115 protein-coding genes, 1 tRNA gene, 7 pseudogenes, 1 riboswitch and 2 other annotated features (1 of these 126 only partly in view) are annotated in these 114,429 nt (G+C 39.8%); of the genes and pseudogenes, 109 read left to right on the top strand and 14 right to left on the bottom strand.

Annotation, left to right across the window (positions count from 1 at the left end; translation table 11 throughout):
• Positions 1 to 221: 221 nt before the first annotated feature.
• A pseudogene (locus OC529_RS05180) lies at positions 222 to 296 on the bottom strand (AraC family transcriptional regulator); the annotation flags it as partial.
• Between OC529_RS05180 and OC529_RS05175 the strand changes: the two are divergent.
• The 30 genes from OC529_RS05175 (at position 289) to OC529_RS05030 (ending at position 27,361) form a co-directional block, all read left to right on the top strand.
• On the top strand, positions 289 to 1,197 hold the full coding sequence (locus tag OC529_RS05175; RefSeq protein ID WP_262081646.1) for a LysR family transcriptional regulator: 909 nt from the start codon (positions 289 to 291) through the stop codon (positions 1,195 to 1,197). The pseudogene OC529_RS05180 and the gene OC529_RS05175 sit on opposite strands and share 8 nt — an antisense overlap.
• On the top strand, positions 1,194 to 1,655 hold the full coding sequence (gene lspA, locus OC529_RS05170; RefSeq protein WP_262081645.1) for a signal peptidase II: 462 nt from the start codon (positions 1,194 to 1,196) through the stop codon (positions 1,653 to 1,655). Before OC529_RS05175 ends, lspA begins: the two co-directional genes overlap by 4 nt.
• Positions 1,645 to 2,532, top strand: a complete 888-nt coding sequence (locus tag OC529_RS05165) for an RluA family pseudouridine synthase (RefSeq protein ID WP_262081644.1) — start codon at positions 1,645 to 1,647, stop codon at positions 2,530 to 2,532. Before lspA ends, OC529_RS05165 begins: the two co-directional genes overlap by 11 nt.
• 2 nt (positions 2,533 to 2,534) lie before the next feature.
• Positions 2,535 to 4,418, top strand: a complete 1,884-nt coding sequence (gene cbpE, locus OC529_RS05160) for a phosphorylcholine esterase CbpE (protein WP_262081643.1) — start codon at positions 2,535 to 2,537, stop codon at positions 4,416 to 4,418.
• A 100-nt stretch (positions 4,419 to 4,518) separates the two neighbouring features.
• Positions 4,519 to 5,628: a glutamate 5-kinase gene (gene proB / locus OC529_RS05155; protein WP_261092558.1), complete on the top strand. Its 1,110-nt coding sequence runs from the start codon at positions 4,519 to 4,521 to the stop codon at positions 5,626 to 5,628.
• A 9-nt stretch (positions 5,629 to 5,637) separates the two neighbouring features.
• The gene (locus OC529_RS05150; RefSeq protein WP_262081642.1) at positions 5,638 to 6,900 is read left to right on the top strand and encodes a glutamate-5-semialdehyde dehydrogenase; all 1,263 of its coding nucleotides are present in this window, start codon (positions 5,638 to 5,640) and stop codon (positions 6,898 to 6,900) included.
• A 3-nt stretch (positions 6,901 to 6,903) separates the two neighbouring features.
• Positions 6,904 to 7,701 carry a pyrroline-5-carboxylate reductase gene (proC, locus tag OC529_RS05145; RefSeq protein ID WP_262081641.1) on the top strand — a complete coding sequence of 266 codons (798 nt, stop codon included), beginning with the start codon at positions 6,904 to 6,906 and terminating at the stop codon, positions 7,699 to 7,701.
• Between the two features lie 228 nt (positions 7,702 to 7,929).
• Complete coding sequence (tmk, locus tag OC529_RS05140) at positions 7,930 to 8,568, top strand: dTMP kinase (RefSeq protein ID WP_262081640.1); 639 nt, start codon at positions 7,930 to 7,932, stop codon at positions 8,566 to 8,568.
• Positions 8,565 to 9,455, top strand: a complete 891-nt coding sequence (locus OC529_RS05135; protein ID WP_262081639.1) for a DNA polymerase III subunit delta' — start codon at positions 8,565 to 8,567, stop codon at positions 9,453 to 9,455. Before tmk ends, OC529_RS05135 begins: the two co-directional genes overlap by 4 nt.
• A 39-nt stretch (positions 9,456 to 9,494) precedes the next feature.
• The gene (yabA, locus tag OC529_RS05130) at positions 9,495 to 9,812 is read left to right on the top strand and encodes a DNA replication initiation control protein YabA (RefSeq protein ID WP_000358227.1); all 318 of its coding nucleotides are present in this window, start codon (positions 9,495 to 9,497) and stop codon (positions 9,810 to 9,812) included.
• 2 nt (positions 9,813 to 9,814) lie between these two features.
• Positions 9,815 to 10,693 carry a 16S rRNA (cytidine(1402)-2'-O)-methyltransferase gene (gene rsmI, locus OC529_RS05125; RefSeq protein ID WP_262081638.1) on the top strand — a complete coding sequence of 293 codons (879 nt, stop codon included), beginning with the start codon at positions 9,815 to 9,817 and terminating at the stop codon, positions 10,691 to 10,693.
• Between the two features lie 187 nt (positions 10,694 to 10,880).
• Positions 10,881 to 12,215 (top strand): methylenetetrahydrofolate--tRNA-(uracil(54)-C(5))-methyltransferase (FADH(2)-oxidizing) TrmFO, encoded by a 1,335-nt coding sequence (gene trmFO / locus OC529_RS05120; protein ID WP_262081637.1) that lies wholly within the window; start codon positions 10,881 to 10,883, stop codon positions 12,213 to 12,215.
• Positions 12,216 to 12,298: 83 nt separating this feature from the next.
• The gene (gene pyrH / locus OC529_RS05115) at positions 12,299 to 13,024 is read left to right on the top strand and encodes a UMP kinase (protein ID WP_000002995.1); all 726 of its coding nucleotides are present in this window, start codon (positions 12,299 to 12,301) and stop codon (positions 13,022 to 13,024) included.
• 20 nt (positions 13,025 to 13,044) lie between these two features.
• Positions 13,045 to 13,602 (top strand): ribosome recycling factor, encoded by a 558-nt coding sequence (gene frr, locus OC529_RS05110; protein ID WP_262081636.1) that lies wholly within the window; start codon positions 13,045 to 13,047, stop codon positions 13,600 to 13,602.
• A 60-nt stretch (positions 13,603 to 13,662) separates the two neighbouring features.
• Positions 13,663 to 14,517 carry an RNA-binding virulence regulatory protein CvfB gene (gene cvfB, locus OC529_RS05105; protein ID WP_173212320.1) on the top strand — a complete coding sequence of 285 codons (855 nt, stop codon included), beginning with the start codon at positions 13,663 to 13,665 and terminating at the stop codon, positions 14,515 to 14,517.
• Positions 14,518 to 14,525: 8 nt separating this feature from the next.
• Entirely contained in the window at positions 14,526 to 14,741 is a 216-nt protein-coding gene (locus OC529_RS05100) for a YozE family protein (RefSeq protein ID WP_173212322.1), read from the top strand.
• 85 nt (positions 14,742 to 14,826) lie between these two features.
• Entirely contained in the window at positions 14,827 to 15,831 is a 1,005-nt protein-coding gene (locus OC529_RS05095) for a PhoH family protein (RefSeq protein ID WP_262081635.1), read from the top strand.
• A 106-nt stretch (positions 15,832 to 15,937) separates the two neighbouring features.
• Positions 15,938 to 16,507 (top strand): GNAT family N-acetyltransferase, encoded by a 570-nt coding sequence (locus OC529_RS05090; protein WP_262081634.1) that lies wholly within the window; start codon positions 15,938 to 15,940, stop codon positions 16,505 to 16,507.
• 66 nt (positions 16,508 to 16,573) lie between these two features.
• Positions 16,574 to 17,212 carry a helix-hairpin-helix domain-containing protein gene (locus OC529_RS05085; RefSeq protein ID WP_164226010.1) on the top strand — a complete coding sequence of 213 codons (639 nt, stop codon included), beginning with the start codon at positions 16,574 to 16,576 and terminating at the stop codon, positions 17,210 to 17,212.
• A complete protein-coding gene (locus tag OC529_RS05080; RefSeq protein WP_262081633.1) occupies positions 17,196 to 19,436 on the top strand; it encodes a DNA internalization-related competence protein ComEC/Rec2 in 2,241 nt (746 codons plus the stop codon). Before OC529_RS05085 ends, OC529_RS05080 begins: the two co-directional genes overlap by 17 nt.
• Before the next feature lie 123 nt (positions 19,437 to 19,559).
• A complete protein-coding gene (locus OC529_RS05075; RefSeq protein WP_164226029.1) occupies positions 19,560 to 19,823 on the top strand; it encodes a hypothetical protein in 264 nt (87 codons plus the stop codon).
• Between the two features lie 32 nt (positions 19,824 to 19,855).
• Positions 19,856 to 20,443: an ATP-binding cassette domain-containing protein gene (locus tag OC529_RS05070; RefSeq protein ID WP_164226012.1), complete on the top strand. Its 588-nt coding sequence runs from the start codon at positions 19,856 to 19,858 to the stop codon at positions 20,441 to 20,443.
• 3 nt (positions 20,444 to 20,446) lie between these two features.
• Complete coding sequence (locus OC529_RS05065) at positions 20,447 to 21,631, top strand: hypothetical protein (RefSeq protein ID WP_164226013.1); 1,185 nt, start codon at positions 20,447 to 20,449, stop codon at positions 21,629 to 21,631.
• 160 nt (positions 21,632 to 21,791) lie between these two features.
• Positions 21,792 to 21,923: a sequence feature (ribosomal protein L20 leader region), on the top strand.
• A 15-nt stretch (positions 21,924 to 21,938) separates the two neighbouring features.
• Positions 21,939 to 22,469: a translation initiation factor IF-3 gene (gene infC, locus OC529_RS05060; RefSeq protein ID WP_000848180.1), complete on the top strand. Its 531-nt coding sequence runs from the start codon at positions 21,939 to 21,941 to the stop codon at positions 22,467 to 22,469.
• Positions 22,470 to 22,501: 32 nt separating this feature from the next.
• Positions 22,502 to 22,702 (top strand): 50S ribosomal protein L35, encoded by a 201-nt coding sequence (gene rpmI, locus OC529_RS05055; RefSeq protein WP_001125943.1) that lies wholly within the window; start codon positions 22,502 to 22,504, stop codon positions 22,700 to 22,702.
• Positions 22,703 to 22,753: 51 nt separating this feature from the next.
• Positions 22,754 to 23,113 carry a 50S ribosomal protein L20 gene (gene rplT / locus OC529_RS05050; RefSeq protein WP_000124834.1) on the top strand — a complete coding sequence of 120 codons (360 nt, stop codon included), beginning with the start codon at positions 22,754 to 22,756 and terminating at the stop codon, positions 23,111 to 23,113.
• A 58-nt stretch (positions 23,114 to 23,171) separates the two neighbouring features.
• Positions 23,172 to 23,552, top strand: coding sequence for a VOC family protein (locus OC529_RS05045; protein ID WP_262081632.1), 381 nt, complete (start codon positions 23,172 to 23,174; stop codon positions 23,550 to 23,552).
• 248 nt (positions 23,553 to 23,800) lie between these two features.
• Positions 23,801 to 24,601: a dihydroorotate dehydrogenase electron transfer subunit gene (locus OC529_RS05040; protein ID WP_261024517.1), complete on the top strand. Its 801-nt coding sequence runs from the start codon at positions 23,801 to 23,803 to the stop codon at positions 24,599 to 24,601.
• A complete protein-coding gene (locus OC529_RS05035; protein WP_261024518.1) occupies positions 24,564 to 25,550 on the top strand; it encodes a dihydroorotate dehydrogenase in 987 nt (328 codons plus the stop codon). Before OC529_RS05040 ends, OC529_RS05035 begins: the two co-directional genes overlap by 38 nt.
• 98 nt (positions 25,551 to 25,648) lie before the next feature.
• A complete protein-coding gene (locus tag OC529_RS05030; protein ID WP_316043901.1) occupies positions 25,649 to 27,361 on the top strand; it encodes a glucosaminidase domain-containing protein in 1,713 nt (570 codons plus the stop codon).
• A gap of 60 nt (positions 27,362 to 27,421) precedes the next feature.
• On the opposite strand, the gene pavA is transcribed toward OC529_RS05030, so the two are convergent.
• Positions 27,422 to 29,077, bottom strand: a complete 1,656-nt coding sequence (gene pavA / locus OC529_RS05025) for an Rqc2 family fibronectin-binding protein PavA (RefSeq protein WP_262081630.1) — start codon at positions 29,075 to 29,077, stop codon at positions 27,422 to 27,424.
• Positions 29,078 to 29,181: 104 nt separating this feature from the next.
• Between pavA and ybeY the strand changes: the two genes are divergently transcribed.
• The 19 genes and pseudogenes from ybeY to OC529_RS04930 all read left to right on the top strand — a co-directional run bounded on the left by ybeY (position 29,182) and on the right by OC529_RS04930 (position 43,676).
• Positions 29,182 to 29,679: an rRNA maturation RNase YbeY gene (ybeY, locus tag OC529_RS05020; protein ID WP_173218283.1), complete on the top strand. Its 498-nt coding sequence runs from the start codon at positions 29,182 to 29,184 to the stop codon at positions 29,677 to 29,679.
• Entirely contained in the window at positions 29,660 to 30,055 is a 396-nt protein-coding gene (locus tag OC529_RS05015; RefSeq protein ID WP_173218285.1) for a diacylglycerol kinase family protein, read from the top strand. Before ybeY ends, OC529_RS05015 begins: the two co-directional genes overlap by 20 nt.
• A gap of 16 nt (positions 30,056 to 30,071) precedes the next feature.
• Complete coding sequence (gene era / locus OC529_RS05010) at positions 30,072 to 30,971, top strand: GTPase Era (RefSeq protein WP_173218287.1); 900 nt, start codon at positions 30,072 to 30,074, stop codon at positions 30,969 to 30,971.
• Positions 30,972 to 31,019: 48 nt separating this feature from the next.
• Positions 31,020 to 31,844, top strand: a complete 825-nt coding sequence (gene mutM, locus OC529_RS05005) for a DNA-formamidopyrimidine glycosylase (protein ID WP_173282788.1) — start codon at positions 31,020 to 31,022, stop codon at positions 31,842 to 31,844.
• A complete protein-coding gene (gene coaE / locus OC529_RS05000; protein ID WP_262081629.1) occupies positions 31,844 to 32,449 on the top strand; it encodes a dephospho-CoA kinase in 606 nt (201 codons plus the stop codon). The genes mutM and coaE overlap by 1 nt, the downstream gene beginning before the upstream one ends.
• Positions 32,436 to 33,635 carry a multidrug efflux MFS transporter gene (locus OC529_RS04995; protein ID WP_262081628.1) on the top strand — a complete coding sequence of 400 codons (1,200 nt, stop codon included), beginning with the start codon at positions 32,436 to 32,438 and terminating at the stop codon, positions 33,633 to 33,635. The genes coaE and OC529_RS04995 overlap by 14 nt, the downstream gene beginning before the upstream one ends.
• The gene (gene rpmG, locus OC529_RS04990) at positions 33,635 to 33,784 is read left to right on the top strand and encodes a 50S ribosomal protein L33 (RefSeq protein WP_001809104.1); all 150 of its coding nucleotides are present in this window, start codon (positions 33,635 to 33,637) and stop codon (positions 33,782 to 33,784) included. The genes OC529_RS04995 and rpmG overlap by 1 nt, the downstream gene beginning before the upstream one ends.
• A gap of 39 nt (positions 33,785 to 33,823) precedes the next feature.
• Positions 33,824 to 34,057 (top strand): preprotein translocase subunit SecG, encoded by a 234-nt coding sequence (gene secG / locus OC529_RS04985; protein WP_000282517.1) that lies wholly within the window; start codon positions 33,824 to 33,826, stop codon positions 34,055 to 34,057.
• A gap of 100 nt (positions 34,058 to 34,157) precedes the next feature.
• Positions 34,158 to 36,512 (top strand): ribonuclease R, encoded by a 2,355-nt coding sequence (gene rnr, locus OC529_RS04980; protein WP_262081627.1) that lies wholly within the window; start codon positions 34,158 to 34,160, stop codon positions 36,510 to 36,512.
• A complete protein-coding gene (smpB, locus tag OC529_RS04975) occupies positions 36,475 to 36,942 on the top strand; it encodes an SsrA-binding protein SmpB (protein WP_001051750.1) in 468 nt (155 codons plus the stop codon). Before rnr ends, smpB begins: the two co-directional genes overlap by 38 nt.
• 15 nt (positions 36,943 to 36,957) lie before the next feature.
• Positions 36,958 to 37,818 carry an SAM-dependent methyltransferase TehB gene (gene tehB / locus OC529_RS04970; protein WP_262081626.1) on the top strand — a complete coding sequence of 287 codons (861 nt, stop codon included), beginning with the start codon at positions 36,958 to 36,960 and terminating at the stop codon, positions 37,816 to 37,818.
• Between the two features lie 118 nt (positions 37,819 to 37,936).
• Positions 37,937 to 38,125 carry a type II toxin-antitoxin system HicA family toxin gene (locus tag OC529_RS04965; protein WP_262081625.1) on the top strand — a complete coding sequence of 63 codons (189 nt, stop codon included), beginning with the start codon at positions 37,937 to 37,939 and terminating at the stop codon, positions 38,123 to 38,125.
• A gap of 27 nt (positions 38,126 to 38,152) precedes the next feature.
• Positions 38,153 to 38,530, top strand: coding sequence for a type II toxin-antitoxin system HicB family antitoxin (locus tag OC529_RS04960; RefSeq protein WP_050252888.1), 378 nt, complete (start codon positions 38,153 to 38,155; stop codon positions 38,528 to 38,530).
• A gap of 79 nt (positions 38,531 to 38,609) precedes the next feature.
• The gene (locus OC529_RS04955) at positions 38,610 to 39,563 is read left to right on the top strand and encodes a competence protein CoiA (protein ID WP_262081624.1); all 954 of its coding nucleotides are present in this window, start codon (positions 38,610 to 38,612) and stop codon (positions 39,561 to 39,563) included.
• An 18-nt stretch (positions 39,564 to 39,581) separates the two neighbouring features.
• Positions 39,582 to 41,384, top strand: coding sequence for an oligoendopeptidase F (gene pepF, locus OC529_RS04950; RefSeq protein ID WP_262081623.1), 1,803 nt, complete (start codon positions 39,582 to 39,584; stop codon positions 41,382 to 41,384).
• Position 41,385: 1 nt separating this feature from the next.
• Positions 41,386 to 42,099: an O-methyltransferase gene (locus OC529_RS04945; protein WP_262081622.1), complete on the top strand. Its 714-nt coding sequence runs from the start codon at positions 41,386 to 41,388 to the stop codon at positions 42,097 to 42,099.
• Between the two features lie 66 nt (positions 42,100 to 42,165).
• Positions 42,166 to 43,104, top strand: a complete 939-nt coding sequence (gene prsA, locus OC529_RS04940) for a peptidylprolyl isomerase PrsA (protein WP_262081621.1) — start codon at positions 42,166 to 42,168, stop codon at positions 43,102 to 43,104.
• Positions 43,105 to 43,410: 306 nt separating this feature from the next.
• Positions 43,411 to 43,506: pseudogene (locus tag OC529_RS04935) on the top strand (IS630 family transposase); the annotation flags it as partial.
• An 11-nt stretch (positions 43,507 to 43,517) separates the two neighbouring features.
• The gene (locus OC529_RS04930) at positions 43,518 to 43,676 is read left to right on the top strand and encodes a hypothetical protein (RefSeq protein ID WP_237701464.1); all 159 of its coding nucleotides are present in this window, start codon (positions 43,518 to 43,520) and stop codon (positions 43,674 to 43,676) included.
• Between the two features lie 279 nt (positions 43,677 to 43,955).
• On the opposite strand, the gene OC529_RS04925 is transcribed toward OC529_RS04930, so the two are convergent.
• From OC529_RS04925 to OC529_RS04910, 4 genes are all read right to left on the bottom strand, one after another.
• Positions 43,956 to 44,576: a histidine phosphatase family protein gene (locus OC529_RS04925; protein ID WP_262081620.1), complete on the bottom strand. Its 621-nt coding sequence runs from the start codon at positions 44,574 to 44,576 to the stop codon at positions 43,956 to 43,958.
• Positions 44,576 to 45,058 carry an aminoacyl-tRNA deacylase gene (locus OC529_RS04920; RefSeq protein WP_262081619.1) on the bottom strand — a complete coding sequence of 161 codons (483 nt, stop codon included), beginning with the start codon at positions 45,056 to 45,058 and terminating at the stop codon, positions 44,576 to 44,578. Before OC529_RS04920 ends, OC529_RS04925 begins: the two co-directional genes overlap by 1 nt.
• On the bottom strand, positions 45,058 to 45,900 hold the full coding sequence (locus tag OC529_RS04915) for a DUF368 domain-containing protein (RefSeq protein WP_262081618.1): 843 nt from the start codon (positions 45,898 to 45,900) through the stop codon (positions 45,058 to 45,060). The genes OC529_RS04920 and OC529_RS04915 overlap by 1 nt, the downstream gene beginning before the upstream one ends.
• A 95-nt stretch (positions 45,901 to 45,995) precedes the next feature.
• Positions 45,996 to 46,796, bottom strand: coding sequence for a glycoside hydrolase family 25 protein (locus tag OC529_RS04910; protein WP_262081617.1), 801 nt, complete (start codon positions 46,794 to 46,796; stop codon positions 45,996 to 45,998).
• Between the two features lie 143 nt (positions 46,797 to 46,939).
• Here OC529_RS04910 and glmU point away from each other — a divergent pair, with 143 nt between their 5' ends.
• The 18 genes and pseudogenes from glmU to OC529_RS04820 form a co-directional block, all read left to right on the top strand.
• The gene (glmU, locus tag OC529_RS04905; RefSeq protein WP_262081616.1) at positions 46,940 to 48,319 is read left to right on the top strand and encodes a bifunctional UDP-N-acetylglucosamine diphosphorylase/glucosamine-1-phosphate N-acetyltransferase GlmU; all 1,380 of its coding nucleotides are present in this window, start codon (positions 46,940 to 46,942) and stop codon (positions 48,317 to 48,319) included.
• A gap of 9 nt (positions 48,320 to 48,328) precedes the next feature.
• Positions 48,329 to 48,874, top strand: coding sequence for an NUDIX hydrolase (locus tag OC529_RS04900; protein WP_112443629.1), 546 nt, complete (start codon positions 48,329 to 48,331; stop codon positions 48,872 to 48,874).
• Positions 48,875 to 48,885: 11 nt separating this feature from the next.
• Positions 48,886 to 49,200, top strand: coding sequence for a cell wall synthase accessory phosphoprotein MacP (gene macP, locus OC529_RS04895; RefSeq protein WP_000517865.1), 315 nt, complete (start codon positions 48,886 to 48,888; stop codon positions 49,198 to 49,200).
• 16 nt (positions 49,201 to 49,216) lie between these two features.
• A complete protein-coding gene (locus OC529_RS04890; protein WP_262081615.1) occupies positions 49,217 to 49,909 on the top strand; it encodes a 5'-methylthioadenosine/adenosylhomocysteine nucleosidase in 693 nt (230 codons plus the stop codon).
• A 76-nt stretch (positions 49,910 to 49,985) separates the two neighbouring features.
• Positions 49,986 to 50,477 (top strand): chromosome segregation protein RocS, encoded by a 492-nt coding sequence (rocS, locus tag OC529_RS04885; RefSeq protein ID WP_023932717.1) that lies wholly within the window; start codon positions 49,986 to 49,988, stop codon positions 50,475 to 50,477.
• A 79-nt stretch (positions 50,478 to 50,556) separates the two neighbouring features.
• Positions 50,557 to 50,760, top strand: coding sequence for a hypothetical protein (locus OC529_RS04880; protein WP_138704509.1), 204 nt, complete (start codon positions 50,557 to 50,559; stop codon positions 50,758 to 50,760).
• Between the two features lie 12 nt (positions 50,761 to 50,772).
• Positions 50,773 to 51,363 carry a 3'-5' exonuclease gene (locus OC529_RS04875; protein WP_173262581.1) on the top strand — a complete coding sequence of 197 codons (591 nt, stop codon included), beginning with the start codon at positions 50,773 to 50,775 and terminating at the stop codon, positions 51,361 to 51,363.
• A gap of 8 nt (positions 51,364 to 51,371) precedes the next feature.
• The gene (locus OC529_RS04870; RefSeq protein WP_316043900.1) at positions 51,372 to 53,135 is read left to right on the top strand and encodes a glycerophosphodiester phosphodiesterase; all 1,764 of its coding nucleotides are present in this window, start codon (positions 51,372 to 51,374) and stop codon (positions 53,133 to 53,135) included.
• Positions 53,136 to 53,461: 326 nt separating this feature from the next.
• Complete coding sequence (locus tag OC529_RS04865) at positions 53,462 to 54,421, top strand: Rpn family recombination-promoting nuclease/putative transposase (RefSeq protein ID WP_262081614.1); 960 nt, start codon at positions 53,462 to 53,464, stop codon at positions 54,419 to 54,421.
• 190 nt (positions 54,422 to 54,611) lie between these two features.
• On the top strand, positions 54,612 to 55,547 hold the full coding sequence (locus tag OC529_RS04860; protein ID WP_262081613.1) for an Rpn family recombination-promoting nuclease/putative transposase: 936 nt from the start codon (positions 54,612 to 54,614) through the stop codon (positions 55,545 to 55,547).
• Positions 55,548 to 56,266: 719 nt separating this feature from the next.
• Positions 56,267 to 59,245: pseudogene (locus tag OC529_RS04855) on the top strand (DUF1542 domain-containing protein); the annotation flags it as partial.
• Between the two features lie 420 nt (positions 59,246 to 59,665).
• Positions 59,666 to 60,082, top strand: coding sequence for an EGFR-like transmembrane domain-containing protein (locus OC529_RS04850; protein WP_262081648.1), 417 nt, complete (start codon positions 59,666 to 59,668; stop codon positions 60,080 to 60,082).
• 228 nt (positions 60,083 to 60,310) lie between these two features.
• On the top strand, positions 60,311 to 61,018 hold the full coding sequence (ccdA2, locus tag OC529_RS04845) for a thiol-disulfide oxidoreductase-associated membrane protein CcdA2 (protein ID WP_262081612.1): 708 nt from the start codon (positions 60,311 to 60,313) through the stop codon (positions 61,016 to 61,018).
• Between the two features lie 11 nt (positions 61,019 to 61,029).
• Complete coding sequence (sdbB, locus tag OC529_RS04840) at positions 61,030 to 61,587, top strand: thiol-disulfide oxidoreductase-associated lipoprotein SdbB (protein WP_262081611.1); 558 nt, start codon at positions 61,030 to 61,032, stop codon at positions 61,585 to 61,587.
• Between the two features lie 123 nt (positions 61,588 to 61,710).
• Entirely contained in the window at positions 61,711 to 63,102 is a 1,392-nt protein-coding gene (locus tag OC529_RS04835) for an APC family permease (protein ID WP_001020307.1), read from the top strand.
• Positions 63,103 to 63,244: 142 nt separating this feature from the next.
• A complete protein-coding gene (gene adcAII, locus OC529_RS04830; RefSeq protein WP_000744536.1) occupies positions 63,245 to 64,162 on the top strand; it encodes a zinc-binding lipoprotein AdcAII in 918 nt (305 codons plus the stop codon).
• A gap of 7 nt (positions 64,163 to 64,169) precedes the next feature.
• A complete protein-coding gene (locus OC529_RS04825; protein WP_000700358.1) occupies positions 64,170 to 67,259 on the top strand; it encodes a pneumococcal-type histidine triad protein in 3,090 nt (1,029 codons plus the stop codon).
• A gap of 319 nt (positions 67,260 to 67,578) precedes the next feature.
• A pseudogene (locus OC529_RS04820) lies at positions 67,579 to 68,994 on the top strand (pneumococcal-type histidine triad protein); the annotation flags it as partial.
• 289 nt (positions 68,995 to 69,283) lie between these two features.
• Here OC529_RS04820 and OC529_RS11745 read toward each other — a convergent pair.
• Positions 69,284 to 69,448: pseudogene (locus OC529_RS11745) on the bottom strand (IS110 family transposase); the annotation flags it as partial.
• On the opposite strand from OC529_RS11745, the pseudogene OC529_RS04815 reads away from it, so the two are divergent.
• Positions 69,446 to 70,057 (top strand): annotated as a pseudogene (locus OC529_RS04815) (HIT family hydrolase); the annotation flags it as partial. The pseudogenes OC529_RS11745 and OC529_RS04815 overlap by 3 nt on opposite strands.
• Positions 70,058 to 70,134: 77 nt before the next feature.
• Here the strand turns inward: OC529_RS04815 and pepT are convergent.
• Positions 70,135 to 71,358 carry a peptidase T gene (pepT, locus tag OC529_RS04810; protein ID WP_023935952.1) on the bottom strand — a complete coding sequence of 408 codons (1,224 nt, stop codon included), beginning with the start codon at positions 71,356 to 71,358 and terminating at the stop codon, positions 70,135 to 70,137.
• A gap of 153 nt (positions 71,359 to 71,511) precedes the next feature.
• Between pepT and hemH the strand changes: the two genes are divergently transcribed.
• The gene (gene hemH / locus OC529_RS04805) at positions 71,512 to 72,606 is read left to right on the top strand and encodes a ferrochelatase (RefSeq protein WP_054388323.1); all 1,095 of its coding nucleotides are present in this window, start codon (positions 71,512 to 71,514) and stop codon (positions 72,604 to 72,606) included.
• 45 nt (positions 72,607 to 72,651) lie between these two features.
• On the opposite strand, the gene mscL is transcribed toward hemH, so the two are convergent.
• Both mscL and OC529_RS04795 read right to left on the bottom strand, forming a co-directional pair.
• Positions 72,652 to 73,029, bottom strand: coding sequence for a large conductance mechanosensitive channel protein MscL (gene mscL, locus OC529_RS04800; protein WP_023932701.1), 378 nt, complete (start codon positions 73,027 to 73,029; stop codon positions 72,652 to 72,654).
• An 81-nt stretch (positions 73,030 to 73,110) separates the two neighbouring features.
• Positions 73,111 to 73,542 (bottom strand): GtrA family protein, encoded by a 432-nt coding sequence (locus tag OC529_RS04795; RefSeq protein WP_023935947.1) that lies wholly within the window; start codon positions 73,540 to 73,542, stop codon positions 73,111 to 73,113.
• A gap of 28 nt (positions 73,543 to 73,570) precedes the next feature.
• Positions 73,571 to 73,667: riboswitch (PreQ1 riboswitch) on the top strand.
• On the opposite strand from OC529_RS04795, the gene OC529_RS04790 reads away from it, so the two are divergent.
• From OC529_RS04790 to dapA, 4 genes are all read left to right on the top strand, one after another.
• Positions 73,665 to 74,174, top strand: a complete 510-nt coding sequence (locus tag OC529_RS04790) for a QueT transporter family protein (protein ID WP_000737071.1) — start codon at positions 73,665 to 73,667, stop codon at positions 74,172 to 74,174. Its footprint overlaps the riboswitch before it by 3 nt.
• Before the next feature lie 100 nt (positions 74,175 to 74,274).
• Positions 74,275 to 74,347: transfer RNA gene (locus OC529_RS04785), tRNA-Thr, on the top strand.
• Positions 74,348 to 74,689: 342 nt separating this feature from the next.
• Positions 74,690 to 75,766 carry an aspartate-semialdehyde dehydrogenase gene (locus tag OC529_RS04780; protein WP_000542464.1) on the top strand — a complete coding sequence of 359 codons (1,077 nt, stop codon included), beginning with the start codon at positions 74,690 to 74,692 and terminating at the stop codon, positions 75,764 to 75,766.
• Positions 75,767 to 75,821: 55 nt separating this feature from the next.
• Positions 75,822 to 76,757, top strand: coding sequence for a 4-hydroxy-tetrahydrodipicolinate synthase (dapA, locus tag OC529_RS04775; protein ID WP_023935945.1), 936 nt, complete (start codon positions 75,822 to 75,824; stop codon positions 76,755 to 76,757).
• 45 nt (positions 76,758 to 76,802) lie between these two features.
• Here the strand turns inward: dapA and mnmE are convergent, their stop codons facing one another.
• Together mnmE and OC529_RS04765 are read right to left on the bottom strand one after the other, a co-directional pair.
• Complete coding sequence (gene mnmE, locus OC529_RS04770; RefSeq protein ID WP_262081610.1) at positions 76,803 to 78,176, bottom strand: tRNA uridine-5-carboxymethylaminomethyl(34) synthesis GTPase MnmE; 1,374 nt, start codon at positions 78,174 to 78,176, stop codon at positions 76,803 to 76,805.
• A gap of 135 nt (positions 78,177 to 78,311) precedes the next feature.
• The gene (locus OC529_RS04765) at positions 78,312 to 78,494 is read right to left on the bottom strand and encodes a 4-oxalocrotonate tautomerase (protein ID WP_001117401.1); all 183 of its coding nucleotides are present in this window, start codon (positions 78,492 to 78,494) and stop codon (positions 78,312 to 78,314) included.
• A gap of 123 nt (positions 78,495 to 78,617) precedes the next feature.
• Here OC529_RS04765 and OC529_RS04760 point away from each other — a divergent pair, with 123 nt between their 5' ends.
• The 13 genes from OC529_RS04760 to OC529_RS04700 all read left to right on the top strand — a co-directional run bounded on the left by OC529_RS04760 (position 78,618) and on the right by OC529_RS04700 (position 89,658).
• Positions 78,618 to 79,208, top strand: coding sequence for a thymidine kinase (locus OC529_RS04760; RefSeq protein WP_000068157.1), 591 nt, complete (start codon positions 78,618 to 78,620; stop codon positions 79,206 to 79,208).
• Positions 79,205 to 80,284 carry a peptide chain release factor 1 gene (prfA, locus tag OC529_RS04755; protein ID WP_001028819.1) on the top strand — a complete coding sequence of 360 codons (1,080 nt, stop codon included), beginning with the start codon at positions 79,205 to 79,207 and terminating at the stop codon, positions 80,282 to 80,284. Before OC529_RS04760 ends, prfA begins: the two co-directional genes overlap by 4 nt.
• Complete coding sequence (prmC, locus tag OC529_RS04750; protein WP_262081609.1) at positions 80,284 to 81,120, top strand: peptide chain release factor N(5)-glutamine methyltransferase; 837 nt, start codon at positions 80,284 to 80,286, stop codon at positions 81,118 to 81,120. Before prfA ends, prmC begins: the two co-directional genes overlap by 1 nt.
• A complete protein-coding gene (locus tag OC529_RS04745) occupies positions 81,104 to 81,706 on the top strand; it encodes an L-threonylcarbamoyladenylate synthase (RefSeq protein WP_262081608.1) in 603 nt (200 codons plus the stop codon). Before prmC ends, OC529_RS04745 begins: the two co-directional genes overlap by 17 nt.
• 1 nt (position 81,707) lies before the next feature.
• Entirely contained in the window at positions 81,708 to 82,139 is a 432-nt protein-coding gene (locus tag OC529_RS04740; RefSeq protein WP_262081607.1) for a GNAT family N-acetyltransferase, read from the top strand.
• A gap of 60 nt (positions 82,140 to 82,199) precedes the next feature.
• Positions 82,200 to 83,456, top strand: coding sequence for a serine hydroxymethyltransferase (gene glyA, locus OC529_RS04735; protein WP_262081606.1), 1,257 nt, complete (start codon positions 82,200 to 82,202; stop codon positions 83,454 to 83,456).
• Between the two features lie 7 nt (positions 83,457 to 83,463).
• Complete coding sequence (locus tag OC529_RS04730; RefSeq protein WP_220052373.1) at positions 83,464 to 84,438, top strand: nucleoid-associated protein; 975 nt, start codon at positions 83,464 to 83,466, stop codon at positions 84,436 to 84,438.
• Positions 84,438 to 85,052: a cell wall hydrolase Pmp23 gene (pmp23, locus tag OC529_RS04725; protein WP_220052375.1), complete on the top strand. Its 615-nt coding sequence runs from the start codon at positions 84,438 to 84,440 to the stop codon at positions 85,050 to 85,052. The genes OC529_RS04730 and pmp23 overlap by 1 nt, the downstream gene beginning before the upstream one ends.
• 73 nt (positions 85,053 to 85,125) lie before the next feature.
• Complete coding sequence (locus tag OC529_RS04720) at positions 85,126 to 86,100, top strand: DUF1002 domain-containing protein (protein ID WP_262081605.1); 975 nt, start codon at positions 85,126 to 85,128, stop codon at positions 86,098 to 86,100.
• Between the two features lie 73 nt (positions 86,101 to 86,173).
• The gene (rlmD, locus tag OC529_RS04715) at positions 86,174 to 87,532 is read left to right on the top strand and encodes a 23S rRNA (uracil(1939)-C(5))-methyltransferase RlmD (RefSeq protein WP_262081604.1); all 1,359 of its coding nucleotides are present in this window, start codon (positions 86,174 to 86,176) and stop codon (positions 87,530 to 87,532) included.
• A 223-nt stretch (positions 87,533 to 87,755) separates the two neighbouring features.
• Positions 87,756 to 88,322: a hypothetical protein gene (locus tag OC529_RS04710; RefSeq protein ID WP_262081603.1), complete on the top strand. Its 567-nt coding sequence runs from the start codon at positions 87,756 to 87,758 to the stop codon at positions 88,320 to 88,322.
• Positions 88,323 to 88,643: 321 nt separating this feature from the next.
• Positions 88,644 to 88,832: a hypothetical protein gene (locus tag OC529_RS04705; RefSeq protein ID WP_000179769.1), complete on the top strand. Its 189-nt coding sequence runs from the start codon at positions 88,644 to 88,646 to the stop codon at positions 88,830 to 88,832.
• Positions 88,833 to 88,893: 61 nt separating this feature from the next.
• Positions 88,894 to 89,658, top strand: coding sequence for an ATP-grasp domain-containing protein (locus OC529_RS04700; RefSeq protein ID WP_262081602.1), 765 nt, complete (start codon positions 88,894 to 88,896; stop codon positions 89,656 to 89,658).
• A 173-nt stretch (positions 89,659 to 89,831) separates the two neighbouring features.
• Here the strand turns inward: OC529_RS04700 and OC529_RS04695 are convergent, their stop codons facing one another.
• Positions 89,832 to 90,434 carry an AbiH family protein gene (locus OC529_RS04695; protein WP_262081647.1) on the bottom strand — a complete coding sequence of 201 codons (603 nt, stop codon included), beginning with the start codon at positions 90,432 to 90,434 and terminating at the stop codon, positions 89,832 to 89,834.
• 11 nt (positions 90,435 to 90,445) lie between these two features.
• Positions 90,446 to 90,817 (bottom strand): bacteriophage abortive infection AbiH family protein, encoded by a 372-nt coding sequence (locus tag OC529_RS04690; RefSeq protein ID WP_262081601.1) that lies wholly within the window; start codon positions 90,815 to 90,817, stop codon positions 90,446 to 90,448.
• A 185-nt stretch (positions 90,818 to 91,002) separates the two neighbouring features.
• Between OC529_RS04690 and OC529_RS04685 the strand changes: the two genes are divergently transcribed.
• From OC529_RS04685 to spxR, 23 genes and pseudogenes are all read left to right on the top strand, one after another.
• Positions 91,003 to 91,347 carry a hypothetical protein gene (locus OC529_RS04685; protein ID WP_001127479.1) on the top strand — a complete coding sequence of 115 codons (345 nt, stop codon included), beginning with the start codon at positions 91,003 to 91,005 and terminating at the stop codon, positions 91,345 to 91,347.
• A 75-nt stretch (positions 91,348 to 91,422) separates the two neighbouring features.
• Positions 91,423 to 92,706, top strand: coding sequence for a cellulose synthase (locus tag OC529_RS04680; RefSeq protein ID WP_262081600.1), 1,284 nt, complete (start codon positions 91,423 to 91,425; stop codon positions 92,704 to 92,706).
• A 449-nt stretch (positions 92,707 to 93,155) separates the two neighbouring features.
• A complete protein-coding gene (locus tag OC529_RS04675; protein ID WP_262081599.1) occupies positions 93,156 to 93,326 on the top strand; it encodes a hypothetical protein in 171 nt (56 codons plus the stop codon).
• A gap of 81 nt (positions 93,327 to 93,407) precedes the next feature.
• Complete coding sequence (locus OC529_RS04670; protein ID WP_262081598.1) at positions 93,408 to 94,136, top strand: hypothetical protein; 729 nt, start codon at positions 93,408 to 93,410, stop codon at positions 94,134 to 94,136.
• A gap of 23 nt (positions 94,137 to 94,159) precedes the next feature.
• Positions 94,160 to 95,329 carry a hypothetical protein gene (locus tag OC529_RS04665; RefSeq protein ID WP_173218370.1) on the top strand — a complete coding sequence of 390 codons (1,170 nt, stop codon included), beginning with the start codon at positions 94,160 to 94,162 and terminating at the stop codon, positions 95,327 to 95,329.
• Positions 95,330 to 95,511: 182 nt separating this feature from the next.
• Positions 95,512 to 95,826, top strand: a pseudogene (locus tag OC529_RS04660) (helix-turn-helix domain-containing protein); the annotation flags it as partial.
• A 143-nt stretch (positions 95,827 to 95,969) separates the two neighbouring features.
• Positions 95,970 to 97,193: a cell division peptidoglycan polymerase FtsW gene (ftsW, locus tag OC529_RS04655; protein ID WP_050242906.1), complete on the top strand. Its 1,224-nt coding sequence runs from the start codon at positions 95,970 to 95,972 to the stop codon at positions 97,191 to 97,193.
• A gap of 24 nt (positions 97,194 to 97,217) precedes the next feature.
• Positions 97,218 to 99,914 carry a phosphoenolpyruvate carboxylase gene (gene ppc / locus OC529_RS04650; RefSeq protein ID WP_262081597.1) on the top strand — a complete coding sequence of 899 codons (2,697 nt, stop codon included), beginning with the start codon at positions 97,218 to 97,220 and terminating at the stop codon, positions 99,912 to 99,914.
• Between the two features lie 96 nt (positions 99,915 to 100,010).
• Positions 100,011 to 100,229, top strand: a binding site (T-box leader).
• Between the two features lie 263 nt (positions 100,230 to 100,492).
• The gene (trpX, locus tag OC529_RS04645; RefSeq protein ID WP_173212839.1) at positions 100,493 to 101,497 is read left to right on the top strand and encodes a tryptophan ABC transporter substrate-binding protein; all 1,005 of its coding nucleotides are present in this window, start codon (positions 100,493 to 100,495) and stop codon (positions 101,495 to 101,497) included.
• Between the two features lie 68 nt (positions 101,498 to 101,565).
• Positions 101,566 to 102,432, top strand: coding sequence for an ABC transporter permease (locus OC529_RS04640; protein WP_173212837.1), 867 nt, complete (start codon positions 101,566 to 101,568; stop codon positions 102,430 to 102,432).
• Entirely contained in the window at positions 102,429 to 103,187 is a 759-nt protein-coding gene (locus OC529_RS04635) for an ABC transporter ATP-binding protein (protein WP_070527393.1), read from the top strand. The genes OC529_RS04640 and OC529_RS04635 overlap by 4 nt, the downstream gene beginning before the upstream one ends.
• Before the next feature lie 89 nt (positions 103,188 to 103,276).
• Entirely contained in the window at positions 103,277 to 105,037 is a 1,761-nt protein-coding gene (dnaG, locus tag OC529_RS04630) for a DNA primase (protein WP_173212833.1), read from the top strand.
• Between the two features lie 2 nt (positions 105,038 to 105,039).
• Positions 105,040 to 106,149, top strand: coding sequence for an RNA polymerase sigma factor RpoD (rpoD, locus tag OC529_RS04625; RefSeq protein ID WP_000201906.1), 1,110 nt, complete (start codon positions 105,040 to 105,042; stop codon positions 106,147 to 106,149).
• Between the two features lie 13 nt (positions 106,150 to 106,162).
• Positions 106,163 to 106,492: a metal-sulfur cluster assembly factor gene (locus OC529_RS04620; protein ID WP_000331929.1), complete on the top strand. Its 330-nt coding sequence runs from the start codon at positions 106,163 to 106,165 to the stop codon at positions 106,490 to 106,492.
• 33 nt (positions 106,493 to 106,525) lie between these two features.
• Entirely contained in the window at positions 106,526 to 107,650 is a 1,125-nt protein-coding gene (gene cpoA / locus OC529_RS04615) for an alpha-galactosylglucosyldiacylglycerol synthase (protein ID WP_262081596.1), read from the top strand.
• Positions 107,651 to 107,665: 15 nt separating this feature from the next.
• Positions 107,666 to 108,991 (top strand): glycosyltransferase family 4 protein, encoded by a 1,326-nt coding sequence (locus tag OC529_RS04610; RefSeq protein WP_262081595.1) that lies wholly within the window; start codon positions 107,666 to 107,668, stop codon positions 108,989 to 108,991.
• A 29-nt stretch (positions 108,992 to 109,020) separates the two neighbouring features.
• Positions 109,021 to 109,197 (top strand): PspC domain-containing protein, encoded by a 177-nt coding sequence (locus tag OC529_RS04605; RefSeq protein WP_173234132.1) that lies wholly within the window; start codon positions 109,021 to 109,023, stop codon positions 109,195 to 109,197.
• A 58-nt stretch (positions 109,198 to 109,255) separates the two neighbouring features.
• Positions 109,256 to 109,390 carry a DUF4044 domain-containing protein gene (locus OC529_RS04600; RefSeq protein WP_000863859.1) on the top strand — a complete coding sequence of 45 codons (135 nt, stop codon included), beginning with the start codon at positions 109,256 to 109,258 and terminating at the stop codon, positions 109,388 to 109,390.
• A gap of 63 nt (positions 109,391 to 109,453) precedes the next feature.
• Positions 109,454 to 110,764: a GTPase ObgE gene (gene obgE, locus OC529_RS04595; protein ID WP_004248745.1), complete on the top strand. Its 1,311-nt coding sequence runs from the start codon at positions 109,454 to 109,456 to the stop codon at positions 110,762 to 110,764.
• 9 nt (positions 110,765 to 110,773) lie between these two features.
• Positions 110,774 to 110,932, top strand: coding sequence for a hypothetical protein (locus OC529_RS04590; protein ID WP_050292351.1), 159 nt, complete (start codon positions 110,774 to 110,776; stop codon positions 110,930 to 110,932).
• A gap of 1,083 nt (positions 110,933 to 112,015) precedes the next feature.
• On the top strand, positions 112,016 to 113,275 hold the full coding sequence (locus tag OC529_RS04585) for a UDP-N-acetylglucosamine 1-carboxyvinyltransferase (protein ID WP_262081594.1): 1,260 nt from the start codon (positions 112,016 to 112,018) through the stop codon (positions 113,273 to 113,275).
• Positions 113,276 to 113,290: 15 nt separating this feature from the next.
• Positions 113,291 to 113,842 carry a GNAT family N-acetyltransferase gene (locus OC529_RS04580; protein WP_262081593.1) on the top strand — a complete coding sequence of 184 codons (552 nt, stop codon included), beginning with the start codon at positions 113,291 to 113,293 and terminating at the stop codon, positions 113,840 to 113,842.
• Positions 113,835 to 114,429: the beginning of a CBS-HotDog domain-containing transcription factor SpxR gene (gene spxR, locus OC529_RS04575; RefSeq protein ID WP_262081592.1), read on the top strand. It continues 683 nt past the right edge of the window; the window shows 595 of its 1,278 coding nt (coding positions 1–595); its start codon is at positions 113,835 to 113,837; its stop codon lies beyond the right edge, outside the window. The genes OC529_RS04580 and spxR overlap by 8 nt, the downstream gene beginning before the upstream one ends.

Genomic DNA, 114,429 nt, shown 5'->3' with positions numbered 1-114,429 from the left:
AAACCTCCTGTTAACTATTTGAACAATAGAACAAGAGGCTACTAGTAATTTTATTTTCATGCTCAAGGCATATTCGAGTTATCTCATGACTCTTGTTCATCCAGTTTTTTTAACAGGCTAGGAAAAGCCCTATTAGACACCACGGATTGGTATTGTTCATCTTCATTATAAGCTAAACTTCTTTTTCTGTCATGAGTTAGCAGGCTCTGCATGCTTAGAGTTTTTTTCCTTTTTGGAAAATTTCTAAAATATGGTATAATGAAAAGATAAAGAAGTTGGGGGTAGAAGATGAACATTCAACAATTACGCTATGTTGTTGCCATTGCCAATAGTGGTACTTTCCGTGAAGCTGCTGAAAAGATGTATGTTAGTCAGCCGAGTCTGTCTATTTCTGTTCGTGATTTGGAAAAAGAATTGGGCTTTAAGATTTTCCGTCGGACCAGCTCAGGGACTTTCTTGACACGTCGTGGGATGGAATTTTATGAAAAAGCGCAAGAATTGGTCAAGGGATTTGATGTTTTTCAAAATCAGTATGCAAATCCTGAAGAAGAAAAAGATGAATTTTCCATTGCTAGTCAGCACTATGACTTCTTGCCACCAACCATTACGGCTTTTTCAGAGCGCTATCCTGACTATAAGAACTTCCGTATTTTTGAATCAACTACTGTTCAAATTTTAGACGAAGTAGCGCAAGGGCATAGTGAGATTGGGATTATCTACCTCAACAATCAAAATAAAAAAGGTATCATGCAACGCGTTGAAAAGCTAGGTCTGGAGGTCATTGAGTTGATTCCCTTCCATACCCATATTTATCTCCGTGAAGGGCATCCTTTGGCTCAGAAAGATGAATTGGTCATGGAGGATTTAGCGGATCTACCAACGGTTCGTTTCACTCAAGAGAAAGACGAGTACCTTTATTATTCAGAGAACTTTGTCGATACCAGTGCTAGTTCACAGATGTTTAATGTGACAGACCGTGCTACCTTGAATGGTATTTTGGAGCGGACGGACGCTTATGCGACAGGTTCTGGATTTTTAGATAGTGATAGTGTTAATGGCATCACAGTTATTCGTCTCAAGGATAATTTGGATAATCGCATGGTCTATGTTAAACGTGAGGAAGTGGAACTTAGTCAGGCTGGAACTCTTTTCGTAGAAGTCATGCAAGAATATTTTAATCAGAAGAGGAAATCATGAAAAAAAGAGGACTAGTGGCAGTCATTGTACTGCTTTTGATTGCGCTGGATCAGTTAGTCAAATCCTATATCGTCCAACAGATTCCACTGGGTGAAGTGCGTTCTTGGATTCCCAATTTCGTTAGCTTGACCTACCTGCAAAATCGAGGGGCAGCCTTTTCTATCTTACAAGATCAGCAGTTCTTATTCGCTGTCATTACTCTGGTCGTCGTGGTAGGTGCCATTTGGTATCTACATAAACACATGGAGGACTCACTCTGGATGGTCTTGGGTTTGACCTTGATTATTGCAGGTGGTCTTGGAAACTTTATTGACAGGGTCAGTCAGGGCTTTGTTGTGGATATGTTCCACCTTGACTTTATCAATTTTGCAATTTTCAATGTGGCAGATAGCTATCTGACGGTTGGAGTGATTATTTTATTGATTGCAATGCTAAAAGAGGAAATAAATGGAAATTAAAATTGAAACTGGTGGCCTGCGTTTGGATAAGGCTTTGTCGGATTTGACAGAATTATCACGTAGTCTCGCGAATGAGCAAATCAAATCAGGACAGGTCTTGGTCAATGGCCAAGTCAAGAAAGCTAAGTACACTGTCCAAGAGGGCGATGTCGTCACTTATCATGTACCAGAGCCAGAGGTCTTAGAGTATGTGGCTGAGAATCTTCCGCTAGAAATCATCTACCAAGATAAGGACGTGGCCGTCGTTAACAAGCCTCAGGGGATGGTGGTGCATCCAAGTGCTGGTCATACCAGTGGGACCCTAGTAAATGCCCTCATGTATCATATTAAGGACTTGTCGGGTATCAATGGGGTTTTGCGTCCGGGAATTGTTCACCGTATTGATAAGGATACGTCAGGTCTTCTCATGATTGCTAAAAACGATGAGGCGCATCTAGCACTTGCCCAAGAACTCAAGGATAAAAAGTCTTTACGCAAATATTGGGCGATTGTTCATGGAAATCTACCCAATGATCGCGGTGTGATTGAAGCGCCGATTGGCCGTAGTGAAAAAGACCGTAAGAAACAGGCTGTGACTGCTAAAGGGAAGCCTGCAGTTACCCGTTTCCACGTTTTGGAACGCTTTGGCGATTATAGCTTAGTGGAGTTACAACTGGAGACAGGCCGTACCCACCAAATCCGTGTTCACATGGCTTATATTGGTCATCCAGTCGCTGGGGATGAAGTCTATGGTCCACGTAAGACTCTGAAAGGACATGGGCAATTTCTTCATGCCAAGACTTTAGGTTTTACTCATCCGAGAACAGGTGAGATTTTGGAATTTACAGCAGATATCCCAGAGATTTTTAAGGAAACATTGGAGAAATTAAGGAGGTAAGAATGAAAAAGAAATTAACTAGTTTAGTACTTTTGGGCGCTTTTTTAGGCTTGTCATGGTATGGAAATGTTCAAGCTCAAGAAAGCTCAGGAAATAAAATTCACTTTATCAATGTTCAAGAAGGTGGCAGTGATGCGATTATTCTTGAAAGCAATGGGCATTTTGCCATGGTGGATACAGGAGAAGATTATGACTTCCCAGATGGAAGTGATTCTCGCTATCCATGGAGAGAAGGAATTGAAACGTCTTATAAGCATGTTCTAACAGACCGTGTCTTTCGTCGTTTGAAGGAATTGGGTGTCCAAAAACTTGATTTTATTTTGGTGACCCATACCCACAGTGATCATATTGGAAATGTTGATGAATTACTGTCTACCTATCCAGTTGACCGAGTCTATCTTAAAAAATATAGTGATAATCGTATTACTAATTCTGAACGTTTATGGGATAATCTGTATGGCTATGATAAGGTTTTACAGACTGCTGCTGAAAAAGGTGTTTCAGTTATTCAAAACATCACACAAGGGGATGCTCATTTTCAGTTTGGGGACATGGATATTCAACTCTATAACTATGAAAATGAAACTGATTCATCAGGTGAATTAAAGAAAATTTGGGATGACAATTCCAATTCCTTGATTAGCGTGGTAAAAGTCAATGGCAAGAAAATTTACCTTGGGGGAGATTTGGATAATGCTCATGGAGCAGAAGACAAGTATGGTCCTCTCATTGGAAAAGTTGATTTGATGAAATTTAATCATCACTATGATACCAATAAATCAAACACCAAGGATTTCATTAAAAATTTGAGTCCGAGTTTGATTGTTCAAACTTCGGATAGTCTACCTTGGAAAAATGGTGTTGATAGTGAGTATGTCAATTGGCTCAAAGAACGTGGAATTGAGAGAATTAACGCAGCCAGCAAAGACTATGATGCGACAGTTTTTGATATTCGACAAGATGGATTTGTCAATATTTCAACTTCCTATAAGCCGATTCCAAGTTTTCAAGCTGGTTGGCATAAGAGTGCATATGGGAATTGGTGGTATCAAGCACCTGATTCTACAGGAGAGTATGCAGTAGGTTGGAATGAAATCAAGGGTGAATGGTATTACTTCAACCAAACGGGTATCTTGTTACAGAATCAATGGAAAAAATGGAACAATCGTTGGTTCTATTTGACAGACTCTGGTGCATCAGCTAAAAATTGGAAGAAAATCAATGGAAGCTGGTATTATTTCAACAAAGAAAATCAGATGGAGACTGGCTGGCTTAATACTGGAGGACAATCCTATTATTTATCAAAGGATGGCTCTATGAAGACAGGCTGGCTTCAATATAAGGGGCAATGGTATTACTTTGCTCAATCAGGAGAAATGAAAACGGGTTGGGTAAAAGATAAAGAAACCTGGTACTATATGGATTCTACTGGTATCATGAAGACAGGCGAGATAGAAGTTGCTGGTCATCATTATTATCTGGAAGATTCAGGAGCTATGAAGCAAGGTTGGCTTAAAAAGGCAAATGATTGGTATTTCTACAAGGAAGATGGTTCACGAGCTGTGGGTTGGATCAAGGACAAGGATAAATGGTACTTCTTGAAAGAAAATGGTCAATTACTTGTGAACGGTAAGACACCAGAAGGCTATACTGTTGATTCAAGTGGTGCCTGGTTGGTGGATGTTCCGGTCGAGAAATCTGCTATAATTAGAACTACAAGTAATTCAGAAATAAAAGAATCTAATGAAGTAGTGAAAAAGAATCTTGAAAATAAAGAAACGAGTCAACATGAAAGTGTTACAAATTCTTCAACTAGTCAAGATTTGACATCATCAACTTCAAAAAGCTCTGAAACGAGTGCAAACAAATCGGAATCAGAACAGTAGTAGAAAAGAAGGTTTTAGGGCCTTCTTTTTTCTATCAACTCTTTTCTATTTCTTGTCATTCATGTTATAATGGATAAATATGAAGAATCGGAGTGAGACTATGAAATACAAACGGATTGTCTTTAAGGTGGGGACTTCTTCTCTGACGAATGAGGATGGAAGTTTATCACGTAGTAAGGTAAAGGCTATCACCCAGCAGTTGGCTATGTTGCACGAGGCTGGTCATGAATTGATTTTGGTGTCGTCTGGTGCCATTGCTGCAGGTTTTGGGGCCTTAGGATTTAAAAAGCGTCCTACTAAGATTGCTGATAAACAGGCTTCAGCAGCGGTAGGTCAAGGCCTTTTGTTGGAAGAATACACGACCAATCTTCTCTTGCGTCAAATCGTTTCTGCCCAAATCTTGCTGACCCAGGATGACTTTGTAGATAAGCGCCGTTATAAAAATGCCCATCAGGCTTTGTCAGTTCTGCTTAGCCGTGGTGCGATTCCTATCATCAATGAGAATGACAGTGTCGTCATTGATGAGCTCAAGGTTGGGGACAATGACACTCTGAGTGCCCAGGTAGCGGCTATGGTCCAAGCAGACCTTTTGGTTCTCTTGACAGATGTGGACGGTCTCTATACTGGAAATCCTAATTCAGATCCAAGAGCAAAACGCTTGGAGCGAATCGAGACCATCAATCGTGAGATTATTGATATGGCCGGTGGAGCAGGTTCTTCAAACGGTACTGGGGGCATGTTAACCAAAATCAAAGCAGCGACTATTGCGACAGAATCAGGAGTTCCTGTTTATATCTGCTCATCCTTGAAGGCAGATGCCATGATTGAGGCAGCTGAGGAGACCAAGGATGGTTCTTACTTTGTTGCTCAAGAGAAGGGACTTCGCACCCAGAAACAATGGCTGGCCTTCTATGCTCAGAGCCAAGGTTCTATTTGGGTTGATAAAGGGGCTGCGGAAGCTCTCTCTCAACATGGAAAGAGTCTTCTCTTATCTGGTGTTGTTGACGCAGAAGGCGCCTTTTCTTACGGTGATATTGTGACAGTATTTGACAAGGAAAGTGGAAAATCACTTGGAAAAGGGCGCGTGCAATTTGGAGCATCTGCTTTGGAGGATATGTTGCGTTCTCAAAAAGCCAAGGGTGTCTTGATTCACCGTGATGACTGGATTTCCATTACTCCTGAAATCCAACTACTCTTTACAGAATTTTAGAGGTAAACTATGGTAAGTACACAAGAACAATTTGAACAGGTACAGGCTGTTAAAAAATCGATCAACACAGCTAGTGAAGACGTGAAAAACCAAGCCTTGCTAGCCATGGCTGATCACTTAGTGGCTGCTACTGAGGAGATTTTAGCGGCAAATGCCCTCGATATGGAAGCGTCCAAGGGTAAAATCTCAGATGTGATGCTGGATCGTCTTTATTTGGATGCAGGTCGTATAGAAGCAATGGCAACTGGTATTCGTGAAGTGGTTGCTTTACCAGATCCAATCGGTGAAGTTTTAGAAACCAATCATCTTGAAAATGGTTTGGTTCTCACCAAGAAACGGGTGGCTATGGGGGTTATCGGTATTATCTATGAAAGCCGTCCAAATGTGACGTCTGATGCGGCTGCTTTGGCTCTTAAAAGTGGAAATGCAGTTGTTCTTCGTAGTGGTAAGGATGCCTATCAAACAGCCCATGCCATTGTCACAGCTTTGAAGAAGGGCTTGGAGACAACGATCATTCATCCAGATGTGATTCAACTGGTGGAAGATACCAGTCGTGAAAGCAGCTATGCCATGATGAAGGCCAAGGGCTATTTAGATCTTCTCATTCCTCGTGGAGGGGCTGGTTTGATCAATGCAGTTGTTGAAAATGCGATCGTACCTGTTATTGAGACAGGGACTGGGATTGTCCATGTCTATGTAGATAAGGATGCTGATGAAGACAAGGCTCTGTCTATTATCAACAATGCTAAAACTAGTCGTCCTTCTGTCTGCAATGCCATGGAGGTTCTACTTGTTCATGAAGACAAGGCAGCAAGCTTCCTTCCTCGCTTGGAGAAGGTGCTGGTTGCAGATCGAAAAGAAGCTGGGTTGGAACCAATTCAATTCCGCTTGGATGAAAAAGCAAGTCAGTTTCTTTCAGGTCAAGCGGCTGAGGCCAAAGACTTTGACACCGAGTTTTTAGACTATGTCCTAGCTGTTAAAGTTGTGAGCAGTTTAGAAGAAGCGGTTGCCCATATTGAGGCTCACAGTACCCATCATTCGGATGCGATTGTGACGGAAAATGCTGAAGTTGCAGCTTACTTTACAGATCAAGTGGACTCTGCAGCGGTTTATGTTAATGCATCAACTCGTTTCACCGATGGTGGCCAATTTGGTCTGGGTTGTGAAATGGGAATTTCTACTCAGAAACTGCATGCGCGTGGTCCAATGGGCTTAAAAGAATTGACTAGCTACAAGTATGTGGTTACTGGTGACGGGCAGATAAGGGAGTAAGAGATGAAGATTGGATTTATCGGTTTGGGGAATATGGGAGCTAGTTTGGCCAAGGCTGTCTTGCAGACTAGACTGGCAGATGAGATTCTCCTTGCCAATCGTAGCCAAGCCAAGGTGGATGCTTTCGTTGCCGACTTTGGTGGTCAGGCTTCAAGCAACGAAGAAATATTCGCAGAAGCAGATGTGATTTTTCTAGGAGTAAAGCCTGCACAGTTCTCAGACTTGCTTTCTCAATACCAGACCATCCTTGAAAAACGCGAAAGTCTTCTTTTGATTTCCATGGCAGCTGGATTGACTTTAGAAAAACTAGCAAGTCTTATCCCAAGTCAACACCGAATTATTCGTATGATGCCAAATACTCCTGCTTCTATTGGACAAGGAGTGATTAGCTATGCCTTGTCTCCTAATTGCAGGGCTGAGGACAGTGATCTCTTTTGTCAGCTTTTAGCCAAGACTGGTCTCTTGGTTGAACTTGGGGAAAGCTTAATTGATGCAGCGACAGGTCTTGCAGGTTGTGGACCAGCTTTTGTCTATCTCTTTATTGAGGCCTTGGCAGATGCAGGTATTCAGACTGGATTGCCACGAGAAACAGCATTAAAAATGGCGGCTCAAACTGTGGTAGGAGCTGGACAATTGGTCCTTGAAAGTCAGCAACATCCTGGAGTATTGAAAGACCAAGTTTGTAGCCCAGGCGGTTCGACTATCGCTGGTGTAGCAAGCCTAGAAGCGCATGCTTTTCGAGGAACGGTCATGGAGGCAGTTGGTCAAGCCTACAAACGAACACAAGAACTAGGTAAATAAGAGGTGGATGTGTCTGCCTCTTTTATGGTGGTTGATACTCTTCGAAAATCTCTTCAAACCACGTCAGCTTCCATCTGCAACCTCAAAACAGTGTTTTGAGCAACCTGCGGTTAGCTTCCTAGTTTGCTCTTTGATTTTCATTGAGTATGAAATGAGAAGACAAAAAGATTGTCACAAACCCCTATTTTTTTGATAGAATAGAAGTAGTAAAAAAGAAATGAGTTAGACATGTCAAAAGGATTTTTAGTCTCTCTTGAGGGACCGGAGGGAGCAGGAAAGACCAGTGTTTTAGAGGCTCTGCTACCAATTTTAGAGGAAAAAGGAGTAGAGGTGCTGACGACCCGTGAACCTGGCGGAGTCTTGATTGGGGAGAAGATTCGGGAAGTGATTTTGGACCCAAGTCATACTCAGATGGATTCGAAGACAGAACTCCTTCTCTATATCGCCAGTCGCAGGCAGCACTTGGTGGAAAAAGTTCTTCCAGCCCTTGAAGCTGGTAAGTTGGTCATTATGGACCGCTTCATCGATAGTTCTCTTGCCTATCAGGGGTTTGGTCGTGGCTTGGATATTGACGCCATTGATTGGCTCAATCAGTTTGCGACAGATGGCCTTAAACCTGATTTGACACTCTATTTTGACATCGAGGTGGAAGAAGGACTGGCTCGAATTGCTGCTAATAGCAATCGCGAGGTCAATCGTTTGGACTTGGAAGGGTTGGACTTGCACAAAAAAGTCCGTCAAGGCTATCTTTCTCTTCTGAATAAAGAGGGAAATCGCATTGTCAAGATTGATGCTAGTCTCCCTTTGGAGCAGGTTGTGGAAAATACCAAGGCTGTCTTGTTTGACAGAATGGGCTTGGCCAAATGAAACAAGATCAACTAAAGGCTTGGCAGCCAGATCAGTTTGACCGCTTTGTCCGTATCTTGGAGCAAGACCAGCTCAATCATGCCTACCTCTTTTCAGGTTTCTTTGGAAGCTTGGAAATGGCGCAATTTTTGGCTAAAAGTCTCTTTTGTACGGATAAAGTAGGTATTTTACCATGTGAGAAATGCCGAAATTGCAAGCTGATTGAACAGGAAGAGTTCCCAGATGTTACCTTGATTAAGCCAGTCAATCAGGTTATTAAGACAGAACGCATTCGAGAATTGGTGGGTCAGTTTTCCCAAGCAGGGATTGAAAGTCAGCAACAGGTCTTTATCATTGAACAAGCGGAAAAGATGCATCCCAACGCAGCTAATTCTCTGCTCAAGGTCATCGAAGAACCCCAGAGTGAGGTTTATATTTTCTTCTTGACCAGCGATGAGGAAAAGATGTTACCGACCATCCGCAGTCGGACCCAGATTTTCCACTTTAAGAAACAAGAAGAGAAACTCATCCATCAATTAGAACAAGCAGGTCTGGTCAAGAAAAAAGCAACTCTTTTAGCCCAGTTTAGTCAATCGCGAGCTGAAGCAGAAAAGTTGGCTAATCAGGCAAGTTTTTGGACCTTGGTCGATGAAAGTGAACGCCTGCTGACTTGGTTAGTGGCTAAGAAAAAAGAAAGTTATTTGCAGGTTGCTAAATTAGCGAACTTGGCTGATGACAAGGAAAAACAAGATCAGGTTTTACGGATTCTTGAAGTCCTCTGTGGGCAGGACCTCCTGCAAGCAAGAGTAAGAGTGATTCTACAAGATTTGCTAGAAGCTAGAAAAATGTGGCAAGCTAATGTCAGCTTTCAAAATGCCATGGAATATCTGGTCTTGAAAGAAATATAAACTAAAAAATGAATGATAAAGAAAGGAAAGGGCTGGTTTATGGACAAAAAAGAATTATTTGACGCGCTGGATGATTTTTCCCAACAGTTATTGGTAACCTTGGCCGATGTGGAAGCCATCAAGAAAAATCTCAAGAGCCTGGTAGAGGAAAATACAGCTCTTCGTTTGGAAAATAGTAAGTTGCGAGAACGCTTGGGTGAGGTGGAAGCAGATGCTCCTGTCAAGGCCAAGCATGTTCGTGAAAGTGTCCGTCGAATTTATAAAGATGGTTTTCACGTATGTAATGATTTTTATGGACAACGTCGAGAGCAGGATGAGGAATGTATGTTCTGTGACGAGTTGTTATACAGGGAGTAGGCATGCAGATTCAAAAAAGTTTTAAGGGGCAGTCTCCCTACGGTAAGCTGTACTTAGTGGCAACGCCGATTGGCAATTTAGATGATATGACCTTTCGAGCTATTCAGACCTTGAAAGAAGTGGACTGTATTGCTGCTGAGGACACGCGCAATACAGGGCTTCTGCTCAAGCATTTTGACATTTCTACTAAGCAGATTAGTTTTCATGAGCACAATGCCAAGGAAAAAATTCCTGATTTGATTGGTTTCCTGAAAGCAGGACAAAGCATTGCTCAGGTATCCGACGCGGGCCTGCCTAGCATCTCAGACCCTGGTCATGATTTGGTTAAGGTAGCGATTGAGGAAGAAATTGCGGTTGTGACTGTTCCAGGTGCCTCTGCAGGAATTTCTGCCTTGATTGCCAGTGGTTTAGCACCACAGCCACATATCTTTTACGGCTTTTTACCGAGAAAATCAGGCCAGCAAAAGCAATTTTTCGACTCGAAAAAAGACTATCCTGAAACACAGATTTTCTATGAATCGCCTCATCGTGTGGCAGATACGTTAGAAAATATGCTAGAAGTCTATGGTGACCGCTCGGTAGTCTTGGTCAGAGAATTGACTAAAATCTATGAAGAATACCAAAGAGGTACCATTTCTGAGTTATTGGAAAGCATAGCTGAAACGCCACTCAAGGGCGAATGCCTTCTCATCGTTGAAGGTGCCAGTCAGGATGTGGAGGAAAAAGACGAGGAAGACTTATTCTTAGAAATTCAAGCCCGTATCCATCAAGGCATGAAGAAAAATCAAGCTATCAAGGAAGTCGCTAAGATTTACCAGTGGAATAAAAGCCAGCTTTACGCTGCCTACCACTACTGGGAAGAAAATCAAGAAAATGACTAAACAGGGAAGTTTGCCTTCTTCCCTTTTTTTGTTATACTAGTAGAAGAAAAAATTAGAAAGATTTGTGGGAGTGAAAAAGTCCGGGGGACTTTTTCAGCCTGAGCCAAGAAACTCGAGAGTGAAGTGAGTTCGGTTGGCTTTTTCAATGTGAATTTTGCCTTCACACTCCCAAAGAGGTATTAGTGTCGTGTCTCAATCTTATATCAATGTTATCGGTGCAGGTTTGGCAGGTTCTGAAGCAGCCTACCAAATTGCAGAACGTGGTATTCCAGTTAAACTTTATGAAATGCGTGGTGTCAAGTCAACACCCCAGCACAAAACAGACAATTTTGCTGAGTTGGTTTGTTCCAATTCTCTTCGTGGGGATGCTTTGACAAATGCAGTTGGTCTTCTCAAGGAAGAAATGCGTCGCTTGGGTTCTGTTATTTTGGAATCTGCTGAGGCTACACGTGTTCCTGCAGGCGGTGCCCTTGCGGTGGATCGTGATGGTTTCTCACGGATGGTGACTGAAAAAGTGGCCCACCACCCCTTGATTGAAGTGGTACGTGATGAAATTACAGAATTACCGACAGATGTTATTACGGTTGTCGCTACTGGTCCTTTGACCAGCGATGCCTTGGCTGAAAAGATTCATGCCCTTAATGACGGCGATGGCTTCTATTTCTACGATGCAGCAGCGCCTATTATCGATGTCAACACTATCGATATGAGCAAGGTCTATCTCAAGTCTCGTTATGATAAGGGAGAAGCAGCCTACCTCAATGCGCCCATGACCAAGCAAGAGTTTATGGATTTCCATGAAGCCTTGGTTACTGCGGAAGAAGCACCGCTCAATTCTTTTGAAAAAGAAAAGTACTTTGAAGGTTGTATGCCAATTGAAGTCATGGCCAAACGAGGTATTAAAACCATGCTTTATGGCCCTATGAAACCAGTGGGGCTTGAGTATCCGGACGACTACACAGGACCTCGTGATGGAGAATTCAAAACTCCTTATGCGGTTGTGCAACTTCGTCAGGATAATGCAGCAGGTAGCCTATACAATATTGTTGGTTTCCAGACCCACCTCAAATGGGGAGAACAAAAGCGTGTTTTCCAAATGATTCCAGGTCTTGAAAATGCCGAGTTTGTCCGTTATGGTGTTATGCATCGCAATTCTTACATGGATTCACCAAATCTTCTGGAGCAGACCTATCGTTCCAAGAAACAACCAAATCTCTTCTTTGCTGGTCAGATGACGGGTGTGGAAGGCTATGTTGAATCCGCAGCGTCAGGATTAGTTGCGGGAATTAACGCAGCTCGTCTTTTCAAGGGAGAAAGCGAGGCTATTTTCCCAGAGACAACAGCGATTGGAAGCTTAGCTCATTACATCACCCATGCAGACAGCAAACATTTCCAACCAATGAATGTCAACTTTGGGATTATCAAGGAGTTGGAAGGTGAACGTATCCGTGATAAGAAGGCTCGTTATGAAAAAATTGCAGAGCGTGCTCTTTCTGACTTAGAGGAATTTTTAACAGTCTAATTTTTTTGAAAGAATTGCTCATGATACTATAAAAATCTTAGAAATTGTGATAAAATAGATAGGATAAAAAAAGGAGAGTGAAAATGGCGAATCCCAAGTATAAACGTATTTTAATCAAGTTATCAGGTGAAGCCCTTGCCGGTGAACGTGGCGTAGGGATTGATATCCAAACAGTTCAAACAATCGCAAAAGAGATTCAAGAAGTTCATAGCTTAGGTATCGAAATTGCCCTTGTTATTGGTGGAGGAAATCTTTGGCGTGGAGAACCTGCAGCAGAAGCAGGTATGGACCGCGTTCAGGCAGATTACACAGGAATGCTTGGGACTGTTATGAATGCTCTTGTGATGGCAGATTCATTGCAACAAGTTGGTGTCGATACTCGTGTACAAACAGCTATTGCAATGCAACAAGTGGCAGAGCCTTACGTACGTGGACGTGCCCTTCGTCACCTTGAAAAAGGCCGTATCGTTATCTTTGGTGCTGGAATTGGTTCACCATACTTCTCAACAGATACAACAGCGGCTCTTCGTGCAGCTGAAATCGAAGCAGATGCCATCCTTATGGCTAAAAATGGTGTCGACGGTGTTTACAATGCCGATCCTAAGAAAGACAAGACAGCCGTTAAGTTTGAAGAATTGACCCACCGTGACGTTATCAATAAAGGTCTTCGTATTATGGACTCAACAGCTTCAACCCTCTCAATGGACAACGACATTGACTTGGTTGTCTTTAACATGAACCAACCAGGCAACATCAAACGTGTCGTATTTGGTGAAAATATCGGAACAACAGTTTCAAATAATATCTAAGAAAAGGAATAAGAAAGATTATGGCTAACGCAATTGTAGAAAAAGCTAAAGAGAGAATGACCCAGTCTCACCAATCACTTGCTCGTGAATTTGGTGGTATCCGTGCTGGCCGTGCCAATGCAAGCTTGCTTGACCGTGTACATGTAGAATACTATGGAGTAGAGACTCCTCTTAACCAAATCGCTTCAATTACGATTCCAGAAGCGCGTGTTTTGTTGGTGACACCATTTGATAAGTCTTCATTGAAAGACATCGAACGTGCTTTGAACGCTTCTGATCTTGGTATCACACCAGCTAACGATGGTTCTGTGATTCGCTTGGTTATCCCAGCTCTAACAGAAGAAACTCGTCGTGATCTTGCTAAAGAAGTGAAGAAGGTCGGTGAGAGTGCTAAAGTGGCTGTCCGCAATATCCGTCGCGATGCTATGGATGAAGCTAAGAAACAAGAGAAAGCAAAAGAAATCACTGAAGACGAATTGAAGACTCTTGAAAAAGACATTCAAAAAGTAACAGACGATGCTGTTAAACACATCGACGACATGACTGCCAACAAAGAGAAAGAACTTTTGGAAGTCTAAGAAATAAACAGAAAAACTCAGTTGGCATTGCTGGCTGAGTTTTATTCGAAAGAAGGAAATATGAATACAAATCTTGCAAGTTTTATCGTTGGACTGATCATCGATGAAAATGACCGTTTTTACTTTGTGCAAAAGGATGGTCAAACCTATGCTCTTGCTAAGGAAGAAGGTCAACATACAGTAGGGGATACGGTTAAAGGTTTTGCCTACACGGATATGAAGCAAAAACTCCGCTTGACCACTCTAGAAGTGACTGCAACTCAGGACCAATTTGGTTGGGGCCGTGTTACAGAGGTTCGTAAGGACTTGGGTGTCTTTGTGGATACAGGCCTTCCTGACAAGGAAATCGTTGTGTCGCTCGATATTCTCCCTGAGCTCAAGGAACTCTGGCCTAAGAAGGGCGACCAACTCTACATCTGTCTTGAAGTGGACAAGAAAGACCGTATCTGGGGACTCTTGGCCTATCAAGAAGACTTTCAACGTCTGGCTCGTCCTGCCTACAACAACATGCAGAACCAAAACTGGCCAGCCATTGTTTACCGTCTCAAGCTGTCAGGAACTTTTGTTTACCTGCCAGAAAATAACATGCTTGGTTTTATCCATCCTAGCGAACGCTACGCAGAGCCACGTTTGGGGCAAGTGTTGGATGCGCGTGTCATTGGTTTTCGTGAAGTGGACCGCACTCTGAACCTCTCCCTCAAACCTCGTTCTTTTGAGATGTTGGAAAATGATGCTCAGATGATTTTGACTTACTTGGAAAGCAATGGCGGTTTCATGACCTTAAATGATAAGTCATCTCCAGACGACATCAAGGCAACCTTTGGCATTTCTAAAGGTCAGTTCAAGAAAGCACTCGGTGGTTTGATGAAGGCTGGTAAAATCAAGCAAGACCAGTTTGGGACAGAGTTGATTTAGGGTGGCTTATGAGAAAATCATTTTACATTTGGCTCATGACCGAGCGAAATCCTAAAAGTAACAGTCCCAAAGCTATCTTGGCAGACCTAGCTTTTGAGGAGTCAGCCTTCCCAAAACACACAGATGATTTTGATGAGGTCAGTCGATTTTTGGAGGAACATGCCAGTTTCTCTTTTAACCTAGGAGACTTTGACAGCATTTGGCAAGAATATTTAGAACACTAGACTTTATTCATTAGGTTTGGGCTAGTAATTTATCCATCCCTTTGCTATAATAAAAAGAAATAAAAGGATTAGAGAGGTTCTTTATTTGAAGGAACATTCAATTGACATTCAACTGAGTCATCCAGATGACCTGTTTCATCTTTTTGGTTCCAATGAACGCCATCTTCGTTTGATGGAAGAAGAGCTTGATGTGGTGATTCATGCTCGTACGGAGATTGTGCAGGTTTTGGGAGAAGAGACTGCCTGTGAGGAAACCCGTCAGGTTATTCAGGCTTTGATGGTCTTGGTCAATCGTGGGATGACGGTTGGGACGCCAGATGTGGTGACTGCGATTAGCATGGTCAAAAACGATGAAATCGACAAGTTTGTCGCCCTTTATGAAGAAGAAATCATCAAGGACAATACAGGGAAGCCTATCCGTGTCAAAACACTGGGTCAAAAACTTTATGTGGACAGTGTCAAACAGCATGATGTAACCTTTGGAATTGGGCCCGCAGGGACAGGGAAGACCTTTCTTGCAGTTACTTTGGCCGTGACTGCCCTTAAACGTGGTCAGGTCAAGCGGATTATCCTAACTCGTCCAGCGGTGGAAGCAGGAGAGAGTCTAGGCTTTCTTCCGGGTGATCTCAAGGAGAAGGTAGATCCTTACCTTCGACCTGTTTATGATGCCTTGTATCAGATTCTGGGAAAAGACCAAACGACTCGTCTCATGGAGCGTGAAATCATTGAGATTGCACCTCTTGCCTACATGCGTGGACGAACCTTGGATGATGCTTTTGTCATTCTCGATGAGGCGCAAAATACGACCATCATGCAGATGAAGATGTTTTTGACTCGTTTAGGCTTTAATTCTAAGATGATTGTCAATGGAGATATCAGCCAGATTGACCTGCCACGTAATGTCAAGTCCGGTTTGATTGATGCCCAAGAAAAGCTCAAGAACATTCACCAGATTGACTTTGTTCATTTTTCAGCTAAGGATGTGGTTCGCCATCCAGTCGTCGCTCAGATTATCCGAGCCTATGAACCAGCACCGATTAAAAATGAAGAGCGTGAAGAATTAGATCCTCAACCTCTATCTGAAGGATAGTTATTTTGTACTTAAAGTTATCTCAATACTAAGTATAAATTTGCTTTTTAAATGTTTCATTCAATATCCCTATATTAGTTAGAAACTTTTCAAGTAGAAGAAACGTATGGAATCAATCTTTTTAAAACTAGCTCAGTATCCAATAGTGGAGACTGAGCGTTTATTGCTTAGACCTGTAACCTTGGATGATGCAGAAGCAATGTTTGACTATGCCTCGGACAAGGATAATACACGTTACACTTTTCTAACCAATCAAAGTTTGGAAGAAACCAAGAATAATATTGCTCAGTTCTACTTGGCTAATCCCTTGGGACGTTGGGGGATTGAATTAAAAGATAACGGCAAATTTATCGGAACCATTGATTTGCATAAGATTGATCCTGCTCTTAAGAAGGCGGCTATTGGCTACATTATCAATAAAAAGTATTGGAATCAAGGATTGACGACAGAAGCCAATCGTGCTGTGATTGAGCTAGCTTTTGAGAAGATAGGAATGAATAAGTTGACTGCCCTTCACGATAAGGCTAATCCCGCATCAGGAAAGGTCATGAAGAAATCAGGCATGCGTTTTTCACATGCAGAACCATATGCTTGTATGGACCAGCATGACGAAGGCAGAATCGTGACAAGAGTTCATTATGTCTTGACTAAGGAAGACTATTTTGCAAATAAATAAGCAGTTGAGAAGAAATTTTCAACTGTTTTTTCTTCCTCTTACGAATAATCTAAGAGAGGAGAAAATATGGAAGCAATTATCGAGAAAATCAAAGAGTATAAAATCATTGTCATCTGTACTGCTCTGGGCTTGCTTGTAGGAGGATTTTTCCTGCTAAAGCCAGATTCACAAACACCTATCAAGGAAAGGAATTTGCAGGCAGAAGTTGCAGCTGTTTCCAAGGATTCATCGACCGAAAAGGAAGAGAAGGAAGAACCGGTTGAACAAGATCTAATCACAGTAGATGTGAAAGGTGCTGTTAAATCGCCAGGAATTTATGATTTGCCGGTAGGTAGTCGAGTCAATGATGCCGTTCAGAAGGCTGGCGGTTTGACAGAGCAAGCAGACAGCAAGTCGCTCAATCTAGCTCAGAAAGTTAGTGATGAGGCTCTGGTTTACGTCCCAGCTAAGGGAGAAGAAGTAGCTAGTGAAAAGACTGGTTCTGGGACAGCTTCTTCGACTAGCAAGGAAAAGAAGGTCAATATTAACAAAGCCAGTCTGGAAGAACTCAAGCAGGTCAAGGGATTGGGTGGCAAACGAGCTCAGGATATTATCGACCATCGTGAGGCAAATGGGAAATTTAAGTCGGTTGATGAACTCAAGAAAGTCTCTGGCATTGGTGCTAAAACGATAGAAAAGCTAAAAGACTATGTTACAGTGGATTAAAAACATCCCTATTCCCCTAATTTACCTGAGTTTTCTGTTACTTTGGCTTTATTACGCTATTTTCTCAGCGTTCTATCTAGCGCTGTTGGGTTTCGTTTTTCTGCTAGTCTGTCTCTTTATCCAATTTCCTTGGAAATCAGCAGGCAAAGTTCTAGTGATTTGTGGAATCTTTTGCTTCTGGTTTTTGTTTCAAAATTGGCAACAGAGTCAAGCTAGTCAAAACCTAGCGGATTCTGTTGAAAGGGTACGGGTTTTGCCCGACACTATTAAGGTCAATGGTGACAGTCTATCCTTTCGTGGCAAGTCCGATGGACGCATTTTTCAAGTCTATTATAAACTCCAGTCCGAGGAGGAGAAAGAAGCCTTTCAAGCCTTAACAGACCTTCATGAGATAGAACTTGAAGGAAAACTTTCTGAGCCAGAAGGGCAGAGAAATTTTGGTGGCTTTGACTACCAAGCCTATCTGAAGACTCAGGGAATTTACCAGACTCTCAATATTAAAAGAATAAAGTCACTTCAAAAGGTTGGTAGTTGGGATATAGGAGAAAATCTGTCGAGTTTACGCCGTAAGGCTGTAGTTTGGATTAAGACGCACTTTCCAGACCCTATGCGCAATTACATGACAGGACTCTTGCTAGGACATCTGGATACAGACTTTGAGGAGATGAATGAGCTTTATTCTAGTTTAGGAATTATCCACCTTTTTGCTTTGTCTGGTATGCAGGTAGGATTTTTCATGGATGGCTTTAAGAAACTTCTCTTGCGATTGGGCTTGACCCAAGAAAGGTTGAAATGGCTGACTTATCCCTTTTCCCTTATCTATGCAGGGCTGACAGGATTTTCAGCATCAGTCATTCGCAGTCTCTTGCAAAAGTTACTGGCTCAACATGGGGTTAAGGGCTTGGATAATTTTGCCTTGACCGTGCTTGTCCTCTTTATCGTCATGCCCAACTTTTTCCTGACTGCAGGAGGAGTTTTGTCCTGCGCTTATGCTTTTATCTTGAGCATGACCAGCAAAGAAGGAGAGGGCCTCAAGGCTGTGACCAGAGAAAGTCTAGTCATTTCCTTGGGAATATTGCCCATTCTGTCCTTCTATTTTGCGGAATTTCAACCTTGGTCCATCCTTTTGACCTTCGTCTTTTCCTTTCTATTTGACTTGGTCTTCTTACCGCTCTTGTCTATCTTATTTGCCCTTTCCTTTCTCTATCCAATCATTCAGCTGAATTTTATTTTTGAATGGTTGGAGGACATTATTCGCTTGGTATCACAGGTGGCAAGTAGACCTCTGGTCTTTGGACAACCCAATGCATGGATTTTAATCTTATTGTTAATTTCCTTGGCTTTAGTTTATGATTTGAGGAAAAACATTAAAAGGCTAGTAGTGTTGAGCTTATTGATTACAGGTTTCTTTTTCTTGACCAAGCATCCACCGGAAAATGAAATTACCATACTGGATGTGGGGCAAGGCGAAAGTATTTTCCTAAGGGATGTAACTGGTAAGACCATTCTTATAGATGTAGGTGGCAAGGCAGAATCTGATAAGAAAATCGAAAAATGGCAAGAAAAGACGACGACCAGCAATGCCCAGCGAACCTTGATACCCTATCTTAAAAGTCGAGGAGTGACCAAGATTGACCAGCTGATTTTGACAAATACGGACAAGGAGCATGTTGGAGATTTGTTGGAGGTGACCAAGGCATTCCATGTAGGCGAAATTTTAGTGTCAAAAGGCCGTTTGAAACAGAAGGAATTTGTGGCAGAACTACAGGCAACTCAAACCAAGGTGCGCAGTGTAACAGCAGGAGAGAACTTGCCAATTTTTGGAAGTCAGTTAGAAGTTCTATATCCAAGGAAAATTGGAGATGGAAGTCATGAAGATTCCATAGTTCTGTATGGGAAACTCTTGGATAAGTACTTTCTTTTCACAGGAAATTTGGAGGAGAAAGGAGAGAAGGACTTGCTGAAGCACTATCCAGACTTGAAAGTGGATGTTTTGAAAGCTAGCCAACATGGCTCTAAAAAATCATCAAGTCCAGCCTTTCTAGAACAGTTCAAACCTGAGATTACTCTTATCTCAGTTGGAAAGAACAATCGAACGAAACTCCCCCATCAGGAAACCTTGACACGACTGGAAGGTATCAATAGTAAAGTTTACCGAACTGACCAGCAAGGAGCTATAAGCTTTAAAGGGTGGAATAGTTGGAAGATTGAAAGCGTTCGATAGGAGGAAAAAATTAAAAAATGTTAAATATTATTAAAATAAATCCAAAAAACTATTGCATAACAGATAAGAAAATGATATAATTAAAGCGCTTTCGAAAGTAAATATATTAGTGAGGTGAAAACCATGAGAAAATCAGCAAAAGTCGTTTTATTAGCTAGTTTGTTATCTATTGGTCTTTTTCAGTCCAGTGTATCTGCTAAGACCGTTCTTAAAAGTTATCGCTATGACTGGAATACCTACTATAGGTCTAGTATGAATTACCATGCATATAATTATAATGTCATTCCGGAGTGGTCTAATTATCACGGCTATTCTGAGTATAAAGTTGGCGGAGGCTGGAACTACGATCGTTATGAGGTAGTAAATCGTTACAGCGGAGGCTATTAATCCTTAAAGAGTGAGAAAAAGGAGGACTAGCTATGTTGCAGCTTACTCATGTGACCTTAAAAACGCGACAAGTCATTTTACAAGATGCGGATTTTACCTTTAATAAAGGCAGGGTTTATGGTGTTCTCGCTATCAATGGCTCTGGAAAGACGACACTGTTCCGCGCCATTAGCAACTTAATTCCCATAAGTAGTGGAAATATCGCAGCTCCTCCTTCTTTATTTTATTATGAGAGCGTTGAATGGCTGGATGGAAACTTAAGTGGGATGGACTATCTTCGCCTTATAAAAAACATCTGGAAGTCAGGGCTGAACTTGGGGGATGAAATTGATTACTGGGAAATGTCTGATTATATCAGCCTTCCCATTCGCAAGTATTCCTTAGGCATGAAGCAACGCTTGGTGATTGCCATGTATTTCCTCAGTCAGGCCAAATGCTGGCTCATGGATGAGATTACAAATGGCTTAGACGAGTATTATCGGCAGAAATTTTTTAATAGGCTGGCACAAATCAATAGGCAAGAGCAGCTGGTTCTTTTAAGTTCCCACTATAAGGAAGAGTTGGTGGAGATTTGCGATAGCATGGTAACCATTCGTCAGGGGCAGATAGAAGAGGCTTAGTTTATGAAAGATGTTAGTCAATTTTTATTAAAAAAAGTTTTCAAAAGTCGCTTAAATTGGATTATCTTAGCTTTATTTGCATCTGTACTCGGTGTTACCTTTTATTTCAATAGCCAGACTGCAAACTCAGTCAGCTTGGAGACTAGGTTGGAAACTCATCTTGCAGCCAACGAGAGAGCTATCAATGAAAATGAAGCGAAACTTTCCCAAATGTCTGATACCAGCTCGGAGGAATACCAAATTGCTAAAAGTAATTTAGACTCGCAAAAAAATCTTTTGACGCAAAAGAAAGAAATTCTAACTTTACTAAAAGAAGGGCGCTGGAAAGAAGCCTACTATTTGCAGTGGCAAGATGAAGAGAAGAATTATGAATTTGTATCAAATAACCCGACTTCTAGCTCTGACTTAAAAATGGCGGTTGACCGCGAACGGAAGATTTACCAAGTCCTATATCTCTTAAACATAAAAGCCCACAATTTAGATTATCCGACCCACGGGATTGATCAGATTGTCTGGATTTTAGAGGCTATCATCCCAACCTTGTTTGTGGTTGCTATTATTTTCATGCTAACGCAACTATTTGCAGAAAGATATCAAAATCATCTGGATACAGCTCAGTTATATCCTTTTTCAAAAGTGACATTTGCTTTATCCTCTCTTGGAGTTGGAGTGGGCTATGTAACTGTGCTGTTTATCGGAATCAGCGGATTTTCTTTTCTAGCGGGAAGTCTGATAAGTGGTTTTGGACAGTTAGATTATCCCTACCCGATTTATAGCTTAGTGAATCAAGAGGTAACTATTGGAAAGATACAAGATGTGTTATTTCCTAGCTTGTTCTTAGCTTTCTTAGCCTTTATCGTCATTGTGGAAGTAGTGTACTTGATTGCTTACTTTTTCAAGCAAAAAATGCCTGTCCTCTTTCTTTCACTCATTGGGATTGTTGGCTTATTGTTTGGCATCCAAACAATTCAGCCTCTTCAAAGGATTGCACATCTGATTCCCTTTACTTACTTGCGTTCAGTGGAGATTTTATCTGGAAGATTACCTAAGCTGATTGATAATGTCAATCTAAATTGGGACATGGGGCTAGTCTTACTTCCTTGCCTGATTATCCTTTTGTTAGTGGGGATTCTATTTATCGAAAGATGGGGAAGTTCACAGAAAAAAGAATTTTTTAATAGATTCTAGCTTTCCTATACGGAAAATAAGTAAAAACTAACATAGAGAGGGAATCAACTTGGTTCTCTCTTTTTGATGCGTAAACCAAGCCAAAATACAAACAGAAACTTTTCAAAAAAATAACTTTTTATCTTGACAAGGGCTCGAAAACTTGGTATCATATAAAAGTTGAGAAAAGCAGAAGTGAGAGCTTCTCGCCTTGTGACATTAAGTTGCCTGGCCCTACGGATGAAAAGTTTCTAAGAAACGCTATCATAACGTGCGGGCTTGTATATTTACGAGTCCGCTATTGTTTTTCTCTAATAAAACAAAAGAGGTGAAAACCATAGCAAAGCAAGACTTATTCATCAATGATGAGATTCGTGTACGTGAAGTTCGCTTGATTGGTCTTGAAGGAGAACAGCTAGGCATCAAGCCACTCAGTGAAGCGCAAGCTTTGGCTGATAACGCTAATGTTGACCTAGTCTTGATTCAACCCCAAGCCAAACCGCCTGTTGCAAAAATTATGGACTACGGTAAGTTCAAATTTGAGTACCAGAAGAAGCAAAAAGAACAACGTAAAAAACAAAGTGTTGTTACTGTGAAAGAAGTTCGTCTAAGTCCAACTATTGACAAGGGTGACTTTGATACAAAACTTCGCAATGCACGCAAATTCCTTGAAAAAGGAAATAAAGTTAAGGTATCTATTCGCTTTAAGGGTCGTATGATTACCCATAAAGAGATTGGTGCAAAAGTTTTAGCCGAGTTTGCTGAAGCAACTCAAGATATTGCCATCATCGAACAGCGTGCTAAAATGGATGGACGTCAAATGTTCATGCAATTGGCGCCAGCGACTGACAAAAAATAATTGTCAGAAAGTTAAATAAAGGAGAAAAAATCATGCCAAAACAAAAAACACACCGCGCATCAGCTAAACGTTTCAAACGTACAGGTTCTGGTGGACTTAAACGTTTCCGTGCTTACACTTCTCACCGTTTCCACGGAAAAACTAAGAAACAACGTCGTCATCTTCGTAAAGCATCTATGGTGCATTCAGGAGATTACAAACGTATCAAAGCAATGCTTACTCGCTTGAAATAATAGCTTGACTGTAAGTAAACAATTCTAGGAAATATTTGGAGGAAATAAAACATGGCACGTGTTAAAGGTGGCGTTGTATCACGCAAACGTCGTAAACGTATTCTTAAATTAGCAAAAGGTTACTATGGAGCTAAACACATCTTGTTCCGTACTGCAAAAGAACAAGTAATGAACTCTTACTACTATGCATACCGTGACCGTCGTCAGAAAAAACGTGACTTCCGCAAATTGTGGATCACTCGTATCAACGCGGCAGCTCGTATGAACGGACTTTCATACTCACAATTGATGCATGGTTTGAAATTGGCTGAGATCGAAGTTAACCGTAAAATGCTTGCGGACTTGGCTGTTAACGATGCAGCAGCTTTCACAGCTCTTGCAGATGCAGCTAAAGCAAAACTTGGTAAATAATAACAGATAAGACTGGAACAGGATTGTCCCAGTCTTTTTAAAAATAAAGGAGAAAAAAATGGCTTCAAAAATGCTACACACTTGCTTGCGAGTAGAAAATCTTGAAAAATCAATCGCATTTTATCAAGATGCTTTTGGTTTTAAAGAATTGCGTCGCAGAGATTTTCCAGACCATGCCTTCACGATTGTCTATCTAGGACTTGAGGATGACGACTATGAATTGGAGTTGACTTATAACTACGATCACGGTCCTTATGTGGTTGGAGATGGCTTTGCCCATATCGCCCTCAGTACACCTGATCTTGAAGCTCTTCATCAAGAGCACAGTGCCAAAGGCTATGAAGTAACTGAACCAAATGGTCTACCAGGAACTGCACCTAACTATTACTTTGTCAAAGACCCTGATGGATACAAGGTCAAAGTCATTCGTGAAAAATAATCACGTGAAGTCAAGTAGAATGTTCGTTTTCTACTTGACTTTTTTTAGCTGAAAGAGTATACTAATAAAAATTTAACCTTTAAGGGGAGTCCAGAGAGACTCACAAGGTGTCAGATAAAAGAATAGTGCAATTTTCTAGAGGAGACTTTTTGAGTGTGCTCTCTTCTGTTGTACGATTTTAACTGAGGCCTTGCACTAGCAAGGTCTTTTCTTTGTCTGGTCCCCTTAAAATTTAAGGAGGAAAAGTCATGAATCCCACATGTAAGAAACGTTTGGGTGCGATTCGATTGGAAACCATGAAGGTGGTTTCACAGGAGGAAATCGCGCCAAAAATCTTTGAATTAGTCCTAGAAGGGGAAATGGTTGAAGCTATGCGAGCAGGCCAATTTCTTCATCTGCGTGTGCCTGATGACGCCCATCTTTTGCGCCGTCCTATTTCAATTTCGTCTATCGATAAGGTTAAGAAGCAGTGTCATCTCATTTATCGGATTGAGGGAGCTGGGACAGCTATTTTCTCAACCTTAAGTCAGGGGGATACTCTTGACGTGATGGGGCCTCAGGGAAATGGTTTTGACTTGTCTAATCTTGATGAGCAGAGCCAGGTTCTCCTTGTTGGTGGGGGGATTGGTGTTCCGCCCTTGCTTGAGGTGGCCAAGGAATTGCATGAGCGTGGTGTGAAAGTAGTGACAGTCCTAGGATTTGCTAATAAGGCTGCTGTTATTCTTGAAAAGGAATTAGCCCAATATGGGCAGGTCTTTGTAACGACAGATGATGGTTCTTATGGTGTCAAGGGAAATGTTTCCGTTGTTATCAATGATTTAGACAATCAATTTGATGCTGTTTACTCATGTGGGGCTCCAGGAATGATGAAGTATATCAATCAAACCTTTTATGACCACCCAAGAGCCTATCTATCTCTGGAATCTCGTATGGCTTGTGGGATGGGGGCTTGCTATGCCTGCGTCCTAAAAGTGCCAGAAAGCGAGACGGTCAGCCAACGTGTCTGTGAAGATGGCCCTGTTTTCCGCACAGGAACAGTTGTATTATAAGGAGAAAATTATGACTACAAATCGTTTACAAGTTTCTCTACCTGGCTTGGATTTGAAAAATCCGATTATTCCAGCATCAGGCTGTTTTGGCTTTGGTCAAGAGTATGCCAAGTATTATGATTTAGACCTTTTAGGTTCTATTATGATCAAGGCGACAACCCTTGAACCACGTTTTGGGAATCCAACTCCAAGGGTGGCAGAAACACCTGCTGGCATGCTCAATGCAATTGGCTTGCAAAATCCTGGTTTAGAGGTTGTTTTGGCTGAAAAGCTACCGTGGCTGGAAAGAGAATATCCAAATCTTCCTATTATTGCCAATGTAGCTGGTTTTTCAAAACAAGAGTATGCGGCTGTTTCTCATGGTATTTCCAAGGCAGCTAATGTGAAGGCTATTGAGCTCAATATTTCTTGTCCTAACGTAGATCACTGTAATCATGGACTCTTGATTGGTCAAGATCCAGATTTAGCTTATGATGTGGTGAAAGCAGCTGTGGAAGCCTCTGATGTGCCAGTTTATGTCAAATTAACCCCTAGTGTGACAGATATCGTCACCGTCGCAAAAGCTGCAGAAGATGCAGGAGCAAGTGGCTTGACCATGATTAATACTCTGGTTGGTATGCGCTTTGATCTCAAAACCAGAAAACCAATCTTGGCCAATGGAACGGGTGGAATGTCAGGTCCAGCAGTCTTTCCAGTAGCTCTTAAACTCATCCGCCAAGTCGCCCTAACAACAGACCTGCCTATTATTGGAATGGGAGGAATGGATTCGGCAGAAGCTGCACTAGAAATGTATCTGGCTGGAGCATCTGCTATTGGAGTTGGAACAGCTAACTTTACTAATCCATATGCTTGTCCTGATATTATTGAAAATCTGCCAAAAGTCATGGACAAATACGGCATCAGCAGTCTAGAAAATCTACGCAAGGAAGTAAAAGAGTCTCTGAGGTAAACTGCAATCAATCTGTTCTTGATTTTTTATGAGTTTGTAATGTTGATTATAGAGAATTTTGATATAATGAAATGAGTAAGAACAGAGGAAGAAGGTTAATGAAGAAAGTAAGATTTATTTTTTTAGCCCTGCTATTTTTCTTAGCCAGACCAGAGGGTGTAATGGCTAGCGATGGTACTTGGCAAGGAAAACAATACCTGAAAGCAGATGGCAGTCAAGCAGCCAATGAGTGGGTTTTTGATGCTCACTATCAATCTTGGTTTTATATAAAAGCAGATGCCAACTATGCTGAAAATGAATGGCTGAAGCAAGGTGACAACTATTTTTACCTCAAATCTGGTGGCTATATGGCCAAGTCAGAATGGGTAGAAGACAAGGGAGCCTTCTATTATCTTGACCAAAATGGAAAGATGAAAAGAAATGCTTGGGTAGGTACTTCCTATGTCGGTGCATCAGGTGCCAAGGTAATAGAAGACTGGGTCTATGATTCTCAATACGACACTTGGTTTTATATCAAAGCAGATGGACAGCACGCAGAGAAAGAATGGCTCCAAATCAAAGGGAAGGACTATTATTTTAAATCTGGTGGTTATCTACTGACAAGTAAGTGGATTGAGAAGGCTTATGTGAATGCCACTGGTGCCAAAGTACAGCAAGGTTGGCTTTTTGACAAACAATACCAATCTTGGTTTTACATCAAAGCAAATGGAAATCATGCTGATAAAGAATGGATTTTCGAGAATGGTCACTATTATTATCTAAAATCCGGTGGCTATATGGCAGCAAATGAATGGATTTGGGATAAGGAATCTTGGTTTTATCTCAAATCTGATGGGAAAATGACTGAGAAAGAATGGCTATACGATGCTAAAAGTCAAGCTTGGTACTACTTCAAATCTGGTGGCTACATGGCGAAAAATGAGACAGTAGATGGTTATCAGCTTGGAAGCGATGGTAAATGGCTTGGAGAAAAAGCTACAAACGAAAATGCTGCTTATTATCAAGTAGTTCCTGTCACAGCAAATGTTTATAATGCAGATGGTGAAAAGCTTTCCTATATATCGCAAGGTAGTGTCGTCTGGCTAGATAAGGATAGAAAAAGTGATGACAAGCGCTTGGCTATTACTGTTTCTGGTTTGTCAGGATATATGAAAACAGAAGATTTACAAGCACTAGATGCTAGCAAGGATTTTATCCCTTATTATGAGAGTGATGGCCACCGTTTTTATCACTATGTGGCTCAGAATGCTAGTATTCCAGTAGCTTCTCATATTTCTGATATGGAAGTAGGCAAGAAATATTATTCGGCAGATGGGCTGCATTTTGATGGTTTTAAGCTTGAGAATCTCTTCCTTTTCAAAGATTTAACAGAGGCTACAAACTATAGTCCTGAAGACTTGGATAAGGTATTTAGTCTGTTGAATATTGACAATAGTCTCTTGGAAAATAAGGGATCTACCTTTAAGGAAGCTGAAGAACATTACCATATCAATGCCCTCTATCTCCTTGCCCATAGTGCTTTAGAAAGTGATTGGGGACGAAGTAAGATTGCTAAAGATAAGAATAATTTCTTTGGAATTACAGCCTATGATACGACACCTTACCTTTCTGCCAAGACATTTGATGATGTGGATAAGGGAATTTTAGGTGCAACCAAGTGGATTAAGGAAAATTATATCGATAGGGGCAGAACTTTCCTTGGAAATAAGGCGTCTGGTATGAATGTTGAATATGCCTCAGACCCTTATTGGGGCGAAAAAATTGCTAGTGTGATGATGAAAATCAATGAGAAACTAGGTGGTAAAGATTAGTCTTATTATTGGATATGATTTGAGTGAATAGTATGTTAAAAATCCTGATTTCAAGTAAAATCAGGATTTTTTCATGGATGCGATTTTTTCTGGGTCTGGTGTAACACGGAGGGTCTTTTGTCCTGTGTAAGTGACAAAGCCGGGTTTGCCACCAGTTGGTTTGTTAAGTTTCTTGACCTCGATCATATCTACCTGAACCAGATTTGACAGGCGAGCTTGCGAGAAGTAGGCGGCTAGCTCTGCTGCGTCTGTCTTGACTTCATCAGATGGGTCTAGGTTGCCTGAGATGACAACATGGCTTCCAGGAATGTCCTTGGCATGGAACCAAAGTTCCTCCTTGCGGGCCATTTTAAAGGTTAGTTCCTCATTTTGCAGGTTATTGCGGCCAACATAGATGATGGTTTTGCCATCGCTGGCCAGATATTGTTCTGGTTTTTTGCGTTTCTGGATTTTCTCCCGTTGTCTTCTGCGGATAAAACCTGTTTGAATCAATTCTTCACGGATTTCAGCGATTTCTTCTAGTCCTGCTTGGTTGAGGACGGTTTCCACACTTTCCAGATAGAGAATGGTTGCCTTAGTTTCTTCAATCAAATCAGTCAAGTATTTGACAGCTTCTTTGAGTTTCTGGTACCGTTTAAAATAGCGTTGGGCATTCTGGTTGGGAGTCAAGGCTTTATCAAGCGCAATCGTGATAGGTTGGTTGGTGTAGTAGTTGTCCAGGATAACCTGATCTTGGTCGTTAGGCACTTGGTGGAGGAAGGTTGTCAGCAATTCCCCTTTTTGGCGAAATTCTTCAGCATTGTCTGTCGCCAGTAACTCTTTTTCTTGCTTTTGCAGTTTGTGGCGGTTTTTCTGAAGTTCGTTTTCAACACGACGAATGAGTTCACTGGCTTGCTGTTTGACGCGGTCGCGCTCAGCCTTATCCTTATAGTAGGTGTCCAACAAATCAGAAAGACTAGCAAAAGGCTCTCCCACCTGATTTGCAAAAGGAACTGGACTGAAGGATGTCTCTGTCAAGCAGGGTTTGGTTTCTTGATTGAAAAAGTTTCGGAAAGTAGATAGTTTATCACTAATCAGTATCCTTTCCAATTCATTTGCCGTATCGCGTCCCAGACCTTGAAAGAGGCTTTGAAGATTTTTAGCTGTCGTTTCCTGTGTTTGTAGGATTTCAAAGAGCTTTTCATTCTTGATAGTAAAAGGATTGAGAGATTCCGTACTTGGCGGAGCGATGTAGGTAGACCCAGGAAGCAAGGTGCGGTAGCTATTTTGTGAAAAGCCAACGTGTTTAATGACTTCGAGGATTTTATGACTGCTTTTATCGACCAGTAGAATATTACTGTGTTTACCCATAATCTCGATAATCAAGGTAGCCTGGATATGGTCTCCAATCTCGTTTTTATTGGAAACTGTCATTTCCACAATACGGTCATTTTCCACTTGCTCAATAGACTCAATCAGGGCACCCTGCAAATACTTTCTCAAAACCATGATAAAGGTAGAAGGTTGGGCTGGGTTTTCAAAAGTCGTTTGGGTCAGCTGAATGCGTCCAAAAACAGGATGGGCAGAAAGGAGCAGGCGATGACTTTGGCGATTGCTGCGGATTTGCAAGACCAACTCTTGTTCAAAAGGTTGATTGATTTTCTGGATGCGACCATTCACTAACTCTCTTCGCAATTCCTCAACCATGTGGTGTAAAAAAAATCCGTCAAATGACATCGTTCTCTCCTTGTGATTGTATTCCATAGTATTATATCAAAAAGGTAGAATAAAATCATGGAAATGTGGTATAATAAAGCCAAGTAAAGAGAAACGAGAAGCACATGTATATTGAAATGGTAGATGAAACTGGTCAAGTTTCAAAAGAAATGTTGCAACAAACCCAAGAAATTTTGGAATTTGCAGCCCAAAAATTAGGAAAAGAGGACAAGGAGATGGCAGTTACCTTTGTGACCAATGAGCGTAGTCATGAACTCAATCTGGAGTACCGTGACACAGACCGTCCGACAGATGTTATCAGCCTTGAATACAAGCCAGAGTTGGAAATTGCCTTTGCCGAGGAAGATTTGCTTGAAAATCCGGAATTGGCAGAGATGATGTCTGAGTTTGATGCCTATATTGGGGAACTGTTCATCTCTATTGATAAGGCTCATGAGCAGGCCGAGGAATACGGTCACAGCTTTGAGCGTGAGATGGGCTTCTTGGCAGTACACGGCTTTTTACATATCAACGGCTATGATCACTACACTTCGGAAGAAGAAGCGGAGATGTTCGGTTTACAAGAAGAAATTTTGACAGCCTATGGACTCACAAGACAATAAACGAAAATGGAAAAATCGTGACCTGATATCCAGTTTAGAATTTGCCATCACAGGGATTTTTACTGCTAGCAAGGAAGAACGCAATATGCGAAAACATGCCGTGACGGCTCTAGTGGTCATCCTTGCAGGTTTTGTTTTTCAGGTGTCACGAATCGAATGGCTCTTTCTCTTATTGAGCATTTTCTTGGTAGTAGCCTTTGAAATTATCAACTCTGCTATTGAAAATGTGGTGGATTTGGCCAGTCACTATCACTTTTCCATGCTGGCTAAAAATGCCAAGGATATGGCAGCTGGCGCGGTATTAGTGGTCTCTCTTTTCGCAGCCTTAACAGGCGCATTGATTTTTCTCCCACGAATCTGGGATTTATTATTTTAAACAGTAAGAGGAAATTATGACTTTTAAATCAGGCTTTGTAGCCATTTTAGGACGTCCCAATGTTGGGAAGTCAACTTTTTTAAATCATGTCATGGGGCAAAAGATTGCCATCATGAGTGACAAGGCGCAGACAACGCGCAACAAAATCATGGGAATTTACACGACTGATAAGGAACAAATCGTCTTTATCGACACACCAGGGATTCACAAACCTAAAACGGCCCTTGGAGATTTCATGGTCGAATCCGCCTACAGCACCCTTCGTGAAGTGGATACTGTTCTTTTTATGGTGCCTGCGGATGAAGCGCGTGGTAAGGGGGACGATATGATTATCGAGCGTCTTAAGGCTGCCAAGATTCCTGTTATTCTGGTGGTGAATAAAATCGATAAGGTTCACCCAGACCAGCTTTTGTCTCAGATTGATGATTTCCGTAATCAGATGGACTTTAAGGAAATCGTTCCAATCTCAGCCCTTCAGGGGAATAACGTGTCTCGTCTAGTGGATATTTTGAGTGAAAATCTGGATGAAGGATTCCAATATTTCCCAGCTGACCAAATCACAGACCATCCAGAACGCTTCTTAGTATCAGAGATGGTTCGCGAGAAAGTCTTGCACCTAACTCGTGAAGAAATTCCGCATTCTGTTGCAGTAGTAGTGGATTCTATGAAACGAGATGAAGAGACAGACAAGGTTCACATCCGTGCAACCATCATGGTCGAGCGCGATAGTCAGAAAGGGATTATCATCGGTAAAGGTGGCGCTATGCTTAAGAAAATTGGTAGCATGGCCCGTCGTGATATTGAACTCATGCTAGGAGACAAGGTTTTCCTAGAAACCTGGGTCAAGGTCAAGAAAAACTGGCGCGATAAAAAGCTAGATTTGGCTGACTTTGGCTATAATGAAAAAGAATACTAAGTAGAGGTGGGCTCATGCCTGCTTCTTGTTTTTACAGAAGGAGGACGTATGCCTGAATTACCTGAGGTTGAAACCGTTCGTCGTGGTTTAGAAAAATTGATTCTGGGTAAGAAGATTTCGAGTGTAGAAATTCGCTATACCAAGATGATTAAGACAGATTTGGACGAGTTTCAAAAGGAGGTGCCTGGTCAGATTATTGAGTCAATGGAACGTCGGGGCAAATATTTGCTTTTTTACCTGACAGACAAGGTCTTGATTTCCCATTTGCGCATGGAAGGCAAGTATTTTTATTATCCGTATCAGGTTCCCGAACGCAAGCATGCCCATGTTTTCTTTCAGTTTGAGGACGGTGGCACGCTTGTTTATGAGGATGTTCGCAAGTTTGGTACTATGGAACTCTTGGAGCCTGATCTTTTAGACGCCTACTTTATTTCTAAAAAATTAGGGCCTGAACCAACAGACCAGGACTTTGATTTAGAGAATTTTATAGGTGCCCTGAAGAAATCTAAAAAGCCTATCAAATCCCATCTCCTAGACCAGACCTTGGTAGCTGGACTTGGCAATATCTATGTGGATGAGGTTCTCTGGCGAGCTCAGGTTCATCCGGCAAGACCTTCCCAGACTTTGACAGCAGCAGAAACGACAGCCATTCATGACCAAACCATTGCTATTTTGGGCCAGGCCGTTGAAAAAGGTGGTTCGACCATTCGGACCTATACCAATGCCTTTGGGGAAGATGGAACCATGCAGGATTTTCATCAGGTCTATGACAAGGCTGGTCAAGAGTGTTCACGCTGTGGGACAGTGATTGAGAAAATCCAACTAGGCGGACGTGGAACCCACTTTTGTCCTCAGTGCCAAAGGAGGGGCTGATGGGAAAAATCATCGGAATCACTGGGGGAATTGCCTCTGGTAAGTCAACCGTGACAAATTTTCTAAGAAAGCAAGGCTTTCAAGTAGTGGATGCCGACGCAGCCGTCCACCAACTACAGAAACCTGGTGGTCGTCTGTTTGAAGCTCTAGTCCAGCACTTTGGTCAAAAAATTATCTTAGAAAATGGAGAACTCAATCGCCCTCTCCTAGCTAGTCTTATCTTTTCAAATCCTGAGGAACGGGAATGGTCTAGGATAACTCAAGGAGAGATTATCCGTGAGGAACTAGCTACGTTGAGAGATCAGTTTGCTCAGACAGAAGAGATTTTTTTCATGGATATCCCCTTACTTTTTGAGCAGAACTACGTCTCTTGGTTTGATGAGACTTGGTTGGTCTATGTGGACCGAGATGTCCAAGTAGAACGCTTAATGAAAAGGGACCACTTGTCCAAAGATGAAGCTGAGTTTCGTCTGGCAGCCCAGTGGCCTTTAGAGAAAAAGAAAGATTTGGCCAGTTATGTTCTAGATAACAATGGAAATCAGGACCAGCTTCTTACTCAGGTGTTCTCCCTGCTTGAGGGAGGTAAGCAAGATGACAGAGATTAACTGGAAGGATAATCTGCGCATTGCCTGGTTTGGTAATTTTCTGACAGGAGCCAGTATTTCTTTGGTAGTGCCCTTTATGCCCATCTTTGTGGAAAATTTAGGTGTAGGGAGTGATCAAGCTGCTTTTTACGCAGGTTTAGCTATTTCTGTCTCTGCCATTTCTGCAGCACTTTTCTCTCCTATCTGGGGCATCCTTGCTGATAAATACGGTCGAAAACCCATGATGATTCGTGCTGGTCTGGCCATGACTATCACTATGGGAGGCTTGGCCTTTGTGCCAAATATCTATTGGTTAATCTTTCTTCGTTTACTGAATGGTGTATTTGCGGGTTTTGTTCCCAATGCAACGGCCTTGATAGCCAGTCAGGTTCCAAAGGAGAAATCAGGCTCTGCCTTAGGTACTTTGTCTACTGGCGTAGTTGCAGGTACTCTAACTGGTCCCTTTATCGGGGGATTTATCGCAGAATTATTTGGTATTCGTACAGTTTTCTTACTGGTTGGTAGTTTTCTGTTTTTAGCTGCTGTTTTGACTATTTGCTTTATCAAGGAAGATTTTCAACCAGTAGCCAAGGAAAAGGCCATCCCAACAAGGGAATTATTTACATCAGTTAAATATCCCTATCTTTTGGCCAACCTCTTTCTGACCAGTTTTGTCATCCAATTTTCAGCCCAATCAATCGGCCCTATCTTAGCTCTGTATGTACGCGACTTAGGGCAGACAGAGAATCTTCTTTTTGTCTCTGGTTTGATTGTGTCCAGTATGGGCTTTTCCAGTATGATGAGTGCAGGAGTTATGGGAAAGCTAGGTGACAAGGTGGGCAATCATCGTCTCTTGGTTGTCGCCCAGTTTTATTCAATCATCATCTATCTCCTCTGTGCCAATGCCTCTAGCCCGCTTCAACTAGGACTCTATCGATTCCTCTTTGGATTGGGAACCGGAGCCTTGATTCCCGGAGTTAATGCCCTTCTCAGCAAGATGACGCCCAAAGCTGGTATTTCGAGGGTCTTTGCCTTTAATCAGGTATTCTTTTATCTGGGAGGTGTCGTTGGGCCTATGGCAGGTTCAGCAGTAGCAGGTCAATTTGGCTACCATGCAGTCTTTTATGCGACAAGCCTTTGTGTTGCCTTTAGTTGTCTCTTTAACCTGCTTCAATTTCGAACATTATTAAAAGTAAAGGAAATCTAGTGCGAGTAAAAATTAATCTCAAATGCTCCTCTTGTGGCAGTATCAATTACCTAACCAGTAAAAATTCAAAAACCCATCCAGACAAGATCGAGGTTTTAAAGTATTGTCCTAAGGAAAGAAAAGTAACCCTACATCTTGAATCTAAGTAGATTTTATGGTAAAATAATAGGGATTTTAAGGAGTTTGATATGTATAACCTATTATTAACCATTTTATTAGTATTATCTGTTGTGATTGTGATTGCGATTTTCATGCAACCAACCAAAAATCAGTCCAGCAATGTATTTGATGCCAGCTCAGGTGATTTGTTTGAACGCAGTAAAGCACGCGGTTTCGAAGCTGTAATGCAGCGTTTGACAGGGATTTTAGTCTTTTTCTGGCTAGCCATTGCCTTAGCATTGACGGTATTGTCAAGTAGATAAGAAAATAATGGGCAGGACTAGGTCTTTGCCTCTTTTTATTTTTAAAGGATGTTTAAGAAGGTTTTGCAGTAAAAGAAAAGAAAAAATCTAGAAAGAAAATATGAAAGATAGAATAAAAGAATATTTACAAGACAAGGGAAAGGTAACTGTCAATGACTTGGCTCAGGCTTTGGGAAAAGACGGTTCCAAGGATTTTCGTGAGTTGATTAAAACCTTGTCCCTAATGGAAAGAAAGCACCAGATTCGCTTTGAAGAAGATGGAAGTCTGACCTTAGAAGTCAAGAAAAAACATGAGATTACTCTCAAGGGGATTTTTCATGCCCATAAAAATGGCTTTGGCTTTGTTAGTATGGAAGACGAGGAGGACGACCTTTTTGTAGGAAAAAACGATGTCAACTATGCTATTGATGGTGATACCGTTGAGGTCATCATCAAGAAAGTCGCTGACCGCAACAAGGGAACAGCTGCCGAAGCCAAAATTATTGATATCTTAGAACACAGTTTGACAACTGTTGTCGGCCAAATCGTTCTAGATCAGGAAAAGCCTAAGTATGCTGGCTACATCCGTTCGAAAAATCAGAAAATCAGTCAACCGATATATGTTAAGAAACCAGCCCTTAAACTGGAGGGAACAGAAGTTCTCAAGGTCTTTATCGATAAATACCCAAGTAAGAAACATGATTTCTTTGTTGCGAGTGTACTCGATGTGGTTGGGCACTCAACAGATGTCGGAATTGATGTCCTTGAGGTTTTGGAGTCTATGGACATTGTATCAGAGTTTCCAGAAGCTGTTGTCAAGGAAGCAGAAAGTGTGCCTGATGTTCCGTCTCAAAAAGATACGGAAGGTCGTCTGGACTTGAGAGATGAGATTACCTTTACCATTGATGGTGCTGACGCCAAGGACTTGGACGACGCAGTTCACATCAAGCCTATGAAAAATGGCAATCTGGAACTCGGAGTTCACATCGCAGATGTTTCCTACTATGTAACCGAGAGTTCTGCCCTTGACAAGGAAGCCCTTAACCGCGCGACTTCAGTCTATGTAACAGACCGAGTGGTTCCAATGCTTCCAGAACGACTGTCAAATGGCATCTGTTCTCTCAATCCTCAAGTTGACCGCCTGACACAATCTGCCATCATGGAGATTGATAAACATGGTCGTGTGGTTAATTACACTATTACACAAACAGTTATCAAGACAAGCTATCGGATGACATATAGTGATGTCAATGACATCCTAGCTGGAGACAAGGAAAAGAGACAAGAATATCAGAAAATTGTTCCAAGTATCGAACTCATGGCCAAGCTCCATGAAAGGCTAGAAAACATGCGTGTGAAACGTGGAGCCCTCAATTTCGATACCAACGAAGCCAAGATTTTAGTGGATAAACAGGGCAAGCCTGTTGATATCGTTCTTCGTCAGCGTGGTGTTGCTGAGCGCATGATTGAGTCCTTTATGTTGATGGCCAATGAAACAGTTGCCGAGCATTTTAGCAAGCTGGATTTGCCTTTCATCTATCGAATTCACGAGGAGCCTAAGGCTGAAAAGGTTCAAAAGTTTATTGATTATGCTTCGAGTTTTGGCTTGCGCATTTATGGAACTGCCAGTGAGATTAGCCAGGAGGCTCTCCAAGACATCATGCGTGCTGTTGAGGGAGAACCTTATGCAGATGTATTGTCCATGATGCTTCTTCGCTCTATGCAGCAGGCTCGCTATTCTGAGCACAATCACGGCCACTATGGATTAGCGGCTGACTATTACACTCACTTTACTAGTCCGATTCGTCGTTATCCAGACCTTCTTGTTCACCGTATGATTCGGGATTACGACCGTTCTAAGGAAATAGCCGAGCATTTTGAACAAGTAATTCCAGAGATTGCGACCCAGTCTTCCAACCGTGAGCGTCGTGCTATTGAGGCTGAGCGTGAAGTCGAAGCCATGAAAAAGGCTGAGTACATGGAAGAATACGTGGGCGAAGAGTACGATGCGGTTGTGTCTAGCATCGTTAAATTCGGTCTCTTTGTTGAATTGCCAAACACAGTTGAAGGCTTGATTCACATCACTAATCTACCTGAATTTTATCATTTCAATGAGCGGGATTTGACTCTTCGTGGGGAAAAATCGGGGACAACCTTCCGTGTAGGTCAGCAGATTCGCATTCGCGTTGAAAGAGCTGATAAGATGACGGGTGAAATTGACTTCTCTTATATTCCAAGTGAGTTTGATGTGATCGAAAAAGGCTTGAAACAGTCTAGTCGCAATGATAGAGGGCGTGGTTCAAGTCGTCGTTCAGATAAGAAAGAAGACAAGATAAAATCAGGACGCTCAAATGATAAGCGCAAGCATTCACAAAAAGACAAGAAGAAAAAAGGAAAGAACCCTTTTTATAAGGAAGTAGCTAAGAAAGGAGCCAAACATGGCAAAGGGCGAGGGAAAGGTCGTCGCACAAAATAAAAAGGCGCGCCACGACTATACTATCGTAGATACGCTAGAGGCAGGGATGGTCCTGACTGGAACTGAAATCAAGAGTGTGAGAGCAGCTCGAATCAATCTAAAGGATGGCTTTGCCCAAGTAAAAAATGGAGAAGTCTGGTTGAGCAATGTTCATATCGCGCCTTACGAAGAGGGCAATATCTGGAACCAAGAACCAGAACGTCGTCGTAAACTCCTGCTCCATAAAAAGCAAATCCAAAAGTTGGAACAAGAGACCAAAGGGACAGGAATGACGCTGGTTCCTCTTAAAGTCTATATCAAAGATGGTTATGCCAAGCTCCTTTTAGGTTTAGCTAAAGGGAAGCATGACTATGATAAGCGGGAGTCAATCAAACGACGTGAGCAAAACCGCGACATTGCGCGCGTGATGAAAGCTGTTAATCAGCGATAAAAAGAGGAAATGAAGATGGAAAAACTAGTTGCCTATAAACGTATGCCCTTGTGGAATAAAGAAACCATGCCAGAGGCTGTTCAGCAGAAACACAATACCAAGGTTGGGACTTGGGGCAAGATTACTGTTTTAAAAGGAGCTCTCAAGTTTATTGAATTGACAGAGGATGGTGAGGTTCTAGCTGAGCATCTCTTTGAAGCGGGGGCTGACAATCCCATGGCACAACCACAAGCTTGGCACCGAGTGGAGGCTGTAACAGACGATGTGGAATGGTATTTGGAGTTTTATTGTAAACCTGAGGATTATTTTCCTAAGAAATACAATACCAATCCGGTTCATTCAGAGGTCCTAGAGGCTATGCAGACAGTAAAACCAGGGAAAGCCTTGGATTTGGGCTGTGGTCAAGGTCGTAATTCTCTCTTTCTAGCCCAGCAAGGTTTTGATGTGACAGCTGTGGATCAAAATGAACTGGCCCTTGAAATCTTGCAAAGCATTGTGGAGCAAGAAGGCCTGAACATGCCTGTTGGTCTTTACGATATCAATTCAGCCAGCATTGGGCAAGAATATGATTTTATCGTTTCAACAGTTGTTTTGATGTTTTTGCAAGCGGACCGCATTCCTGCAATTATCAAAAATATGCAGGAGCATACCACGGTCGGTGGCTATAATCTTATCGTTTGTGCTATGGATACGGAAGATTACCCTTGCTCTGTGAACTTCCCATTTACCTTTAAAGAAGGGGAATTGGCAGACTATTACAAGGACTGGGAATTGGTTAAGTACAATGAAAATCCTGGTCATTTGCACCGTCGTGACGAAAATGGCAATCGCATTCAACTACGCTTTGCGACCATGCTAGCTAAGAAAATCAAGTAAACATACATGAAGATTAGGAATTTTTCTGATCTTTTTTCTTTTTTACGAATAGATAAGATAGAAGAATTGACAAAAATACGCATTATAAGTATAATTTTAGATAGAAAGGTGACCATAAATGCCAATCACAGGTAATGAAATGGTAAAATTAGCTCTTGCAAATGGATGGATTGAAGTTCGTAAGAGAGGAAGTCATCATCATTTTAAGAAAGAAGGGGTTCCCTATCTTGTCACTATTCCAGTTCACGGTAATGAGGATCTAGGAAAAGGTTTAGAGAGAAAAATATTAAAAGATTTGGGATTATAGTTGATTTGGAAATTGTGGAGGTGTATTATGCTAAAATCTTATCCTGCTATTTTTCATAAAGAAGGTACTGGATACTGGATTGAATTTCCGGAGTTTGGAGGTGGGACAGAGGGAGCAACGATTGAACTTGCAATGAAAAATGCTCGGGAAATGCTTGAGAGTGTTTTAGCTTCTTATATTGATGAAGGACTGGCTCTGCCTACTCCTAGTGACATTGCTGAGTTGAAAGCTCCTGATGGATTTGTGACTTTGATTCAGGTCAATCCCTTGCCTTTCGTAAAGAATAATAAAGCGATTCGAAAAAATGTTACGGTTCCAGAGTGGCTAGTCAGACTTGCAGATCGTGAGAAAGTGAACTATTCTGAAGTTTTGACACAAGCTCTTGAAAGTCGCTTGCAACTCTAAAATTATAGAGTGATGAAGATTAGGAAATTTCCTGATCTTTTTTCTTTTTTTACGAATAATATAGAAAAGGAGGGAAATCATGTTTGTTGCGAGAGATGCTAGGGGAGAATTGGTAAATGTGTTAGAGGATAAGCTTGAGAAGCAGGCATACACCTGCCCAGCTTGTGGAGGTCAGCTCCGTTTGCGTCAAGGACCAAGTGTCCGAACCCATTTTGCCCACAAATCCCTAAAAGACTGTGATTACTCCTTTGAAAATGAAAGCCCAGAACACTTGGAAAATAAGGAAGTCCTCTATCACTGGTTGAAAAAAGAGGCAGAGGTGCAATTAGAATACCCTCTTCCAGAGCTTAAACAGATTGCGGATGTGTTTGTAAATGGCAATCTAGCTTTAGAGGTTCAATGTAGTCCCTTGCCTCAAAAAGTTCTTAAAGAGCGTAGTGAGGGTTATCGTAGTCAGGGTTACCAAGTACTGTGGCTGCTGGGGGAAAAACTTTGGCTCAAGGAGCGTTTGACTCGTCTGCAAGAAGGGTTTCTCTATTTCAGTCAAAACATGGGCTTTTATGTTTGGGAATTAGACAGTGAAAAACAAGTTTTAAGACTCAAATACCTGATTCACCAGGATCTCCGTGGCAAACTCCATTATCAAATCAAGGAATTTCCCTATGGTCAAGCTAGTCTACTGGAGATATTACGTCTTCCCTATAAGAAACAAAAAATATCTAGTTTTAGTGTTTCTCAGGATAAGGACATCTGTCGTTATATCCGGCAACAACTCTATTATCAAAATCCTATTTGGATGAAAGAACAAGCAGAAGCCTATCAAAAGGGGGAAAATCTCCTGACTTATGGGCTAAAAGAATGGTATCCACAAATTCGACTATTAGTAGGTGAGTTTTGCCAAATTGAACAAGATTTGACCAGCTATTATCAGTATTTTCAAACCTATTACCAAAAAAATCCTCAAAATGATTGGCAAAAGCTTTATCCACCAGCCTTTTATCAGCAATATTTCTTAAAAAATATGGTAGAATAGAAAGGATGGAGGAATCTAATGGTATTACAAAGACATGAAATAAATGAAAAAGATACATGGGATCTATCAACGATTTACCCAACTGACCAGGCTTGGGAAGAAGCCTTAAAAGAGTTAACAGAAGAATTGGAGACAGTGGCCCAGTATGAAGGTCATCTCTTGGATAGTGCGGATAGCCTATTCGAAATCACTGAATTTTCTCTTGAAATGGAGCGCCAGATGGAGAAGCTTTACGTTTATGCTCATATGAAAAATGACCAGGATACACGTGAAGCCAAGTATCAAGAGTACTACGCCAAGGCAATGACTCTTTACAGCCAACTAGACCAAGCCTTTTCATTCTATGAACCTGAATTTATGGAGATTAGTGAGAAGCAGTATGCTGACTTTTTAGAGACTCAACCAAAATTGCAGGTTTATCAACACTATTTTGACAAGCTTTTACAAGGCAAGGATCACGTTCTTTCACAACGTGAAGAAGAACTATTGGCTGGAGCTGGAGAAATTTTTGGTTCGGCAAGTGAAACCTTCGCTATCTTGGACAATGCGGATATTGTTTTCCCTTATGTTCTTGACGATGATGGTAAAGAAGTTCAGCTCTCTCATGGGACATATACACGTTTGATGGAGTCTAAAAATCGTGAGGTGCGTCGTGGTGCCTATCAAGCCCTTTATGCGACTTATCAACAATTCCAACACACCTATGCCAAAACCTTGCAAACCAATGTTAAGGTGCAAAATTACCGTGCTAAAGTTCGCAACTACAAGAGTGCTCGTCATGCAGCCCTCGCAGCGAATTTTGTTCCAGAAAGTGTTTATGACAATTTGGTAGCAGCAGTTCGCAAGCATTTGCCCCTCTTGCATCGTTACCTTGAGCTTCGTTCAAAAATCTTGGGAATTTCAGATCTCAAGATGTACGATGTCTACACACCACTTTCATCTGTTGAATATAGTTTTACCTACCAAGAAGCCTTGAAAAAGGCAGAAGATGCCTTGGCAGTCTTGGGTGAGGATTACTTGAGCCGTGTTAAACGTGCCTTCAGCGAGCGTTGGATTGATGTTTACGAAAACCAAGGCAAGCGTTCAGGGGCCTACTCTGGTGGCTCTTACGATACCAATGCCTTCATGCTTCTTAACTGGCAGGACAATCTAGACAATCTCTTTACTCTTGTTCATGAAACAGGTCACAGTATGCATTCAAGCTATACTCGTGAAACGCAACCTTATGTTTACGGAGATTACTCTATCTTCTTGGCTGAGATTGCCTCAACGACCAATGAAAATATTTTGACGGAGAAATTATTGGAAGAAGTGGAAGACGACGCAACACGCTTTGCTATTCTTAATAATTTCTTAGATGGTTTCCGTGGGACAGTTTTCCGCCAAACTCAATTTGCTGAGTTTGAACACGCAATTCACCAAGCGGATCAAAATGGTGAAGTCTTGACAAGCGATTTCCTAAATAAACTTTACGCAGACTTGAATCAAGAGTATTATGGTTTGAGTAAGGAAGACAATCCTGAAATCCAATACGAGTGGGCACGTATTCCACACTTCTACTATAACTACTATGTATACCAATATTCAACAGGCTTTGCAGCAGCCTCAGCCTTGGCTGAAAAGATTGTCCATGGTAGTCAAGAAGATCGTGACCGCTATATCGATTACCTTAAGGCAGGTAAGTCTGACTATCCACTTAATGTCATGAGAAAAGCTGGTGTTGATATGGAGAAGGAAGACTATCTCAACGATGCCTTTGCAGTCTTTGAACGTCGTTTGAATGAGTTTGAAGCCCTTGTTGAAAAATTGGGATTGGCATAAGATGGTTGAATCGTATAGTAAAAATGCTAACCATAACATGCGTCGCCCTGTTGTCAAGGAAGAAATTGTGGACTTGATGCGTCAGCGTCAAAAGCAAGTCACAGGATCTTTGAAAGAATTGGAAGACTTTGCCCGCAAGGAAAATATTCCCATTATTCCCCATGAGACGGTTGCTTATTTCCGTTTTCTCATGGAAATCATGCAACCTAAAAACATTCTGGAAATTGGGACGGCTATCGGTTTTTCAGCCCTTTTGATGGCTGAACATGCGCCAAATGCCAAGATTACAACCATTGACCGCAATCCAGAGATGATTGGTTTTGCCAAGGAAAATTTTGCCCAGTTTGACAGTCGTAAGCAAATCACACTCCTAGAAGGAGATGCGGTAGATGTCTTATCTACCTTGACAGAGTCCTATGATTTCGTCTTTATGGACTCTGCCAAATCTAAATACATCGTCTTTCTACCAGAAATCCTCAAACATTTGGAAGTCGGTGGTGTGGTTGTCTTGGATGATATTTTCCAAGGTGGTGATGTTGCTAAGGATATTATGGAAGTCCGTCGTGGTCAGCGAACTATTTACAGAGGACTTCAAAGACTATTTGATGCAACCTTAGACAATCCAGGACTCACCGCAACATTAGTACCTCTGGGAGACGGCATTCTCATGCTTCGTAAAAATGTAGCAGATGTTCAATTGCCTGACAGCGAATGATTTTCAGAAAAATTTAAGAAAATATAGTAAAATAGATAGAGTAACACTTATCTCAAAGGAGTAGACATGAAGAAAAAACTATTGGCAGGTGCCATTACATTATTATCAGTAGCAACTTTAGCAGCTTGTTCGAAAGGGTCAGAAGGAGCAGATCTTATCAGCATGAAAGGGGATGTCATCACAGAACATCAATTTTATGAGCAAGTGAAAAGCAACCCTTCAGCCCAACAAGTCTTGTTAAATATGACCATCCAAAAAGTTTTTGAAAAACAATATGGCTCAGAGCTTGATGATAAAGAGGTTGATGATACTATTGCCGAAGAAGAAAAACAATATGGCGAAAACTACCAACGTGTCTTGTCACAAGCAGGTATGACGATTGAAACACGTAAAGCTCAAATTCGTACAAGTAAATTAGTTGAGTTGGCAGTTAAGAAGGCAGCAGAAGCTGAACTGACAGATGATGCTTACAAGAAGGCCTTTGACGACTATACTCCAGATGTAACGGCTCAAATCATCCGTCTTGATAATGAAGATAAGGCCAAAGAAGTTCTCGAAAAAGCCAAGGCAGAAGGTGCTGACTTTGCCCAATTAGCCAAAGATAACTCAACTGATGAGAAAACTAAAGCGAATGGTGGAGAAATCACCTTTGATTCTGCTTCAACAGAAGTACCGGAACAAGTTAAAAAAGCTGCTTTTGCTTTAGATGTAAACGGCGTTTCTGATGTGATTACAGCAACTGGCACACAAGCCTACAGTAGCCAATATTACATTGTAAAACTCATTAAGAAAACAGAAAAATCATCTAATATCGATGACTACAAAGAAAAATTAAAAACTGTTATCTTGACTCAAAAACAAAATGATTCAACATTTGTTCAAAGCATTATCGGAAAAGAATTACAAGCAGCTAATATCAAGGTTAAGGACCAAGCCTTCCAAAATATCTTTACCCAATATATTGGTGGCGGAGATTCAAGCTCAAGCAGTTCATCAAAAGAATAGTCCAAATCAATGAGTCAGGGAAAAAACTCGACTTCAGGAAAAATGAAGTAAATCTTCCCACAATAAAACGCATAGTACAAGGTTTTCAATACCTGATATTATGCGTTTTTTGATTTTCAAGACTTTTTGACCAGCCTCATTTTTTAACTTGCTACTCAGTGAAAAGCAAAGATTAAACTAGAAAGCTAGCTGTAGGTTTCTCAAAGAACAGCTTTGAGGTTGCAGATAAGTCTTATGAGGTCACCAACATATATAATGTGAAGCTGACGTGGTTTGAATAGATTTTAGAAGAGTATGAGTCTGGAAGTTTTAATGGATAATGCAAGATTCCATAGAATGGGTAAGCTAGAGTTCTTATGTGAAGAGTTTGGGCATAAACTTTTACCTCTTCCTCCCTACTCATCTTATACTCAATGAAAATCAAAGAGCAAACTAGGAAACTAGCCGCAAGTTGCTCAAAGCACTGCTTTGAGGTTGTAGATAGAACTGACGAAGTCAGCTCAAAACACTGTTTTGAGGTTGCAGATAGAACTGACGAAGTCAGTAACATATATACGGCAAGGCGACGTTGACGCGGTTTGAAGAGATTTTCGAAGAGTATTAGTATAGAAAAGTGAATCTGAACTAGTACATCATTGCTTCTAAAAAAATTCTTATAAATTGATTTAAATTCTCAAATCACATTATTCAGTTCTTATTTCATTTTGCTTTACAATCCTGTTGAGAAGACACGTGTTCATATCAAAAAGGTATTGGCAAATTGCAATACCTTTTTACGAGGCTCTTTTGTCTTATTTTTGTTTCAACTGACTATATCTCCTATGGTTCTAGTTCAGAAGGCTAGGCTATAATTATGATTGATAAGAAGTATCATTCCACGTATCGAGAGTGAATGTTTCAAAATCATGGGTTTCTAAAATTGTCAGGCTGGCATTTGCTAGACCACCATCTTTACGAAGAAGAGGTTCTTTATAGCCTAGTAGAGTACGAAGACTGGCAGTAAGATTGGCGCCGTGGCCGACAATTAGAATACGCTCAGCTGGACTATCTTTGAGTGATTTGATAAATTGGATGATCCGTTTTGTTGTGCTATAGAGGGATTCGGCTCCAAACATTTGAGTGTCAAATTTAGCAAGATTCGTACGGAAAGCTTTGATTTGTTGCGGGTAAATAGCTTCCAAGGTTGCAATTTTCAAACCTTCCAACTTCCCAAGTTGCCATTCACGAATATTAGGAACACTTTCTAAAGGACAGGGCGTCTTGAGTTGACTTTGGATAATCTCAGCAGATCTGACCGCTCGAGGTAAATCACTTGAATAAATCTGATCAAAAGGAATTTCCTTGAGATATTGGCCAAGTTTTTTTAGGGTTTCAATGGATTCAGGAAGAAGGGGAGAGTCTCCACTAGCACCTTGAAAACGACCTTCTTGGTTCCAGAGGGTACGGCCGTGGCGGACAAAGTATAGTTTCATTACTTGATGTCCTCCAAAATATCTACAAAGTCTGCCTTTACAAAGCTAGCCAAGTCTTGTGGCGCGACGATAATGCTGTGTCCGACTTCGCCTGCAGAGACAATCATTCGATCCAAACCTAGAGCAATTTTATCGATAAAAATGGGATAATTGTGTTTCTGACGAATTCCGACAGGATTATTGGCTCCATGAATGTAACCAGTTGTTTTTTCTAAGTCCTTTTGTGGAATCATGCTCACTTTTTTATTGCCAGAAATTTTAGCTAGTTTCTTTTCAGCCAAGTGCTGAGTGATAGGGACAATTCCGATAATCGGTCCGGTCTTGTCTCCCAAAAGCGCCAAGGTTTTGAAAATCTGATCTCGTTCATAACCTTGAGGCAGCTCTCCTTCCAGGGCATTGATTTGAATCCCCTGATGTGGGATACCTGCTTTAGACAGAATTTGTTCCACCAATGTTTTTTTGATTTTAACTTTTTTTGCCATTATTTATATTTATCCTCCAATTGACTCATCCAAATACCAAGCCAGATTCCCAGTGCAAAGAAGAAGGCGATGATGACATACCCAACAAGAGAAATACCAGTGTATTGGATACTTTCAGCGTTTCCTGCATTTGGAATCAAGATCAAAAGAGTACTTGATAGGACGATACCGATGATGAAATGATAGACGCGTGAGTGGTAGTTGTTTAGGGCATAATCCATCAATTTTGAAAAAATAATGAGAGTTGCACCTGCCCCGATTCCAATCGGGAAGAAGGTTCCCAAGAGATCAAAGGTTTTAAAACCAGTCAACATAGGAGCATAGAGACCCAAAATCAAAAGTAGATTTGATGGACTAAGTCCAGGAACTAATACGCCAAGAGCCAGCAGTGCACCAGCTAGGACGAAATTAAGAAAGCTGGCACTTAAGGTTCCAACAACAAAATTTAAGGCATAGAGTCCTAATCCAGAAATGATAAAGGTTGTCCAGAACCAAGCTAAATCAATCTTATCTCGGTCAGATTCTCGAGTTGATTCTTTGAGGAGGCTAGGAACAGTACCAATGATGGCACCCGCAAAGCTCCATAAGACAAAGACCTGATAATTTTCAAGCAGGTATTCAATCGGGTAGGAAAATAAGCCGATTCCCAGAAGCATACCGATGGCAACTGGAATAAAGTATAAAACATTTTCTTTAAAGTCTTTAAAAGGATGGGCCAGAAAACTAATCATTCGTTCATAAATTCCTAAGATTGCTGCTAGAACCCCTCCGGAAATTCCCGGTAGGATAAATCCAAGAGCAATTACAATCCCTTTAATAATGCGCGCTAACCATGAGAGCATATATTTCCTCCAACTATTTCTATTTCAAAAAATCCTTACTATATTGTATCACAATCAAACACAAAAAGAAAAAAGCAAATGCTAAACAAATGCTTTTAAGGTTTTAAAAAGAGTTTTCTAAAGGTTTCTTCTTTGTTTTTTAAGGGGGAGATGACGTTGATATCCAAATCGTGGTCAAAGCCAGCAATTTTTCCTTTAGAAGTGTACTGGTGGATGTCGTAATCTAAGTCCGTATTAGGTTTGCTTTCGAAAAATCCAGTATTTGAACCGTATGAAGGAATCCAAACAGAGGTAAACTTGCCTGTATCAATACTGTGTTCTTCCATGAAGTAGACCCCAACGTAGATTCCGATGTTTTTAGCACCTAGTGATGCTAGTTTTGCTCGAAAGGCTTCAACACCCTCGTTCATATTGGACATGGCTTTGTCTTCTACGTCTAGCCAATAGTAACTAGGGCTGTAAGGAGAGGCAGCATTGTAGAAAACTTCAGCGGCTTTTTCCATTTCTTGGACACTTTTTCCAGCTACATAAGCGTAGACCCCAACTGGGACATTCCGTTTTTGAAGTTCAGTGATATGACTCTTATAGGCCTTGTCTATTCCATTGATAAAGGAAGCATCATTTTCTTTTGTTGTTTGAGCACCGCTGTGAACACGAACAATAGCGCCTGAAATATTTTGTGAGAGGGCATCGTAGTTGATTTCCTCAGGACGCTGCCAGCCAGAGAGGTCAATAATCGGTTTGTCTAAGTGTTTCAAAGCCTGTGCTTCAATCTGCGCTATGTTGGATTTTGTTTTAAAGGATTGGTTGTCATTAAGTGGGCGATTGATGATTAAAATGAAAATTATGATCCCAAAAAAACTAAATAAAATAAGTGGATGAATTTGTTTTCTCATATCTCATAATTTTACCCTAAAAATGAAAAAAAATCAAAAAAATGGGTTAAGGAAAGGACTTTGGAGCATTTTTTCATTCAAGGGCGCGGAATGATTTGAAATATGGTATAATAAAAGGGAATTTCTAGAGAAAAGAGAAGATTATGTCAAATTTTGCCATTATTTTAGCAGCGGGTAAAGGGACTCGCATGAAATCTGATTTGCCAAAAGTGTTGCACAAGGTTGCGGGTATTTCTATGCTGGAACATGTTTTCCGTAGTGTGGGAGCTATCCAACCTGAAAAGACAGTAACAGTTGTCGGACATAAGGCGGAATTGGTTGAGCAGGTCTTGGATGGACAGACAGAATTTGTGACTCAATCTGAACAGTTGGGTACTGGTCATGCGGTTATGATGACAGAGCCTATCTTAGAAGGTTTGTCAGGTCACACCTTGGTCATCGCAGGAGATACTCCTTTAATCACTGGTGAAAGCTTGAAAAACTTGATTGATTTCCACATCAATCATAAAAATGTGGCCACTATCTTGACTGCTGAAACAGATAATCCTTTTGGCTATGGACGAATTGTTCGTAATGACAATGCTGAGGTTCTTCGCATTGTTGAGCAGAAGGATGCTACAGATTTTGAAAAGCAAATCAAGGAAATTAACACTGGAACTTACGTTTTTGACAACGAGCGTTTGTTTGAGGCTTTGAAAAATATCAACACCAACAATGCTCAAGGTGAATACTATATTACAGATGTCATTGGCATTTTCCGTGAAGCTGGTGAAAAAGTTGGCGCTTATACTTTGAAAGATTTTGATGAGAGTCTTGGGGTAAACGACCGTGTGGCTCTTGCGACTGCTGAAGCAGTTATGCGTCGTCGCATCAATCATCAGCACATGGTTAATGGCGTTAGCTTTGTTAATCCAGAAGCAACTTATATCGATATTGATGTTGAGATTGCTCCTGAAGTTCAACTCGAAGCCAATGTTACCTTGAAAGGGCAAACGAAAATTGGTTCTGAGACTGTTTTGACAAACGGTACTTATGTAGTGGATAGCACTATCGGAGCAGGAGCTGTCATTACTAACTCTATGATTGAGGAAAGCAGTGTTGCAGACGGAGTGACTGTCGGACCTTACGCCCACATTCGTCCAGGTTCAAGTCTGGGTGCCCAAGTTCATATTGGAAACTTTGTTGAGGTGAAAGGTTCTTCTATCGGTGAGAATACTAAGGCTGGTCATTTGACTTATATCGGAAACTGTGAAGTGGGTAGCCACGTTAATTTTGGTGCAGGAACTATTACAGTCAACTATGATGGCAAAAACAAATACAAGACAGTTATTGGCAACAATGTCTTTGTGGGTTCAAATTCAACCATTATTGCGCCAGTAGAACTTGGTGACAATTCCCTCGTTGGAGCTGGTTCAACTATTACTAAAGACGTGCCAGCGGATGCCATTGCTATTGGTCGCGGTCGTCAGGTCAACAAAGACGAATATGCAACTCGCCTTCCTCATCATCCTAAGAATCAGTAGGAGTCTGTCATGGAATTTGAAGAAAAAACGCTTAGCCGAAAAGAAATCTATCAAGGACCAATATTTAAACTGGTCCAAGATCAGGTTGAATTACCAGAAGGCAAGGGAACTGCCCAACGAGATTTGATTTTCCACAATGGAGCTGTCTGTGTTTTAGCAGTAACGGATGAGCAAAAACTCATCTTGGTCAAGCAGTACCGCAAGGCCATCGAGGCTGTCTCTTACGAAATTCCAGCCGGAAAATTGGAAGTAGGAGAAAATACAGACCCTGTTGCAGCAGCTCTGCGTGAATTAGAGGAAGAAACAGCTTATACAGGAAAATTAGAACTCTTGTACGATTTTTACTCAGCCATTGGCTTTTGTAATGAAAAGTTAAAACTATACCTAGCAAGCGATTTGACAAAAGTGGAAAATCCGCGTCCGCAGGATGAGGATGAAACCTTAGAAGTCCTTGAAGTGAGCTTAGAAGAAGCCAAGGAATTGATCCAATCAGATCATATCTGTGATGCCAAGACAATTATGGCTGTACAGTATTGGGAATTGCACAAAAAATAGAGGAGGTCAGTATGGGTAAACCTTTATTAACGGATGAAATGATTGAAAGAGCTAATAGAGGCGAAAAAATTTCAGGTCCTCCTTTGCTAGATGATAATGAGGAGACTAAGATTTTACCAACCTCTTCTTCCCGTTTTGGTTATGCCAATCCTAAGGATCATGGTTTTAGCCAGGAAACCTTGAAGATTCAGGTCGAACCGTCTATTCATAAAAGCCGTCGCATTGAAAATACCAAGAGAAATGTCTTCAATTCTAAGTTAAATAAGATTTTATTTGCAGTCATCTTTCTCTTGATTTTGCTTGTCTTAGCAATGAAACTGTTGTAATAGAAAAGGAATTGAAATGAAAATAGGAATTATTGCGGCTATGCCAGAAGAACTGGCTTATCTGGTCCAGCATTTAGACAATGCCCAGGAGCAAGTTGTTTTGGGGAATACCTATCATACAGGAACCATTGCCTCGCATGAAGTCGTTCTTGTAGAAAGTGGTATTGGTAAGGTCATGTCTGCTATGAGTGTGGCGGTTTTGGCTGATCATTTCCAAGTGGATGCTCTTATCAATACAGGATCAGCTGGGGCGGTCGCAGAGGGTATCGCTGTTGGGGATGTTGTAATTGCTGACAAGTTAGCCTATCATGACGTGGATGTTACAGCTTTTGGCTATGCTTATGGGCAAATGGCGCAACAACCGCTTTATTTTGAATCAGATAAAACTTTTGTTGCCAAAATCCAAGAGAGTTTATCTCAATTGGATCAAAACTGGCATCTTGGTTTGATTGCTACAGGAGATAGTTTTGTCGCAGGAAATGATAAGATAGAAGCGATTAAGTCTCATTTTCCAGATGTTTTGGCTGTTGAGATGGAGGGGGCAGCTATTGCTCAGGCAGCGCATGCCCTTAATCTTCCAGTTTTAGTCATTCGAGCTATGAGTGACAATGCCAACCATGAAGCAAACATCTCTTTTGATGAGTTTATTATCGAAGCTGGACGTCGCTCTGCCCAAGTCTTATTAGCCTTTTTGAAGGCCTTAAATTAAGCGAAAATTTGACAGTTTTTCTAGCTTATGATAAGATTTAAGTAAAGAAAAGCTAGAAAACGTTTCAGAGGATATTATGAGTATTGAAATGACCGTCAGTGAGATTGCAGAGGTCTTAGGATTATCTCGCCAAGCAATCAATAACCGTGTCAAAGAATTACCAGAAGAAGACACAGATAAAAATGACAAAGGGGTAACAGTCGTTACCAGAAGTGGCTTGATTAAGCTAGAAGAAATCTATAAAAAAACGATTTTTGAAGATGAGCCTGTCAGTGAAGATGTCAAGCAACGTGAACTGATGGAGATTCTGGTTGATGAGAAGAATGCAGAAATTCTTCGTCTCTATGAACAATTAAAAGCCAAGGATCGTCAGTTAGCAGAAAAAGATGAGCAGATGCGCATCAAAGACCGTCAGATTGCTGAGAAAGATAAACAACTGGATCAGCAGCAACAATTGACCCTTCAAGCAATGAAGGATCAAGAAAATCTTAAGCTAGAGCTGGACCAAGCAAAAGAAGAAGTCCAATCAACTAAGAAAGGCTTTTTTGCTCGTTTATTTGGAGGATAATCAAGGAGCTGTTTAGGTTAAGTGCTAACCTGATGGCTTCTTTTATTTCTAAATAGTATAGTTGCTCAAGTAATACTCAATGAAAATCAAAGAGCAAACTAGGAAGCTAGCCGCAGGCTGCTCAAAGCACTGCTTTGAGGTTGTAGATAAGACTGACGAAGTCAGCTCAAAACATGTTTTTGAGGTTGCGGATGAAACTGACGAAGTCAGTAACTATATCTACGGCAAGGCGAAGCTGACGCGGTTTGAAGAGATTTTCGAAGAGTATAAAATAACAGTATAGGAGAGGTAGAAAATGGAACGATTAGAAGATTACATTGCTTTTGACTTAGAATTTAATCAGCACGAAGGACAAACACACTTGATTCAAGTATCGGCAGTGCGTTTTAGAGATGGTCAGGAAATCGATACCCATGATTCCTATGTCCATACCAGTGTTCCCTTAAAAAGTTTTATCAATGGTTTGACAGGGATTACAGCTGAGACCTTAAAAGATGCTCCTCCAGTGGAGGAAGTCATAAAAGATTTCCAAGAGTTTGTGGGTGCTTTACCGATGGTTGGTTACAATGCTGCTAAAAGTGATTTGCCTATTCTAGCAGAGCATGGTTTAGACTACAGCCAGCAGTACAAGGTGGATCTGTATGATGAAGCTTTTGAACGTCGCAGTTCGGATTTACATGGTATTGCCAATCTCAAATTGCAAACTGTTGCCTCGTTTCTTGGATTTCAAGGTCAGTCCCATAATAGCTTGGAGGATGCTCGGATGACGGCGCGTGTGTATGAGTCCTTCCTAGAATCAGATCAAGCTAGAGAATTGTTAGAGACGGAAAGTAGCTTATCAAACAATCCTTTTGGTGGCTTGGATTTGTCTCAATTATTTGACTAGGAGTGCCTATGAAACCTGAAAAACCTAAAAAATTGGGTTTTAAACAGATTTACCTCAATCTTGATAAAATCCTCTTTCTCTTTTTCTTGATTTTTATGATAGTGGAGTATTTGTGGGTCCCATTCAATTCATGGTTAGCTAGCTTCTTATTAGATCAGACAGGTTATCTTTTTATTTCCTATAACAATGTCTTAGCCATCCTCACTCATTCTCCATTGATTAGTCTAGCTTTTTTAGCCTTGATTGTCATTAACCTTCTGGTTGCTTATTTTCAAATAGGACTCCTCTTTATTGGTGCTCGTCATCTTCTCTATCATGAAAAGCGAAGGCTAATTGAGTATATCCGCAAGGTTTTCCATGAAAGTTTTGGATTTATGAAAAAGCTAACTTGCGCCAAAGCCTTGTTTATCTTTTTCTATATAGCTATGCTTTTTCCTTTTATACGGAAAATGCTGAAGATTTATTATCTCAATAAAATCGTCATTCCAGAGTTTATCCAAGATTATTTAGAAGATAAATATTGGATGTGGTGGCTGAGCATCCTACTTCTATCTCTTATTTTTCTCTATATCTCTGTCAGATTGATGTTTGCCCTTCCGAAGATTGTATATGATCAGCTGACTGTTCGAGAAGCAGTGATGTTTAGCTTGGAGAAAACCAAGAAAAGAGTTGCTTTTTATGCTTGGAATTTATTTTATATCTTGCTCAAGGCAAATTTATTATTTTATCTTCCTTTGATTCCTTTGTTATTGGCTCAAACTTTGGTAGATGACATCACTCAGAGAGAGTCTCTGATTCTTGGTATTTTGAATTTTGTCGTGATTAAAAATCTTTATTATATGGCTCTGACTTACTTTTTGGTTAAATTTGTTTCATTTTTGACAGGAAAGGAGCTGGATATGCTTCCTAGGAGAGAAAAAGATCACATCATGCGATGGGGAGTCATGACTTGTGCCAGTCTTTTCTTTGCCCTAGAAGGTTATATTTATCTGGAGGCTCCCATGGTTCATCTACCTCAGCTTATTTCTCACCGAGGGGTTTCCAATGCAAATGGGATTCAAAATACAGTAGAGTCCTTAGAAACTACAGCACAACTCAAACCAGACTTGGTGGAGACGGACGTGCAGGAAACAAAAGATGGGCAGTTTGTCATGATGCATGATGCTAACTTGAAAAATCTAGCAGGTATCAATAAAAGTCCTCAAGACTTAAACTTGGAGGAGCTTAAAGGGATTGATATTTTTGAAAATGGCTACCAGACTAAAATTTCAAGCTTTGAAGATTATCTCAGTCGAGCCAACGAACTTGGTCAAAAATTACTAATTGAAATCAAAACCAGTAAAAAAGATAGTCCAGACATGATGGACCGCTTTTTAGCCCGTTATGCTGCAAAGCTCAAGATTTATGGACATCAAATCCAGTCTTTAGACTACCATGTTGTTGAAAAAGTAAGACAGTATGATGCCGAACTGCCAGTTTATTTCATCATGCCCTACAATTCTGTTTTTCCTAAAACAAAGGCGACAGGATATACCATGGAGTACTCAACCTTGGATGAATATTTTGTAAGCAAACTATGGACAACGGATCAGAAACTTTATGTTTGGACTGTCAATGATTCAGAAGCTATCAACAAATCTCTTCACTTAGGAGTAGATGGAGTGATTACAGATGATTTGGAAAAGGTTCAGTGGGAAATAGAAGTAGCCCAAGAAGATCCAGAATATACGGATTTGCTCTTGAAAAAAGCTCTGGAATTCTTTGAATTTTAGTAATAAAAAAGAGGAACAACTATTCCTTCCATGATAGGTAAGTATTCTTGTGAATGCTTGCTTTTTTGTGGTTGCAATTCGTTTACGAGAATTGTTTGTCTTGTTCTTATTTCAATCGACTTTATGGTGCTTTGAAGTTGGAATGCTACACTATAACTTCTAAAATAGTACTAGAAATTGGAAAGCTTCCTTTATTCTCTATATCCATTAGAAAGAATTGATTAAAAATTAGGAGACTTTTAATTTCTTTTTCGAATAAATAGATAGAAGCATCAAATCTAGTAAACCTAGATTTAAAAATGTGCTATAATGAAAGGAGAAGAAATATGACTGTACGTCATCCGGGCATTAGCCCGACCAACGATTTGGTTGCTAAGAAAATCTTCAGCAATCCAGAAATCACTTGTCAATTTATCCGCGATATGCTGGACTTGCCAGCAAAAAATGTAACTATTTTAGAGGGAAGCAATATTCATGTACTACCTTCTCTGCCTTATTCAGCCCAAGATTTCTATACTAGCATAGATGTCTTGGCGGAGTTGGATAATGGTACGCAAGTAATTATTGAGATTCAAGTTCATCATCAGAATTTTTTCATCAATCGCCTGTGGGCTTATCTGTGCAGTCAGGTTAATCAAAATCTTGAAAAAATTCGCCAACGTGAAGGTGATACCCACCAGAGCTACAAACACATCGCACCTGTTTACGCAATTGCAATTGTAGATAGTAACTACTTCTCAGATGACTTGGCTTTCCACAGTTTCAGTATGCGCGAAGATACGACAGGTGAGGTCTTAACCATCACCAATAATGGACAAGAAAACCATCTGGTTAAGATGGCGTTCTTGGAATTAAAAAAATACAGAGAAACCAGCAAAGACGAGGTTCGTAAACCATGGTTGGAGTTTTTTGGGAACAAACCCTTTACCCAGCAACCCGAGCGAGCCATCAGCCAGGCAGACCAACTGCTGGACTACAAGAGCTGGTCCGAGGAGGACAGGAAAATGTTTAGTCAATTACGTATGCGCGAAGAACAAGCATTGTTGGCGCAGGACTATGCCTTGGAACAAGCGGAGGAAAAGGGCTTAGAACGTGGTCGAGCTGAGGGTCTTGAACGTGGTCGTGCAGAGGGTCGTGAACAAGGACGAGAAGAAGGCATTGAAGAGGGATTAAAAGTAGGTTTAGTAAATCTAGTACGTCAAGGTCTTCTAACACCTGAGGTTGCGAGTGAGCAATTAGGCATGACCGTCGCTGAGTTTGAAGCGTTGTTGGCAAGACATGAGTGAGAAATCTGTAAATGTTATACGATATGAAAACAATTAAAAAGAATAGCTAAATTTCTTGATGGAAAAGAGATTAGCTATCTTTTTTGTTAGGAAAGTTTGAACTTTTAATTTCTTTTCCGAATAAATAGATAGAAGCATCAAATCTAGTAAATTAGATTAAAAAATGTGCTATAATGAAAGGAGAGAAAGAATGATTCTCAGACATCCGGGCATTAGCCCGACCAATGACTTGGTTGCTAAGAAAATCTTTAGCAATCCAGAAATCACTTGTCAATTTATTCGCGATATGCTGGACTTGCCAGCTAAAAATGTAACCATTTTGGAGGGGAGCAATATTCACGTCTTGCCTTCTCTGCCCTACTCGGCCCAGGACTTCTATACAAGTATAGATGTTTTGGCGGAGTTGGACAATGGCACGCAGGTAATTATTGAGATTCAGGTGCATCATCAGAATTTTTTCATCAATCGCCTGTGGGCTTACCTGTGCAGTCAGGTTAATCAAAATCTTGAAAAAATTCGCCAACGTGAAGGTGATACCCACCAGAGCTATAAACACATCGCACCAGTTTATGCTATTGCAATTGTAGATAGCAACTACTTCTCAGATGACTTGGCTTTTCATAGTTTTAGTATGCGCGAGGACATGACAGGTGAGGTTTTAACCATCACCAATAATGGACAGGAACATCATCTAGTCAAGATGGCGTTCTTGGAATTAAGAAAATACAGAGAAACCAGCAAAGACGAGGTTCGCAAGCCGTGGTTGGAGTTTTTTGGGAACAAGCCCTTTACTCAACAACCCGAGCGAGCTATTAGTCAAGCAGACCAACTGCTAGATTACAAGAGCTGGTCCGAGGAGGACAGAAAAATGTTTAGTCAACTACGTATGCGCGAAGAACAAGCCTTGTTAGCGCAGGACTATGCCTTGGAACAAGCAGAGGAAAAAGGTTTAGAGCGTGGTCTTGAACGTGGTCGTGCAGAGGGTCTTGAACAGGGACTGGAGCGTGGGAAAGTCGAAGGAAGTTTGTCCATGCTACTAAATCTAGTCCGTCAAGGTATTCTAACTTCTGAGGTTGCCAGTCAGCAACTGGGCATGACTGTCACTGAGTTTGAGGCATTGTTGTAAGAATAGCAATAATGGTCAAGCACGCCATCTAGCCAAGGTGTGCTTTTTGTACTAAAAGACAGGCAAGCGTTTTTGCTTTAGTTTCTTTATCCTTTATCTCTCCTTTGACTTCTATGGTATTTGCAGGAATTTTGGAGAGACTTTGGGTATGATTTTGCTATCTGCCTTTCTCTTTGCTTCTTTCCTATATTTATCTGGGCTTTTACGAGTCTCGCTATGGCTAATTTTTGTCATGGTTAGTCTACCTCTGCTACTCGACAAAGCTGGGAGAGCCTACATCAAGTGATTTGGGATAGGAGTTATATCAAATAATATCTCAGGATTTCTGATTTTTCGGAGAGCCTGTTTTTTTATTTGCTGAGTCTAGGATAGGTCTTTCTGGCGATAGATAGCAAGACGAACAGCTTCGTTCGAATGTCATATAAATTTAAAATTTCTGAAAATAATGAAAAATATACTAAATTTATAAATAAGAAGCCTCTAAATCCTTTAAAATAAACAACTTGCATATATATATATATATAATTATCGATTTTCTAAAACAAAGTGAGGTTGAGGAAAGGGAACTAAATTGATATAATGAAGTATTAGTAAACAATGGGCTTTTTGTCATTTGTTTAAGATGAAAAAAGGTCATGTTTTCCTGTTTTTATTGCGAGTTGATGCCTGTATGACCATGGCTAGAGGAGCAAAGACAGGGTAGAAAGAAAGGAAAAACTATGAAACAGTTTAAAATGAATGAGCGCCAACGCTTTTCTATACGCAAGTTTTCAATCGGAGCAGCCTCAGTCTTGCTAGGGTCTGTCTTTTTTGTAGCTAATCCAGCGACAGAAGTGCAGGCGGCAGAATCAAGTACAGAAGTGGTCGCTCAGGATAGGGATGTCAAGCCTGACAATTCATCTCCCCTAAGCTCATCAGAGACAAGCAGTCAAAATCCAAGCGTAGGACAAGCAGGAACTGAAGCAGAAACTCAAGGAAGAGAGAAAAAAGACCCAGGAGCTCCATCTAAAGATGGTGAAGCAAAAGCTAAGGTTGAGGAAAGGAGTACTGAAGGCAACTCTAAATTAGAATCAAGTAAAGAGATAGCAGAAAAACAAGATCAACCAAAAACAGATATTGAACTTAGTAGACAACTAAATACTCAGAACTTAGAAACGCTATTAAGTGAAATTGATGCCATAAAAACAGAAAACTACACAGAAGAATCAGTAGCAGCCTTAAAAGCAAAAGCTGAAGAAGCGAGACAAGTCCTTGCAACGGCGCAAAATCAAACAGAAATAGATGTAGCTTTTAGAACATTAGTAAGTTATAAAAATACTGGCTTAAAACGTGTTAAGAAGGATGTAGAACCTAAGGCTCCTAAACTTGATACAACAAACGGTAAAGTAACGGTCGGTCTAAAGGCAGAAAATACAGAACCAAACGGTACCAATATCGCAGGGCATAATCATAGCTTAAATGGAACTACTTTTACAGAAGGTAGTGGGTTTAGAGCGACGCCAGAAGAAACGTCTGGTATAGAGTTTGGGATATCGAATAATAGGACAGACGGAAATTACAGTAGTATTGATAAATATTTTTATGAAATACTTTCGAATCAAGTTAGAACTATAGTTAAATTTGTATCTAAAACTGGAGAGATTAAAGGTGTAACTGTAACAAGCAACACAGGACGCTCAGTCACTGTAGAAAAAATGTCTAACTTTCCAAATAATGCAACGACATATTTTGCGAGGGCAACAACAGATGTTAATGGTAAAAACGATGCTGTTTTAACTTTCACTGTAAAAACTGTAGGAGGAGACAAAACAGTCCAAATTGGTGCTTTTCGTTCTCTTAGTAAGCCAACTATTAAAGTTCCGACAGGTCAAACGGAACCTACTGTAGATGCGTATTTAAAAGGTAAGGATGGTACTAAACCAACAATTGATGTAGAAGTCCCTTCTGTTCCAAGTCTTCCATCATATGCAAAAATGAAAGTATATTTAGTTGCTGATAATGATCGTGATAAAACGGTATATGATGGTGATGAATTTGCAACGAATGGTAATCCAAGACCAACAAGATTGACAGCAAAAGTTGATGTTTCAACAGGAACAGTTGATCCAGTAACGAAGAAAACTACTGTAACTATTAGAGACAGTGATTATATAAAACCTCTTTCAGGAGGAAAACTTCTTGCATTGACAGTTATTGAAATTGACGATAAAACAAATGGAAATCCCGGAATAAGAGCTTCAAGTTATAGTGATGCAGTGACAGTAGCGCCGAAAGTTAATTTGGAGGAATTAAAAACTAATGCGATAGCGGAATTAGCAACAGCTGCAGAAAATGAAATTAACGCTATTAAAGCAGATGCAAGCTTGACATCAACAGAAAAAACAGCAAAAGAAAACGATGTTACATCTAAGAAAACAGCAGGAGAAACAGCGATTAACGGCGCTGATACTGCGGATAAAGTGGCATCTGAAAAAGCCAAAGCTAAAACAGCAATTGAAGGCGTGCACACTCCAGGTAACTTAGCTGACGTTAAGAGAACTGCGATAGCGGAATTAGCAACAGCTGCAGAAAATGAAATTAACGCTATTAAAGCAGATGCAAGCTTGACATCAACAGAAAAAACAGCAAAAGAAAACGATGTTACATCTAAGAAAACAGCAGGAGAAACAGCGATTAACGGCGCTGATACTGCGGATAAAGTGGCATCTGAAAAAGCCAAAGCTAAAACAGCAATTGAAGGCGTGCACACTCCAGGTAACTTAGCTGACGTTAAGAGAACTGCGATAGCGGAATTAGCAACAGCTGCAGAAAATGAAATTAACGCTATTAAAGCAGATGCAAGCTTGACATCAACAGAAAAAACAGCAAAAGAAAACGATGTTACATCTAAGAAAACAGCAGGAGAAACAGCGATTAACGGCGCTGATACTGCGGATAAAGTGGCATCTGAAAAAGCCAAAGCTAAAACAGCAATTGAAGGCGTGCACACTCCAGGTAACTTAGCTGACGTTAAGAGAACTGCGATAGCGGAATTAGCAACAGCTGCAGAAAATGAAATTAACGCTATTAAAGCAGATGCAAGCTTGACATCAACAGAAAAAACAGCAAAAGAAAACGATGTTACATCTAAGAAAACAGCAGGAGAAACAGCGATTAACGGCGCTGATACTGCGGATAAAGTGGCATCTGAAAAAGCCAAAGCTAAAACAGCAATTGAAGGCGTGCACACTCCAGGTAACTTAGCTGACGTTAAGAGAACTGCGATAGCGGAAATCTTAGATCTATTACATCTAAAAACTGCGAATGTAGATTCAAATAACGATTTAACTACAGAAGAAAAAGCGAATATCAAGAATCAGTATAAAAACGTGGCGGATGCTGCTAATAATAGCATAAATAAATCAGAAGCTGCTGATAAGGTACTTGATAATAAAGAACAAGGTATTAACGCGATTAACGCTGTAGCAATTCCAACAGAAACAGAAAAATCAAAAGCGATTAAGGCAATTGATGCTGTTGCATTTGCTAAGAAAACAGAAATTTCGAATCGTTTTGATTTGACAACTGAGGACAAGTCAAGAGCATTGCAACAGGTGGATCAAGAAGCTAAAGATGCTAAGATTGCGGTGGACAAGGGCGTAACAAATAAGGATGTAGAACAGGCAAAAATGGCAGGAATCGATGCTATCAAGAATATCAATCCACAACCATCTCCACGTCCGCTTCCTACGCCTCAACCTTCTACTCCTACTCAGCCAGACCAAGGAGCTACTGAGACTCCAACAGCTCCATCTGAGCCAGCTCCACAACCGTCTCAACCAACTGCTCCGGGTCAACCTGCAAGTCCTGTCCCAGCTCCAAGTTCAGCTCCGACTCAAGCTCCTAGAGTGGCAGCAAGTCCTTCAGCTAGCTCAACGAGCACGCAAGCTCCAGCTCAAGAGCAAGTTGACAAGTCTGAACTTCGTGCCTTGACTCAAGAGTTAGACCAACGCTTGAAAGCTTTGGCAACAGTATCTGATCCGAAAATCGATGCAGCCAAAGCTGTCCTCCTAGATGCTCAAAAAGCTCTGGAAGATAGTGCCTTGACAGAGCAAGGTCTGCGTACTGCAGTAGAGTCTGTGAAGGCTGCCTTGGACTCTCTCAAAGATGTGAAAGCAAATGCTAGCGACAGCAAGTCTGCACAGGACAAGAAAGATGCTAAGCAAGGAACGGAAGATAGTAAGGATTCAGATAAGATGACTGAAACAAACTCAGTTCCAGCAGGAGTGATTGTAGTCAGTCTACTTGCTCTCCTAGGCGTGATTGCCTTCTGGTTGGTTCGTCGTAAGAAAGAGTCAGAAATCCAGCAATTAAGCACGGAATTGACAAAAGTTCTTGGACAGCTAGATGCAGAAAAAGCGGATAAAAAAGTCCTTGCCAAAGCCAAAAAACTTCTCCAAGAAACCCTTGATTTCGTGAAAGAGGAAAATGGCTCAGCAGAGACAGAAGCTAAACTAGTAGAGGAGCTTAAAGCAATCCTTGCCAAACTCAAGTAAAACATGATTTATGAAATGTCAGACCTAAAAGACATTTCCGTTCACAAAAGCAGCGACGAGTAACCCTTGTCGTTGCTTTTTGGCTATTTTGGGGACAAGATCCGCCTTGACTAGCAAAAGAAAAGATTGGTCCAGTAGTGCCGATACGATTTTGCGTAGCAGAAAGCATACAAATTAAATTGAATATAGTAAAATAGGATTAGAAATCTTAAGAAAGTTGGTTCTTTATTGGAAACGCTAGTATTTTCAATCTCTGTTTTTCTAGCAGGTGTTTTGTCCTTCTTTTCTCCCTGTATTTTTCCTCTTCTGCCAGTCTATGCTGGGATTTTATTGGATGATCAGGAAAGCGCAAAAAGCTTTTCTTTATTTGGGAGAAAGGTTCTCTGGTCAGGCTTGATTCGAACACTTTGCTTTATCGCAGGTATTTCACTCATTTTCTTTATTCTAGGCTTTGGTGCTGGTTACTTTGGTCATATTCTCTATGCAAATTGGTTTCGATATGTTATGGGAACAATTATTATCATTTTGGGACTTCACCAGATGGAAATTTTTCATTTTAAGAAATTAGAGGTTCAAAAAAGCTTTACTTTTAAGAAATCAGAAGCCAATCGTTATTGGTCAGCCTTTTTACTCGGTATTACCTTTAGCTTTGGTTGGACGCCTTGTATTGGTCCAGTTTTAAGTTCTGTTTTAGCGCTTGCGGCTTCTGGAGGCAATGGAGCTTGGCAAGGTGCTATCTATACTCTTATTTACACTCTGGGGATGGCTCTTCCTTTCTTGGTCTTGGCTCTAGCTTCAGGTCTAGTCATGCCTTATTTTAGTAAAATCAAACGTCATATGATGCTAATGAAGAAAATTGGTGGTTTCCTCATTATTTTAATGGGAATTTTGTTACTATTAGGACAAGTAAATGTTCTAGCTGGAATTTTTGAATAAAGGAGAAAATGATGAAAAAAGTAATGTTTGCTGGCTTAAGTCTCTTGTCATTAGTTGTATTGATAGCCTGTGGTGAGGAAGAAACTAAAAAAACTCAAGCCCCACAACAGCCAAAACAAGAAACGCCTGTACAGCAAATTGCTGTTGGGAAAGATGCTCCAGACTTCACCTTGCAATCCATGGATGGTAAAGAAGTCAAGTTATCTGATTTTAAGGGTAAAAAGGTTTACTTGAAGTTTTGGGCTTCCTGGTGTGGTCCATGTAAGAAAAGTATGCCTGAGTTGATGGAATTAGCTGCAAAACCAGATCGCGATTTTGAAATTCTTACTGTCATTGCACCAGGAATTCAAGGTGAAAAAACTGTTAATCAATTCCCACAATGGTTCCAAGATCAAGGATATAAAGATATCCCAGTTCTTTATGATACTAAAGCAACAACCTTCCAAGCTTATCAAATTCGAAGCATTCCTACAGAATACCTAATTGATAGTCAAGGGAAGATTGGAAAGATTCAATTTGGTGTTATCAGCAATGCGGATGCAGAAGCAGCATTTAAAGAAATGAACTAGAATCGATAAAAATCTGATTACAAGATGTAGTCAGATTTTTTTTTAGAAAAATATTTTATAAATAGTCACAAATCTCCTATATTTATGGTAAAATAGAATCATCATTTTATTTGGAGAAGAAATATGAATATATTTAGAACAAAGAATGTAAGTTTGGATAAAACGGAGATGCACAGGCATTTGAAGTTATGGGATTTGATTTTGCTGGGTATCGGAGCCATGGTAGGGACAGGCATCTTTACAATTACAGGTACTGCAGCTGCCACACTTGCTGGTCCAGCCCTAGTGATTTCAATCGTCATTTCTGCCTTGTGTGTGGGATTATCAGCCCTCTTTTTTGCAGAATTTGCTTCACGAGTACCTGCTACAGGTGGTGCCTACAGTTATCTCTATGCTATTTTAGGAGAATTCCCAGCCTGGTTGGCTGGTTGGTTAACCATGATGGAGTTCATGACAGCCATATCAGGCGTAGCTTCGGGTTGGGCAGCTTATTTTAAAGGCTTGCTCTCTCAATACGGGATAGCCCTTCCTCAGCCTTTAAATGGTACCTTTAATCCTCAAGCAGGGACATTTGTTGATTTATTGCCTATTCTTGTCTTGGTCTTGGTGACCTCGCTTGTTTTACTCAATGCTAAAGCAGCCTTACGCTTTAATTCTATTCTAGTTATTTTGAAATTCTCGGCTTTAGCTCTCTTTGTTTTAGTAGGAATTTGGCATATCAAACTTGATAATTGGAGTAATTTTGCTCCTTATGGTTTTGGACAAATCTATGGTGCTAGTACTGGTATTATGGCTGGTGCCTCCTTGATGTTCTTCGGTTTTTTGGGATTTGAATCCATCTCTATGGCTGTAGATGAGGTCAAGACTCCTCAAAAAAATATTCCTAGAGGGATTGTCTTATCGCTTTCTATCGTAACCATTCTCTATGCCTTGGTGACGCTTGTTTTGACTGGTGTGGTTCACTATAGTCATTTAAATGTCAATGATGCCGTTGCCTTTGCCCTTCGTAGCGTTGGGATCAGTTGGGCAGCCAACTATGTGTCATTAGTGGCTATCTTGACCTTGATTACAGTTTGTATCTCGATGACCTATGCCCTATCGCGTATGATTTACAGTTTAGCGCGCGATGGCTTAATGCCTGCCGCCTTTAAAGAACTAACGAAGACTAGCAAGGTACCAAAGAATGCTACTATTTTAACAGGTCTAGCTTCAGCAGTAGCAGCAGGAATCTTCCCGCTAGCTAGTATTGCAGCCTTCTTAAACATTTGTACCTTGGCCTACTTAATCATGCTGGCTTACGGCCTGATTCGCTTACGGAAAGAAAAAGGGATGCCAAAAGCTGGGGAATTTAAAACACCCTTGGTACCCCTGTTACCGATTTTATCAATCATCATTTGTTTATCCTTTATGTTACAGTATAATATGGAAACTTGGATTGCTTTCCTAGTTGCCTTGTTAGTAGGAAGTATTATTTACTTCACTTATGGCTATAAGCATTCTACCATAGAAGAATAAAGTAAAAGTCTGTTGAGTTGTTGAAACTCAGCAGATTTTTATATGTGAAAGAAATTTCAAATTTTTTCTAAAAATATCTTGACAGATTAAGTTTTTAGGAGTAGAATGTTTACTAGTTAATTAAACAGTTAAGGAGTTGTTCATGAAGAAACAAAATTTATTTTTAGTCTTGTTAAGTGTCTTTCTTTTATTGCTAGGAGCCTGTAGTCAAAAGGAAAGTCAGACAGGAAAGGGGATGAAAATTGTGACCAGTTTTTATCCTATCTATGCTATGGTTAAGGAAGTATCTGGTGACTTGAATGATGTTCGGATGATTCAGTCAAGTAGTGGGATTCACTCCTTTGAACCTTCGGCAAATGATATCGCAGCCATCTATGATGCAGATGTCTTTGTTTACCATTCACATACGCTCGAATCTTGGGCAGGAAGTTTAGATCCCAATCTAAAAAAATCCAAAGTGAAGGTTTTAGAGGCTTCAGAGGGAATGACTTTAGACCGCGTCCCAGGGCTAGAAGATGTAGAAGCAGGGGATGGAGTTGATGAAAAAACGCTCTATGACCCTCACACTTGGCTAGATCCTGAAAAAGCTGGCGAAGAAGCTCAGATTATCGCTGATAAGCTTTCGGAGGCGGATAGTGAGCATAAAGAAACTTACCAAAAAAATGCGCAAGCCTTTATCAAAAAAGCTCAAGAATTGACTAAGAAATTCCAGCCTAAATTTGAAAAAGCGACTCAGAAAACATTTGTAACACAACATACAGCCTTTTCTTATTTAGCTAAGCGATTTGGACTCAATCAACTTGGTATTGCAGGTATCTCTCCGGAACAAGAACCAAGTCCAAGACAACTAACAGAAATTCAGGAATTTGTTAAAACCTATAAGGTTAAAACGATTTTTACAGAAAGTAACGCTTCTTCAAAAGTAGCTGAAACTCTTGTCAAATCAACAGGTGTAGGTCTTAAAACTCTGAATCCTTTAGAGGCAGACCCACAAAATGACAAGACCTATTTAGAAAATCTTGAAGAAAATATAAGTGTTCTAGCAGAAGAATTAAAGTGAGGAAAAAATGAAAATCAATAAAAAATATCTAGCAGGTTCAGTGGCAGTTCTTGCCCTAAGTGTTTGTTCCTATGAACTTGGTCGTTACCAAGCTGGTCAGGCTAAGAAAGAGTCTAATCGAGTTGCTTATATAGATGGTAATCAGGCTGGTCAAAAGGCAGAGAACTTAACACCAGATGAAGTCAGTAAGAGAGAGGGAATCAATGCTGAACAAATTGTTATCAAGATTACGGATCAAGGTTATGTGACTTCTCATGGAGACCATTATCATTACTATAATGGCAAGGTTCCTTATGATGCCATCATCAGTGAAGAGCTCCTCATGAAAGATTCGAATTATCAGTTGAAGGATTCAGACATTGTCAATGAAATCAAGGGTGGTTATGTCATTAAGGTAAACGGTAAATACTATGTTTACCTTAAAGATGCGGCCCATGCGGATAATATTCGGACAAAAGAAGAGATTAAACGTCAGAAGCAGGAACATAGTAGTAATCACGGTGGCGGTTCAAACAATCAGGCGGTAGTTGCAGCCAGAGCCCAAGGACGTTATACAACGGATGATGGTTATATCTTTAATGCCTCTGATATCATTGAAGATACAGGCGATGCCTATATTGTTCCTCATGGCAATCACTTCCACTATATTCCTAAGAGTGATTTGTCTGCCAGTGAATTAGCTGCTGCCCAAGCCTTCTTATCTGGAAAAGGCGGTCAATTAAGTACGGTTGAATATCGTTCTAGCAGGGGAGAAACAAGATCTAGTGTGAGAACGAGTCCATCTGAAACTCCTCAAAATCTTACAACAACTCCTGAGAGTCAAAATGAGGATTTAGCTAGTCTCCTTCAAGAATTGTACGCTTTGCCACTTAGCCAACGTCATGTGGAGTCTGATGGATTAGTATTTGACCCAGCACAGATTACAAAACGTACTGCAAATGGTGTGGCAGTACCTCACGGAGATCATTTCCATTTCATTCCTTATTCGCAAATGTCTGCCTTGGAAGAAAAATTGGCTCGAAATCTACCAATTGGAGGTCAGCCAGTTCAAAAGCATTCTGATAATACGAAACCAAGCAGTCCTGCGAAACCAAGTTCAGCCATTAAAGCAAACTTTAATCTCAATACGCAGGCACCGAATAGAGCAACTGGAGGAGCCTATACAACGGATGATGGGTATGTCTTTAGTCCAACAGATGTGATTGAAGATACAGGTGACGCTTTTGTTGTACCGCATGGAAATCATTTTCACTATATTCCTAAGAGTGATTTGTCTGCAGGAGAATTGGCTGCAGCCCAAGCCTATTGGAATGGGAAGCAGGGGTCTCGTCCTTCTTCAAGTTCTAGTCATAATGCAAATCCAGCTCAACCAAGCTTGTCAGAGAACCACAATTTGACTGTCACTCCAACTTATCATCAAAATCAAGGGGAAGACATTCCAAGCCTTTTACGTGAATTGTATGCTAAACCCTTATCAGAACGCCATGTAGAATCGGATGGACTAGTATTTGACCCGGCACAAATAACAAATCGTACAGCTAATGGTGTTGCTGTACCGCACGGAGACCATTATCACTTTATCCCTTATTCACAAATGTCACCTTTGGAAGAAAAATTGGCTCGTATGATAGCTATTAAGGGACAAAATGGTGCAGTCTTGCCGGGAATGAATTATTTGAAACCAGCACCAAAACCGCAAGCTCAACCATCAACTGAGAAAAAACAAACTGATTTTACAGTAGAACAGGTTGTTAGAAAAGTTGGGGAAGGATATGTTGTGGAAATTGCTGGTGTCAGTCACTATGTTTTTGCTAAAGACTTGGCTAAGGATAAGATTGATGCTATTGAAAATCTCTTGTCTAAGAAAACTCAAGAGACACATGCTCTAGTTGCTAAAAAAGAAAATGTCGCTTCTCGTGACCAAGAATTTTATGATAAAGCCTACAATCTGTTAACCCAGGCTCATAAAGCCTTGTCTGAAAATAAAGGTCGCGTTTCTGATTTCCAAACTTTAGACAAATTAGCAGAGCGCTTGAATGATGAATCTTCTAATAAAGTAAAATTGGTAGATGATTTATTGGCATTCCTAGCACCAATTACCCATCCAGAGCGACTTGGCAAACCAAATGCTCAAATTGCCTATACAGACGATGAAATTAAATTAGCGAAATTAGCAGGTAAATATACAACAGAGGATGGCTATATCTTTGATGAGCATGATATTGAAAGTGATGAAGGAAATGCCTACGTCACTCCACACTTGAACCATAGCCACTGGATTAAAAAAGACAGCTTATCTGAAGCTGAAAGAGCAGCAGCTCAGGCTTATGCTAAAGAAAAAGGCTTACAAGCTCCAAATTCTACTGAAGCAACAGAAGCAAAACCAGAGGCAACAGGGACAGAAGCTATCTATAACCGCGTAAAAGCTGAGAAAAAGGTACCATTAGAAAAAATACCGAATCATTTACAGTATACTGTAGCTGTACAAAATGGTCACTTTATAATTCCTCACTTTGATCACTATCATAACCTTAAGTTTGCATGGTTTGATGAAGGACTTTACTCAGCTCCTGAAGGCTATACCTTAGAAGATTTATTTGCGACAGTGAAATACTACGTTGAACATCCTGACCAACGTCCTCATTCAGATAATGGTTGGGGTAATGCTAGCGACCATGTTCGTAAAAATAAGGCAGACCAAAACGGTAAACCTGATGAAGATAAGGAACATGATGAAGTAAGTGAGCCAACTCATTCTGAATCTGATGAAAAAGAGAATCACGCTGGTTTAAATCCTTCAGCAGATAATCTTTATAGACCAAGCACTGATGCGGAAGAGACAGAGGAAGAAGCTGAAGATACTACAGATGAGGATGAAGTTCCACAAGTAGAGCGTTCTGTTATTGACGTTAAGATAGCAGAGGCGGAGACCTTGCTAGAAAAAGTAACAGATTCTCGTACTCGCCAAAATGCTATGGAGACATTGTCTGGTCTAAACAGCAGTCTTCTTTTCGGAACGAAAGACAGTAACACTATTTCAGCAGAATTAGATAGGCTCTTGGCTTTGTTAAAAGAGAGTCAACCGACTCCTATATAGTAGTAAAAAGAATGAAGCATATTTTATGGAGAAGTAACCTTTCGTGTTGCTTCTCTTTTTTAGAAGAAAGTAACAGAAACTTGACAGAAGTATAATAGATTGAATCTAGAATAGTACACCTTGACTTCTAAAATATTGTTAGAAATTGATTTGACTGTCCTGATTAATTTGTCCTATTCTTATTTCATTTCTCTATAATTTTAAATAGTAAACTATTTACTGGTTAATTAAATGGTTAAATAAGCGGTTTAGAAAAATTGTTTAACCGAGAAAAAAGAAGTTAAGAAAAAGTTTCATCATTTATTGAAATGAGGGATTTATGAAATTCAGTAAAAAATATATAGCAGCTGGATCAGCTGTTATCGTATCCTTGAGTCTATGTGCCTATGGACAAAACCAGCATCGTTCGCAGGAAAATAAGGACAATAATCGTGTCTCTTATGTGGATGGCAGTCAGTCAAGTCAGAAAAGTGAAAACTTGACACCAGATCAGGTTAGCCAGAAAGAAGGAATTCAGGCTGAGCAAATTGTCATCAAAATTACAGATCAGGGCTATGTAACGTCACACGGTGACCACTATCATTACTATAATGGGAAAGTTCCTTATGATGCCCTCTTTAGTGAAGAACTCTTGATGAAGGATCCAAACTATCAACTTAAAGACGCTGATATTGTTAATGAGGTCAAGGGTGGCTATATCATCAAGGTCGATGGAAAATATTATGTCTACCTGAAAGATGCAGCTCATGCTGATAATGTTCGAACCAAAGATGAAATCAATCGTCAAAAACAAGAACATGTCAAAGATAATGAGAAGGTCAGCTCAGATGTCGCTGTAGCAAGGTCTCAGGGACGTTATACGACAGATGATGATTATGTCTTTAATCCAGCTGATATTATCGAAGATACGGGTGATGCTTATATCGTTCCTCACGGAGGTCACTATCACTACATTCCAAAAAGTGATTTGTCTGCTAGTGAATTAGCAGCAGCAAAAGCTCATTTAGCTGGCAAAAATACGCAACCAAGTCAGCTAAGCTATTCTTCAACAGCTAGTGATAATACTAATCAAGCTATAGAGAAAGAATCAACTAGCAAGCCAGAAAGCAAAGCTGAAAATCTCCAAAGTCTATTGAAAGAACTCTACGATTCACCTAGTGACCAACGTTACAGTGAATCAGACGGTCTGGTTTTTGACCCTGCTAAGATTATCAGTCGTACGCCAAATGGAGTTGCGATTCCGCATGGCGACCATTATCACTTTATTCCTTACAGCAAACTCTCTCCTTTAGAAGAAAAGATTGCTAGAATGGTGCCTATAGGCGGAACTGGTTCTACGGTCTCTACAAATGAAAAACCTCATGAAGCAGCGTCTAGTCTAGGAAGTCTTTCAAGTAGTCCATCTACTTTGAATCATGCCTCATTACTTACAAATAAGCCTATCTCTTCAACATCTGATGGTTATATCTTTAATCCTAAAGATATTGTCGAGGAAACAGCAACAGCTTATATTGTAAGACATGGTGATCATTTCCATTACATTCCAAAATCGACCGTAATTGGGCAACCGACTCTTCCAAACAATGGTCTAGTAGCACCTTCGCCGTCTCTTGCAGCCAATCCTAGTGTTTCACATGAGGAACATGAAGAAGGTGGACACGGCTTTGATGCCAATCGTATTATTGCTGAAGATGAATCAGGTTTTGTCATGAGTTACGGAGACCACAATCACTACATCAAGGTGCAAACTAAGGGATATGAAGTAGCCTTGAAAAACAAGATTCCAGCCCTGAAATCCAACTATCAGCCTGGGGCCTTTGATGAGAAAACAGTTTTAGCAAAAGTAGATCAACTTCTTGCTGAAAGTCGAAACGTCTATAAAGAGGATCCAATCAAACAAAGACAGATTGAGTTAGCCTTAGGACAGTTTACTGAAAGTTTGAAAAAAATAAAAGTTAGTTGATTGATTACTTCTCTAAATTTTGGGCACACTAAAAAGAGGTCTTGACACCTAAACTTTAAAATTAAAGCATATTGAATCCGTGCTGCTGTGCGAAGCGAATAGCGTCTTGGACGAACATTGTCTTATCTGGATTTCTTATTTCTGTAAGGCCTTGTAATCTTGGATTATAACTCTCCTGTTTTAGGAGTACATGGTAGATAGCAACCAATAATCTGCGACAGATAGCAAGGAAGAAGTAGAAAGTCTTTTGAACAAGGCAAATCAACTCTTGGAGCAAATCCAAGAAGAAGGAATCAGACAATCCTTGGCAGAAGAAGTAGAAAATCTCAAAGCTGCTACAAACAAGGCTGATGCAGACTTGGATGAAGTAAACAGCCAGGTAAAAGATGTATTGACTCGTATCGCTAGTGCCCTTCAACAAGAAAAGGAAAATGCAGAGCAAGATCCTCAGACACTTGTACTCTATCAAAAACTCTACGATATTCTCATATCGCTTCACTCTTATTTAGAAAGTAATAATGGATCTGATGCGGACTTTGATAAAGTGGATGCATTACTAGATCAACTTTCTGCTAAGAGTAAAGACAAAGCAGCTTTACTTGAATTGACAAAAGCTATTCTAGTTTTGAATCACCAAATCCAGTCAAAAGCTAGCGCAAGTGAAGAAACAAGTCCAGCAAGAAATGCTGAAGCAAATGGTGATAAGACAAGTACCGAAACAGAAACATCAACAGCTACGGAATCTAACAGTGAAACTGCTAGCGACGAAAACAAACCGAGCAACGCAAGAGATTCTAAACCTGCTGAATCAACTTCAGAAAATGAAACAGCATAATCTGCAACAAGTACTGGAAACTAAGAAAAACCAGCAGAATAAACAGAAAGGCGAAGTAGCTGAGCTACCTCGTCTTTTTAGCCTTTATAAGCTACGATACCAATGATGGTATCAACTGCACGTTCCATAGTCTGAAGGCTAACGTATTCGAAACGACCGTGCATATTCTCGCCACCAGCAAAGATATTAGGGGTTGGGATTCCCATAAAGGAAATCTTAGAGCCGTCTGTCCCTCCACGGATTGGTTCGATAATAGGAGTGATACCCAGATCTTCCATAACGGCTTTAGCAATGGTAATTGGAGTCATATCTTTTTCAATGACTTCTTTCATATTATAGTACTGATCTGTCAAATTGAGGGTGATACGGTCGCTCCCAAGTTCTTGATTCATCTTATCAGCGATAGACTGCATAGCTGCTTTACGCGCTTCAAAGGCATCTTTTTCAAAATCACGAATAATGTAGCTAGAACTCGCCTCCTCGACACTACCAGTCACATCCATAAGATGGTAGAACCCTTGGTAACCATCCGTTAACTCAGGTCGGTCATTTTCTGGAAGTTGATTATGAAAATCAATTGCTAGCTGAAGGGCGTTGACCATTTGCCCTTTGGCAGTACCAGGGTGGACATTACGGCCTTGGAAATGCAATTCAGCCCCAGCTGCTGAGAAGGTCTCGTACTGAAGCTCACCTAGTGGGCCACCATCAACAGTGTAGGCAAAATCCACATCAAAATCTTCTGCATCAAATTTATTGGCACCAACACCGATTTCCTCATCTGGGCCAAAACCAACACGAATCTCACAGTGCTTGATTTCAGGGTGAGCAGTCAGATATTCAATGGCAGTCATAATTTCAGCAATTCCTGACTTGTCATCAGCCCCTAGCAAGGTTGTTCCATCGGTTGTGATGAGCGTTTGTCCTGGATATTTCTCAAGACTCTTGAAGTCAGCTGGATCGAGTTTGAAACCAGAATTCCCTAGTTCAATCACACCACCATCGTAGTTTTCAATTACCTGTGGATTGACTCCTTCGGCATTAAAGTCAGCAGTATCCATGTGAGATATAAAGCCAATTTTACGTGTTAAAGACGGATCGTTGGCTGGCAAGGTTCCAATAGCAAAACCATTTGGAAGGTAGTAGACGTTTTGAAGTCCAACACGTTTCATTTCAGGGATAAGAACATTGGTTGCGAAGTCAACCTGACTCTGTGTACTTGGAGTAGTAGTAGAGTGTTCATCAGAGCGCGTGTTGACCTTAACGTAGGTCAAGAAGCGGTCCAAGAGATTTGGATAAGTCATAAAAAACTCCTTTTGAATTCATTTTTTCCATTGTATCATAGAAAGAAGAGAAAAACAAAAGACAGAAGTTAGGGCAATCTGCTATGTTAGCGTTTACTTATCAGTGGATTCATGATAAAATAAACTTGATAAAAATATCACAAGGAAGCGATTATGAAAAAAGCAATTTTAATGATGACCTTTGGTTCACCAGAAGAGATTACCTTTGAAGGTGTGGCTGATTTTTTCACAAATATTCGTCGTGGAGTGAGACCTCAAGACCATGAAATTCAAACACTCTATGATAATTATGTACGAATTGGGGGCACACCTCTGCAAAGAATTACCCGTCAAGAGGTTGCCTTGGTAGAAGCTAGGCTGGGAAATGAATATAGTGTCTACTTTGCTAATAAGTTTTCCAGTCCCTTTATTCCAGATGTGATCGGTCAAATGGAAGCAGACGGAATTGAACAGTGTATTTGTTTGATTTTGGAGCCTCATTATTCTTTCTACTCTGTCATGGGCTATGAAAAATTTTTAGAAAGCAAACAAATTCAATTTTTGGTCATTAAGGACTGGTATCAGGAAGAAGAGCTCTTAAACTATTGGGCAGATGAAATTGCTAAGATTTTAAAAGAAGAAGTAAAGCAGGATAGCTTTAAAGTCATCTTTTCAGCCCACAGTGTGCCCATTTTTGCCTTGGATTTTGGTGACCCATATATTGACCAAATTTTCGAAAATAGCAAGTTAGTCGCTGAAAAACTAGGCTTGAGTTCTGAACAATATACCAATACTTGGCAGAGTGAGAGTGATATTGGGATTCCATGGATTAAGCCAGATGTTTTGGAGTATCTCAGAGAACAGACAGAACATCCAGACCATTATATTTTTGTTCCTATCAGCTTCATTAGCGAGCATATTGAGGTCTTGTTTGATAATGATGTGGAATGTTATGACTTGTGTCAAGAATTGGGTGTGAACTACCATCGTCCACCAATGCCAAATACGGATTCTCGTTTAATTGATGCCTTGCTCAATACAGTCAGAGCCAATGAACATCAAGAGTTTAAGGAATTTCTCCTGGAAGAAGAAACCTTTGATGAATTAGTTCCTTCAGACGAGACGAAAAACATTTTGGCTGAATCTCAAGATTTACAAATGCCAGAATTTGTGAAAAAACTGATTGAGAAAAAAGGCCGGGAGAATGTTAAGATGCCTTATTTGATCAAAAAAATGCTTGAGAAAGCAGGCAAGTTACCCAAAGAGTAAAGAAAAAAGGATTTAGCTTTCTTTGCGCTAGATCCTTTTAAACGATTATTTTTTCTCAAGAAGAGCTTTGATTTCTTGAAGGACTTCCAATTCGGTTGGTTTTTTTTCGTCAGTTTTTTCTTCCTTTATGCCAGTCAGTTTCTGTGCTTTTTCAATACCCTTGATAATAAAGAAGAGGGCGGTACCCACAAAGATAAAATTGATAATAGCACTTAAAAAGTTACCATAGCCGACTCCATGCCAAGAAAGTTGAGCGATACGTTCGACTTTAGCAGCTTTCAAAGCGGGATTTAAAATAAGAGGAGTGATAATGTCGTTTACAAGTGAAGTAACGATAGCACCAAAAGAAGAGGCAATGACAACACCGACAGCAAGGTCAATCACATTTCCTCGAAGCAAGAATGATTTTAGATTTTTTAACATACTGTTTTCCTTTCAACGTTTCGTGTTTCATTGTATCCTAAATCATTATAGAAGGCAATTAAAAGGCTCATAAATGGAGCATTATTTTCTAAAAATATAGACCTTGCTCAAGATATAATTGATGATAATAATGAGTATTTGTGCAATTATTGTTTCAATAGCATTTATCTTATCAATGTTTTCATTTACGAATTGACCTATGATGTGAGGAAATTGGGTTACAAAGAGAAAAGTTAAAAACAAGTCTAACAGAAAAGTAGAAAGGCGAGCAAGAGAAAATTTCAATAAACGGATAAGTCGATTCTTCCTTGCTTGCTTAAATACAAGCCTATCATTTGTGATAAAGGCAAATAGGATACCAATAATATTTGCTAGGGCAGTAGCAAGGAGTTCCTGATGACTTAGTTGATAAATGACTAGTCGTGAGAGAATCGAAACTAGAGTTGTTGCAAGGCCAAAAAAGAGATAGGCTAAGATTTCATTGTTAAAAAATTTTTGAATAGGTTTTTTCATGCTTTAAGTATAGCATAAAGCAGGCTATTGTGCTATACTAGTAAGGTTGAATAAAGCAACCCTTGGTGCTTAGCTTCTTTCACCAAGCATATTACACGCGGATAACCGCCAAAGGAGAAAAAATGAAAAAATTAACTATTCGTGATGTTGCAGATATTGCAATCGTTGCTGCTATTTATGTCGTTTTGACTGTCACACCGCCCCTAAATGCCATCAGCTATGGTGCTTATCAGTTTCGTATTTCAGAAATGATGAACTTTATGGCTTTTTACAATCCCAAGTACATCATCGGAGTTACTATCGGTTGTATGATTGCTAATTTCTTTAGCTTCGGACTACTAGATGTCTTTGTTGGTGGCGGATCAACCTTGGTATTCCTCAGTTTAGGTGTTTGGCTTTTTGCAAAATATAGCAAGGATTACCTCTTTAACGGATTGATTCGAAAAGATCATTTCTTCTTTTCAATCCTCTTTTCAATTTCCATGTTTACCATCGCTGCAGAGTTAAATATTGTAGCAGAATTACCATTTTTCCTTACTTGGTTTACAACAGGAATTGGTGAATTTGCCTCATTGATTATTGGAGCGATTATCATTGGTAAAATTGGTCGTCGAATCGATTTAAGCAAATAGAACAGGACAAGCTAGGTAGCCTTTACCTGGCTTTTTCTTATGGAAAATTTCTAAGAAAACTTGACAAGTTTTTCTGATTATAGTATACTTACTTAAGTAAGCTGATTTAGCTCAGTTGGCAGAGCGCATCCATGGTAAGGATGAGGTCGCCGGTTCAATCCCGGCAATTAGCATGATATGTATAGGGAAACTCTTGAATACGAGAGTTTTTTGTTATACTCGATCGAAAAAATTTCTTATTGACAAAATCAAGTATCTCTAGTAATATAGAATATGCGATGAGTCGATAGGTAGTCTTCGGACTACTATTGAGCATAAGGAGGTCATAACGCAGGAGCGGACCTTGATGAGTTGTGTGAACCTGCTCATCACATGAAGATGCCTCTTAGTCCCTAGTCTAACGACTGGGGATTTTTATTTTCCAAAAAATGATGAAAAAGCTTTGCAATTCATGGAAAAAGTAGTATAATACTTCTATTATAGAAATTTTTAGAAAATTCCGAAAGAGGTTATTTATGGGATATACAGTTGCTGTAGTCGGCGCGACAGGTGCTGTCGGTGCTCAGATGATAAAAATGTTGGAAGAATCAACACTTCCAATCGATAAAATTCGTTTACTTGCTTCTGCACGTTCAGCAGGCAAGACTTTGAAATTTAAAGACCAAGATATTACGATTGAAGAAACGACTGAGACAGCTTTTGAGGGAGTTGATATTGCTCTCTTTTCAGCAGGTGGTTCGACATCAGCTAAGTATGCACCATACGCAGTTAAAGCTGGAGCGGTAGTAGTAGATAATACATCTTACTTCCGTCAAAATCCAGACGTTCCTTTGGTTGTTCCAGAGGTCAATGCTCACGCACTTGATGCCCACAATGGGATCATTGCCTGCCCTAACTGTTCAACAATTCAAATGATGGTGGCTCTTGAGCCAGTTCGCCAAAAATGGGGCTTGGACCGTATCATTGTTTCAACTTACCAAGCAGTTTCAGGTGCTGGTATGGGAGCAATTCTTGAGACACAACGTGAACTTCGTGAAGTCTTGAATGATGGTGTAACCCCACGTGATTTGCATGCCGAAATCTTGCCTTCAGGTGGTGACAAGAAACATTATCCTATCGCCTTTAATGCTCTTCCACAAATTGATGTCTTCACTGACAATGATTACACTTATGAAGAGATGAAGATGACTAAGGAAACTAAGAAAATCATGGAAGATGATAGTATTGCCGTTTCAGCAACATGTGTTCGTATTCCAGTCTTATCAGCTCACTCTGAGTCTGTTTATATCGAAACAAAAGAAGTGGCTCCAATCGAAGAAGTCAAAGCAGCTATCGCAGCCTTCCCGGGTGCTGTTCTTGAAGATGATGTAGCTCATCAAATTTATCCTCAAGCTATCAATGCAGTTGGTTCGCGTGATACCTTTGTTGGTCGTATCCGTAAAGACTTGGATGCTGAAAAAGGAATCCACATGTGGGTTGTTTCAGACAACCTGCTCAAAGGTGCTGCTTGGAACTCAGTTCAGATTGCTGAAACTCTTCATGAACGTGGCTTGGTTCGTCCAACAGCTGAATTGAAATTTGAATTAAAATAGTCATATCGTTTAGGAGTTCAGATGAACTCCTTCTTTGAAATAGAGAGGTGTTTTCATGTCTTATCAAGATTTAAAAGAGTGTAAAATCATCACAGCCTTTATTACCCCCTTCCATCAGGATGGTTCCATCAACTTTGATGCTATTCCAGCCTTGATTGAGCATTTGTTGGCTCATCATACGGATGGAATTCTTCTCGCAGGGACCACTGCTGAGAGTCCAACCTTGACTCACGATGAAGAGTTGGAGTTGTTTGCGGCTGTACAAAAGATTGTCAATGGACGCGTTCCTTTGATTGCGGGTGTTGGTACCAATGATACGCGTGACTCTATCGAGTTTGTCAAAGAAGTCGCGGAATTCGGCGGTTTTGCTGCTGGGCTTGCTATTGTTCCTTACTACAATAAACCTTCTCAAGAAGGGATGTATCAGCACTTTAAGGCTATTGCAGATGCTTCTGACCTACCAATTATTATCTATAACATTCCAGGGCGTGTAGTTGTCGAATTGACTCCAGAAACCATGCTTCGCTTAGCTGACCATCCAAATATTATTGGTGTCAAAGAATGTACCAGCTTGGCCAATATGGCTTACTTGATTGAGCACAAGCCAGAAGAGTTCTTGATTTATACAGGTGAGGATGGAGATGCTTTCCATGCCATGAACCTTGGTGCGGATGGGGTTATTTCTGTTGCCTCTCATACAAATGGGGATGAAATGCACGAGATGTTTACTGCCATTGCAGAAAGCGATATGAAGAAAGCTGCAGCTATTCAACGTAAATTCATTCCTAAGGTCAATGCCCTCTTCTCTTATCCAAGTCCTGCTCCTGTTAAGGCAGTTCTGAACTATATGGGATTTGAAGCTGGTCCAACTCGTCTACCTCTTGTTCCAGCACCAGAAGAAGATGCCAAACGCATTATCAAGGTTGTTGTAGATGGTGACTACGAAGCGACTAAGGCAACTGTAACAGGGGTTTTAAGACCAGATTACTAATAAGACAATAAAATCCATGACCGCAAGAAGGATCATGGATTTTTCTTATTTTCCTAAACAGAATTGGCTAAAGAGTTGGGTGATGAGTTCATCAGGAGCCGCATCTCCAGTGATTTCTCCGAGGATTTCCCAAGTACGAGTCAAATCAACTTGAAGCAAGTCAACTGGCATACCTAGTTCAAGACCTTGGTTAACAGCTTGTAGGCTTTCAACTGCTTTTTCAATCAGGGAAATGTGACGAGCATTTGATAGGTAGGTTGCGTCTTGCTCAACCAAACCAGCATTTTCAAAGAAGAGGTTGTTAATTCTCTCTTCAATCTTATTGATATTTTGATTTTTAAGGACTGAAATGCGAATGACATCTTCTGGAAGTTCAGAGGTTTCAATAACTTCTGGCAGGTCAGTTTTGTTAAGAAGAATAATGCGATTAGTCTCCTGACTGATTTCTAGGAGTTGGCGGTCTTGGGCGGTTAGTGGTTCACTGGCATTTAGCACCAGTAGAACCAAGTCGGCTTCCTTGAGGGCTTTTTTCGAACGCTCAACTCCAATTTGTTCCACGATGTCATCCGTTTCACGGATACCGGCTGTATCAATCAATTTGAGAGGGACACCGTTGATGTTGACGTATTCTTCAATGACATCTCGAGTAGTACCAGCAATATCTGTAACGATAGCCTTGTCCTCACGCAAGAGGTTGTTGAGAAGGCTAGATTTCCCAACGTTTGGGCGTCCGATGATGGCAGTGGAAATTCCTTCACGAAGGATTTTACCGCGACGAGCTGTTCTAAGAAGATTGGTTAGCAATTGCTCAAACTCCATAGTCTTCTCACGGACAACAGCAGTAGTGGCTTCCTCAACATCGTCATACTCAGGATAGTCAATATTAACCTCGACCTGGGCAAGTGTATTGAGGATTTCTTGACGGGTATTATTGATAATATCAGAAAGGGAACCATCTAATTGTTTGACTGCAATGTTCATGGCCTTGTCTGTCTTGGCGCGGATGATATCCATGACCGCCTCAGCCTGAGTCAAGTCCACACGTCCATTTAGGAAGGCACGTTTGGTAAATTCACCAGGTTCTGCCAACCGAGCTCCTTCACGGATAGCTAGTTGGAGAATCTCATTGGTCACCGCAATCCCACCGTGGGTGTTAATCTCGATAATATCCTCACGAGTGAAGGTTTTTGGAGATTTCATGGCTCCCACCATGACCTCGTCCATGACTTTACCAGTCAGAGGATCAACGATGTGACCGTAGTTGAGAGTGTGGCTAGCAACCCTGCTCAAGTCTTTTCCTTTAAAAATCTTTTGCGCAATAGCAAAACTTTCTGTTCCGCTCAAGCGGACAATACCAATAGCCCCTTCACCTAGTGGAGTAGAGATAGCAGCGATGGTATCAAATTCACGTGTAATCATAATGTTTCCTTTAATTAATAGCTCTTTTCTTGGAATATTCCAAGTATCCTTTCAAATTGTAACAAATTTAGGCTATTTCTTCAATGGATGTTACTTGGAGATTGAAAAAGCCTAAGCAATTCTGCTTAAGCTAGCTTATTTGGTGCGCATTTCCCCTTGTGGGAAGTAAGTTCCTTCTGGCATGTCGTTGATGATGACATGGACAGCAGATTGAGGGGCTCCAGTATTACGGACAACAGCTTCCGTCACTTCCTTAGCAAGAGCTTTCTTTTGCTCGAGCGTGCGTCCTTCAAATAAATCGATGCGTACAAATGGCATAATAGCTTCCTCCACTAGTTTTTGATTTCTTCTATTTTACCACATTTTGCCGTTTAAAGCTTAAGAAAATTATGATATACTAGAATGTAGCAAAAATTTAGAAATGGACGTGAAGCAAGAAACATGGCACAGTTGTATTATCGTTATGGGACCATGAACTCTGGAAAGACAATCGAGATTCTCAAGGTGGCCTATAACTACGAGGAGCAGGGAAAAAGTGTTGTGATTATGACCTCGGCTCTGGATACTCGTGACGGTGTTGGCTATGTGTCGAGTCGTATTGGCATGAAACGCTCTGCCATTGCAATTGAGGAGTCAACAGATATTTTTGGATTTATCCGAGATTTACCTGAGAAACCATACTGTGTTTTGGTCGATGAAGCCCAGTTTCTCAAACGTCATCATGTTTATGACCTAGCTCGTGTTGTAGACGAGTTAGACATACCCGTTATGGCATTTGGTTTGAAAAACGACTTTCGCAATGAACTATTCGAAGGTTCAAAATATCTCTTGCTTTTAGCAGATAAAATCGATGAGATTAAAACCATCTGTCAGTATTGTAAGAAAAAGGCAACTATGGTTTTGCGTACACAGGATGGACTACCAGTCTATGATGGTGAGCAGATTCAGATTGGTGGTAATGAAACCTATATCTCGGTTTGCCGTAAACATTATTTTGCCCCTGAAATCAATAAGGAGAATGAAGAAAAATGAACATCTATGATCAACTACAAGCTGTAGAAGACCGTTATGAAGAATTAGGAGAGTTGCTCAGTGACCCAGATGTGGTTTCGGACACAAAGCGTTTCATGGAGCTTTCAAAAGAAGAAGCTTCAACTCGTGATACCGTAACAGCCTACCGTGAGTACAAACAAGTCCTTCAAAACATCGTTGACGCTGAAGAGATGATTAAGGAATCAAGCGGAGATGCGGACTTGGAAGAAATGGCCAAACAAGAGCTCAAAGATGCCAAGGCTGAAAAAGAAGAATACGAAGAAAAACTCAAAATTTTACTCCTTCCAAAGGATCCAAACGATGACAAGAATATCATCCTAGAAATCCGTGGAGCAGCTGGAGGAGACGAAGCAGCACTTTTCGCTGGAGACCTTCTAACTATGTATCAAAAGTATGCGGAAGCCCAAGGATGGCGCTTTGAAGTCATGGAGGCCTCTATGAATGGTGTCGGTGGTTTCAAAGAAGTGGTTGCCATGGTTTCTGGTCAATCTGTATACTCTAAACTTAAGTATGAGTCTGGAGCCCATCGCGTGCAACGTGTCCCTGTGACAGAAAGTCAAGGCCGTGTTCATACTTCGACAGCGACAGTTCTTGTTATGCCAGAAGTTGAAGAGGTTGAATACGACATTGATCCAAAAGACCTTCGTGTCGACATCTATCACGCCTCTGGTGCTGGTGGACAGAACGTCAATAAGGTTGCGACTGCCGTTCGTATAGTTCACTTGCCAACCAATATCAAGGTTGAGATGCAGGAAGAACGTACCCAGCAGAAGAACCGTGAGAAAGCCATGAAAATCATTCGTGCGCGTGTTGCTGACCACTTTGCTCAGATTGCACAAGACGAACAAGACGCTGAGCGTAAGTCAACAATCGGTACTGGTGACCGTTCAGAACGAATCCGTACTTATAACTTCCCACAAAACCGTGTCACAGATCACCGTATCGGCTTGACTCTCCAAAAACTAGATACCATTTTGTCTGGTAAATTGGACGAAGTTGTGGATGCCTTGGTTCTTTATGACCAAACACAAAAATTAGAAGAATTAAACAAATAATGAAATTAGCTCAATTATTTTCAGATTTTGAAGAAGAATTGATAAGACAAGGAGAGGAAGCTGAAAGCCTCTCTTTTGTCTATCGTAGCCTGAAAAATCTATCTTTTACAGACTTTGTTTTTGCCCTCCAGAAAGAGGTAACAGAGGAAGAAAAACAATTTGTAAAAGGAATTTTTCAACAGTTAGCAGCTCATAAACCGGCACAGTATATCATTGGACAGGCAGATTTTTATGGAATGCAGTTAAAAGTTGATGAGCGAGTATTGATCCCTCGTCCAGAGACAGAGGAGTTAGTGGAGCTTATCTTAGCTGAAAATCCTGAGAGAAATCTGTCAGTTCTGGATATTGGAACAGGCAGCGGAGCTATTGCTCTTGCCTTAGCAAAAAACAGACAAGATTGGTCAGTGACAGCAGCAGATATTTCCCAATATGCTTTAGATGTAGCCAGCGAAAATGCTGAAAATCAAAATCTTCAAATATTTTTAAAAAAATCTGACTGTTTTACAGAAATTTCTGAAAAATATGATATAATTGTTTCCAATCCACCCTATATCTCTCGTGAAGATGAGTCGGAGATTGGTTTAAATGTTTTGCATTCGGAACCTCATCTCGCTCTCTTTGCAGATGAGGATGGCCTAGCTATTTACCGTAGAATTGCGGAAGATGCAAAAGACTATCTCAAAGATGGTGGTAAGATTTACCTTGAAATTGGATACAAGCAAGGTCAAAGTGTTCCTGAACTTTTTAGGAAATATCTTCCTGAAAAGCTAGTAAGAACACTCAAGGACCAATTTGGTCAAGATAGGATGGTCGTGGTTGATGATGGACAGGATTAGGCAAGAGTTGGAAAAGGGTGGAGCTGTTGTTCTGCCTACAGAGACAGTTTACGGTCTCTTTGCCAAGGCGCTAGACGAAAAAGCAGTTGACCATGTTTACCAACTCAAACGTCGCCCTAGAGACAAGGCACTCAATCTTAATGTGGCCTCTCTAGAGGACATCTTGCGCTTTTCAAAGAATCAGCCAATTTATCTACAAAAACTTGTAGAGACCTTTTTACCAGGTCCCTTGACCAATATCCTTGAAGCCAATGACCGAGTTCCCTATTGGGTCAATTCTGGTCTCGCAACGGTGGGATTTCGAATGCCCAGTCACCCCATTACGCTAAATTTGATTCGAGAGACAGGTCCCTTGATTGGGCCGTCTGCCAATATTTCAGGTCAGGCAAGTGGGATAACCTTTGAACAAATTCTGAAGGATTTTGACCAAGAGGTTCTAGGTCTGGAAGACGATGCTTTTCTAACTGGACAGGATTCAACGATTTTGGACTTGTCTGGAGACAAGGTGAAAATCTTACGCCAAGGGGCCATTAAGCGAGAAGATATTCTTGCTCGGTTGCCAGAGATTTCTTTTGAGGAGGAATGAGATGCTAAGAGACTTGCAAGAAACAGATGTGAAAGCTATATGTGACATAAATCAAGAGGCTTTGGGTTATTCTTTTAGTCCAGAGGACACAGCTAGCCAACTAGCTAGACTGTCTCAGAATTCACATCATTTCCTACTTTCTTATGAGGATGAAGCTAGTCATGTCTTGCTTGGATATGTCCACGCTGAGGTCTATGAATCACTTTATTCTAAAGCAGGATTTAATATTTTAGCTTTAGCAGTTTCACCTCAAGCACAAGGGCAAGGTATTGGTAAAAGCTTATTACAAGGGTTGGAAGAAGAAGCAAAAAGACGTGGCTATGGGTTTATTCGCTTAAACTCTGCCGATCATCGTCTGGGAGCTCACGCATTTTATGAAAAAGTTGGTTATACTTGTGATAAAATGCAGAAACGGTTTATTCGCATCTTTTAGTTTATTTTCTTATTGTAAAAACAAACTAGAGGACCAGTCACACTATAAAGGAGAAGACCTATGATTTTTGACAAAGATGATTTTAAAGCATATGATGCTGATCTCTGGAATGCTATTGCCAAAGAAGAAGAACGCCAACAAAACAACATTGAGTTGATTGCTTCGGAAAACGTAGTTTCCAAGGCTGTTATGGCCGCTCAAGGGTCTATCTTGACGAATAAATACGCCGAAGGCTACCCAGGTCGCCGTTATTATGGTGGAACTGATGTGGTAGACGTGGTAGAATCTCTAGCCATTGAACGCGCAAAAGAAATTTTCGGTGCAAAATTTGCCAATGTCCAACCACACTCAGGAAGCCAAGCCAACTGTGCGTCTTACATGGCCTTAATTGAGCCAGGTGATACCGTTATGGGGATGGATTTGGCAGCAGGTGGACACTTGACCCACGGAGCTCCAGTTAGCTTCTCAGGTCAAATCTACAACTTTGTTTCTTACAGTGTTGACCCTGAAACGGAACTCTTGGATTTTGATGCTATCTTGAAACAAGCCCAAGAAGTAAAACCAAAATTGATCGTAGCAGGTGCTTCAGCCTATTCTCAAATTATTGACTTTTCAAAATTCCGTGAAATTGCGGACGCTGTTGGGGCTAAACTTATGGTAGATATGGCTCATATCGCTGGTTTGGTTGCTGCTGGTCTACATCCTAGCCCAGTGCCATACGCTCACATCACGACAACAACGACCCACAAAACCCTTCGTGGACCTCGTGGTGGTTTGATTTTGACTAATGACGAAGAACTTGCCAAGAAAATCAATTCAGCTATTTTCCCAGGTATTCAAGGTGGTCCTTTGGAGCATGTTGTTGCTGCTAAGGCAGTTTCCTTTAAAGAAGTTTTGGATCCAGCTTTCAAGGAATATGCTGCCAATGTTATCAAAAACAGCAAGGCCATGGCGGATGTCTTCTTGCAAGACTCTGATTTTCGTATCATTTCTGGAGGAACTGAAAACCACCTCTTCCTAGTGGATGTGACTAAGGTTGTAGAAAACGGAAAAGTTGCTCAAAACTTGCTGGATGAAGTCAATATTACCTTAAATAAAAACTCAATCCCTTACGAAAGCTTGTCACCATTCAAGACAAGTGGGATTCGTATCGGAGCAGCAGCCATTACTGCACGTGGATTTGGTGAAGAAGAAAGTCGCAAAGTGGCTGAATTGATCATTAAAACCCTTAAGAATGCAGAAAATGAGGCTGTATTAGAAGAAGTGAGAAGTGCAGTCAAAGCGTTGACAGACTCCTTCCCATTATACAAGGACTAAAATTTTTATGGACATTTATATTAAGAAAGCCATTATTCACCAGTTCAGTCCGGATGATACCGAGCTGTCCCTAGCGGATAAGCTTCTCAATATTACTCCAAAAATCGAAGAATACTTGCGTAAAAAAATTGAACGTGTGTATTCAGATGAAGCTAAGACTGGGATTTTCGAAGAAGAAAATCCCTTCTTCAATCACATCACAGACGATTTGTTGGAGACATCAGTAACACTGGCTAATCTCTGGAAAGAGGAGTTCAGCATTTCAGAAAATCTCAAGACCAATGACTTGATTTTTGTGCAATTTTCTAAAGAAGGTGTAGAGCATTTCGCTTTCTTGCGAATTGCACTACGAGAGACATTGACCCACCTTGGTGGAGAAGTTGATAATCCAATCAAGCTGACTCAGAATAACCTGCCTGGATTTGGAACGGGTGCTGACGAGGCCTTGGTGGTCAATCTTCAGAGTCGCAAGTACCATCTGATTGAAAAACGAATCAAGTACAACGGGACTTTTTTGAACTATTTTTCAGATAATCTTCTTGCTGTCGCTCCTAAGATTTCACCTAAGAAATCCATCAAGGAACTGGAAAAAACGGCCCAGAGAATTGCTGAAACCTTTAACACAGATGATTTTCAATTTCAATCCAAGGTCAAATCAGCGATTTTCAACAACCTAGAAGAAAGCAATGAATTGTCACCAGAAAAATTGGCCAACGACCTTTTTGACAATAATCTGACGGCTCGTCTGAGCTTTATTGACCAAGTCAAAGAAGCAGTACCAGAACCAGTTCAGTTTGATGAAATTGATGCCAGTCGCCAATTAAAGAAATTTGAAAACCAAAAACTTTCCTTGTCAAATGGAATTGAGCTCATCGTTCCCAATAACGTCTATCAAGACGCCGAGTCTGTTGAGTTTATCCAAAATGATAATGGAACCTACTCTATCTTAATCAAAAATATCGAGGATATCCAAAGTAAATAATGTTTAAACGAATTCGAAGAGTGCTTGTACTAGCAGTCTTCCTTTTTGCTGGCTATAAAGCTTACCGCGTTCATCAAGATGTCAAGCAAGTCATGACCTATCAACCCATGGTGCGCGAAATCTTGAGTGAAAAAGACACCCCAGCAAACGAAGAGCTCGTGCTCGCTATGATTTATACCGAAACAAAAGGAAAAGAAGGCGACGTCATGCAGTCTAGTGAGTCTGCCAGTGGTTCAACCAACACCATCAATGATAATGCCTCTAGCATTCGGCAAGGCGTTCAAACTCTGACAGACAATCTCTATCTGGCCCAGAAGAAGGGAGTAGATGTCTGGACGGCTGTTCAAGCCTATAATTTTGGACCTGCCTATATCGATTTTATCGCCCAAAATGGTAAGGAAAATACCTTGGCTCTGGCAAAACAGTACTCTCGCGAGACTGTTGCTCCCTTGCTTGGTAATACCACTGGAAAGACTTATAGTTATATTCACCCCATTTCTATCTTCCACGGTGCAGAACTTTATGTAAATGGAGGAAACTATTATTATTCTAGACAGGTGCATCTCAACCTTTACATCATCAAATGTTTCACTCTCTTTTCAACATCTGGCTAATCCAGGTGTTTTTGTTATAAGTTTTCTTTAAGATAGATATATTACTCTAGAAAGGTAAAGGAGGAAAATCCCTATGAGAAAGAAATTCTTTCTGACCAGTGCTACGGTCTTGTGGGCAGTAACAGCTATAAGTAGCGCCCATGCAGCAACTGATGTTCAAAAAGTCATCGATGAAACCTATGTTCAACCTGAATATGTCCTAGGTTCATCATTGTCTGAAGACCAAAAAAATCAAACCCTAAAAAAACTAGGCTACAACGCCTCAACAGACACCAAAGAACTCAAGACTATGACACCTGATGTCTATTCTAAAATCATGAATGTGGCCAATGACTCTAGTTTACAGTTGTATTCATCAGCCAAGATTCAAAAACTAGGTGACAAATCACCACTTGAGGTCAAGATTGAAACACCAGAAAACATCACTAAGGTGACGCAGGATATGTACCGAAATGCAGCCGTAACTTTGGGTATGGAACATGCCAAAATCACTGTGGCAGCGCCCATTCCAGTTACAGGTGAGAGTGCTTTAGCAGGGATTTATTATTCGCTAGAAGCTAATGGAGCCAAGGTGCCGCAAGCCAACAAAGATTTGGCTCAAGAAGAGCTGAAGGCTTTGTCCGATATCAATTCTGAAAACAAGGACAAGACAGGCTATGATGCTAATAAATTAAACGTTGCCCTAGCTGATATCAAGTCAGGACTCGCCAAAGCTAAAGAAAGCAAGGGAAATCTGACAGAGGAAGATGTCCGCAAAATCGTTGAAGATACCTTGAAAAATTACAAACTTGATCAGGTCATAACAGGAAATCAGATCAATATCATCATCAATTTTGCTTTGAATCTTTCAAAGAGTGATATCCTCAGCAATGCTGACTTCACTAAAACCCTAAATGACCTTAAACAAAGTATTGTTTCACAAGCTGGCGACAGTTTTAAAAATATCAACCTTAACTTTGATGCTGATAAGGCGCTAGAAGAAGGTGGTAACTTCTTAAGCTCCCTCTGGCAAGCCATTGTCAACTTCTTCAAGAGTTTTGGTTCTTAAGAAATTTCATGGTATAATAGATGGTAACCGTAACGTTGCCGTCTTTTTTGTCGGCCAATAGAAAGAGAAGAGAATGTTAAAGAAAAATGATATTGTAGAAGTTGAAATTGTTGACTTGACCCATGAAGGCGCAGGAGTTGCCAAGGTGGATGGTTTGGTCTTTTTTGTAGAGAATGCTTTACCGAGTGAAAAAATCCTCATGCGTGTCCTCAAGGTCAATAAAAAGATTGGTTTTGGGAAAGTGGAAGAATACCTAGTCCAGTCGCCACACCGTAATCAAGATTTAGATTTGGCTTATCTGCGTTCAGGAATTGCTGATTTAGGTCATCTTGCCTATCCAGAACAGCTTAAGTTTAAAACCAAGCAAGTTAAGGACAGTCTATATAAGATTGCAGGAATTTCTGATATAGAGGTTACTGAAACGCTAGGTATGCAAAATCCAATCAAGTACCGCAACAAGGCACAGGTCCCTGTTCGTCGAGTAAATGGAATCTTGGAAACTGGCTTTTTCCGTAAGAATTCCCACGACCTCATGCCTCTAGAAGATTTCTTTATCCAAGATCCTGTGATTGATGAGGTAGTAGTAGCCCTACGTGACTTGCTCCGTCGTTATGATTTGAAACCTTATGATGAAAAGGAACAAGCTGGCTTGATTCGAAATCTTGTGGTGCGTCGTGGACACTATTCTGGACAAATCATGGTTATCTTGGTTACAACTCGTCCCAAAGTTTTTCGTGTGGAGCAATTGATTGAACAACTCATCAAGCAGTTCCCAGAGATTGTGTCTGTTATGCAAAATATCAATGATCAAAACACTAATGCTATTTTTGGTAAGGAATGGCGTACGCTTTATGGTCAAGACTATATTACCGACCAGATGTTGGGAAATGACTACCAAATCGCTGGACCCGCTTTTTACCAAGTCAATACTGCAATGGCTGAAAAACTTTATCAAACAGCCATTGACTTTGCTGCATTAAAAGAAGATGATGTGGTCATTGATGCCTATTCTGGTATTGGGACGATTGGCCTCTCTGTTGCGAAACATGTTAAAGAAGTTTATGGTGTTGAGGTAATTCCAGAAGCGGTTGAGAATAGTAAAAAGAATGCTCAGCTGAACAATATTTCAAACGCCCACTATGTCTGTGACACAGCTGAAAATGCTATGAAAAATTGGCTCAAGGAGGGAATTCAACCAACCGTTATCTTGGTTGATCCTCCACGCAAGGGGCTTACAGAAAGCTTTATCAAGGCAAGCGCTCAAACAGGAGCAGACCGCATCGCCTATATCTCATGCAATGTTGCAACCATGGCGCGTGATATCAAACTCTACCAAGAATTGGGATATGAATTGAAGAAAGTCCAGCCGGTTGATCTTTTTCCGCAGACGCACCACGTGGAGTGTGTAAGCTTGTTAGAGAAACGTAGTTAATCCTCAAAAGGTTCCCCAAACCTTTTGAGTTCCGCCAATGGGATAGCTGTCGTAGAGTAATAAGTTTACGACGAAACGATAAGGTAACAGCGAACCGCTGAGTATGTAGCCTTGAAATAATGTTTTAAGAAGGTGGAAAAAAGAATTTGCTATATCCTAAGGGTAACTAATCAGTATTATATTCTGAAAAATCAATCTACGGATAATTTAGATGAGGTTATAAATGATTATATTAGAGTTATATCAAAATAATTATTCTAAAGATTTAGTCGCATTTGATTCCATAAAAGATGGGAAAGCCTTTGTAGCTCAAATTCCGGGATACACTCTGGAAACAGAAGATGGTTTTGAAGTGGAGTATTTTAATCCTAAAAACATACCGGATTATATGGAAATTATTTTTAACGGAAATATTGTTCCTTTATCTAAATTTATGTTCGATCCTGAGGAAAATGTAGACATTATTTGGAAAGAGATTTCAAATTTATCCCTCAAAAACGATAGAGTAATCGAAGGATATTCAAAAATCGATGCATATGTCGTTAACAACCATGAAATTAAAACCTATGTCGAAGCGAGAGAAGCGAACTATCGTCAGGCAAAAGACTTTCTAGAAGGTAGCGGATATGAAGTAGACAGAAACTTTTTCGGAAGTGAAGACGGCGAAGCGATTCTCTACAGAAAAAAAGGTGCCGAAGATTGGCATTTCTTGTGTCACTTAGACCCAATGTTTTTAGAGCTTGAAGATGTAGAAGGATATGTTAAAGAAGAGGTGGGAGAGATTCAATAGTCAAGCAAAGTTCCTTGTGAGTATGTACCTTTGCTAGTAAAAGCGTCAAAACGTTGTAACGAAGGGGGTTAAGAAAACCCTTGAGTGTAAGCCTTCTTCTTGTTTAGAGGGAAAGTATTAGAGTAGCCGCTCATAATTTATACTAGATTTGATAACTTATTTGAGATAGATTTTATTTCTATAAATACTGTGAAAATTTTTTAATACTAAAGATTTAAAGTTACTGTGTTAAAAATTCTCTCCACTTTTAAACTAATGTATTATAAAAGCCAGTTGACACAAGTGTTACACCTATGATAGAATTAACTTGAGGTGATGAAAATGGCAACTGATAAAAATAGAATAATGATTAGCTTGGATGATAAAAATCTAGAGAAACTTGAAAATTTAGTAGAAGATGCTAGAGATAGAAGAGGAATGCGACTAACAAAGTCCCAGGTTATTGAATTACTCCTAAATACCGTTGATTATTTTGATGATATTATGGGGGCTATTTACTCAAAAAAATAAGAGCAAAAAGCTATTATTTTTTTACAAATTGGTGTAACACTAGTGATATAGGAGTGATGAAATGGTTGTTTATATTAGACAAAGCAAACTACCAAGTGAAGTTTCAATTAATAAATACAATGCTCAAGTAGGTGCCTACTTACAAGGAGAAGAAGTTATTTTATATCAATCTTTTTCTGAAATAAAACAGTTAACAAGTGAAGATATAGTTGTAGATTATATAACTGAGACTAGAGCATTACTAAAAATGATGGGGTTAAACGTTCCGGTTTATGACTATCCTATTGAGCTTAAAGAGTTTTATGGTCGAAAGATTTATGAAGGTGTTTTGGGAGAGATTGTAAATATACCTGATAATTGGGGAAAATTTATTAAGCCTAAAGCTGGTTCAAAAGTCTTTAGTGGAAGAGTTGTTGATGGAACCCGTGATTTGATAGGTATTGGTCTATCTTTTGCCTATCCTATATGGATTAGTGAGGTTGTAGAATTCATAGCAGAATGGCGTTGTTTTGTGTTAGATGGTCGCGTATTAGATGTTCGACCCTATACAGGTGATTATCATGCACAATTTGATCCTAATGTAATTGATGAAGCCATATCATGTTGGAAAGATGCGCCAATAGCTTATGGACTAGATATCGGTGTTACTAGTGATGGCAGGACACTTGTTGTTGAAGTAAATGATGGTTATGCATTGGGAAATTATGGCCTATCTCCTTTAAACTCAATCAATTTTCATAAAGCTAGATGGAAAGAAATGGTAAAACCTTATTTTGAAAAAAATGATGTTTTTACTATGCCTAAAAATGAAAATATAAGTTTCTAAAAGGAACAGAAGTGAATCTGTGTGTAACTACAACGAGTAAGTTGCAGTTTTTTGTTTTGAATAATGATATAATAGGTTAAGAAAATAATGAAAACGTTATATATTTGAAATTTGATTAGGAAAGTAGGAAGTATGGAAACAATCGATATTTTTTGCTTTTAGAGTCTTAAATTTTACATCATATTAATAAATTGAACCACACCATTATATCCCCAATTTTTTAGGTTGTTCTGTATGTCGTTCTTATTTTGCTCAGTAAGATAATAGTCGTTGACATAAAATTTTGTATTTGAATCAGTATGTTTAATAATCTCTTTCAAATACGGAATATCAGGTATGTCAGATGGTACAATATTTAGACCGAAATCATAGACTTCTTCCAAAGTGAATAGGCTATTAAAAAAATCTATATTTTCTTTCAAAAGTTTTCTAACTGGTTTAATTAGTAATGAATTATGAAGAATGGCTTGTAATATTAAAGGCACTTCACTTTTGAAACCTACAACTAAATTGTTTTCTGTACCTATTTGATCAGAGTTTGTAACTTGACCATGTATATTACAAATTCTATTTTTTTCAATGTTATATTTTCTTTCTAAAACAGTAGTGCAATTAAAGACCAAATAAAAAGCAGCATTTGAATAAGAATCAATGAGTTTGCTTCTAATTTTGATTTTTTCAGGATTCTGTATTTTTGAGTTTATCCAATCAAAGAAGGCAGCATTTTGACATAATTTATATACACAAACTAAATCATTTAATTTTGTTAAACAGATGTTTTTATCCTTTAGAATTTGTTTGAAAGGTATCTTAGAAAGTTTTTTTCAAATTCATTCCATGTAATATTATCGACATTTTTATCATGATTTGCATATTCGGTTAGAGTGAAAAAGAATTCATAAGCTTCTAGATTACCTTCATGATAGTTAGACCCATAATATCCGCCATCTTTAAATGATTTTTTGCTGTCTTCATCGACTTCAGGGATAGTTAAATTTTTAAAACCTTCAAGTTCAATTCTATTAATAGCATTATTAAAGTCAAATTTACTACCAAATTCTTTACAAGTGTCTATTATGAACTTTCTAAAATCATTGTATCCTGTGTTTAATTGATGGGCCATATCAAACCCATTTCCAATAATAAAAAGTGTATTCAAGTTTTCTACCTCCTGAAATATATTATACCAACTTATTGAGATAAATAGTAGTAGACCTATATTACATATTTTAAGATGTGGAACTTATTAATTTTATTATTAGGGAAAGCGACTAGAAAGCATCGTATTAAGATATTTTTACATAGATGATATTGCATTTGTAATTGTAGCAAAGGAGTACTAACATGCCGAAATATACCGACGAAGATATTAGAAAATTAAATAAAATCACATTAAAAATTGCTGGTGATTATTTAGGTATAAGTTCACAGGCAGTTGCTATAGGTCTTAGAAATAATCTTCTTCCAATTGGTTTTGCTATTCATAACGAAGAAAGAGATAGACGTTTCACTGAGAGTTGGTCATATCATATTATTGCTGAAAGAATGATTTCATATAATCATGGTAAACTATCAGAGATCCGTGTTGAAAATATTGAAACTAGTTTAGATAAAATTATAGAGGAATTTAACGGATTAAAACAAGATTTACTTTTTATATTAAGCGAAAATGCAGAAGTGAAGAATTAGAAATTTTTGAATTTGCGTTTTCGCTTGGTAAATATAAAAACGGTGATGTAAAATATAAGGGTAAAGGTGTTTCAAATGAAGATGATAAAGACCTTTTCTAGAGAGGAACTCTATGAAGAAATCTGGGAGATAAGTGCAAAACAAGTTTCATTGAAATATGATTTAAGCTATTCAGACTTACTCAAGAAATGCAAAGAATTTGAAATTCCAATTCCAAATGGAAGTTATTGGTATCGTAAGAATACTGGACAAGATTTAAGCGAACTTATTGTTCCATTACCACAAAATGACGTAAATGAAGTTAATATTGATAGAAAAAGTCTAAAGAACAATAGAATAAAACCTAGTAAACATAAAGAAGAGAGTTTAGAAGATAAAAATAAAGATATTTTTAAACTTGATACAAATAGTATAAGAAGTTCATTATCATTTTTAGAGGAAGATAAAATAGAGCTTATTATCGAAGCCGTTTCAAACCTAAACCAGTCTCCAAATAAGAGATTACATAAATCTGTAGCTAATCTAAGAGATAAAATCGCAGAGTGGAATAAGAGGGAAAAAGCTGCTTCCTATCCTTACTTTGATTCTAGACACAGATATAATAATTTGAAAGAACCTAAATTTGTAAAAAGTATTTCACTAAATTCTCTTCCACGTTTATATCACTTTTTAGATACTCTAGTTACTGTAATTGAAAGAATCGGTGATAATGTAACTTCAAATTGGGATATTCAAATTGATAAGGATATTGTTCGTTTTGAAGTTATAGAATCAACAGACAAAGTAAGTCATGAATTAACGAAAGAAGAAGCTAAAGAACTAGCAGAGTACAATGATAGCGTTAAGTTTAATAGATATGCTTTTAAACCAAGAATAAAGAAGTATGACTATATTCCAAATGGAAAATTTCGATTTAAGATAATAGATGGCAAATACATTAAAGATACTAAAGAATTCACACTTGAACAATCAATCCCAGAAATAATCGTTTTAATTTACCAAGAGTATTATAAAGTTAAGAACTTACGACTTGAACGTGAAGAGAGAGCAAGACAATACGAAGAGGAGCAGGAGCGAAAAAGAAAATTACAAAATAGAATCGAAGAAGAGAAGAAGCGGACAATGTCTCTTCTAAATATGCTAGAAGATTTTCAAACAGCAAATGATTTAAGACTGATGGCTGATAAACTGGAGATAGTAGGGAAACTTAGTAAAGAGGAAATTGATTGGATTAGATCCAAGGCTGACTGGATCGACCCAATAGTTTCTTCATCAGATGAATTATTAGGAATCAGAAATCATGAAAATTCTAGAGAAGAAAAAGAACAATATCTGAGTGAGAAAAGGTACTACTGGTAACTTTGTTAATAGGATTTTTACAAATCGAAGTGTTATTAGAGTAAATGATTAACTAAACTATTAATAAATCATTTTACACATTTATTATAAATTGTCTTTAATAAAGGCAGTATATTATATACTTTCGTTCTATAATTTAGAAGATTCCTGGCACTATGTTTAGTCACTATCACTGCTTGTTAAATTCTAAAATCTTTCTATAAATCAAAATAGTAAGATTTTATGAAAATAAAATTTTTATTGTTCAGGAGAAATTAGTATCAAAGTGGTTGTTCGAGTTGAACTTCTTAATGGTTAAGGTCTTTTTGTAGTTTTAGTGGTATAATAAACAATATGAATAAGCTGTTTTGGGAGGACGAAATGACTGATAGTATTAAAGTGAAGAAAGTTGAAATAGACTCTAAAAAATTCCCTTAGACAGCTCAACAAACGTCTCTGAGAAGATAAAATTGGGACAAAATACTACATCTATTTCTGTTTTGGCTGATACCTTTAGTAACTTTCAAGCAACTGTAAATGCTAATATTATTTCAGAATTAATTGCAACTTCAAATGTATTAAGTTCAGCTAAATTAGTAAATTTTGCTAATTTGACGACTCCTTTAGTAAGTCTTCCTTAATTAATTCAAGTGGAAAAAAGCGCTATTAATGTCATGTCAGAAGTGGTTGCGTCGTACAATAAAACGTTATCAAGTACACACTTGCAAGCAATTCAAAACATTGCAGATTCTGCTAAAAATTTAATTGCTAGCTATCAAATTGATTATTCAAAGACTTTTAGTGGCATTAATGAACTTTTAAAGTCACTGCCTTCGATTTACACACAAGAAGAAATTGAGCAGATTATTTCTCGAGTTCAACTGCTGGCAGAAAATGGATGGGTTATTTATTTTCGTGATAGAAATGTTTATCAACGTTTACTTGCTGAGGAATGGAATACCTTGGAGGACGAATGGTTAGAGCTGCTTAGGGATAAACTAAAAAATGAGGATTTTATTATTGACTTACAAAATTCAGCGTGTTATTCAGCTCCTCTTGTAAAATCAATGGTTGATTGCTACTTTAATCGAAACTTTTATGCAGCATACACTCTGGGAAGTTTGGCAATTGATGGTGCACTAAATAGAATTTCAGAAATGACTTCATTAGAGAAAAAAATACCAGTAGGTCACCGAGCGATTAAAGAAATTGATAATATATTTATTGATAAGTCGTTTAGCGATGTAGGACTGATGCACTGGCTGTATAGTTTCTTCAAAGATACTAATAGATTTACACTTGATGAACCAAATCGACATATGATTAGTCATGGTCGGTGGGAGAAAGAAATCGAAGAACAAGAGTTTTTGAAGTTATTTAATGCAATGTTGTATATTTGTGATGAGTATGATTATTGGGAAGAAGTTATTCGTTATGAACAAGACAACTAAATATTTTTGGAGGTTAAACACCTATGCTTGAAATATATCCTTTTATTCAGGAGCTAGTTAAGTGTGAAACGACCATACAGAAAATAGAAGTTTTCAATAGATGGAACCTTCATGAGTGTAGAGTTTTTCTATTTGATGAAGAAAAGTCAAATTTTGGTAATATAGGCAAATCATTTAGCTATGGAAAGTTTAATCTGATTGGTTTGGGAGATTACCAAAAAATTTGGGTTATTGATAAAAATACTGTGAATGCTAAGGATAATTTCTTACCCGTTGCCAGAATTATCAATTATGACTTAAACATTTTTACCTACATACATGATTTATATAGAGGAAGAAATGTCCCAGATAAGGAGAATTTAATTAAATTTTTACACGAAATTAAATCGTTGCGTCTAACAAATAATATTTCAAATGCTTTAATGGAAAGATATACCACCCCAATAAATCGTGAATTATTAGCCAAAATGATTGAAAGTTATGTTTATTTTGATAGCACTAATTTTGAAGTATTTCAATCTAATGTGCCTCAGACTCTAAAACCAGATAAATATATTTGGATGAAAGAAATCTGGGAAGATGCAGAAAACTACCTAAGCAATGATGAGGTGATACAACAGTATGAGGCAGTATGTTGCTATATATTGAAAGCATTCGTTTTGAAAAATACAAAAAATCTTTCTACAAAAGCTAAAGTAGCTGAGTTTAAACGCTATTGTTTTGAGGATTTATGCGTATTTTTAGAATTGGAAATGACTTTATTAATACTTTTTTTGAAAAATGATAGTGCTGTTCAAGAAATATTTAAAAAGTTACAGCTAGGGGCTAAGAAGTTAATTGATAAAATACATAATACAGCATGGGATATTTTTCATATAAGACTATTGGAACAAAGTACTTTATTCAATTGTATTGAAAATTCAGATGTGATTTATCTCCATTATTTCGCAACTGCGGATTCTGGAGTGGCTGAGGTATTACGAGTCAATCCGATTAAAATGCTGGTTTATTATAATGAAAAACTTATACCTATACGTCGATATGATGCACTAGATTTCTTCACTCAAGATGAATTAGATTTTTATACTACTGCAGAAAAAATTACATTACGTGAGACGAAAGTTCAGAGTATTGATTTCTGTTCTATAAAGCAAGGATTGGTCAGTGAGTTAGGGGATTTCCTTACTAAATAAATTTTAATAGTTCCGTTCTATAGTATTATTCCAAAATCACTTTTACATACTTTCGTTCTATAATATAGAAGTTTGCTAGCACCACACGTGGAGTGTGTAGGATTGCTTGAAAAAGCGTAAAAACCTTGGAACGAAAGGGATAATAGACTTTCTGCGAAACAAAAATACAAGACAATAAAACTATGGATGATGAAGCAAGTAAACAATTAAGCGATATCCGTTTCAAGAGCCTTGTAGGTGTTCAGCGCACGACTTTTGAAGAGATGTTATCTGTGTTAAAAACAGCTTATCAACGTAAACGCGCAAAAGGTGGACGAAAATCCAAATTAAGCCTAGACGATCTCCTCAAGGTAACTATTCAATACATGCGAGAATAGCGCACTTATGAACAAATTTCGGCTGATTTTGGCATTCACGAAAGCAACATAATTAGTCGGAGTCAATGGATTGAAGCAACTCTTATTCAAAATGGTTTTACGATTTCAAATTCTGCCTTAATTCTGTAAAAACAGTAAAATTCGAAGGATTGTAAGGTAAGAGTTTTTTTCTTTCTGAAAAAATGGTATAATAGCAATCAAAACTAGAAAATAAAACGGAATTTGGAACAGATTTGTCTGTATCCTAGTAGAGTGGTGATACTATGAAGATTAGTAAGAGGCACTTATTAAATTATTCCATCTTGATTCCCTACTTGCTTTTATCTATTTTGGGCTTGATTGTGGTCTATTCGACCACCAGTGCTATTTTAATTGAAGAAGGCAAGAGCGCTTTGCAATTGGTTCGAAACCAAGGAATCTTTTGGATTGTTAGTTTGATACTGATTGCCTTAATTTATAAATTGAGACTAGATTTTTTGAGAAATGAGCGACTAATCATTTTAGTTATATTGATAGAAATGCTTTTATTGTTCTTGGCTCGTTTTATTGGTATTTCCGTAAACGGGGCATACGGTTGGATTTCGGTTGCAGGAGTAACTATTCAGCCAGCTGAGTACTTAAAAATCATTATTATTTGGTATTTGGCTCACCGATTCTCCAAACAGCAAGAAGAAATAGCTATTTATGATTTTCAAGTTTTGACTCAAAATCAATGGCTTCCTCGTGCTTTTAATGATTGGCGATTCGTTCTCCTAGTTCTGATTGGAAGTTTGGGAATTTTCCCTGATTTAGGGAATGCGACTATTTTAGTCTTGGTTTCCTTGATTATGTATACAGTTAGTGGAATCGCTTATCGCTGGTTTTCAACCATTCTGGCGCTCGTATCTGCCGCTTCTGTCTTTGTCTTGACCACTATCAGCCTAATCGGTGTTGAGACCTTTTCAAAAATCCCAGTATTTGGCTATGTAGCCAAGCGCTTTAGTGCCTTTTTTAATCCTTTTGCCGATCGTGCGGATGCGGGTCACCAGTTATCTAATTCTTATTTTGCCATGGTCAATGGCGGTTGGTTTGGTCTAGGTCTTGGAAACTCGATTGAAAAACGAGGTTATTTACCAGAAGCTCATACAGACTTTGTCTTTTCTATCGTGATTGAAGAATTTGGCTTTGTTGGTGCCAGTCTTATTTTAGCTCTCTTGTTTTTCATGATTTTGCGGATTATCTTGGTCGGTATCCGAGCGGAGAATCCTTTCAATGCCATGGTTGCACTCGGTGTCGGAGGGATGATGTTGGTTCAGGTATTTGTCAATATCGGAGGGATTTCGGGCTTGATTCCATCCACAGGAGTAACCTTTCCCTTCTTATCCCAGGGTGGAAATAGTCTTCTAGTCTTATCAGTGGCAGTGGCCTTTGTCTTAAATATTGATGCCAGTGAAAAACGCGCTAAGTTGTATCGAGAATTGGAAAATCAACCAATGAACCTTCTGTGAAGTAGAATAAAGAAAGGATAGTCTATGTCTCTTCAAAAATTAGAAAATTATAGTAATAAAAGTGTTGTGCAAGAAGAAGTCTTGATTCTAACAGAATTGCTGGAAGATATCACTAAAAACATGCTTGCCCCAGAGACCTTTGAAAAAATCATGCAGTTGAAAGAATTATCAACGCAGGAAGATTATCAAGGTCTAAACCGTCTAGTGACTAGCTTATCAAATGATGAAATGGTCTATATTTCACGCTATTTTTCAATCTTACCTCTTTTGATTAATATTTCAGAGGATGTGGATTTAGCTTATGAAATCAATCATCAAAATAATATTGATCAGGATTATTTAGGTAAATTATCTACAACGATCAAAATGGTTGCTGAAAAAGAAAATGCCGTTGAAATTCTTGAACACTTGAATGTTGTCCCTGTTTTGACAGCCCATCCAACACAAGTGCAACGCAAAAGTATGTTGGATTTAACAAATCATATTCATAGTCTTTTGCGTAAATACCGTGATGTTAAGTTGGGGTTGATCAATAAAGAAAAATGGCACAATGATTTGCGCCGTTATATCGAAATTATCATGCAGACAGACATGATTCGTGAGAAAAAATTAAAAGTGACTAACGAAATCACGAATGCTATGGAATACTACAACAGCTCCTTTTTGAAAGCTGTACCTCACTTGACGACGGAGTATAAGCGCTTAGCGCAAGCGCATGGTCTGAATTTAAAACAGGCTAAACCAATCACCATGGGTATGTGGATAGGTGGTGACCGTGATGGAAATCCATTTGTTACAGCAGAGACCTTGAAGCAGTCTGCACTCACTCAGTGTGAAGTCATCATGAACTACTATGATGAAAAGATTTACCAACTTTATCGTGAATTTTCTCTTTCAACTAGTATTGTCAATGTCAGTAAGCAAGTCAGAGAAATGGCTCGTCAATCCAAGGATAACTCGATTTACCGTGAAAAAGAGCTTTACCGTCGTGCCTTGTTTGATATTCAATCAAAAATTCAGGCAACTAAAACCTATCTGATTGAGGATAAGGAAGTTGGGACTCGTTATGAAACCGCCAATGATTTCTACAAGGATTTGATTGCCATTCGAGATTCTCTACTAGAAAATAAGGGCGAGTCCTTGATTTCAGGTGATTTTGTTGAATTACTGCAGGCAGTAGAGATATTTGGTTTTTACCTAGCATCAATTGATATGCGACAAGACTCTAGCGTCTATGAAGCCTGTGTGGCAGAACTCTTGAAATCCGCAGGAATTCATTCTCGCTATAGCGAGTTGAGCGAAGAAGAAAAGTGTGACCTTCTCTTGAAAGAGTTAGAAGAAGATCCCCGAATTCTTTCTGCGACTCACGCAGAGAAATCAGAACTATTAGCAAAAGAACTAGCTATTTTTAAGACGGCTCGTGTTTTGAAAGATAAGTTGGGAGATGATGTCATCCGTCAGACCATCATTTCACATGCAACCAGCCTTTCTGATATGCTAGAATTAGCTATTTTATTAAAAGAAGTAGGACTGGTGGATACGGAAAGGGCGCGTGTTCAGATTGTTCCCCTTTTTGAAACAATTGAAGACTTGGATCATTCAGAGGAAACAATGAGAAAATATCTTTCTCTTAGCCTTGCCAAAAAATGGATTGCTTCACGTAATAACTACCAAGAAATCATGCTTGGTTACTCTGATAGTAATAAAGATGGTGGTTACTTATCATCATGTTGGACTCTCTACAAGGCTCAACAACAATTGACTGCTATTGGAGATGAATTTGGCGTTAAGGTCACTTTCTTTCATGGCCGTGGTGGTACTGTCGGTCGTGGTGGTGGGCCAACCTATGAAGCCATCACATCTCAACCGCTCAAGTCTATCAAGGATCGCATTCGTTTGACGGAGCAAGGAGAAGTAATTGGGAATAAATACGGTAACAAAGACGCTGCTTACTATAATCTTGAAATGCTAGTATCGGCAGCTATTAACCGTATGATTACTCAGAAGAAGAGCGATACCAACACCTCAAATCGTTATGAAGCCATTATGGATCAAGTAGTGGACCGTAGTTACGATATCTACCGTGATTTGGTCTTTGGTAATGAGCATTTCTATGACTATTTCTTCGAGTCAAGTCCAATCAAGGCTATTTCAAGTTTTAATATTGGTTCTCGTCCAGCCGCTCGTAAGACGATTACTGAAATCGGTGGTTTGCGTGCCATCCCTTGGGTATTCTCATGGTCACAGAGTCGTGTTATGTTCCCTGGATGGTATGGGGTTGGTTCAAGCTTCAAGGAATTTATCGATAAAAATCCAGAGAATATTGCTATCTTACGAGACATGTACCAAAATTGGCCTTTCTTCCAATCGCTTCTTTCAAATGTTGATATGGTTTTGTCAAAATCAAATATGAATATTGCTTTTGAATATGCTAAACTTTGTGAAGATGAGCAAGTTAAGGCCATCTATGAGACTATTTTAAATGAATGGCAAGTTACTAAGAACGTTATCTTGGCTATTGAAGGACATGACGAACTCTTAGCTGACAATCCATATCTAAAAGCTAGTCTGGATTACCGTATGCCTTACTTTAATATTCTCAACTATATTCAGTTAGAGTTGATTAAACGCCAACGCCGTGGAGAATTGTCCAGTGATCAAGAACGATTGATTCATATCACCATCAACGGAATTGCGACCGGATTGCGTAATTCAGGCTGATACCTATCAAACTTCCTCTTTTCTATAGGGGAAGTTTTTGAATCTTTCAAAAAAATGCTAAAAGAGTCTTGACAAGTAGTTGAAAAATGATATAATTTAAACATTCAGAAAAGTAATCATAATAAACTTTTTAGAGAGTCTGTGGTAGCTGAAAACAGATAAGTGATGATGATGAAAATTGGGCTGAATGTTATTTAGAATTTGAAATCATAAAAATTCGGTGAGCACACCTTACAGTGCATCTCGTTATTGCGAGACAGAGCGATAGGGAAATTCCCTATAATTGAGGTGGTACCGCGCATCGACGTCCTCACACAAGTTTTTTGTGTGAGGACTTTTTTGATGGAGGTTAGTATGGAAAGAAAACGATGGCGTCGCTTGTTTATACTCAATGAAAATCAAAAAGCAAACTAGGAAGCTAGCCGCAAGCTGCTCAAAACACTGTTTTGAGGTTGTGGATAGAACTGACAGAGTCAGTATCATATATCTACGGTAAGGCGACGCTGACGTGGTTTGAAGAGATTTTCGAAGAGTATTAGATAAGTGAAGTATTTTAAAGGAATAAAAGGGGAAATAGAATGAAAAATAAACGTTTAATTGGAATTATCGCTGCATTAGCAGTCTTAGTAGCAGGAAGCTTAATTTATTCTTCAATGAATAAATCAGAAGCTCAGAATAATAAGGATGAGAAGAAAATAGCCAAGATTGGTGTGCTTCAATTTGTGAGCCATCCATCCCTTGACTTGATTTATAAAGGGATCCAAGATGGACTTGCAGAAGAAGGATATAAAGATGATCAAGTTAAAATCGATTTTATGAACTCAGAAGGTGACCAAAGTAAGGTTGCGACAATGAGTAAACAATTGGTTGCAAATGGGAATGACCTTGTGGTTGGTATCGCAACACCAGCAGCCCAAGGTTTGGCTAGTGCCACAAAAGACCTACCTGTTATCATGGCCGCTATTACAGACCCAATTGGTGCTAACTTGGTTAAAGATTTGAAAAGACCAGGTGGCAACGTTACAGGGGTATCTGACCACAATCCAGCTCAACAACAAGTTGAACTCATCAAAGCTCTGACACCGAATGTGAAAACAATCGGAGCTCTTTACTCAAGTAGCGAAGACAATTCAAAAACACAGGTCGAAGAATTTAAGGCTTATGCTGAAAAAGCAGGTCTGACAGTGGAAACATTTGCAGTTCCTTCAACAAATGAAATTGCCTCAACTGTCACTGTTATGACTAGCAAGGTAGATGCTATTTGGGTTCCAATTGATAACACCATTGCATCAGGATTTCCAACGGTTGTCTCTAGCAATCAAAGTTCTAAGAAACCGATTTATCCAAGTGCGACAGCTATGGTAGAAGTAGGTGGTTTGGCATCAGTTGTAGTTGACCAACATGACCTTGGTGTGGCAACTGGAAAAATGATTGCGCAAGTCTTGAAAGGTGCAAAACCAGCCGATACCCCAGTCAATGTCTTTTCAACTGGTAAGTCAGTCATCAATAAAAAAATAGCACAAGAACTAGGTATTACGATTCCTGAGTCTGTTCTCAAAGAAGCAGGACAAGTCATCGAATAAATAAGGTAGGGAGGAGGAAACTCTTCCCATTTTTTAAAAAGATGAATATAGAAAGGATTAAATAAAATATGATTGTTTCCATTATTTCTCAAGGATTTGTCTGGGCTATTCTAGGTCTGGGAATCTTTATGACATTTAGGATTTTGAACTTTCCAGATATGACAACAGAAGGTTCCTTCCCTCTTGGCGGAGCTGTTGCTGTCACTCTGATAACCAAAGGCGTGAACCCTTTTTTAGCGACACTTGTTGCTGTAGGAGCAGGTTGTTTGGCTGGTATGGCAGCAGGACTTCTTTATACAAAAGGGAAGATCCCCACCTTGTTATCAGGGATTTTGGTGATGACTTCCTGTCATTCTATCATGCTCTTGATTATGGGACGTGCAAATTTAGGCTTACTTGGAACCAAGCAAATCCAGGATGTTTTGCCTTTTGATTCAGATTTGAACCAACTCTTGACAGGTCTTATCTTTGTCAGTCTTGTTATTGCTCTCATGCTCTTTTTCTTGGATACCAAACTAGGACAAGCCTATATTGCTACAGGTGACAATCCTGATATGGCTAGAAGTTTCGGGATTCATACTGGGCGCATGGAGCTTATGGGCTTGGTTTTATCAAATGGTGTGATTGCCCTTGCAGGTGCCCTCATTGCTCAGCAAGAAGGCTATGCTGATGTATCTCGAGGAATCGGGGTTATCGTTGTGGGGCTTGCAAGTTTGATTATTGGGGAAGTTATTTTCAAGAGTTTGAGCTTGGCAGAACGTCTGGTTACCATCGTTGTCGGTTCCATCGCTTATCAATTCTTAGTGTGGGCAGTTATTGCGCTTGGCTTTAATACAAGTTACCTTCGTTTGTACAGCGCCGTGATTTTAGCAGTCTGCCTCATGATTCCAACATTTAAACAAACAATCTTGAAAGGAGCCAAATTAAGCAAATGACAGCAATTGTAGAATTAAAAAATGCAACCAAAGTCGTTAAAAATGGCTTTGATGAAGAAAAGATTATTTTAAATGATGTTTCCTTAGAAATTTTTGAACAGGATTTTATCACGATTTTAGGTGGAAATGGTGCTGGGAAATCAACCCTCTTTAACACTATTGCAGGAACCCTGTCACTAACCAGCGGAACCATCCGTATTTTAGGTGAGGATGTTACCAAGTTTTCACCAGAGAAGCGGGCTAAGTATCTGTCTCGAGTCTTCCAAGATCCCAAGATGGGGACAGCTCCTCGTATGACAGTGGCAGAGAATCTCTTGATTGCCAAGTTTCGTGGTGAAAAGCGTGGATTGTTACCACGACGCTTGACTAGTTATAAGGATGAGTTTCAGGCAACTATTGAAAAAGTGGGAAACGGTCTTGAGAAACATTTGAATACACCGATTGAGTTTTTATCAGGTGGTCAAAGACAAGCCTTGAGTCTCTTGATGGCAACCTTGAAGCGACCTGAATTACTCTTGTTAGACGAGCATACTGCAGCCCTTGATCCAAAGACCAGTGTTGCCCTCATGGAATTGACAGATGAATTTGTCAAGAAAGACCAGCTGACAGCTCTTATGATTACTCACCATATGGAAGATGCTCTCAAATATGGAAATCGTTTAATTGTCATGAAAGAAGGACGAATTATCCAAGATTTGAAGCAAGAAGAAAAAGCAAAAATGAAAATCTCTGATTATTATCAACTCTTTGAATAAAGTAGGGAAAATGAGTGAAATGGTTTACTTTTTTTCTGAAATAAAGTATACTATATAAAGTAAACTATGATAACATGGAGGTATTGTGTATGGTTGACAAACAAGTCATTGAGGAAATCAAAAACAATGCCAACATTGTGGAAGTCATAGGAGATGTGATTTCTTTACAAAAGGCAGGACGGAACTATCTAGGGCTCTGTCCTTTTCATGGTGAAAAAACACCTTCTTTCAACGTTGTAGAGGACAAGCAGTTTTACCACTGTTTTGGTTGTGGTCGCTCGGGTGATGTCTTTAAGTTCATCGAGGAGTACCAAGGGGTTCCCTTTATGGAGGCTGTCCAAATCTTAGGTCAGCGTGTCGGGATAGAGGTTGAAAAACCGCTTTATAGTGAACAAAAGCCAGTTTCGCCTCACCAAGCTCTTTATGATATGCACGAAGATGCAGCCAAATTTTATCACGCTATTCTCATGACAACGACCATGGGGGAAGAGGCCAGAAATTACCTTTATCAGCGCGGTTTGACAGATGAAGTGCTCAAGCATTTTCGGATTGGTTTAGCACCTCCAGAACGCAACTATCTCTATCAACGTTTGGCTGGTCAGTATCGTGAAGAGGATTTCCTGGATTCGGGACTATTTTACCTCTCAGATGCTAATCAATTTGTAGACACCTTTCACAATCGGATTATGTTTCCCCTGACAAATGACCGAGGAAAGGTGCTTGCCTTCTCAGGTCGTATCTGGCAGAAAACGGATTCACAAACTTCTAAATATAAAAATAGCCGATCGACTGCAATTTTTAACAAAAGTTACGAATTATATCATATGGATAGGGCAAAAAAATCTTCTGGTAAAACCAGTGAGATTTACCTGATGGAAGGATTCATGGATGTCATTGCAGCCTATCGGGCTGGAATCGAAAATGCTGTCGCATCTATGGGAACAGCTTTAAGTCGTGAGCATGTTGAACATCTGAAAAGGCTAACCAAGAAGTTGGTTCTTGTTTACGATGGCGATAAGGCTGGGCAAGCTGCGACATTGAAAGCACTGGATGAAATTGGTGATATGCCTGTGCAAATCGTCAGCATGCCTGATAACTTGGATCCAGATGAGTATCTACAAAAAAATGGTCCGGAAGACTTGGCCTATCTATTAACGAAAACTCGTATTAGTCCGATTGAGTTTTACATTCACCAGTACAAACCTGAAAATAGTGAAAATCTGCAGGCCCAGATTGAGTTTATTGAAAAAATAGCTCCCTTGATTGTTCAAGAAAAGTCTATCACTGCTCAAAACAGCTATATTCATATTTTAGCTGACAGTCTGGCATCTTTTGATTATGCCCAGATTGAGCAGATTGTTAATGAGAGTCGTCAGGCGCAAAGGCAGAATCGCATGGAAGGGATTTCCAGACCGACGCAAATCACTATGCCTGTCACCAAGCAGTTATCAGCTATTATGAGAGCAGAAGCCCATCTACTCTATCGGATGATGGAATCCCCTCTTGTTTTGAACGATTACCGTTTACGAGAAGATTTTACATTTGATACACCTGAATTTCAGGTCTTATATGACTTGCTTGGTCAGTATGGCAATCTTCCTCCGGAAGTTTTAGCAGAACAGACAGATGAAGTTGAAAGAGCTTGGTATCAGGTTTTAGCTCAGGATTTACCTGCTGAGATGTCACCGCAGGAACTTAGTGAAGTAGAAATGACTCGTAACAAGGCTCTCTTGAATCAGGACAATATGAGAATCAAAAAGAAGGTGCAGGAAGCTAGCCATGTAGGAGATACAGACACAGCCCTAGAAGAATTGGAACGTTTAATTTCCCAAAAGAGAAGAATGGAGTAATAATGGCAACAAAACAAAAAGAAGTAACAACATTTGACGTACAAGTAGCAGAATTTATCCGTAATCATAAGCAAAAAGGGACAGCAACTGATGATGAAATCAATGCTAGTCTTGTCGTTCCTTTTACCTTGGATGCTGATGGGATTGAAGATCTCTTGCAACGAATTCAGGATGCAGGGATTTCTATCACAGATAACGAAGGAAATCCGAGTGCGCGTGTTCTTAGCAATGAAGAAGAACCAGAACTCAGCGATGAGGACTTGATTGGGTCAACTTCTGCTAAGGTTAATGACCCTGTCCGTATGTACTTGAAAGAAATCGGAGTCGTTCCTCTCTTGACCAATGAAGAGGAAAAAGAATTGGCACTGGCTGTTGAAGCTGGTGATATCGAAGCCAAACAACGTCTTGCGGAAGCCAACCTTCGTTTGGTTGTTTCCATCGCCAAACGCTATGTCGGTCGTGGTATGCAGTTCCTTGACTTGATTCAAGAAGGAAATATGGGCTTGATGAAGGCGGTTGACAAGTTTGACTATTCTAAAGGGTTCAAGTTCTCAACTTACGCAACTTGGTGGATTCGTCAGGCTATCACTCGTGCTATTGCGGATCAAGCTCGTACCATCCGTATCCCAGTTCACATGGTTGAAACCATCAATAAATTGGTTCGTGAACAGCGGAACCTCCTTCAAGAATTAGGTCAAGATCCAACACCAGAACAGATTGCTGAACGTATGGATATGACACCTGATAAGGTTCGTGAAATCTTGAAGATTGCCCAAGAACCAGTATCTCTTGAAACTCCAATCGGTGAAGAGGATGATAGCCACCTTGGGGACTTTATCGAAGATGAAGTGATTGAAAATCCAGTGGATTATACAACTCGTATCGTCTTGCGTGAGCAGTTGGATGAGGTCTTGGATACTCTTACAGACCGTGAAGAAAATGTTCTACGTCTCCGTTTCGGGCTAGATGATGGAAAAATGCGTACCCTTGAAGATGTGGGTAAAGTCTTTAACGTGACTCGCGAGCGTATCCGTCAGATTGAAGCAAAGGCTTTGAGAAAACTACGCCAACCAAGTCGCAGCAAACCGCTTCGTGATTTTATTGAAGACTAAGAGTGAGGAAAATATGGCTTATACAGAAGAGCAAATTGAAAACATCAAAACACGAATTTTAACAGCCTTGGAAGAAGTCATCGACCCTGAGTTGGGAATCGATATTGTCAATCTTGGTTTGATTTATGAGATTCGTTTTGACGGCGACACAGGGCAAACAGAGATTGATATGACGTTGACAACTATGGGTTGTCCCTTGGCAGACCTTTTGACGGATCAGATTTATGATGCCATGACAGAGGTTCCAGAAGTAACGGATACTGAGGTTAAATTAGTCTGGTATCCAGCCTGGACCGTTGAAAAAATGAGTCGCTATGCACGCATTGCCCTAGGCATTAAGTAAACATATAAAAGCATGTGAGAGACCGTTGGAAAAGTGAGGAAATTTCCCTTCTTTTCCTTTAGTCTCTCCTTTCTTTTGCTGATTTTATTCAAAGAAAATGATATAATAGTAGTTATGGAAAAAAAGAAATTACGCATCAATATGTTGAGTTCAAGTGAGAAAGTAGCTGGACAAGGAGTTTCAGGTGCCTACCGTGAATTAGTTCGTCTTCTTCACCGTGATGCCAAGGACCAATTGATTGTTACAGAAAATCTTCCAATCGAGGCAGATGTGACTCACTTTCATACCATTGATTTCCCCTATTATTTATCAACATTCCAAAAGAAACGCTCGGGAAGGAAAATTGGCTATGTGCATTTCTTGCCTGACACACTTGAGGGGAGTTTGAAAATTCCATTTTTCTTAAAGGGAATTGTGAAACGCTATGTATTTTCTTTTTACAACCGAATGGAGCACTTGGTGGTGGTCAATCCTATGTTCATTGAGGATTTGGTGGCGGCTGGTATTCCACGTGAAAAAGTGACTTATATCCCTAACTTTGTCAACAAGGAAAAATGGCATCCACTTCCACAAGAAGAGATAGTGAGACTGCGAACAGAGCTAGGTCTTAGTGATAATCAGTTTATCGTAGTAGGTGCTGGTCAAGTTCAGAAACGTAAAGGGATTGATGATTTTATCCGTCTGGCTGAGGAATTGCCGCAAATTACCTTTATCTGGGCTGGTGGTTTCTCTTTTGGTGGTATGACAGATGGTTATGAACGTTACAAGAAAATGATGGAGAATCCCCCTAAAAATTTGATTTTTCCAGGAATTGTCTCACCAGAGCGAATGCGCGAGTTGTATGCCCTAGCAAATCTTTTCTTGTTACCTAGTTATAATGAGCTCTTTCCGATGACGATTTTAGAGGCTGCCAGTTGTGAAGCTCCTATAATGTTGCGTGATTTAGATCTTTATAAGGTAATTTTGGAGGGAAATTATCGGGCGACAGCAGATAGAGAAGAGATGAAAGAGGCTATTCTGGAATATCAAGCAAATCCTGCTACCTTAAAAGATTTGAAAGAAAAGGCTAAGAATATTTCTAGAGAGTATTCTGAAGAGCATCTGTTGCAAATCTGGTTGGACTTTTATGAGAAACAAGCCGCTTTAGGGAGAAAATAAAAAGTGAGGTAATCTATGCGAATTGGTTTATTTACAGATACCTATTTTCCTCAGGTTTCAGGTGTTGCGACCAGTATTCGAACCTTGAAAACAGAACTTGAAAAGCAGGGGCATGCTGTTTTTATCTTTACGACGACAGATAAGGATGTCAATCGCTACGAAGATTGGCAAATTATCCGCATTCCAAGTGTTCCCTTCTTTGCTTTTAAAGATCGCCGCTTTGCCTATCGAGGATTCAGTAAGGCGCTTGAAATTGCTAAACAATATCAGCTGGATATTATTCATACCCAGACAGAATTTTCTTTAGGCTTGTTGGGGATTTGGATTGCGCGTGAATTGAAGATTCCAGTCATCCATACCTATCACACCCAGTATGAAGACTATGTCCATTATATTGCCAAGGGGATGTTGATTCGTCCTAGTATGGTCAAGTATCTGGTTAGAGGTTTTTTGCATGATGTGGATGGAGTCATTTGCCCGAGTGAGATTGTCCGAGACTTGCTATCGGACTATAAGGTCAAGGTGGAAAAGAGAGTTATTCCAACTGGGATTGAATTAGCCAAGTTTGAACGTCCAGAAATCAAGCAAGAAAATCTGAAAGAACTGCGTAGTAAATTAGGGATTCAAGATGATGAAAAGATGTTGCTTAGTCTTTCCAGAATTTCCTATGAAAAAAATATTCAAGCAGTATTAGCAGCCTTTGCAGAAGTTCTGAGAGAGGAAGACAAGGTGAAACTGGTAGTTGCTGGGGATGGGCCTTATCTGGATGACCTCAAAGAGCAAGCCCAGAAACTAGAGATTCAAGACTTCGTTATCTTTACAGGTATGATTGCTCCTAGTGAGACGGCTCTTTATTATAAGGCGGCAGATTTCTTCATCTCGGCATCGACAAGTGAAACCCAAGGCTTGACCTACTTGGAAAGCTTAGCTAGTGGGACGCCTGTCATTGCTCATGGAAATCCTTATCTGGACAATCTCATCAATGACAAGATGTTTGGAACCTTGTACTATGGAGAACATGATTTGGCTGGTGCTATTTTAGAGGCCTTGATTGCAACACCAGACATGAATGAGCATACCTTATCAGAAAAATTGTACGAGATTTCGGCTGAGAATTTTGGGAAACGGGTGCATGAGTTTTATCTTGATGCTATTATTTCAAATAATTTCCAGAAAGATTTAGCAAAAGATGATACGGTCAGTCAGCGTATTTTTAAAACAGTTTTGTATCTTCCGCAAAAGGTAGTCGCTGTACCGGTAAAAGGCTCTAGACGCATGCTGAAGGCTTCAAAAACACAGTTAATCAGCATCAGAGATTATTGGAAAGACCATGAAGAATAGAAAGAGGAATAGCTATGAAAAAACAATTGATGAGAGGTGGTAGTGATCAAAAAATTGCTGGTGTTTGTGCTGGGGTAGCCCATTATTTTGATATGGATCCGACTATTGTTCGTGTAATATGGGGTGTTCTTGCTTGCTGTTACGGAGCGGGAATTGTAGCTTATATCATTTTATGGATTATCGCACCAGTAGCAAGTGACTATTGAAAACTAGCTCAATTCATGCTAAGATAATAGAAAATAGAATGTAACGAAGGAGAGAAAAATGGCATTTGGAGATAATGGAAATCGTAAAAAAACGATGTTTGAGAAAATAACCTTGTTTATCGTGATTATCATGCTAGTAGCAAGTTTATTGGGAATTTTTGCAACTGCAATTGGTGCCCTCAGTAATCTATAAAATAGATTCAAGAAAATTTAGTGACTGGGATTTCCCAGCCCTTTTTTAAAGTGAGAAGAAATAATGAGTATGTTTTTAGATACAGCTAAGATCAAGGTCAAGGCTGGTAATGGTGGTGATGGTATGGTTGCCTTTCGCCGTGAAAAATATGTCCCTAATGGTGGTCCTTGGGGTGGTGATGGTGGTCGTGGAGGCAATGTCGTCTTCGTTGTAGACGAAGGTTTGCGTACTTTGATGGATTTCCGCTACAATCGTCATTTCAAGGCTGATTCTGGTGAGAAAGGAATGACCAAAGGGATGCATGGCCGTGGTGCTGAGGATCTTAGAGTTCGAGTGCCGCAAGGTACGACTGTCCGTGATGCAGAGACTGGCAAAGTTTTAACAGATTTGATTGAACATGGGCAAGAATTTATTGTAGCCCACGGTGGTCGTGGTGGACGTGGAAATATTCGTTTCGCGACACCAAAAAATCCTGCACCTGAAATCTCTGAAAATGGAGAACCAGGTCAGGAGCGTGAGTTACAATTGGAACTAAAAATCTTGGCAGATGTCGGTTTAGTAGGTTTCCCATCTGTAGGGAAATCAACACTTTTAAGTGTTATTACCTCAGCTAAACCTAAAATTGGTGCCTATCACTTTACCACTATTGTGCCAAATCTAGGTATGGTTCGTACCCAATCAGGTGAATCCTTTGCAGTAGCCGATCTACCAGGTTTGATTGAAGGCGCTAGTCAAGGTGTTGGTTTGGGAACTCAGTTCCTCCGTCACATCGAGCGTACACGTGTCATCCTTCACATCATTGATATGTCAGCTAGCGAAGGACGTGATCCTTATGAGGACTACTTAGCTATCAATAAGGAGTTAGAGTCTTATAACCTCCGTCTCATGGAGCGTCCACAGATTATTGTAGCTAATAAGATGGACATGCCTGAGAGTCAGGAAAATCTTAAAGAATTTAAGAAAAAATTGGCTGAAAACTACGATGAATTTGAAGAGTTACCAGCTATCTTCCCAATTTCTGGTTTGACCAAGCAAGGTCTGGCAACGCTATTGGATGCTACAGCTGAATTGTTAGACAAGACACCAGAATTCTTGCTCTATGACGAGTCAGATATGGAAGAAGAAGCTTACTACGGATTTGACGAGGAAGAAAAAGCTTTTGAAATTAGTCGTGATGACGATGCTACGTGGGTACTTTCTGGTGAAAAACTCATGAAACTCTTTAATATGACCAACTTTGATCGTGATGAATCTGTCATGAAATTTGCCCGCCAGCTTCGTGGTATGGGGGTTGATGAAGCCCTTCGTGCGCGTGGTGCTAAAGATGGTGACTTGGTCCGAATTGGTAAATTTGAGTTTGAATTTGTAGACTAGGAGACTGGTATGGGAGATAAACCGATATCTTTCCGAGATGCGGATGGTAATTTTGTTTCCGCCGCAGACGTTTGGAATGAAAAGAAATTGGAAGAACTATTTAATCGTCTCAATCCAAATCGTGCTCTGAGATTGGCACGAACTAAAAAAGAAAATCTATCTCAGTAAAGAAGCTAAAAAATCCCGTGCCTCATCAGACACGGGATTTTGTGGTACGACGGGATGTATAGCAAACTGAATCTGGAATAGCACAGCATATCTTCTAAAATATTGTTATCAATTGATTTGAATTTCAAAATTAAATTGTTTAATTCTTTTTTCACTTTATTATAGTATATCTGATGTCAAAGTTCTCGGCGAGTCAAATAGCGATTCCCAAGCCTGACTATCGTGAGGTAGCGGATTAAAACGATCTGGGGATAGACCGTTTTAAGTCTGACGCTGTAAATAAGAATCGTCAGAGGAAGGGATAGCGAAATCGTGGCTCTACGAACAGGAACGTGATAGTAAGGCGTATATAGTAGATAAGGGGGCTCAAAACTCTAAAGTCCAAAAAGGTAGTCGTAACCTATATACATAAAGCACGAGAGTAATTGAATTCGGACTAAGATTTTCTATTTTCACTGTAACCTTTTAACGTCCTCATATCTTGTATACACGAGGAAAGATGTATGACTTATCCCGTGAGGTCTATCACTATAAAGAGAAAACGACAAATAGAAGTGATCCTGAGTCACGGTTATCTTTAAAATAGATTGTCTGATAGGATGATAGCCTGAAAACGTCTTGTTTATGAAATATAGGACGGTATGTATAAAACGCTTTTGTGAACTGAGAGAAGGGGGAGAAGTTCTTGCTAAAATTTAGTTGAACAGCCGTATTCCGATACTTAGATAAGGGAGCTAGTCTTAGCTCCTACTTGGTTTCAGGGGACAAAAAAGGGGTAATAGCGCTTCGAGAAAGATTATACTCTTCGAAAATCTCTTCAAACCACGTCAGCGTCGCCTTGCCGTATATATGTGACTGACTTCGTCAGTCTTATCTACAACCTCAAAACAGTGTTTTGAGCAGCCTGCGGCTAGCTTCCTAGTTTGCTCTTTGATTTTTATTGAGTATTAGTAATTCAGTTACTAACTCGTCAACTTTGATTTATCCAATAAAATTGAAAAGAATGGAAAAAAGGTTGCATTTATGATATAATTTATTTTAAAGACCTTATTAGAAATCTTGAAAGAGTATTGAAAACTTAGAATGAGAAAAATTGTTATCAATGGTGGTTTACCACTACAAGGTGAAATCACTATTAGTGGTGCTAAAAATAGCGTTGTGGCCTTAATTCCAGCTATTATCTTGGCTGATGATGTGGTGACTTTGGATTGCGTTCCAGATATTTCGGATGTAGCAAGTCTTGTCGAAATTATGGAATTGATGGGAGCAACTGTTAAACGTTATGACGATGTCTTGGAGATTGATCCAAGAGGTGTTCAAAATATTCCAATGCCTTATGGTAAAATTAACAGTCTTCGTGCATCTTACTATTTTTATGGGAGCCTCTTAGGCCGTTTTGGTGAAGCGACAGTTGGTCTACCGGGAGGATGTGATCTTGGTCCTCGTCCGATTGACCTACACCTTAAGGCGTTTGAAGCTATGGGTGCCACTGTTAGCTACGAGGGAGATAACATGAAGTTATCTGCTAAAGATACAGGACTTCATGGTGCAAGTATTTACATGGATACGGTTAGTGTGGGGGCAACGATCAATACGATGATTGCTGCGGTTAAAGCGAATGGTCGTACTATTATTGAAAATGCAGCCCGTGAACCTGAGATTATTGATGTAGCTACTCTCTTGAATAATATGGGTGCCCATATCCGTGGTGCAGGAACTAATATCATCATTATTGATGGTGTTGAAAGATTACATGGAACCCGTCATCAGGTGATTCCAGACCGTATCGAAGCTGGAACATATATTTCTTTAGCTGCTGCAGTTGGTAAAGGAATTCGTATAAATAATGTTCTTTACGAACATCTAGAAGGATTCATCGCTAAGTTGGAAGAAATGGGAGTGAGGATGACTGTATCTGAAGACAGCATTTTTGTCGAGGAGCAGTCTAATTTGAAAGCAATCAATATTAAGACGGCTCCTTACCCAGGTTTTGCTACTGACTTGCAACAACCGATTACCCCTCTTTTACTAACAGCTAATGGTCGTGGTACAATTGTCGATACGATTTACGAAAAACGTGTAAATCATGTTTTTGAACTAGCAAAGATGGATGCGGACATTTCGACAACAAATGGTCATATTTTGTACACAGGTGGACGTGATTTACGTGGGGCAAGTGTTAAAGCAACTGACCTGAGAGCTGGTGCAGCTTTAGTTATTGCTGGTTTGATGGCCGAGGGGCAAACTGAAATTATCAATATCGAGTTTATCTTACGTGGTTATTCTGATATTATTGAAAAATTACGTAATCTAGGAGCGGATATTAGACTTATTGAGGATTAAGCCGTAGAGGTGTTTATGAATATTTGGACCAAATTAGCAATGTTTTCTTTTTTTGAAACGGATCGCTTGTATTTGCGTCCTTTCTTTTTTAGTGATAGTCAGGACTTCCATGAGATAGCTTCGAATCCAGAAAATCTTCAATTTATTTTCCCGACTCAGGCAAGTCTGGAAGAGAGCCAATATGCGTTGGCCAATTACTTTATGAAGTCCCCTTTGGGAGTATGGGCTATTTGTGACAAGAAAACTGAAAAAATGATTGGTTCTGTTAAGTTTGAAAAGTTAGATGAAATCAAAAAAGAAGCAGAGCTTGGCTATTTTTTGAGAAAAGATGCTTGGTCGCAAGGATTTATGACAGAGGTTCTTAGAAAAATTTGTCAGCTTTCTTTTGAGGAATTTGGCTTAAAACAATTATCCATCATTACCCACCTTGAAAATGAAGCTAGCCAAAAGGTTGCTCTAAAGTCTGGATTCCGTTTTACTCGTCAGTTTAAGGGAAGTGATCGCTACACAAGAAAAATGCGGGATTATCTTGAATTTCGGTATGTAAAAGGAGAATTCAATGAGTAAGCATCAGGAAATTCTAAGCTATTTGGAGGAATTACCAGTAGGTAAAAGGGTCAGTGTTCGTAGCATTTCCAACCATCTGGGAGTCAGTGATGGAACGGCTTATCGCGCTATCAAGGAAGCTGAAAACCGTGGAATTGTGGAGACCCGTCCTAGAAGTGGAACAATTCGTGTTAAATCCCAGAAAGTTGCTATAGAGAGATTAACTTTTGCTGAAATTGCAGAAGTGACTTCTTCTGAGGTGCTGGCTGGGCAAGAAGGTTTAGAGAGAGAATTTAGTAAGTTTTCAATTGGTGCTATGACAGAACAAAATATTTTATCTTACCTTCACGATGGGGGGCTCTTGATTGTCGGAGATCGTACCCGTATCCAACTGTTAGCACTTGAAAATGAAAATGCAGTTCTAGTTACAGGGGGATTTCAGATTCATGATGATGTTCTTAAACTGGCCAATCAAAAAGGAATTCCTGTTCTGAGAAGCAAGCATGACACTTTCACTGTCGCGACCATGATCAATAAAGCCTTGTCAAATGTCCAAATCAAGACTGATATTTTGACAGTTGAGAAGCTTTATCGTCCAAGTCATGAAT

Source organism: Streptococcus sp. Marseille-Q5855 (assembly GCF_946901985.1).
Classification (GTDB): Bacteria; Bacillota; Bacilli; order Lactobacillales; family Streptococcaceae; genus Streptococcus.
This window is presented reverse-complemented; position numbering and strand designations above follow the sequence as displayed.

What these genes read in the sequence shown, in the direction of transcription:
- rocS (WP_023932717.1), top strand. Translation starts at nt 49,986, where the DNA reads ATGAGTATTGAAATGACCGTCAGTGAGATTGCAGAGGTCTTAGGATTA.
- OC529_RS05035 (WP_261024518.1), top strand. Translation starts at nt 24,564, where the DNA reads ATGGCCCTGTTTTCCGCACAGGAACAGTTGTATTATAAGGAGAAAATT.
- pepF (WP_262081623.1), top strand. Translation starts at nt 39,582, where the DNA reads ATGGTATTACAAAGACATGAAATAAATGAAAAAGATACATGGGATCTA.
- ftsW (WP_050242906.1), top strand. Translation starts at nt 95,970, where the DNA reads ATGAAGATTAGTAAGAGGCACTTATTAAATTATTCCATCTTGATTCCC.
- OC529_RS05175 (WP_262081646.1), top strand. Translation starts at nt 289, where the DNA reads ATGAACATTCAACAATTACGCTATGTTGTTGCCATTGCCAATAGTGGT.
- OC529_RS04700 (WP_262081602.1), top strand. Translation starts at nt 88,894, where the DNA reads ATGGTTGTTTATATTAGACAAAGCAAACTACCAAGTGAAGTTTCAATT.
- OC529_RS05150 (WP_262081642.1), top strand. Translation starts at nt 5,638, where the DNA reads ATGGTAAGTACACAAGAACAATTTGAACAGGTACAGGCTGTTAAAAAA.
- obgE (WP_004248745.1), top strand. Translation starts at nt 109,454, where the DNA reads ATGAGTATGTTTTTAGATACAGCTAAGATCAAGGTCAAGGCTGGTAAT.
- frr (WP_262081636.1), top strand. Translation starts at nt 13,045, where the DNA reads ATGGCTAACGCAATTGTAGAAAAAGCTAAAGAGAGAATGACCCAGTCT.
- glyA (WP_262081606.1), top strand. Translation starts at nt 82,200, where the DNA reads ATGATTTTTGACAAAGATGATTTTAAAGCATATGATGCTGATCTCTGG.
- OC529_RS05045 (WP_262081632.1), top strand. Translation starts at nt 23,172, where the DNA reads ATGGCTTCAAAAATGCTACACACTTGCTTGCGAGTAGAAAATCTTGAA.
- OC529_RS04930 (WP_237701464.1), top strand. Translation starts at nt 43,518, where the DNA reads ATGAAAATCAAAGAGCAAACTAGGAAACTAGCCGCAAGTTGCTCAAAG.
- OC529_RS04640 (WP_173212837.1), top strand. Translation starts at nt 101,566, where the DNA reads ATGATTGTTTCCATTATTTCTCAAGGATTTGTCTGGGCTATTCTAGGT.
- mutM (WP_173282788.1), top strand. Translation starts at nt 31,020, where the DNA reads ATGCCTGAATTACCTGAGGTTGAAACCGTTCGTCGTGGTTTAGAAAAA.
- OC529_RS05165 (WP_262081644.1), top strand. Translation starts at nt 1,645, where the DNA reads ATGGAAATTAAAATTGAAACTGGTGGCCTGCGTTTGGATAAGGCTTTG.
- OC529_RS04835 (WP_001020307.1), top strand. Translation starts at nt 61,711, where the DNA reads ATGAATATATTTAGAACAAAGAATGTAAGTTTGGATAAAACGGAGATG.
- rnr (WP_262081627.1), top strand. Translation starts at nt 34,158, where the DNA reads ATGAAAGATAGAATAAAAGAATATTTACAAGACAAGGGAAAGGTAACT.
- OC529_RS04920 (WP_262081619.1), bottom strand. Translation starts at nt 45,058, where the DNA reads ATGGCAAAAAAAGTTAAAATCAAAAAAACATTGGTGGAACAAATTCTG.
- dnaG (WP_173212833.1), top strand. Translation starts at nt 103,277, where the DNA reads ATGGTTGACAAACAAGTCATTGAGGAAATCAAAAACAATGCCAACATT.
- OC529_RS04790 (WP_000737071.1), top strand. Translation starts at nt 73,665, where the DNA reads ATGAAAAAATTAACTATTCGTGATGTTGCAGATATTGCAATCGTTGCT.
- OC529_RS04965 (WP_262081625.1), top strand. Translation starts at nt 37,937, where the DNA reads ATGCCAATCACAGGTAATGAAATGGTAAAATTAGCTCTTGCAAATGGA.
- OC529_RS04585 (WP_262081594.1), top strand. Translation starts at nt 112,016, where the DNA reads ATGAGAAAAATTGTTATCAATGGTGGTTTACCACTACAAGGTGAAATC.
- pmp23 (WP_220052375.1), top strand. Translation starts at nt 84,438, where the DNA reads ATGTTTAAACGAATTCGAAGAGTGCTTGTACTAGCAGTCTTCCTTTTT.
- proC (WP_262081641.1), top strand. Translation starts at nt 6,904, where the DNA reads ATGAAGATTGGATTTATCGGTTTGGGGAATATGGGAGCTAGTTTGGCC.
- pavA (WP_262081630.1), bottom strand. Translation starts at nt 29,077, where the DNA reads ATGTCATTTGACGGATTTTTTTTACACCACATGGTTGAGGAATTGCGA.
- OC529_RS05040 (WP_261024517.1), top strand. Translation starts at nt 23,801, where the DNA reads ATGAATCCCACATGTAAGAAACGTTTGGGTGCGATTCGATTGGAAACC.
- OC529_RS04590 (WP_050292351.1), top strand. Translation starts at nt 110,774, where the DNA reads ATGGGAGATAAACCGATATCTTTCCGAGATGCGGATGGTAATTTTGTT.
- OC529_RS05030 (WP_316043901.1), top strand. Translation starts at nt 25,649, where the DNA reads ATGAAGAAAGTAAGATTTATTTTTTTAGCCCTGCTATTTTTCTTAGCC.
- lspA (WP_262081645.1), top strand. Translation starts at nt 1,194, where the DNA reads ATGAAAAAAAGAGGACTAGTGGCAGTCATTGTACTGCTTTTGATTGCG.
- OC529_RS04860 (WP_262081613.1), top strand. Translation starts at nt 54,612, where the DNA reads ATGATTCTCAGACATCCGGGCATTAGCCCGACCAATGACTTGGTTGCT.
- mscL (WP_023932701.1), bottom strand. Translation starts at nt 73,029, where the DNA reads ATGTTAAAAAATCTAAAATCATTCTTGCTTCGAGGAAATGTGATTGAC.
- trpX (WP_173212839.1), top strand. Translation starts at nt 100,493, where the DNA reads ATGAAAAATAAACGTTTAATTGGAATTATCGCTGCATTAGCAGTCTTA.
- ybeY (WP_173218283.1), top strand. Translation starts at nt 29,182, where the DNA reads ATGTATATTGAAATGGTAGATGAAACTGGTCAAGTTTCAAAAGAAATG.
- OC529_RS04795 (WP_023935947.1), bottom strand. Translation starts at nt 73,542, where the DNA reads ATGAAAAAACCTATTCAAAAATTTTTTAACAATGAAATCTTAGCCTAT.
- mnmE (WP_262081610.1), bottom strand. Translation starts at nt 78,176, where the DNA reads ATGATTACACGTGAATTTGATACCATCGCTGCTATCTCTACTCCACTA.
- yabA (WP_000358227.1), top strand. Translation starts at nt 9,495, where the DNA reads ATGGACAAAAAAGAATTATTTGACGCGCTGGATGATTTTTCCCAACAG.
- tehB (WP_262081626.1), top strand. Translation starts at nt 36,958, where the DNA reads ATGGAAAAACTAGTTGCCTATAAACGTATGCCCTTGTGGAATAAAGAA.
- sdbB (WP_262081611.1), top strand. Translation starts at nt 61,030, where the DNA reads ATGAAAAAAGTAATGTTTGCTGGCTTAAGTCTCTTGTCATTAGTTGTA.
- OC529_RS04945 (WP_262081622.1), top strand. Translation starts at nt 41,386, where the DNA reads ATGGTTGAATCGTATAGTAAAAATGCTAACCATAACATGCGTCGCCCT.
- tmk (WP_262081640.1), top strand. Translation starts at nt 7,930, where the DNA reads ATGTCAAAAGGATTTTTAGTCTCTCTTGAGGGACCGGAGGGAGCAGGA.
- cvfB (WP_173212320.1), top strand. Translation starts at nt 13,663, where the DNA reads ATGAATACAAATCTTGCAAGTTTTATCGTTGGACTGATCATCGATGAA.
- rlmD (WP_262081604.1), top strand. Translation starts at nt 86,174, where the DNA reads ATGTTAAAGAAAAATGATATTGTAGAAGTTGAAATTGTTGACTTGACC.
- OC529_RS05015 (WP_173218285.1), top strand. Translation starts at nt 29,660, where the DNA reads ATGGACTCACAAGACAATAAACGAAAATGGAAAAATCGTGACCTGATA.
- coaE (WP_262081629.1), top strand. Translation starts at nt 31,844, where the DNA reads ATGGGAAAAATCATCGGAATCACTGGGGGAATTGCCTCTGGTAAGTCA.
- OC529_RS04600 (WP_000863859.1), top strand. Translation starts at nt 109,256, where the DNA reads ATGGCATTTGGAGATAATGGAAATCGTAAAAAAACGATGTTTGAGAAA.
- glmU (WP_262081616.1), top strand. Translation starts at nt 46,940, where the DNA reads ATGTCAAATTTTGCCATTATTTTAGCAGCGGGTAAAGGGACTCGCATG.
- OC529_RS05090 (WP_262081634.1), top strand. Translation starts at nt 15,938, where the DNA reads ATGGAATCAATCTTTTTAAAACTAGCTCAGTATCCAATAGTGGAGACT.
- dapA (WP_023935945.1), top strand. Translation starts at nt 75,822, where the DNA reads ATGTCTTATCAAGATTTAAAAGAGTGTAAAATCATCACAGCCTTTATT.
- OC529_RS04705 (WP_000179769.1), top strand. Translation starts at nt 88,644, where the DNA reads ATGGCAACTGATAAAAATAGAATAATGATTAGCTTGGATGATAAAAAT.
- OC529_RS04890 (WP_262081615.1), top strand. Translation starts at nt 49,217, where the DNA reads ATGAAAATAGGAATTATTGCGGCTATGCCAGAAGAACTGGCTTATCTG.
- rplT (WP_000124834.1), top strand. Translation starts at nt 22,754, where the DNA reads ATGGCACGTGTTAAAGGTGGCGTTGTATCACGCAAACGTCGTAAACGT.
- adcAII (WP_000744536.1), top strand. Translation starts at nt 63,245, where the DNA reads ATGAAGAAACAAAATTTATTTTTAGTCTTGTTAAGTGTCTTTCTTTTA.
- prsA (WP_262081621.1), top strand. Translation starts at nt 42,166, where the DNA reads ATGAAGAAAAAACTATTGGCAGGTGCCATTACATTATTATCAGTAGCA.
- OC529_RS05075 (WP_164226029.1), top strand. Translation starts at nt 19,560, where the DNA reads ATGAGAAAATCAGCAAAAGTCGTTTTATTAGCTAGTTTGTTATCTATT.
- OC529_RS04880 (WP_138704509.1), top strand. Translation starts at nt 50,557, where the DNA reads ATGAAAATCAAAGAGCAAACTAGGAAGCTAGCCGCAGGCTGCTCAAAG.
- cbpE (WP_262081643.1), top strand. Translation starts at nt 2,535, where the DNA reads ATGAAAAAGAAATTAACTAGTTTAGTACTTTTGGGCGCTTTTTTAGGC.
- OC529_RS04685 (WP_001127479.1), top strand. Translation starts at nt 91,003, where the DNA reads ATGCCGAAATATACCGACGAAGATATTAGAAAATTAAATAAAATCACA.
- OC529_RS04915 (WP_262081618.1), bottom strand. Translation starts at nt 45,900, where the DNA reads ATGCTCTCATGGTTAGCGCGCATTATTAAAGGGATTGTAATTGCTCTT.
- proB (WP_261092558.1), top strand. Translation starts at nt 4,519, where the DNA reads ATGAAATACAAACGGATTGTCTTTAAGGTGGGGACTTCTTCTCTGACG.
- prfA (WP_001028819.1), top strand. Translation starts at nt 79,205, where the DNA reads ATGAACATCTATGATCAACTACAAGCTGTAGAAGACCGTTATGAAGAA.
- macP (WP_000517865.1), top strand. Translation starts at nt 48,886, where the DNA reads ATGGGTAAACCTTTATTAACGGATGAAATGATTGAAAGAGCTAATAGA.
- OC529_RS04780 (WP_000542464.1), top strand. Translation starts at nt 74,690, where the DNA reads ATGGGATATACAGTTGCTGTAGTCGGCGCGACAGGTGCTGTCGGTGCT.
- OC529_RS04580 (WP_262081593.1), top strand. Translation starts at nt 113,291, where the DNA reads ATGAATATTTGGACCAAATTAGCAATGTTTTCTTTTTTTGAAACGGAT.
- secG (WP_000282517.1), top strand. Translation starts at nt 33,824, where the DNA reads ATGTATAACCTATTATTAACCATTTTATTAGTATTATCTGTTGTGATT.
- era (WP_173218287.1), top strand. Translation starts at nt 30,072, where the DNA reads ATGACTTTTAAATCAGGCTTTGTAGCCATTTTAGGACGTCCCAATGTT.
- pyrH (WP_000002995.1), top strand. Translation starts at nt 12,299, where the DNA reads ATGGCGAATCCCAAGTATAAACGTATTTTAATCAAGTTATCAGGTGAA.
- OC529_RS05100 (WP_173212322.1), top strand. Translation starts at nt 14,526, where the DNA reads ATGAGAAAATCATTTTACATTTGGCTCATGACCGAGCGAAATCCTAAA.
- OC529_RS05065 (WP_164226013.1), top strand. Translation starts at nt 20,447, where the DNA reads ATGAAAGATGTTAGTCAATTTTTATTAAAAAAAGTTTTCAAAAGTCGC.
- smpB (WP_001051750.1), top strand. Translation starts at nt 36,475, where the DNA reads ATGGCAAAGGGCGAGGGAAAGGTCGTCGCACAAAATAAAAAGGCGCGC.
- hemH (WP_054388323.1), top strand. Translation starts at nt 71,512, where the DNA reads ATGAAAAAAGCAATTTTAATGATGACCTTTGGTTCACCAGAAGAGATT.
- rsmI (WP_262081638.1), top strand. Translation starts at nt 9,815, where the DNA reads ATGCAGATTCAAAAAAGTTTTAAGGGGCAGTCTCCCTACGGTAAGCTG.
- OC529_RS04635 (WP_070527393.1), top strand. Translation starts at nt 102,429, where the DNA reads ATGACAGCAATTGTAGAATTAAAAAATGCAACCAAAGTCGTTAAAAAT.
- OC529_RS04720 (WP_262081605.1), top strand. Translation starts at nt 85,126, where the DNA reads ATGAGAAAGAAATTCTTTCTGACCAGTGCTACGGTCTTGTGGGCAGTA.
- OC529_RS04995 (WP_262081628.1), top strand. Translation starts at nt 32,436, where the DNA reads ATGACAGAGATTAACTGGAAGGATAATCTGCGCATTGCCTGGTTTGGT.
- OC529_RS04760 (WP_000068157.1), top strand. Translation starts at nt 78,618, where the DNA reads ATGGCACAGTTGTATTATCGTTATGGGACCATGAACTCTGGAAAGACA.
- OC529_RS04710 (WP_262081603.1), top strand. Translation starts at nt 87,756, where the DNA reads ATGATTATATTAGAGTTATATCAAAATAATTATTCTAAAGATTTAGTC.
- OC529_RS04740 (WP_262081607.1), top strand. Translation starts at nt 81,708, where the DNA reads ATGCTAAGAGACTTGCAAGAAACAGATGTGAAAGCTATATGTGACATA.
- OC529_RS04960 (WP_050252888.1), top strand. Translation starts at nt 38,153, where the DNA reads ATGCTAAAATCTTATCCTGCTATTTTTCATAAAGAAGGTACTGGATAC.
- pepT (WP_023935952.1), bottom strand. Translation starts at nt 71,358, where the DNA reads ATGACTTATCCAAATCTCTTGGACCGCTTCTTGACCTACGTTAAGGTC.
- rpoD (WP_000201906.1), top strand. Translation starts at nt 105,040, where the DNA reads ATGGCAACAAAACAAAAAGAAGTAACAACATTTGACGTACAAGTAGCA.
- OC529_RS05135 (WP_262081639.1), top strand. Translation starts at nt 8,565, where the DNA reads ATGAAACAAGATCAACTAAAGGCTTGGCAGCCAGATCAGTTTGACCGC.
- OC529_RS04865 (WP_262081614.1), top strand. Translation starts at nt 53,462, where the DNA reads ATGACTGTACGTCATCCGGGCATTAGCCCGACCAACGATTTGGTTGCT.
- OC529_RS04745 (WP_262081608.1), top strand. Translation starts at nt 81,104, where the DNA reads ATGATGGACAGGATTAGGCAAGAGTTGGAAAAGGGTGGAGCTGTTGTT.
- ppc (WP_262081597.1), top strand. Translation starts at nt 97,218, where the DNA reads ATGTCTCTTCAAAAATTAGAAAATTATAGTAATAAAAGTGTTGTGCAA.
- rpmI (WP_001125943.1), top strand. Translation starts at nt 22,502, where the DNA reads ATGCCAAAACAAAAAACACACCGCGCATCAGCTAAACGTTTCAAACGT.
- OC529_RS04730 (WP_220052373.1), top strand. Translation starts at nt 83,464, where the DNA reads ATGGACATTTATATTAAGAAAGCCATTATTCACCAGTTCAGTCCGGAT.
- OC529_RS04665 (WP_173218370.1), top strand. Translation starts at nt 94,160, where the DNA reads ATGCTTGAAATATATCCTTTTATTCAGGAGCTAGTTAAGTGTGAAACG.
- OC529_RS04900 (WP_112443629.1), top strand. Translation starts at nt 48,329, where the DNA reads ATGGAATTTGAAGAAAAAACGCTTAGCCGAAAAGAAATCTATCAAGGA.
- OC529_RS04875 (WP_173262581.1), top strand. Translation starts at nt 50,773, where the DNA reads ATGGAACGATTAGAAGATTACATTGCTTTTGACTTAGAATTTAATCAG.
- OC529_RS04765 (WP_001117401.1), bottom strand. Translation starts at nt 78,494, where the DNA reads ATGCCATTTGTACGCATCGATTTATTTGAAGGACGCACGCTCGAGCAA.
- OC529_RS04605 (WP_173234132.1), top strand. Translation starts at nt 109,021, where the DNA reads ATGAGAGGTGGTAGTGATCAAAAAATTGCTGGTGTTTGTGCTGGGGTA.
- OC529_RS04620 (WP_000331929.1), top strand. Translation starts at nt 106,163, where the DNA reads ATGGCTTATACAGAAGAGCAAATTGAAAACATCAAAACACGAATTTTA.
- prmC (WP_262081609.1), top strand. Translation starts at nt 80,284, where the DNA reads ATGAAATTAGCTCAATTATTTTCAGATTTTGAAGAAGAATTGATAAGA.
- OC529_RS05080 (WP_262081633.1), top strand. Translation starts at nt 17,196, where the DNA reads ATGTTACAGTGGATTAAAAACATCCCTATTCCCCTAATTTACCTGAGT.
- OC529_RS04680 (WP_262081600.1), top strand. Translation starts at nt 91,423, where the DNA reads ATGAAGATGATAAAGACCTTTTCTAGAGAGGAACTCTATGAAGAAATC.
- OC529_RS05085 (WP_164226010.1), top strand. Translation starts at nt 16,574, where the DNA reads ATGGAAGCAATTATCGAGAAAATCAAAGAGTATAAAATCATTGTCATC.
- OC529_RS04610 (WP_262081595.1), top strand. Translation starts at nt 107,666, where the DNA reads ATGCGAATTGGTTTATTTACAGATACCTATTTTCCTCAGGTTTCAGGT.
- OC529_RS04825 (WP_000700358.1), top strand. Translation starts at nt 64,170, where the DNA reads ATGAAAATCAATAAAAAATATCTAGCAGGTTCAGTGGCAGTTCTTGCC.
- OC529_RS05070 (WP_164226012.1), top strand. Translation starts at nt 19,856, where the DNA reads ATGTTGCAGCTTACTCATGTGACCTTAAAAACGCGACAAGTCATTTTA.
- OC529_RS04955 (WP_262081624.1), top strand. Translation starts at nt 38,610, where the DNA reads ATGTTTGTTGCGAGAGATGCTAGGGGAGAATTGGTAAATGTGTTAGAG.
- OC529_RS04925 (WP_262081620.1), bottom strand. Translation starts at nt 44,576, where the DNA reads ATGAAACTATACTTTGTCCGCCACGGCCGTACCCTCTGGAACCAAGAA.
- OC529_RS04870 (WP_316043900.1), top strand. Translation starts at nt 51,372, where the DNA reads ATGAAACCTGAAAAACCTAAAAAATTGGGTTTTAAACAGATTTACCTC.
- OC529_RS04910 (WP_262081617.1), bottom strand. Translation starts at nt 46,796, where the DNA reads ATGAGAAAACAAATTCATCCACTTATTTTATTTAGTTTTTTTGGGATC.